The sequence below is a fragment of the Franzmannia qiaohouensis genome, from assembly GCF_031451695.1.
Lineage (GTDB): Bacteria > Pseudomonadota > Gammaproteobacteria > Pseudomonadales > Halomonadaceae > Franzmannia > Franzmannia qiaohouensis.
Genome location: NZ_JARWAM010000009.1, coordinates 114,499 through 229,087, shown reverse-complemented (window position 1 = coordinate 229,087; position 114,589 = coordinate 114,499). Strand labels below are relative to the sequence as shown.

Sequence of the window (114,589 nt, the reverse complement as noted above, 5' to 3'; positions counted from 1 at the left end):
CGAATGACATCATCGGCGCCGATGTCTATCACGCCAGCGATCCCGACGAGGAAGTCGGCAGCGTCGAGAACCTGCTGCTGGACGATGAAGGCAGGGTGGCCGCCGTTATCGTCAGCGCCGGCGGTTTCTGGGGCATCGGCGGTGACGACGTGGTGGTAGGCGTCGAGCATTTCACCATGGAAACACACCGTGATGACGGCGCCACCTTCGGCGATGGCAGCGTGTCTCACCGCATCCTGGTCGATGCCAGCGAGGACGAGCTGCAGAACTTCCCCGAATATGAGGAGCAGTGGTTCTCCAGCGAGCGCGACCGTCGCGCTCAGGAGCACGGCGACCGCGAAAGCGTCTGGCAGACCACCGGCACCGGCACAGTGGGCGACGGCGACGGCATGATGGACGAAGACCGCGACCGCAATGGTGATCGTGACCGCGATGACCGTGACCGCGATGACGACGATGCCGAGTACACCGATGAGGATATCGAGGACGATTTTGAATGATCGCCTCGGGTAGCTAGCTACCCCTCTCTTAACGTAAACGCATGACATGGATGGCGCCGGGCCGCTTGGGCTCGGCGCCTTTTCTTGTCGGCTATGCGGCCATGCTAAAGTGATGCCACTGCTTCATCAGGACCGTGCCAGCATGCCGCCATCTGCCCCCCCTACCCTTTCCGTCAGCGACCTCAACCGCCGCGCCCGCCTGCTGCTGGAGGGCGACTTCGGCGACTGCTGGGTGGAGGGCGAGCTGTCCGGGGTCTCGCGGCCCGCCTCGGGCCACGTCTACTTCACCCTCAAGGATGAGCGCGCCCAGCTGCGCTGCGCGCTGTTCCGCAACCGCTCTAGGTTCATCGCCGCGCCGCTCAACAACGGCGACCGGGTCAAGCTGCGCGGCAAGGTGTCGCTGTTCGAACCGCGCGGCGACTTTCAGATGATCGTCGATGCCGTGCAGGCGGCCGGCGCCGGCGACCTGCTCGCCGCCCTGGAGCGCCTCAAGCATCAGCTCGCCGCCGAGGGCGTGTTCGCCAACGCCCGCGCCCTGCCCTTCCCGCCGCGCCGGCTGCTGGTGATGACCTCGCCCAGCGGCGCGGCGATCCGCGACGTGCTGGCGGTCCTGCGGGCACGCTGGCCGCTGGTGGAGGTCGATATCGTGCCGGTGCCGGTGCAGGGCCGCGAGGCGGCGCCGGCGATGATCCGCGCCCTGGCGCTGCTCAACCGCCAGAGCCAGCCCGGCGGGAGCTTCGATCCGGCGTGCGATGCGCTGCTGATCACCCGCGGCGGCGGCAGCCTCGAGGACCTGTGGGCGTTCAACGACGAACACCTGGCGCGGGCGATCTTCCACTCGCGGCTGCCGGTGATGTCGGCGGTGGGCCACGAGGTCGACAGCGGCCTCAGCGACTTCGCCGCCGACGCCCGCGCCCCGACCCCTTCCGCCGCCGCCGAGATGCTGGTACCCGACCAGGCCGACCTGCGCCGGCGGCTGAGCCTCGCCGGCCAACGGCTGGCACAGGCCCAGCAGGTGCGCCTGCAGCGCGAGGCTCAGCGCCTCGACCATCTGCGTGCGCGGCTGCGCCACCCCGGCGAGCGCCTCGCCCAGCAGCGCCAGCACCTGGCCCAGTTGGACGCACGCCTGCAGCGCGCCATGCGCGCGCGCCTCGACCACGGCCGCCAGCGCCAGCAGCACCTGCAGGCGCGGCTCAACGGCATCGACCCGGCCGGCCTGCTGCGCCAGGCCGAGCTGCGCAAGCGCCAGGCCAGCGAGCGGCTGTTCGCCGCCATGCCCCGCCAGCTGGAGCGCCAGCGCAGCCGCCTCGAGGCCCTGGCCCGCGAGCTGCAGGCGGTCAGCCCGCTGGCGGTGCTGGGCCGCGGCTATGCCATCGTGGAGGACGAACAGGGGCAGGTGGTGCGGCGCGCTGCCGACGCCCAGCCCGGCCAGGCGCTCACCACCCGGCTCGGCGAGGGTCGCCTTGCGGTCGAGGTCACGCGGCGCCTGGAGGAGTAGCTAGCCGTTGCTGACCAGCTCGGCGGCGCCCGGCTTGAAGCTGCTGGGCTCTAGCTCGTGGCGATTGAGCAGCTTGTAGAAATCTGTGCGGTTGCGCCCGGCGATGCGCGCCGCCTGGGTGACGTTGCCTTCGGTGATCTTGAGCACCTTGATCAGGTAGCTGCGCTCGAAGCTGGCGCGCGCCTCGTTGAACGACGGCAGCGCGTTCTCCTCGGCGGCCAGCGCCTGGGAGACCAGCGCCTCGGGAATCATCGGCGAGCTGGTCAGCGCCACGCACTGCTCCACCACGTTGACCAACTGACGCACGTTGCCGGGCCAGGCACACGAGGCCAGCAGGTTGAGCGCCTCCGGCGAGAAGCCCTTGACGAACGGCTTGTGGCGCTCGGCGGCCTGGGCCACTAGGTGCTTGGCCAGCAGCGGCACGTCCTCGGCGCGCTCCTTGAGCGCCGGCAGCTTGAGGTTGACCACGTTGAGGCGATAGTAGAGATCCTCGCGGAAGTCGCCCTCGCGCATGGCGCGGTCTAGGTCGCGGTGGGTCGCCGAGATGATGCGCACGTCGATGGGCACCGAGGTGGTCGACCCCAGCGGGCGAATCTGACGCTCCTGGATGGCGCGCAGCAGCTTGACCTGCAGGGTCAGCGGCATGTCGCCGATCTCGTCGAGGAACAGGGTGCCGCCGTCGGCGGCCTGGAACAGGCCCTGGTGCTGGTTCACCGCGCCGGTGAAGGCGCCCTTGGCGTGGCCGAACAGCTCGCTCTCGAGCAGCTGCTCGGGCAGTGCGCCGCAGTTGATGGCGACGAACGGCTTGTCGGCCCGGGTGCTGGCGTGGTGAATGGCGTTGGCCATCAGCTCCTTGCCCGACCCCGAGGGGCCGGTGACCAGCACGCTGACGTCGGCACCGGCCACCATCCGCGCCTGCTCGAGGATGCGTTCCATCTGCGGGCTGCGGGTGATGATCGCCGCGCGCCAGGCGTTGTCGCCGTCGACCGCCGGCCCCGGGGTCTGCGACAGCGCCTCGTCGATGGCGGCAAACAGCTCCTCGCGGTCCACCGGCTTGGTCAGGAAGCTGAACACCCCCTGGCGGGTGGCGCTCACCGCATCGGGGATCGAGCCGTGGGCGGTAAGGATGATCACCGGCAGGCCGGGAGCCTGGCGCTGGATCTCATGAAACAGCGCCAGACCGTCCATTTCGTCCATGCGCAGGTCTGATAGCACCAGGTCGGGCCGCGATTCACCCAGCCGGTCGAGGGCCTGGCGGCCGCTTTCAGCGGTGGTGACACGAAAGCCGCGGCTCTCCAGGCGCAGGCCCAGCAGCTTCAGCAGGCTCGCATCGTCATCCACCAGCAGGATATGGGCGCCTTGCGGTCGGGCTGCTTGTTTCACGATTCACTCCCTCGTCTCGTCGGTATTGCAGGTCTCAGGGCGCGTATTGGCGCAGGTTGATGCTCTGCTCGATATCGGTCAGCGCCTCGAGCTTCTCGGTTAGCGATTCGTTGGCCTCAGCCAGGCTGCGCCGCTCGTTTTCGCTGCGCTGCAGCCGGTTGGACAAGGCACGCCGCCCTTCCACTTCGTTGAGCCAGTAGCGCAGCAGCGGCTGCAGGTCGCTGGGCGCGGCATGCAGGTCCTCCTCCAGCAGCGCGGCGGCCTGGTCCCACTGCCGCTCGCTGCCCCAGGCCAGCACCACCGCACGCTGCAGGTGCTGCTCTGGGGTGCTGCCCTCAAGTTGCTCGAGTTGCTCATCCCGCCACTCGCGGTCGGCGCGCTGCGAGGCCAGGCCGTAGGCGACCCAGGCCTCTACCAGGCAGGCGCTTTCGACCAGGGTCGGAATCGGCTCATCGCACTGGGTGGGCAGCTCCGGCTCAGGCTCCACCTCGCTCTGCTGCATGGCAGGAAACGCTTCACATCCCACCAGCAGCATCGCCGTGGCGAGTGACAGCAGTGTTCGATAGTTCATGGTTCAGTCGTTCCTTGCGTGTACGCTCACTGCCTCTGAGGGCAGTCTCAAGGTCGCGTTGTTGGTCTCTTGCCCGCTGGCGTCGGCATCTGCCCAGGGCAGCACCAGGCGGAAACACACCGGCAGCTGGCTATCGTCGACCAGCATCAGTTCACCGTACTGGGCGCGGGCGCAATCGGCGGCCACCGACAGGCCAATGCCGGACCCCTTAAGCGGGCCCTTGCGGCGCGCCCGGCCCTGGTAGAAGGCCTCGAACAGCCGCGGGCGGTCCTCCTCGGCGATCGGCTCACCGCTGTTGGCCACCTCGACGAACAGCCGTTCGCCGCGGGTCCAGGCGCGGATCGCCACTATCCCGCCGTCTTCGCCGTAGGCAATGGCATTGGACAACAAATTATCGAGAATACGCCCGGTGGCAATGCGATCCGCCTGCCAATCGAGGGGCTTGTCGAACCACTCGACGCGCATCTCCTTGTGCTCGAGGGCCAGCTGATGCTTGGCGAGCAGCTCCTTGACCACGGTGGCCAGGTCGAAACGCACGATCTTGGCGCCCTTGTCGTGCTGCAGCAGGTTGTAGTCGAGCAGCTGCTCGATCAGGGTCTGCAGCTCCTTGCCGCTGCTGTCTATCAGTTCGAGGATCTCCAACTGGCGTGGGGTGATCTCGCCGGCCACGCCGTCGCTGAGCAGCGCAGTGCCCTCGCGCACGCTGGCCAGCGGGGTCTTGAGTTCGTGGGACATATGGCGCAGGAACTGCTGTTTCTGGGCCTCCAGCTCGCTGAGCCGCGATGACAGCCAGTCGAGCCGGTCGCCGAGGCTGACCAGCTCGGCCGGACCCTGGATGGTCTTGGCCGGCGCCGCCGTGCCGCTGTCGCCAAGCCCCAGGATGCGCCGCTCGAGCTGACGGATGGGGCGGATGATCAGCCAGGTGAAGAGCAGCATCAGCAGCAGGCTTGCCGAGACCAGCGCCGCGGTCTGCAGCCACAGCTGGGTCTGCACGCTGCTGGCCTGCTCGCGAATGGTGTCGATGCGCGCGTCGATATGGCGGTTGGTGGCGCGGCGAACCGCCTCGGTGTTGGCGGCGAAGGGCACGAAGGCGAACAGCTCGTCGCGGAACTCTTCGATGGGCAGCTCGGGCATGCTGCGCAGCAGGCTGAGCTGATCGACCAGCGCCAGCATGTTGGGGTCGTCGGGCAGCAGCCGGCGGTGCTGGGCGAGCAGGTCGCCGAACTCATCGACGCGCTCGAGGTAGATCTCCATCAAGCCTTCCTGCTCGATCACCGCGTACTGCCGCGCACTGCGCTCCATCTCCAGCGCCAGGCTGGAGAGCTCGCGGGCACGCCGCGTCTCTTCCACCGCCTGGCGGGCGCTGACGTCGGCCAGGCGGGTGAGCTCGGAGAGTGCCTGCCCGGCCTGAAACATCAGCACGCCTAGCGGCAGCATCACCACGATGAAGGCTAGCAGCACCAGCTGCAGCAGCGAGCGGGGGCGCCAGCGGCGCGAGACCTGAGTGGTCATGACCAATGTTCTATGTAAAAGGAAAAGAGGCGGCGTCATGGCTGTTCCACACAGGATAACAGATTTGTCGTTATTGCCGGCGGGCAAAAAAAGAGGGCCGGCAGAGCCGGCCCAAGGTACGCAGGGAACTGAAGGGGTAGAGATTGAGATGTATTAGCCGCCTGGCCGGTTAATGCATCGTCGCACTCTGGGGACCCGAAGGTCCGGAAGCCTTGCGTCGACATCCTCATGCCAGGATCCGCCGCCGCATTTGAGTGGCACGCCACTCGGCTTCATTCCTTATCATGCCGCTCATCGCGTCATGATCCTGAATTCGATCCCCCGTGGGGGATGAGGCATCCATGCCTGGGCGTCCTTGCCCTTACGGTGCCACTCCTTGCCTAGTAGGCGGCACCCCGTCTCATCGCAACCTAAGTCACACATCGCGTGGAGCAGACGCTGACCGTTCCAGTCGAGCAAGTGGCACAGGGTGGTGATCCTTGCCCTGCTGGTCCGGTCCGGGAAGCGGATCGAGCCGTATTGATCCGTTTCCCTTGCTCGCCCTATACATTGCGACGAGCGTGCCAAAAACCGTGATGTTCTTTTAAAATCAAATAGTTAAAATTACACAAAATGTGCCAACCCGAAGCGAAGCGCGAAAAACCGCCAGATCGCGGCAATTTACCGCAATTTATGTCGCCATTCGGCAACATCAATATGCGAATAATTAGATATTATTTTTGAATCAATGACTTACATGGTTGCCATCTAGCGACACGGCGGCCCGACCAACCTGCCGCTTTTCGGCGACAGGTCGGCCCGGGCGGCTAACCCAGCGGCTTTAGCAGGATCTTGGACTTGCGCGCGTGGTTGTAGGCATCGCGCTTGAGATGGGGCAGCTCGCTGAGCTCGGCCAGGCGGAAGCCGTGCTCGAAGAACCAGTGGGTGGTGTGGGTGGTCAGCGCGAACAGCGACGTCAGGCCCTGGCGCCGGGCGCGGCGCTCGGTCTCGGCCAGCAGCAGTCCGCCGCGGGCCCCGCGCCGGTAGTCGTCGTGCACCGCCACGCAGGCCAGCTCGCCCATGCCCGCGTCGCGGAAGGCGTGCAACGCCGCGCAGCCGATGATCATGCCGTCGCGCTCGATCACCAGGTAGTCGTCGATCTCGTGTTCGAGGCGCTCGCGTGAGCGGGCGACCAGCATGCCGCGCCGCTCGAGGGGCTCGAGCAGCTCGAGCAGGCCGGCGATGTCGCCCAGCTGGGCGGCGCGCAGCTGCTCGTAGCGGTGCTGGGTGATCATGGTGCCGACGCCGTCGCGGGTGAACAGCTCGCCGAGCAGCGCGTCGTGGTCGTGCCACGACAGCAGGTGGGTGCGCGCCACGCCGAAGCGCGCCGCGCCGCAGGCAGCCGCCAGGTGGCGGTCGAGCTCGCTACCCGGTGCCGAACGGTGGCGCAGCGGCTCCGCTTCGCCGGGGGTCAGCTGGCGCTGCAGGGCGCCGCTCTCGTCGTGCAGGCCATCGGCCTCGCCGAGCAGGATCAGCTTGTCGGCCTTGAGCGCCACCGCGGCCTGCTGGGCAACCTCCGAAGCGTCGAGGTCGAAGACCTCGCCGGTGCTCGAGAAGCCCAGCGGCGGCAGCAGCACCAGCGAGCCCTGCTCGAGCAGCGCCTGGACCGCCGCGGCGCGGACCCGGCGCACCTCACCGCTGTGGTCGTAGTCGACGCCCTCGCGCACGCCCAGCGGCTTGGCCATCACCAGGTTGCCGGACACCGCGGTCAGCTCGACGCCGTGCAGCGGGGTGTTGGGCAGCCCCAGCGAGAGGCGCGCCTCGAGCCACAGCCGCTGCTCGGCGGCGACCCGCTCGACGCAGGCCATGATGGCGCCATCGGCGATCCAGCGGCCGTCGTGGCGGGTAGGCGTGATGCCCGCCGCCTCCAGCGCAGCATTCACCTGGGGGCGAATCCCGAACACCACCACCAGCCGCACCCCCAGGGTGTGCAGCAGCGCCAGATCCTGGATCAACTGCTCGCCGCGGCCCTGGGCCATCGCCTCGCCTTCGATCAGGATCACGAAGGTTCGCCCGCGGTGCGCATTGATATACGGCGAGGAGTTACGGAACCAGTCGACGAAGGGAAAGCGAGTGTTCAAGGGCCGCGCTCCGGCAGCAGGAGAATGGAAAGGGGCGAGGCTCGATGATAGCAGAGCAACCAAAAGCGCGGCACTACCGCCGGGGAGGCGGCGGCCCGCAGCGGGTGCGGGCCGTCGGTGGGGACCTGGCCGGGGCGCTAGCGCCTAGCCGAAGATCCCCTTGAACATGAAGAAGAACATGATCGCCAGGCCGGCCCCGGCCGGCAGGGTGATCAGCCACGACATCACGATGGTGCCGATCACCCGCAGGTTGAGGGCCGCCATGCCACGCGCCAGGCCAACGCCCAGGATCGCCCCGACCAGGGTGTGGGTGGTGGAGATCGGCAGCCCGGTGCCCGAGGCCAGTACCACGGTGGTGGCTGCGGCCAGGGTCGCGGCAAAGCCGCGGCTGGGGGTCAGCTCGGTGATCCCGGTACCCACGGTGGCGATCACCTTGTGACCGTAGGTGACCAGGCCGAAGACGATGCCGCCGCCGCCCAGGATCAATACCCACCAGGGCACCAGGGCGGCGCTGTCGATGACGCCGTCGCTCTGTACCACGCTGATCACCGCGGCCAGCGGCCCGACCGCGTTGGCGACATCATTGGAGCCGTGGGCGAAGGCCATGGCACAGGCGGTGAAGATCATCAGCACGCCGAACACCCGCTCCACCCCGGCATAGCCGAAGTGGTCGTCGGCGGGCGGACGGGTGGGATTGGCGCTGCGCTCGAGCACAATCCCCAGCAGCATGATGACCAGGCCGAACAGGATCGCCAGCAGCAGGCTCTGGCCGAAGCTGAGGTCGAGGCCGACGTGGGTCAGGCCCTTGGTCAGGGTGACCATGGCGACCACGAAACCGACCAGGAATACGAACATCGGCACATAGCGCTTGGCCGCGGCGAACGGGTCCTTGGCCTCGAAGATCAGGTACTGCACGGTCTTGAACAGCATGAAGGCGATGCTGCCGGCCAGCAGCGGCGACACCACCCAGCTCGAGGCGATGGTGCCGACCCGGCCCCAGGCCACCGCCTCCACCCCCAGCCCCACCGCGCCGAAGCCGACGATGGCACCGACGATGGAGTGGGTGGTGGAGACCGGCCAGCCCCGCGCCGAGGCGACCATCAGCCAGATCGCCGCGGCCAGCAGCGCCGAGAGCATGCCGTAGACCAGCAGCTCGGGATTGCCGTCGAGCAGGTCGGGATCGATCATCCCGCCGCGAATGGTCGAGGTGACCTCGCCGCCGGCCAGCCAGGCGCCGAGGAACTCGAAGATCACGGCGATGATGATCGCCTGCTTGATGGTGATCGCCTTGGAGCCCACCGAGGTGCCCATGGCATTGGCGACATCGTTGGCACCCACGCCCCAGGCCATGAAGAAGCCGAAGGCACACGCCAGCAGGATGAAGATTTCGCCGTGTTGCGCAATGATCGACATAGGGTCGGGTCCTATGTAGGTGTCGGGTCAGGACGAGGCGACGTGCAAGGCCTCAGCGGGCGGTGAGGATCTGCAGGCGGCTGCCGACGCGCTCGGCGCGGTCGGAGAGTTCGCCTATCCAGTCGATGATCTTGTAGAGGAAAATCACGTCTACCGGCGGCAGCTCGCTCTCCAGCTCGAACAGCAGGCGGCGAATCGCCACCTGCTGGTCATCGGTCTGGTGCTCGAGCTCGTGCAGATCGCGGATCAGGTTCTGCATCACCTCGGTGACGTTGCGCCCGAACCCCGACTCGAGCAGCTCCTTGAGCTCCTCCAGCGCCTTGCGTGCCTGGGCCACCGAGGCCACCGAGGTCACCAGGTAGTCGCGCATCGGCTGGGCCAGCGGCTGCGGCATGGTCATGCAGCGCCCCAGCATGATGCCGGTGATGTCGCGGGCCTTGTTGGCGATCTTGTCCTGGACACTGATCAGGTCGAGCAGGTCGGAGCGCGATACCGGCAGGAACATGGTGTTGGGCAGGTTGAGGCGCAGCTCGGTCTTGAGTTCGTCGGCCTGGTGCTCGAGGTCGGTGATCGCCTCACGGTGGCGAGCGGCGGCGTCCCAGTCGCCGGCGAGCGCGGCGTCGTAGAACGGCAGCAGCTGGTCGGCACACTCATTGACCTTGACGATATGCGCCAGCAGCGGCTGGAATGGCGAACGACCGAACATCGCCGAGAACGGATTGGTGGTTACCATAGAGCGGTTTGCGCAGTTGGGAATGGCGGCGACAGTATAGAGACTGCCACCCTTAGCGTCATGAAAATTTCATCTTACTGTCATCTCATCCGCGCCAAGGGGCGCCTTAGCTCATGAGCCAGGAAATCGAACTCAAGCTCGCCGTGGAGCACGGCGACCTCGCCGCCCTGCCCGACCATCCGCTGCTGGCCAGCGGGGCCGAAGGCCCGCGCCGCTTGAGCAACACCTACTTCGACACCCCCGACGGCGCCCTCGAGAAGGCCCGGGTGGCGCTGCGCATTCGCCAGGTTGGCGGGCGCTACCTGCAGACGCTCAAGACCAGCGGTGCCGGCAGCGGCGGGCTCTCCCAGCGCGGCGAGTGGGAGTGGCAAATCGACGGCCCGGCGCTGGATCTGCCCGGGCTCGCCGCCCTGGCGCCCATGCGCGATGTGGATCACGCCACCCTCGATACCCTGGCACCGCGCTTTCGCACCGACTTCCAGCGCCTCACCTGGCAGCTCGAGCACCACGGCAGCCGCATCGAGCTGGCCGTGGACCAGGGCGAGATCGTCGCCGACGGACGGCAGGTCGAGATCCGCGAGCTGGAGCTCGAGCTCAAGGCCGGCGAGATCGCCACGCTGTGGCAGCTGGCGGCCTTGCTTGCCGAGCGGGTCGCGCTACGCCCCTCCCAGGCCAGCAAGGCCGCCCGGGGGGCATCGCTGGGCGCCAGTGAGTGGACGCTGCCTGAAGACGACACCACGCCGCGGGCCTGCTTCGACCGCGCCATGGCCGCCCTCGACGCCTTCCGCGATAGCCGCCGGCCAGCGTTTCTCGAGGCCGCCCACGCGGCGCTGGCCGGGGTTGCCGCCAGCGCCGATGATCGCGACACTCAGGGCCTGGCCCGGCGCACCGCCGAGGGCCTCGATGCAAGCGGCCGCCTCGATCTCGCCGGCGGCCAGGCGGCGCTGGCCCTGGCGCAGCGGCTCGCCGACTGACGGATCGGGAGGATCCCATGCACCCCACCCTCAAGCCCGCCGGCGAAGGCCTGCGCACCCGGCTGTTTCAGGTCATCTTCGAGTCGGACACGCCACTGGCCAAGGGCTTCGATATCGCGCTGATCGTTGCCATCCTGACCAGCGTGCTGATCGTCATGCTCGACAGCGTCGAGCACCTGAACGCCGCCTACGGAGGGCTGTTCTACTGGATGGAGTGGGGCTTTACCCTGGCCTTTACCGTGGAACTGCTGCTGCGCATCTACTGCCTGGAGCGCCCCCACCACTACCTCAAGAGCTTCTACGGCGTGGTCGACCTGCTGGCGATCCTGCCCACCTGGCTGCTGCTGGTGGTACCGGGCACCCAGTCGCTGGTGATGATCCGCCTGCTGCGCGCGCTGCGCATCTTCCGCGTGCTGCGGCTGATGCAGTTCGTCGGAGAGGGGCGGCTGTTGGTCGAGTCGCTCAAGAACAGCTGGCACCAGATCATGCTGTTCCTGTTCGCGGTGCTGATGATGGTGACGCTGTTTTCCTCGCTGATGTACGTCATCGAGTCGCGTGAGGCGGGCTTTACCAGCATCCCGATGTCGATCTACTGGGGCATCGTCACCCTGACCACGGTGGGCTACGGCGATATCGTCCCGGTGACGCCGCTCGGCCAGGCGATCTCGACCATGGTCATGCTGCTCGGCTACTCAATCATCGCGGTACCCACCGGGGTCTTCTCCGCCGAGGTGATTCGCTCGATCCGCGCCGACCGCTACTCCGACGAGGCCTGCCCGGGCTGCGGCCACGACCGCCACGAGAAACGCGCCCGCTACTGCCTGCGCTGCGGCACCTGGCTCGACGAAGAGACCCCCGATCCCAACGCCGAGCAGGAACACAACGACGACGCCCCCTCCACCGATCCGGCGTGAGGGGGCGCCAGGCGCGTCATTGGCCCTGCCGGCTAGCCCGGCAGGTCAATGCGTTCACTGTGTCTCGAAGGGCGCATCCCACTCTTCGAGCTCTGCCTCTTCCCAGGTGCCGTAGGTCGCATTGGGGAATACGATCCAGTCGACACCGAAACGCTCGGCGTGTGCTTCGACCCGCTCATGCTGCTCGTCGAGGGGCACGTCGCTGACGAAGTCCTCGGAGAAGTCATGCAGGGTATCGCCCAGCTGCATCACCAGGGTGTAGTTCTCGTCGACGACGTCGCGACGCTCCTGCTTGGGGGGACCCAGCAGCAGCAGCGTGTCATCGGAGACCTGCGGCAGGCCCAGTGCTTCGAGGGTGGCCAGGGAGTCTTGCTTGTTCTCCTCGTAGCGATCCGAGACGTAGTAGATCGCCACCCCCTGCTCATCGGCAAACTCCAGGAAGTCCATGGCACCAGGAATCAACCGCGGCGTGCCCTCTCGCTCCCAGTGCAGCCAGGTATCCCAGACGGTGTAGTCGTGACATAGGTTCATGTCACGCACCAGCAGCTCGGTGTTGTCGATGACCGTCTCATCGAGATCGGTGATGATCGCCAGGTTGGCATCATCACCGTGCTCGGCAATCTGCTGCTCGAGACGCAGGGTCGCCAGTGTGAAGCCCTGGCGCTGCAGCGCGGCGATTTCGGCAGACTGTTGCTGATAGCGCAGGCCCATCTTGTAGGCTTGCTGAGCGCATAGCGTCGGCTCACTGGCAGTTGACGGCTCCTCGGCGTTCGCCGTCGAAGCCAGTGACAGGCTCGCCAGCCCAATCATCAAGACACTGGGCATGGTGCGGAATCCAATATGCATCGCCATGAAAACTCTCCTTGAGTGATCGAAGTCACCCGCCGTTATGATTACATCACGTTATGGATGGCGGGCTTTTTCATTGTGATTTATTTTCTTTGAACATTCAATATAGATTAAAAACACACCAGAGCCCCCTCGGCTACCCACTCGCAGCCCAGTCGATGACGGGAGGCACGGACCCAATAGCAGCGCCGCCCTTCACAGGGCGGCGCGGGGCATCGTTCGAGCGAGGGTCGGACTAGACTTGGAAGGGTGCCGGGTCGCCGCGCCCTTCGCGCACGATCACCGGCGGCAGGTCGCGCAGGTCGACTACCGTGGTCGGCTCCAGGTGGCAGGCGCCGCCATCGATGATCAGGTCGAGGTGGGCGCCGAAGCGCTCGCGAATCTCCTCGGGATCGGTCATCGGCAGCTCCTCGCCGACCGGGATCAGCGTCACGCTCATCAGCGGTTCACCCAGCGCCTTGAGCAGCGCGAGGGTGATGCGGTGGTCCGGCACGCGTACGCCGATCGAGCGACGCTTGGGGTGCAGCAGTAGCCGCGGCACCTCCGAGGTGGCATTGAGGATGAAGGTATAGGGTCCCGGGGTATGCGTCTTGAGCAGGCGGAACACGGCGTTGTCGACCTTGGCATAGGTGCCAATCTCGGACAGGTCCGAGCACACCAGGGTGAAGTTGTGCTTGTCGTCCAGCGAGCGCAGCCACTTGATCTTCTCGATCGCCTTCTTGTCACCCAGGTGGCAACCCAGGGCATAGCCGGAGTCGGTAGGATAGGCGACCACCCCGCCCTGGCGAATGATCGTAAGAGCCTGGTCGATCAGGCGCTTCTGGGGGTTGTCGGGATGCAGCTGGAAGAACTGGGTCATGGCATGACTCCTTGTCGCGTTTGTTTCAGCGTAATCGGCCGGCGGGAGAAAGGCGATCTAGGCGGCGGCGAAGGCGGCCAGCGCCGGATGCATCCACACAGGCCTCACCGCGCTGCGCGGCGCAGGGCTCATGCTGCCCGGCGCCAGCGCGCCACCGGGAAAGTGAAAATCGCTGCCCAGCGAGGCGTATAGCCCGCGCTCGTCGAGCTGGCGGGCCAGATCGCGGGTGGCGTCGGCATTCTGGTAGCCGCTGATCAGCTCGGCGGCCTCGCCGCCGGCAGCGGTGAAGTCGTCGAGCAGCAGGCCTCGCTTGCGCCGGGTAGTGCCGTAGCGCAGCGGATGGGCCAGCACGGCCACGCCGCCGGCATCGCGGATCCACTCCACCGCGGTGGGGATGAACGGCCAGTGGGCCTTTACATCGCCGGGCTTGCCGCTGCCCAGATGCTTCTTGAAGGCGGTCTTGATGTCCGGCGTAAGGCCGGCGGCCACCAGCGCCCGGGCAAAGTCGGGGCGTCCCAGCGGTCGCGGGCTGCCGGCCTGCTCGCGGGCGCGGGCCAGGGCATCGGCGAGCCCCAGCTTCTCGAGGCGCCGGGCGATCTCTTCGGCGCGCGCCTCGCGGGCCTCGGCCTGGGCAACGAGCCCGGCCTCGAGACTGCCGCGTACGCCCTGGGGCAGCAGCGCCACCACGTGGATGTTCATGCCGCGCCACTGGGTCGAGAGCTCGGCGGCGGGCAGCACGCGCAGGCCCAGCGCCAGAGCGGCTTGCTGCGCCTCGGCGACGCCGGCGACGGTGTCGTGGTCGGTCAGCGCCAGGCGCGTCAGGCCGCGGGCGTGGCACAGCGCCATCAGCTCGGCGGGCGGCAGCGCGCCGTCCGACGCGGTGGAGTGCATATGCAGATCGATGCCGCCGACGCCTTCCAGGGCAGCCGGCAGTGGCGCGAGTGAGGTCATTGGCATGACGCCGACTGGCGTCTTTGTCAGAATAGGAGCCCCATGGTGCGCGCCGCGCGCCAGAGGGTCAATCACTACTCAAGGAAGCCCTGAGATGCTCTATGCGATCATCAGTGAAGACGTGAAGAACAGCCTGGAACGGCGTATGGCGGCTCGTCCCGACCATCTCGCCCGTATCGAGAAGCTGCGCGACGAGGGCCGCCTGATCCTCGCCGGGCCACATCCGGCGGTGGACAGCGACAATCCTGGCGATGCCGGCTTCAGCGGCAGCCTGGTGGTGGCCGAGTTCGACGACCTGAGCGCCGCCCAGTCCTGGGCCGACGCCGACCCCTACGTGATCGCCGGGGTCTACGCCAAGGTCACGGTCAAGCCGTTCAAGAAAGTCCTGCCTTAACGACGACACGCCAAGGAAACGCTGAACAAATCGCCGAGCGAGATGAAGCACAAGGCGCCCGGAGCACAGGAACCGGAGCCTATGGGGTATAGGTGAGGATTCCGAGCACCGCGCAACGCAGTGATTCGCTCGTGTAGGCATTTGTGCAGTGTTTCCTTAAGTTTTCCACAGCCGGACTATACACACTGTCTGTGGAAAACCCTGTTAGTAGCCCGCGGACGCCTTTTGGCAGGCGCCATGAGATGCCGCCCGGCGCAGGTTGCTCAATTTTTGACCACTCTCCACCGCTCGGAGTCCGCCGGTGACCGACCGCCCCCGCGACAGCCTCGCCGCCCTCGAAAGCGCCCGCCTCGACTGGCAGCGCGACGACGGCGACCTGGATACGCCCCATTCGCTGACCTTCGGCGACGTCTACTTCTCGCGCCAGGACGGCCGCGCCGAGACCGAGCACGTGTTCATCGACGGCAACGACCTGCCACGCCGTTTCCGCGAGTGGCGCGACCCACGGCCTTTCGTGATCGGCGAAACCGGCTGCGGCACCGGGCTCAACCTGCTCTGCGCCTGGGCCTGTTTTGACCGCCACGCGCCCCCCGAGGCGCGCCTGCATCTGGTCTCTACCGAGAAGTACCCGCTGACCCGCGCCGACCTGAGCCGCGCGCTGGCCGTCTGGCCCGAGCTCGCCGAGGCCGCCGCCCGCCTGGTGGCCCAGTGGCCCGAGCCGGTAGCCGGCGTGCACCGCCTGTGGCTCGCCCCGCGGGTGACGCTGGACCTGCACTTCGGCGACAGCGCCGAGTGCCTGGCGGCCCTCGACGGCCGCGTCGATGCCTGGTTCCTCGACGGCTTCGCGCCGTCGAAGAATCCGCAGATGTGGCAGCCGGCGCTGTTCGAGGCCATGGCCAGTCACAGCCGCCCCGGCGCCACCTTCGCCACCTTCACCTGCGCCGGGGTAGTCAAGCGCGGCTTGAAGGCCGCCGGCTTCGCCTGGCGCAAGGTGCCGGGATTCGGCCGCAAGCGCGAGATGCTGGCCGGCGAGATCGCCACGCCCGCCGACGACGACGCGCGCCGCGCAACGCCCTGGTTTACCCCGCCGGCGCCGCGTCCGGCGAGCCATGTGGCGGTGATCGGCGCCGGGTTGGCCGGTGCCAGCGTGGCCCACGCCCTGGCCAGGCGCGGCGTGAGGGTCACCCTGCTCGACCGCGAGGCACCCGGTGCCGGCGCCTCGGGCAACGCCCAGGGGGCGCTGTATATCAAGCTGGCGGTGGCGCCCAACGCGCATAGCCGGGTCTACCTGGCCGGGCTGCTGCACAGTCGCCGCTGGCTCGAGGCGCTCGACCCCGAGGGCGCCCTGTGGCAGGCCAGCGGCGTGCTGCAGCTGGCCAACGACGCCCGCGAGGCCGAGCGCCAGGGGCGCTTTCTGGCCCAGTACGGGCTGCCAGAAACGGTGGTGGCTGGCGTGGGCGGCGCCGCGCTGGCCGAGCGCGGCGGGCTGCCGGCCGCGCTGTTCGCTGCCGAGCGGGCGCTGGATTACCCCGCCGCCGGCTGGGTACGGCCCCAGGCGCTGTGCCAGCGCCTCGCCGCTACCCCAGGGGTGAGCTTCCAGCATGGCGAGGTCGAGGCAGTAACACCGCAGGCCGACGGCTGGCGCCTGGCGCTGACCGACGGCGCCTCGCTCGACGCCGACCAGGTGGTGATCGCCACCGCCCAGCTGGCCAACCGCTTCGCCCAGACCGCGAGCCTGCCGCTGCAGCCGATCCGCGGCCAGGTCAGCCAGGTGGCACTGCCGCCGCAGGCCCCTGCGCCGAGCCGCGTGATCTGCGCCGGCGGCTATGTGCCGCCGCCCTGCGACGGCCGACTGACCTTCGGCGCCACCTTCGCGCCCCATGACCAGGGCGACGAACTGCGCGAGACAGACCACGCCGCCAACCTGGCCGAGCTCGAGCGCACCCTGCCCGGCTACCTCGAGGCGCTAGGCACCGCCGGCGTCGACCTCGACCCGGCGCGCATGGACGGGCGCGCCGCGGTGCGCGCAGCAAGCCCCGACAAGCTTCCCTACGCCGGGCCAGTGCCCGACGCCGAGGCTTGGCAGCACGACTACGCCGCCCTGGCAAAGGATGCCAAGCGCGTTCCCGCCACGCCGGGCGCGCATCATGGCGGGCTATGGATCAGCGCCGCCCACGGCTCGCGGGGGCTGGCCAGCGCGCCGCTGTGCGCCGAGCTGATCGCCTCGAGAATCTGCGACGAGCCGCTGCCGCTACCCGCGGCACTGGCCGACCAGCTCCACCCGGGGCGGCGGCTGATCCGCGAGTTGATCCGTCTCACTCACCGCTGAGAGTCCGCAGCGCCTGGGGGTCGCGGCAGCGGTAGCTGAACGCCGGGCGCCCCACCTGGCCGTAGTGGAAGGACTCCTCGAGCACCTCCCTTTCGGCCAGGTGCTTGAGGTATTTACGCAGCGAGACCCGCGACATGCCGGTCATCGGCGCCAGCTCCTCGGTGGCGAAGGCGGCGTCGCCGAGGCTCAGGATCGCCTGGGCGACCTGCGCCAGGGTCGGCGCGGTCAGCCCCTTGGGCAAGCCATCCGGGCGGCGCGGTGCCGGCGGCGTGGGCTGGAACAGGCGGTCGAGATCGCGCTGCTCGACCTGCGCCGGGAGCTGCTGCAGCGAACGGCGATTGGCGATGCAGGCCCCCACCGCAGCGCGGAAGCGCTCGAATTCGAAGGGTTTGATCAGAAAGTCGCGCACGCCGAGCTGGCGCGCGCTGCGTACGGTTTCGAGCTCGGAGGCGGCGGTGATCAGGATCACGTCCACATCGCGGCCCTGGCGCTGCAGCTGGCGGACGATCTCCAGCCCGCTGCGCTCGCGCAGATAGACATCCAGCAGCAGCAGGTCCACCGGCTGCTGCTCGAGCACCTCCAGGGCGGTGGGCACGTCGAGACACTGCGCCGCCAGGGTGACGTCGTCCAGCCGGTTGAGATACTCGAGGTTGAGGCGCATGACCATCGGGTCGTCCTCGACGATCAGCACCCGGATAGGCTCACTCATGCCGGTGTCTCCTGCAGCGGTAGGCTGGCTTCGGCCAGGGTGCCCTGGCCGGGGTGGCTATACAGCGACAGCGTGCCGCCGTGGGCCTCGAGGCGCGCCTTGACCAGCGCCAAGCCGAGTCCGCGCGCCTCGCCCTTGGTCGAGACACCGCGGCGGAATACCCTGGGCAGCAGCGTCGGCGCGATGCCCGGCCCGCTATCCTGCACTTCGATCGTCAGCAGCTCCTCGTCCGCCGCCAGCAGCAGCGAAACCTCACGCTGCTCGGCGTCGACCAGCGCCTCGAAGGCGTTCTCCAGCAGATTGCCGATCACCGTGACCAGGGTGTGGCTCAGCGCCGTGTCGCGAAACACCGGGATCTCGCCGTCCGCCTCGATGCGCAGGCGGATGCCACGCTCCTGGGCCTCGCTGCGCTTGCCAAGCAGGAAGCCGGCCAGCACCGGGTCGCGCAGGCGCTCATCCGGTAGCGGCGCCACCAGCGGGCCACCGGCGAGTTCACGCAGGTAGCGGCGCAGCGCCGCGAGATCGCCCAGCTGGGCCAGCCCGGTGATCACGTGCAGGGTGTTCTTGACCTCATGGGTCGAGGCGCGCAGCGCTTCGGCGTAGCGGCGCACGCCGGTCAGCTGCTCGGCCAGGCGGTCCACCTCACCCTTGTCGCGCAGGGTCGCCACGGCGCCGATCAGGCGCTGGCGATGATAGATCGGCAGCCGATTGACGATCAACGCCTGGCCATGCAGGGCCACCTCGCGATCCAGCACCGGCTGGCCAGCGGACAGCACCTCCTGCAGTGCCCCGGGAGGCAGATAGTCGGCCAGGGCGGTGCCCGGTTGTGGCGCGGCCAGCCCGGCACGCTGGAGCAGCTGCAGCGCCGCCGCATTGGCCAGGGTGATGCGCCCCTGCGGGTCCACCGCGAGGATTCCCTCATGCACCGATGACAGCAGCGCCTGACGCTCCTCCACCAGCCGCGCGATTTGATGCGGCTCTAGCCCCAGCAGCGTGCGCTTGAGGTAGCGCACCAGGCCGCCCGCCGCGAAGCCGGCCGCCACCACCAGTGCCAGCACCGACAGCAGGATCCGCCGCCGGTGCTCCTCAATGGTCGGCAAGAGCGTCGCCAGGGTAACGCCCACGGCCACGGCGCCGACCACCTCCTGATCGGCGCCGCGCACCGGCGCGAAGCCGCGAATGCTGGTCCCCAGCGTGCCCTCGGCGTGGGAGGCGTAGCGCTCGCCGGTCAGCGCCGGGCCTTCGTCGCCGCCCTGGAAGGGGGCGTCGATCCTGGCCGGCTCGGGATGGGTCAGGCGCCGCGACTGGCGGTCCATGACCACGATGAAGTCGACCCCCAGCGCACGCCGCAGGCCGTCGATCTCCTCCTGGAGTGCCCCGTCGAGACGCCCTGGCCGCTGCAGCGCGTCGCGCACCATGGCCTTGGCAGCCACTACCTCGGCCAGGTCCATGACCCGGGTGGCATGGGCCTGCTCAAGCGCGCTGCGCTGCTGGGCCATGAACAGCCACAGCGCCAGCCCCAGGGTCACCGCGACCATCGCCACCGCGAGTAGCGATATCCACAGGTAGAGGGGTAGCCGGCGCGGCGGCGTGGATGGACTCGACACGGGGGTAAACCTCTCCTGTTGCAGCATCCGCCAATCGCGGGTGGCGTTCGACCTTGGTGGAATTTTCAGTCGCGGGGGGCTGTGCCGTCGATCCCCCGCCCACTTTCAATAGTGTCAAAACACTTTGTTAACTTTGCGAAACTTGGCTGCCGGGGCAGCCGGCTTATGCTCGCTCACCACCCACCCGTTACCCCGAGCAGGAGGAGACGCATGAGCCACGCCAACGACGCGACGACCGAGTTCGTCAATCCCCGGCATAGCCTGCCGCGCATCGCCGGTATGCCATTGACGGCCTTTGGCCTGTTGACCGCCGTGCTGGTGACCGCGATCTACACCGACAACCTGCCCGCCGGGATGATTGGCGGCCTGTTGGTGATGATGGTGTTCGGCGAGCTGCTCGGCTTTATCGGCGACCGCCTGCCCGTCGTGCGCAGCTACCTCGGCGGCGGCGCCATCCTGGCGATCTTCGGCGCCGCCGCGCTAATGTATTTTCCGGTACTGCCGGCCGCCGTCGGCGAGAACATTACCGCCTTCATGCAGGGCGGCGACTTCCTCAACTTCTATATTGCCGCACTGATCACCGGCAGCATCCTGGGCATGGATTCCAGCTCGCTGGTCAAGATCGGCACGCGCTATTTCGTGCCGATCATCGGCGCCGTGCTGGGCGCTGCACTGCTGGCAGGCCTGATCGGCAGCCTGGTCGGGTTCACCATCGCCGATGCGGTGCTGGTGATTACCCTGCCGATCCTCGGCGGCGGCATGGGCGCCGGCGCGGTGCCGATGAGCCAGATCTACGAGCAGATGCTCGGCCAGCCGGCCAGCTACTACATCTCGCTGCTGGTCCCGGCGCTGGCGCTGGGCAACGTCTTCGCCATCGTCTTCGCCAGCCTGCTGGCCAAGCTCGGCGAGCGCTATCCGTCGCTGTCCGGCGATGGCCAGATCATGCCGGGGGTCAAGATAGAGGAGCGCCAGCAGACCCTCGACCTGGCCAGCATGGGCATCGGCGTGATGATCGCCCTGGGCTTCTATATCGGCGGCCAGGTCCTCGCCGACCTGATCCCACTGCACCCCTACGCGTTGATGATCATCGTCGTGGCGCTGTTCAAGATCCTCGGCCTGGTGCCCCAGTCACTGGCCGATGCCGCCACCCAGTGGTACGGCTTCGTGGCGCGCAACTGGACCTTCGCGCTGCTGTTCGGCATCGGCGTGGCCTATACCGATCTGGGCACCGTGATCGAGGCGCTGACCCCCGCCTATGTGATGATCGTCTTCGCCGTGGTCGCCGGCGCGGCCCTCGGCGCCGGCCTGCTGGGCAAGCTGGTTGGTTTCTATCCCATCGAGTCGGCGATTACCGCCGGGCTGTGCATGGCCAACATGGGCGGTACCGGTGACGTGGCGGTGCTCTCCGCGGCGCGGCGCATGCGCCTGATGCCCTTCGCCCAGATCTCGTCGCGGCTGGGTGGCGCGCTGATCCTGCTGATGTCGGGCCTGGGTTTGCCGCTGCTGTTCAACTAGGCGCTGCGAGAGCACCCCGCCTGCTTCAGGCCCTGCCGTAACGGCAGGGCCTGTTTTTTTGCTGGTCGCTCAGTCTTCTTCGTCGTCGGCCAGGTCACGCCCAAAGCTGCGCCACTGGGCCAGGGTCATCACCTCGGTGCTCTCAGTCTGCAGGTCGTGGACGATCAGCAGCTCGCCGCGGCCCAGCTGCTGCTTGAGCTGGGCCGTCCAGCCACGCATGCCGTCTCCGGAGGTGTCGGTGGTGTCGTAGCCCTGGCGGGTCACGAAGGCCTCGAGCAGGGCGTCGAGGGTTTCGCCGGGTAGCATGGCGTGGGGGACTTCCACGAAACGTCCGCTCATGGTGCTGGCTCCTCGTCGGCCTGATCCTCGTCTGGTTGATAAGCACCGCCGGCCTCCCAGCGCGCCAGCCGGGTCAGGAATTCGGCCTCGTCGATCACCGTCACCCCAAGTTCCTCGGCCTTAGCCAGCTTGCTGCCGGCGCCTGGCCCCGCCACCGCGCAGGCGGTCTTCTTGGAGACGCTGCCGGCGACCTTGGCGCCCAGCGCCTGGAGCCGCGCCTTGCCCTCGTCGCGGGTCAGGTTCTCGAGGGTGCCGGTGAGCACCCAGGTTTCGCCGACCAGCGGCTGGGGCCGCTCGCCGATCTCCTGCTCCTCCCAGGCGAGGCCGCAGCCGAGCAGGTCGTCGATGATCTCGCGGTTGTGCGGCTCGCGGAAGAAGCCATGGACGTGGGCGGCAACGATCGGGCCGACGTCGTTGACCGCTTCGAGATCCTGCTGCTCGGCGTCCATCAGCGCCTGCAGGGTGCCGAAGTGGCTGGCCAGGTTGCCGGCGGTGGCCTCGCCCACCTCGCGGATGCCCAGCGCGTAGATGAAGCGGGCAAGCGTGGTCGCCTTGGCGCGCTGCAGCGCCGCCACCAGGTTCTCGGAGGACTTCTGGCCCATCCGCGGCAGCTCGGCGAGATGCTCGGCGTCGAGCCGGAACAGGTCGGCGGGCGTCTTGACCCAGTCGCGCTCGATCAACTGGTCGATCAGCTTCTCGCCCAGGCCGTCGATATCCAGCGCACGCCGCGAGGCGAAGTGCTTGAGCGCCTCCTTGCGCTGGGCGGCGCAGTAGAGGCCGCCACTGCAGCGCGCCGCAACCTCGCCCTCGACCCGCTCGATGGCCGAGTCGCACACCGGGCAGCGCTCGGGAAACACGATGTCGCGGGCATCCGCCGGGCGCTGTTCGTCGAGCACCCGCACCACCTGGGGGATCACGTCGCCGGCGCGGCGGATGCTCACGGTATCGCCGATCATGACGCCCAGCCGGGCGATCTCGTCGGCGTTGTGCAGGGTGGCGTTGGAGACCGTGACCCCGGCCACGCTGACCGGCTCGAGACGCGCCACCGGGGTGATGGCGCCGGTGCGGCCGACCTGGAACTCGACGTCGTTGAGACGCGTGGTCTGCTCCTGGGCGGGAAACTTGTAGGCCACCGCCCAGCGCGGTGCGCGGGCAACGAAGCCCAGCTCGCGCTGCAGGCGCAGGTCGTCGACCTTGATCACCACGCCGTCGATATCGTAGCCCAGCGCGTCGCGGCGCTCGCCGAGGCGGCGGCAGTAGTCGATCAGCCCCTGGCTGCCGGTGACGGTGGTCAGTTCGCGGCTGGTGCGGAAACCGAGAGTGCCAAGGCGCGCCATCAGCGCGCTGTGGGTGGCATCGCCCAGGTCCGGCTCGATCCGCGCCACCTGGTAGGCGGTGAACTCCAGCGGCCGGGTGCGGGTAATCGCTGGGTCGAGCTGGCGCAGGCTGCCGGCGGCGGCATTGCGCGGATTGGCAAAGACCTTGCCGCCCTCTTCGCGGGCCTTGTGGTTGAGCGCCTCGAAGCGCTCATGGCTCATGATCACCTCGCCGCGCACTTCGAGCAGTTCCGGGTGGCCATCGCCGCGCAGCTTGAGCGGCACCGAGCGCATGGTGCGCAGGTTGGAGGTAATGCCCTCGCCGGTGCGACCGTCGCCGCGGGTGGCGCCGAAGGCCAGTACGCCGTGCTCGTAGACCAGCGACACCGCGGCACCGTCGAGCTTGGGTTCGCAGCAGAAGGTCAGCTCCTCGCCATCGCGTTCGAGGCGCTCGCCGACGCGCTTGACGAAGGCGCGCAGCTCGTCGTCGTCGAAGGCGTTGTCCAGCGACAGCATGGGCACCGCATGCTGGATCTCGGGAAAGCCGTCGGCCGGCGCGGCGCCGACCCGCTGGGTAGGCGAATCCGCCGTTACCTGGTCGGGGTAGTCATCCTCGAGTTCCTGGAGGCGACGCAGCTTGCGATCGTAGTCGGCATCGGTAAGGCGTGGTTCATCGAGCACATAGTAGCGATGGTTGGCGTCATCGAGTTCGGCACGCAGGCGAGCGATCTCGTCGAGGATCAGGGGATCGGGCTGGGTCATTGAATCAGAGGTCTCGGTGCAGAGCGTGGGCCTCGAAGCGCGAGGCCGAATCATTGCCGCCTAGCTTACCAAAGCAACAACCCCCGGTGGGAGTTACCGGGGGTTGTTGGCAGGCCTATCACTATTAATAACGCTGCTCGGACTGATCCGTCGACAGGCCTACGAGGAGGCGCTAGTTGGCCTGGTAGCGATGCAGGCGGTGGCGGCGCTCGAACTCCTGGACCCGCTGGCGGGCGAACTCGACGGTCTGGGCGGTCATTACACTGCGGTTCTCGTCCTTCAGCTCGCCACCGAGGTGACGCACGATGACCATGGCGGTCTCGACCATCGCCTCGAAGGCGGCGGCGGTGTCCACCGCCCCGGGCAGCGGCATCAGCAGCGTCACCCCAGGGGTGCGGAACTCGTCCATGGAATCGAGTGGGAAGGTGCCGGGCTTGACCACGTTGACCATCGAGAACTGCAGTTCGCTTTCGCTGTCCTCGGTCTCGAAGCGGTTGAATATGCCCATGTCGCTGCTGTAGCGCAGGCCGCATGCCAGCATCAGGTCGAGTAGCGCCGAGCCGCTGAAGCCCTCCTCCTGGCGCGACATGACGCTGATGACGATGACTTCCTCGGCGTGGCTCAGGGTATCGCGGGCGTGCTCGACGTTGATGTCGTGACGCAGCGCCTTCTCTACCACTGGATGCGAGGCGACCTGCGGCTCGCGTTCGGCGGCGGGACGCGACTCGTAGGCTGAGTCGTCCACCGGGCGCTGCACCCTGGCGGCGGCGGCTTCGTCGAAGCTCGGCTCGGCGTAGCGGCTGTCGACATGATGCAAGCGACTCGGTGCGAACAGCGGATCGTCCTGGTCCTGGGCGCTGATTGCCTGGGCGTCGCGCGCCTGCTGCTCGCGAAGCTCGGCCTGGCGGGCGGCTTCCTGCTCGCGCTCGGCGGCCAGCTTGGCCGCCTTCTCGGCCTCGGCCTGCTTGCGACGGCTGGCTTCGCGGGCCTGCTTCTCGGCCTTGAGCCGCGCTTTCTCGAGCTTGTCCTTCTTGCGCTGCTCCTTGCGAGCAGCAAGGGATTGCTTCATCGAGGAGCCGAAACGCTGCATGGAGGCGCCGACCTGGGTCGAGCGCTCCTTGAACGAGTCGGTCATGCCCTCGAGATCGACCAGCCGATAGCGCTCGGCGTCATGATGCTCGTCATGATCATCGGGATCTGCAGCCAGCGGCTCGGTGGCGGCCTGGGGTGTCTCGTCGGCATCCAGCGCCGAGAGCGTCGGCTCGGTACGCGTCGGCTCCTCGGCCCGCGGAGCTTCAGCCCGGGCTGCCTCGGGCATTTCACTGACGGCCGGCTCAGGTGTTTCGCTGACGGCAGGCGCCGGCGCTGCGTCAGACGCAGCTTGCGGCTGGCTCGCACGAGGCGCAGCGTCGGCTGGCGGTTCGGCATGCAGGCGCTCGTCGGCGTCGACCCTAGGTGTCGGTTCGGCGCGGGCCGCTGTCGCGCTAGGGGCTGCAGCAGCAGGCGTGGCCGCTTCCTGCGGGGAAGCGGCGGCCGTCGCGGGTACGCTGTCAGGCGTCCGAGGCGTCGAGGCGTGACCAGGCTCGGCGGCCTGGCGCGGTGGCGCCGCGCCGCCGGAAGCAGAGGCGCTGCTCGCGTCACGCGTCTTGTCTCGCCACCCTTTGTCTCGCCACTCCGACAGTACCCGCGAAGCGCCGGGATGATCCTGGCGCTTCAGCTTGGGCTTGGCCGCAACCTGCTCCGATGCGGCGGGGCGAATCACCCGGGCGCCGCCGTTGGGCAGCTCCCAATTGATCTCGGCCTGTTTGGCCTCGTCGTCGAGGTCCATGTCTACCCGATTGGTACCGCTGGATCGTGTATCGACCCGGTCCAATCTGGGCACGCGACGCTGACGCTGAAGACGACGCACACCGTCAATGACGATGATGGTCACCAGGGCCAGCCCCAGGATGATCAGCCACTCTCTTAGTTCCATGGGTCATCTTGCCTGTTTGCTAAGGCGCCATGCCTGATAAGTTGTTCGTCACCAGCATAGCGCGATTACCAAAAAAAGGGCCACTTTTTTTGAATGTCAAACTTGTCTATCACGCTTGGTGAATGATAAATCGCCAAGCAGTGGCGCCTCGTGCAAATGCCCTGCGTCTATCCTTGACCTTCATCATGTATCTTCCTTGTTAACGTGTTTGCTGTTGTGGTGCAAGCGCTTCAGGCTTCTGCCAGCTCCGCGGCTTCCTCGACACCCACGGAAACCAGCCGCGATACGCCTGGCTCCTGCATGGTCACCCCCATCAAGCGTTCGGCGGCCTCCATGGCGATCTTGTTGTGGGTGATATATATGAACTGTACTGTCTCTGACATCTCTTTTACCAGCGCTGCATAACGCCCGACATTGGCATCGTCGAGTGGCGCATCGACTTCATCAAGCATGCAGAAGGGTGCCGGATTGAGTTGGAAGATGGCAAATACCAGTGACAACGCGGTGAGGGCTTTTTCTCCCCCCGACAGCAAATGAATGGTGCTGTTCTTCTTCCCCGGCGGCCTGGCCATGATTGCCACCCCGGTCTCGAGCAAATCCTCGCCGGTGAGCGTCAACCATGCGGTGCCACCGCCGAAGACCTTGGGAAAAAGCGTCTGTAGACCGGCGTCGACCTGGTCGAAGGTCTGCTTGAAGCGGGTGCGGGTCTCCTGGTCGATCTTGCGAATCGCCCGATCCAGGGTCTCCAGCGCCTCGTTGAGCTCGGCCTGCTGGGCCTCGAGGTAGTCGCGCCGCTCGGCCTGCTGGTCGTACTCCTCGATGGCGGCGAGGTTGATCGCCCCCAGCCGGCGAACCTTCTCGCCAAGGTCCTCGAGATGCGCCTGCCAGGCCGATTCGGTGGCCTCGGGGTCGAGCCCCTCGGTCAGCGCCGCGGCGTCGTGACCCAGCTCGCCGAGCTGCTCGTCCTGGGCATCGGCCTTGAGCTTGAGGGCCTGGACCTGCAGCCTCGCCTCCTGCAGGCGCTCGCGCACGCCTTCCAGGTTGCGCTCGTGGTTCTGGCGCTCGAGCTCGTCATTGCGCAGCCGCTCGCTGAGTTCGGCGGCCTGGTCGCGGCAGGCGTTGAGCGCCTGCTCGTGGCGCTCGCGCTGCTCGAACAGCTCCTCGAGACGCTCGCGCTCGATGTCCTCGGGCTCGTGCAGGGCCTCGCGGCTGGCAGCGAGCTCGGCGCACTTCTCCTCGAGCCGGGTACGACTCTCCGCGCTGCGGTCACGCTGCTGGACCAGGCCGGCGCGCTCGGTGGTCAGGCGCTGCAGGTCGAGGGCCAGCTGCTGGCGGCGCTCGCTGAGCGGACGCTGGCGCACCCGTAGCGCCTGCAGCGCCTCGCCGGCGTCGCGGCGCTCACGCTCGAGCTGCTCGCGGGTGGCGCCACTGGCTTCGAGCCGCGTCATGGCCTGCTGCCAGGTCTCACGGGCCTCTTCGAGCTCCAGCAGGCGAGCCGCATGGCGCTCCGCCAGGTCGGCCAGCTCGGCATCGAGCTCGCGGCTGCGGCCGTCTAGATGCTCGAGCCGCGTGGCGAAATTGGCTTCTTCGAGGGCCAGCTGCTGGCGGCGACGCTGCAGCTCGGCCTCCGGCTGCCGGCAGGCTTCCAGCGCCGCCTCGGCCTCGCGACTGGCCTCGCGGCTGGCCTCCACGCCAGCGTCGAGCTCGGCGAGCTGGGCGTTGAGTTCCTCAAGGGTGGCGGCGATCTCGTCGCGCCGGCGGCGGCTGACGAGCAGGCTGTCGGCGTGCTGCTGGCCGGCGCGGCGCCGCGCCCAACCATGCCCGAGCCACAGGCCGTCGCGGCTGATCAGGCTCTGCCCCGGGGCCAGCTCGGCGCGCCGCTGCCAGGCCTCGCTGGCCGACTCGACGGTGAGGATAGTGGCCAGCAGCGGCTGGCAGGCACCGGCGCCGCTGACTTCAGCGGCCAGACTGCCGGCGGGCGGCGCGGTGGCGCCGCAATTGGCGTCGAGCAGCACCAGTTCGCCACCGTCGAGGCCGTCGAGTGCCGGCGCGGCGTCGGGCAGGTCGACCAGCCGCGCGCTGAGCCAGGGCGCCAGCACCCAGGACACCGCGTCCTCCCAGCCGGCGGCGACCTCGAGCCGCTCGCCGAGCTGCTGCGCCTCGCCCAGGCCGTGGTCGTCGAGGTGCTGGGTCAGCGCCGCATCGCTATCGACCAGTGCCGCCTCGATCAGCGCATCCAGCGAGGCCATTTCGCCCTGGCGCTGGCTGCGCTGCTGGCGCAGCGTTTCACGCCGTGCTTCGTCCTGCTCGAGACGCTGGCGGGCCGCGTCACGCCGCGCCAGCTGGGTGTCGCGCTGCTCGGCCAGCGCCTGCTGTTCGAGCTCCAGCTCGGCGAGCTGCTCGGCGAGCATGTCACGCTGTTCGCGCAGCTCGCCGGCGTCGGGCAGCTCGCCGCGCTGCTGCTGGCGGCGCTGGCGCTCCTGGGTCAGCGACTCCAGGCCGCGCTCGAGGCTGGCGATGCGCTCCTGGGCGCGCTCGGCGTCACGGCTGGCATCGCGATGGCCATCGTTGAAGGCTTCCCAGCGTTCGCTGGTCTGCTGCTGGCGCTGCTCGGCCTCGTCCAGCGCCGCTTCGAGTTCTTCGAGCTGTTCGGCAAGCGTCTCCTGTTGCGGCCCCAGCTCGGCGATCTGTTCGTCGAGCTCGGCCAGGCGCAGGCCGTCGGCCTCGCCGAGCCGGTCGAGCTCGGCCAGCTGCTGGCGGGCATCCTCCAGGTCGCGGGCCAGCTGCTGGTCGCGGCTGCGGGCGTGCTCAAGCTGCTGCTCGAGGCGGGCGATGGCGGCGGTGGTTTCGTAGAAGCGCGCCTGGCAGGCCTCCAGCTGCTCGCTGAGGCCGTCGTGCTCGAGACGCGCTTCCTCGAGGCGCGTCTCGCACTGGCGGGCACCGAGCAGCTCGCGCTCCACGGCGGTCTCCAGGTCGCGCACCCGCGTCTCCTGCTCGCCCTGCTCGGCGCGCAGCGCACGGCCGCGCAGCAGCGCCAGCTCGCCCTTGAGACGGTGCTCCTGCTGCTTGAGGGACTGGTAACGCTTGGCCGCCTCGGCCTGGCGCTTGAGGCGCTCGAGCTGCTTGTCGAGCTCGTCGCGGATGTCCTCGAGGCGCTCCAGGTTCTCCTGGGTGCGGCGCATGCGGTTCTCGGTCTCGCGGCGCCGCTCCTTGTACTTGGAGATTCCTGCGGCTTCTTCGAGGGTGGCGCGCAGGTCGTCGGGGCGCGCCTCGATCAGCCGCGAGATCATGCCCTGGCCGATGATGGCGTAGGAGCGCGGCCCCAGGCCGGTGCCCATGAACAGGTCGGCGATATCGCGGCGCCGGCACTTCTGGCCGTTGAAGAAGTAGCTCGACTGGGCGTCGCGGGTTACCACCCGCTTGACGGCGATTTCGGCGTACTGGGCGTACATGCCGCCCATGCTGCCGTCGCGGTTGTCGAAGAGCAGTTCGATGGAGGCCTGGCCCACCGGCTTGCGCCCGGTGGAGCCGTTGAAGATGACGTCGGTCATCGACTCGCCGCGCAGGGTCTTGGCCGAGGATTCGCCCATCACCCAGCGCACCGCGTCGATGACGTTGGACTTGCCGCAGCCGTTGGGCCCGACGATGGCGGTCATGTTGCCATCGAAGGGTACCGTCACCGGATCGACGAAGGACTTGAAGCCGACCAGCTTGATCGAGGTGAGGCGCATGGCGGCGGTCGGCCTCCGTTATTCGAAGACGCGGTCGATGACCACCGACACGGCATCGCCGTCGGTGGCACCAACGGGTACCGCATCATGGTCACCGAACAGGTCGCCGGGCTGCGGGGTGGCCTGGCCGCTGGGCGAGACGCGCACCATCAGCCGCGCCTGGTTGACCTGGGAGATGCGCCCCTGGTCGCTCATGGCGTTGGCGTCGCTGAGCGTCACCGTGGCCGGCAGCTCGCCGGCCAGCAGCTGGGCCACCGCCAGCGGCGGGCCCTCGCCGTCGGGGTCGTGGGCGACCACGAACACCGTGGCCTCGTCGTCGACCCGATCGCGCAGCGCCGCGTCGAGGCTGACCTCGACGCGCACCCCGGGGCCTTCGGCGACGCCCGCCTCGATCTCGTCCTGGGCTAGGCCCAGGCGCTCCTGGGCGGCGGCGATACCCTCGCGCAGCGCGGCGGCGGAGCCGGGGTCGTCGTAGCCGGCAATGGCGCGGCGCCAGTGGCCGATGGCGTCTTCGTAGCGGCCCTCGTCGAAGGCGTTGATGCCCAGCATGCCGAGCACAGTGGGCTGGCGCGGGTCGAGCTCGAGGGTCTCGTCGACCAGCGCGCGGATCTCGTCGTTCATCTGGCGCTGGGCAACGAAGTACTGCAGCTGTGCCTTCTGCGCCAGCAGCGAGGGCTCACGCCCCTCCATCTCGATCAGGCGTTCGATGGCATCCAGCGCCTGGGTGGGACGGTTGGCATCGCGATACAGCGGAAACAGCGAGTACCAGACGTTGACGTTACCCGGCTGGCGCGCGGCCTCCTCTTCCAGGCGCTCGATCATCATCTCGCGGGACCCTTGGGGGTGCTCGCGAACCTCCTGCTGGGCGGCGTACAGGGCCAGGTCGCCCTCGGCGCCCTCGCGCTGGTACCACACCACGCTGGCCACCACCACCAGCACCAGCAGCACCGGCACCACGATACGCCCGTCGGCAGCGGCCTTGAGCGGCGCGCGCTTGAGGTTCTCGGTGTCCTCGAGCAGGCTGCGCTCGAGGTCGAGGCGATCCTCTTCGAAGCGCGCCTGGTCGATATCACCGCGTTCCAGCGCCGCTTCCAGCGAGGCCAGGCGACGCCGGTAGATCGCCACGTTCTGCTCGGCGGTGCGGTCGTTGCTCTCGAACTCGTGCTGGGCATCGTGCAGCCGACGAGCCCCGCGTAGCGGCGCGATCAACAGCCAGGCAGCAGGCAACAGCAGCAGGGCAAAGACGGCCCAGAGTAACGTCATGATGTCCTCTCGCGGTTGATCAGTTCATCCAGGCGCGCGCGCTCCTCGGCGGACAGGGCCTGCGCCGAGGCGTTGCGCCGCCGCCGCACGATCACTACCACCAGCACGCCACCCAGCACCACCAGCGTGCCGGGCAGCCCCCACAGCAGCAGGGTGCGCCCCTCGAGACGCGGGTTGTAGAGCACGTAGTCGCCGAAGCGCGTGGTCATGTGATCGAGGATCTCGATGTCGGCGCGGCCGTCCTGCAGCATCACGTAGACCTGCTCGCGCATGTCGCCGGAGATCGGCGCGTCGGAGTCGTCGATGGCCTGGTTCTCGCACAGCGGGCAGCGCAGCGAGGCGGTCAAGCTCTTGTAGCGCTGCTCCATGACCGGATCGTCGAACTCGCGTATCTCGATGCCCCCCGCCCAGCTCAGGCCGGCGATCAGGGAGAGTATAAGCACCAGTGTGGCGTGTCGGATCACTGCCATTTTTCCACCTCCGGCAGGATATGGTCGCGGACGTCGCTGGGATCGATGTACCCGGTGTGGTGGTAGCGGATCACCCCGTCGCGGTCGACCAGGAAGGTCTCCGGGGCGCCGTAGACACCGAGATCGAAGCCCAACGTGCCGTCAGGATCGAAGATATTGACCTCGAAGGGGTTGCCGAACTCCTCGAGGAAGCCGAGCCCCTTGTCGCGGGTGTCACGGTAGTTGACCCCCACCAGCCGTACACCGCGGTCGGCGAGGTCGAGCAGCTGCGGCATCTCCTGCTTGCAAGCCGGGCACCACTCGCCCCACACGTTGACCAGGGTCACCTCGCCGTTGAACAGCGACGGGTCGACGCGCCGCTCGGGGTCTTCGAGGGTGACCATGTCGAAGGCCGGGAACTCGCGGGCCAGCAGCGCCGAGTCGCGGTGGAAGGGGTCCAGCGACAGGCCGCGATACAGGAACACCCCAAGCACCAGGAAGATCAGCAGCGGCAGCAGCAGGATCAGGCGGCGGTTCATGCGTGCGCCTCCTGGGCCGCCGTGCCAGCCTCGCGGGGCGCCTCGACAGTGCGCCGACGGCGATAGCGGCGGTCGGCGATGGCCAGGATGCCGCCGGCACCCATCAGCAGCGCGCCGAGCCACAGCCAGCGCACGAACGGCTTGTACTGGATACGCATCGCCCAGTCATCGCCGTCGAGCTCTTCGCCCATCGCCACGTAGAGATCGCGGAAGAAGCCGGGCCGCAGTGCGACCTGGGTCATCGGCATACCGCGGGCGATGTAGAGGCGCTTCTCGGGGCGCATCTCGAAGCTACGCTCGCTGCCCACGCGGCTGACCTCGATGGTCGCGGTGTCGGCCAGGAAATTGGGGCCGCGGCGTGCCTGCAGGTTGGTCATGGTGAACTCGTAGCCGGCCACTTGGACGGTATCGCCTGGCCCCATGCGTACGCTGCGCTCGACGTTGTAGTGCGAGACCACCGCCACGCCGACGATGGTCACCGCCACCCCAAGGTGGCCGAGCTGCATCCCCCAGTAGGCCAGCGACAGCTTCTTGAGTCCGGCGCCGAACGAGCTGGCGTGGCGGGTCTTGTCGTAGAGGTCGCGGAACATCGGCAGCACGATCCACAGCGCGGTGATCAGGCCGATCGCCACCCACAGGTTCCACTGGTCGGCGAAGATCAGCGGCAGCGTGGCGCCAAGCACCAGCGCCGCTACCCCGGCCAGGGCCACGCGGCGCCCAAGGTCGCGGGCCGACATGCTCTTCCAGCGCGCCCCCGGGCCGAGGCCCATGAACACGCACATCAGCACCGTCAGCGGCACGAACAGGGCGTTGAAGTAGGGCGGGCCGACACTGATCTTGCCGAAGCCCAGGGCATCGAGCAGCAGCGGGTAGACGGTGCCCAGCAGCACGGTGACGGTCACGATCACCAGCATGATGTTGTTGACCAGCAGCAGGGCGTCACGCGAGACCCAGTTGAAGCCCACGGTGTGGCGCACCCGCGGCGCGCGCAGCGCGAAGATCAGCAGCGACAGCCCCACCGTGACGGTGAGCAGCATCAGGATGAAGAAGCCGCGCGAGGGATCGTTGGCGAAGGCGTGCACCGAGGTCAGCACCCCGGAGCGCACCAGGAAGGTGCCGAGCAGCGACAGCGAGAAGGTGAAGATCGCCAGCAGCACCGTCCAGCTCTTGAACGAGCCGCGCTTCTCGGTCACCGCCAGCGAGTGCATCAGCGCGGTGCCGGTGAGCCACGGCAGCAGCGAGGCGTTCTCGACGGGATCCCAGAACCACCAGCCGCCCCAGCCCAGCTCGTAGTAGGCCCACCAGCTGCCCAGCGCGATGCCGACAGTAAGGAAGGCCCAGGCCAGGTTGGTCCAGGGCCGCGCCCAGCGGGTCCAGGCGGCGTCCAGGCGCCCGCCGAGCAGCGCGGCGATGGCGAAGGCGAACACCACCGAGAAGCCCACGTAGCCCATGTAGAGCATCGGCGGGTGGATGATCAGGCCGAAGTCCTGCAGCAGCGGGTTGAGGTCGGCGCCGTCGGACGGCATGTTGGGCAGCAGCCGCTCGAAGGGGTTGGAGGTGGCCAGGATGAACAGCAGGAAGCCCACGCATACCAGGCCCATCACCCCCAGCACCCGCGCCACCATGTCTTCCGGCAGGTCCCTGGAGAAGCGGCTGGCGGCGAAGCCCCAGCCGGCCAGCATCAGGCTCCAGAGCAGCACCGACCCCTCATGGTTGCCCCATACCGCGCTGAACTTGTAGTACCAGGGCAGCATCGAGTTGGAGTTATTGGCAACATTGGCGACGCTGAAGTCGTCGAGCATGTAGCTGGTGGTCAGACAGGCGTAGGCAATCGCCACGAACAGGAACTGGCCGGCGGCCATGGGGCGTGCGAAGGCCATCCACAGCGGGCGCCGGGTGGTGGCCCCGGCCAGCGGCAGAGTGCCCTGGACAATGGCCAGCAGCAGCGCGATCACTAGCGCGAAGTGGCCGATTTCGGGAATCATCTTGATCAGCATGGCGGCTCCGGATCAGTACTGGCTCGCGCCGTTGTCGTCGGCATACTCGCCCTGGGCTTCGAGTCGTTTGCCGACTTCGGCGGCCTTGGCCTGGAAATCGGCCGGTGAGTAACCCGCCTCTTCCAGCGCCTGTGCGACCTCAGGCGGCATATAGTTCTCGTCGTGGCGCGCCAATACCTCATTGGCGCGGATCCAGCCGTCGGGCTGCAGTTCGCCGACCACCACCACGCCCTGCCCCTCACGGAACAAATCGGGCAGGATGCCGTTGAAGTGGACCCGCACGTCGTCGACATAGTCGGTCACGGTGAACTCGACGTCGAGGCTGTCGGCGTTACGCGATACCGAGCCCTCGCGCACCATCCCCCCGGCGCGAATGGTGCGTTCATAGGGGGCGTCGCCGGCGGCGATCTGCACCGGGCTGAAGAACAGGTTGATGTTGCTGCGCAGGGCGAACAGCGTCAGGCCCACGGCGATCGCCGCCAGCGACATCAGTCCGAGGACGATGAAGAGTTTCTGTTTGCGTTTAGGTGTCATCGGCTAGGTTCCTCGCTGGTTCGCTTCCGACACGGCGCTCCCTGCGTTCACGTCGTTGCAGATCACGGATCAATTGGCGGCGTTCGGCCCGCGCATGCACTACCGATCCCAGCAGCAGCAGCGCGGTCACCGCCCAGGCGGACCACACATAGGGGGCGTGGCCGCCCATGGCAAAGAAGTCCTGGAGTGAGGCGAACGCCATCAGTGCTCTCCTCCGGCCAGGTCACGTACCCAGCGTTTGCGCGACTCGCGGCGCAGAATTTCGTTACGCGTGCGCATCAGCGTCAGGGCAATGAAGAAACTATAGAAGCCCAGTACCATCAACAGCAGCGGCGCCCACATATCCATCGGCATCGCCACGCGGCCGGTGACGGTGAAGGTCGCCGGCTGGTGCAGGGTATGCCACCACTCCACCGAATACTTGATGATCGGGATATTGATCACCCCGACCATGGCCAGTACCGAGGCGGCTCGCGAGCCACTATCGCGGCTGGCGAAAGCACCGCGCAGGGCGATCACGCCAAAGTACAGGAACAGCAGGATCAGCATCGAGGTCAGGCGCGCATCCCACATCCACCAGGTACCCCAGGTGGGGACGCCCCACACCGCGCCCGAGAATAGTGCGATAAAGGTCATCGCCGCGCCCAGCGGTGCCATCACCGCGGCAGCCATGTCGGCGATCTTGATCTTCCACACCATGAACACCACCGCCGCCACCGCCATGCTGACGAAGATCGACTGAGCCAGGAATGCCGCCGGCACGTGGACGTAGATGATTCGGAAGCTGTTGCCCTGCTGGTAGTCGGCCGGCGCAAAGGCCAGGCCCCACACGGTACCGACCACAATCAGCAGCGTGGCGGCCGCCCAGAACCAGGGCTGCAGCCGGGCACTGATGGCGTAGAACCACTTGGGAGAACGCAACTTGTTAATAAAGGCCCACATGCCTCTCAACCTCTCAACCGTTGATACTGATACGCAGTGACGCGGCGATGGCCCAGGGCGCCAGCATCAGCGCGCCGGCCAGCAGCGCGCCAAGGATCGCCAGATGCGCGGCCAGCGCATCGCCCAGCAGTGCCGCCTGCACCGCCCCGGTGCCGAAGATCAGCACCGGCACATAGAGCGGCAGCACCAGCAGCGACAGCAGCACGCCGCCGCGGGCCAGGCCCACCGTGAGCGCCGCGCCGATGGCGCCGATCAGGCTCAGGCTGGCGGTGCCCAGCGCCAGCGACAGCGAGAGTATGCCGTAGCTGCCGGCGGGCAGTGCCAGGGTGATGCCCAGCAGCGGCGCCATCAGCGCCAGCGGCAGGCCGGTCAGCAGCCAGTGCACCGCCACCTTGGCCATCACCAGCAGTGCCAGCGGCTGGGGCGACAGCAGCAGCTGCTCGAGGCAGCCGTCCTCGAAGTCGGCGCGAAACAGCGAGTCCAGCGAAAGCAGCGTCGCCAGCAGTGCCGCCACCCACAGCAGCCCGGGGGCCACGATGGCGAGCAGCTCGGCATCCGGCGAGATGCCCAGCGGGAACAGCGTGATCACCAGGGCGAAGAACACCAGCGGGTTCATCACCTCACTGCGCCGCCGCATCAGCAGCATCAGGTCGCGACGCAGGGTTGCCGCTAATGCGACTCCCAGCCCTCCGCGGGGTTCCGTCACCGCCAGGCGTTCAGCGTGCTGCATCGGCGCTGCCTCCTTCGCCCAGGCGTACGCGACGAATATCGCCGAGCGGTGCCAGGTCGTGGTGAGTGGTGAGGATCACGCTGCCTCCACGGGCGGCGTGGGAGAGCAAGCGCCGCTCCAGCGCTGCCACGCCATCCTTGTCGATCGCCGTGAAGGGCTCGTCGAGCACCCACAGCAGGCGCGGAATCAGGATCAACCTGGCCAGCGCCACGCGCCGCTGCTGGCCGGCCGAAAGCTGGGCACAGGGCACGTCCTCGAACCCCACCAGGCCAATCTCCGCCAGCGCCGCCATACGCCCCCGATGGTCGCCCACCTCGCCGGCCAGCGCCTGGTGCCAGCTAAGGTTCTCCAGCGCCGTGAGCGCGCCCTTGATACCCGGGGCGTGCCCCAGGTAGAGCAAGTTGGCGAGAAAGGCATCGCGCGCGGCGTGCATCGGCGCGTCGTCCCAGTAGAGCTCGCCCTGGTAATCGCCAAGCTGGCCCGACAGGATCTTCAGCAGGGTGGTCTTGCCGCTACCGTTGGGGCCTTCGATACGCACGATCTGCCCCGGCCCCACCTCGAGATCCAGGTCGCAAAACAGCAGGCGATCATCACGCTCGCAGGCCAATTGGCGGGCTTGCAGGCGGAGGCTCGAGCCCCCTGTCGCCGCACTCTGCACCGCGGTCTCCCAGCATCGTTTATTGGCTCGGCACTCTACACGGAATGGCCTAGTGCCGCTAGCGCCGGGCGTGCGTCAGCCGGTCGCATCGGGACTTGCCTTGACCTCAATCAAGGCCCCGGCAAGCACCTCAGGACTTGCTACCCGCGCCGCCCTTGCTATGATGCAGAAGTGCTGTAAAAAATAACAGGTATTGGCACCCTGCCCCTGAGGGAGAAAGACCATGCTTCAGTCTGCACCGCACTATTTGCATCGCCTGCCCAATCTGCCCATGGCAGAGGCCTGGCAGGCCCTCGACGACAGCGAACTCGGCGAGCTGGTCGAGGTCCCGCTGCTCGGCAAGGTGGCGGCGGGCATGCCCATCGAGGCCTGCACCGATACCGCCAGCGTCTACGTTCCGACCAGCATGGTGCGCCGTAACACCTACGCCCTGCGGGTGTGCGGCGACTCGATGATCGACTGCAATATCTTCGACGGTGACGTGATCATCATCGAACGCCAGGAGAGCGCCGAGAACGGCGAGACGGCGGTCGTCATGATCAATGACCAGGAGGTCACCCTGAAAAAGCTCTATATCGAGAAGGCCGGGGTGCGCCTGCAGCCCGCCAACGAAAGCATGGCGCCAATCTTCCTCAAGAACGACGACATCAAGGTGCTGGGCATGGTGATGGGCGTGATGCGCCAGCCGACTCAGCTGATGTGATGGGCTATCCGATCCCCGACCTCGAGGAGGGCCTGTGGCACGAGAGTGAGCTGGAGGTGGAGAAGAGTCGCTTCATTGCCTGGCTGTGTCATGCGCCCACCAGCGAGGCCTTCGACTCGCTGCTGGCCGCTGCGCGGACGGCCCATCCCGGCGCCAGCCACCACTGCAGCGCCTTCATTGCAGGTCCACCCGGCGAGCAGCAGGCGATAGGTTTTTCCGACGACGGTGAGCCCGGCGGTACCGCCGGACGGCCGATGTTCCAGGTGCTGGATGGTGCCGGCATCGGCCAGGTGGGCTGCGTGGTAACGCGCTACTTCGGCGGCACCAAGCTGGGCACCGGCGGCCTGGCCCGCGCCTACTCCCAGGCCGTGGCCCAGGGCCTCGAGACGCTGCCTCGCCGCGACTTCACTCCCCGCCGCAGACTCACCCTCGGCCTCGACTTCGCCGGCGAAGCCGAAGCCCGCAGCTGGCTCGCCGAGCGCCAGATTCCGGTTCATGGCGCCGACTACCACGCCAGCGGCGTGACCCTGCAGGTCGGCTGGCCCGCCGCCAAGGAGAGCACTGACTTGGATGAGCTGGCCTCACGGCTCAAGGGGCGGCTCAGCGTCACCGCCTGAGCTATTTGCAGCTGCCCAGGGCCACTTCGTAGGAGCGCTCGATATGGTCCTCGAGCAGCGCTCGCGCCGCCTTGACGTCGCGCTCCAGCGCCAGTTCGACCAGCTCGCCGTGCTGGGCATCGAGAATCTTGCGCACCTCCGGCACGCCCGGCGCCATGCGCCGATAGCGGTCGAACTGGTCGTGCAGCTGATCGATGAAACGCAGCAGCCACACCGAGCCGCAGGGGGCCACCAGGGTGCTGTGGAAGCGCGTGTGCAGCTGCTCCCACTCGTCGACCTTGGTCGGCGATAGGTCCGCTCGCTTGAGGCGGTGCGCCGCGGCCAGCAGCTCCGACTCCCACTCGGCGTCGCCGTTGAGGATCGCCCGCTCGAGGGCCATGCCTTCCAGCTCGCGGCGCATGCCGGCGACGTCATCCAGCTCGCGGCGATCCAGCCGCGGCACCCGAAAGCCGCGCTGATTCTCCTGTACCAGCAGCCCGTAAGCGGCGAGGCGGTTTAGCGCTTCGCGCAGCGGGCTCAAGCCCACCTGATACTGCTCCTTGAGGCCATTGATGGCCACCTTCTCGCCGGCGGCAAAACGGCCATTGACCAGGTCGTGACGCATGGCGTCGAACACCCGGCTGGCGGTGGTAGCACTCTCCTTACGACGTGGAACACCCATGGCATCTCCTGACGGTTACCGGCCGCTTTTACCGGTCGCTTGTCCTGACCGTTTGTCATCGTCCCGCTTGACGCATGTTTTGCCAGCAAACTATATTCTAGTACAGATAATCGATTTTTTGACAACAAGACGATATGGAATGCCATCATTCTACTATAGAAATCCAGAATCCGGCTTGGCGGGAGAGAGCATATGGATAAATCGGTAGCTCGCCCGGCCCCGGCCCGCCAGCGCGACCTGTTCATGGCCTTCCTGCGTATCGGCCTGCTCGGCTTCGGCGGCGGCCCGGCGATGATTCCCCTCGTCCAGCAGGAGGTGGTCAAGCGCCACGCCTGGCTCGATGACGAGGAGTTCAGCGATATCCTGGCCATCGCCAATACCCTGCCCGGCCCCATCGCCACCAAGATGCCCGGCTATATCGGCTACCGCGTCGGCGGCGTGGCCGGCTGCATCAACGCCGTGCTGGCCGTGATCCTGCCCACCATCATCGCCATGATCGCCCTGCTCGGGGTGTTCAGCCGCTATCGCGACGTCGCCTGGATCCAGGGCATGGGCCAGGGCGTGGTGCCGGTGGTGATGGTGATGATGGGCCAACTCGCCTGGGACTTCCTCAACAAGTCGCAGCTGGCGCTGGGCTGGCTGGTCAGCCTGGCCATGGCGGCCGTGGCCGGCGTGCTGATCTACTGGCTGGGCGTGCATCCCGGCTGGGTGATCGGCGGCATCCTGGCGGCGGCGCTGCTGCGCCCGACGTCCAAGCGGGAGGCCACCCCATGATCTACTGGGAGCTGTTCCTGGCCTTCTTCATTCCCAACATCATCGGCTACGGCGGCGGACCGGCGATCATTCCGCTTATCGAGGCCGAAGTGGTCGGCCGCTACGGCTGGATGGGCGCCCAGGAGTTCGCCGAGACCCTGGCGCTGGGCAACGCCCTGCCCAGCCCCATCGCCACCAAGATGGCCGGCTACGTGGGCTACGACGTGGCCGGCGTGGGCGGCGCCATCGTCGCGGTATTCGCCACCGTGGTGCCATCGCTGCTGCTGATGCTTGGCGCCCTGGGGCTGCTCTATCGCCACCGCGAGTCGCCGCGGGTCAAGCGCATGAGCCAGTGGGTGCGCCCGGTGATCGCGCTGATGATGGCCTGGCTGACCTGGAGTTTCTTCAGCGAAGGCATCGACAGCGCCGGGCTGCTCCACACCCTGCTGATCGGCACCGTGGCCGCCGTGGCGCTGCTTCGATTTCGCGCCCATCCGGCCTTCGTGGTCCTTGGCGCACTGGTTTATGGAGGAGTGTTTCTGGGCTGAGACGCCCGCCGCAACGACACAATAACCCGACAACGGGATCACGCGCTCACTCGCCGCCGGCAGGCCCGGCGGATCACAACCACACCACCAAAATATAAAAGGTGTTACCTATGACGCGTTCCAAGCTACGTCTCACCACCGCCATCGCCGCCATCGGCCTGGCCTCGAGCCTGGCCTTTACCGGCACCGCCCAGGCCGACTATCCCGAGCAGGACATCCGGCTGATCATTCCCTATGGGCCGGGCGGCGCCACCGACATCATCTTCCGGCTGATCTCCCAGGAAGCCGAGCAGTACCTGGGCGAGTCGATCGTGCCGGTCAACATGGCCGGCGCCGGCGCCACGCTGGGCTCGCGCAACGTCAAGGATGCCGACCCGGACGGCTATACGCTGCTCGGCAGCCACGACACCATCGCGCTGTCCAAGCTGGCCGGCACCGTCGACTACTCCTTCGACGCCTTCGAGCCGATCGCGCTGCTGACCCAGACCATCAATATCCCCACCGCACACGCCAACCATGAGGTGCAGAGCGCCGACGAGATCGCCGACTACGTGCGCGAGAACCCGGGCCAGGTGCGCTTCAGCATGATCCCCAGCTCCACCGACCACTTCTTCTGGGCGCAGTTCTTCCAGGAAGCCGGCATCGACATGGCCGACGTGCGCCTGGTGGGCTACCCGGACACCGGCGAGCAGGTCTCGGCGCTGCTGGCCGAAGAGATCGACTTCGCCATGTTCAACCTGCCGTCCGGCGGCTCGTTCTTCGAGGAGGGCACCTTCCGCCCGCTGGCCATCGCCCATCCGGAGCGCCTGGAGAGCATGCCCGACGTGCCGACCCTGCGTGAGCTTGGCATCGAGATGGACCACTCCACCAGCCGTGGGATCTTCGCGCCCAAGGGCACGCCGCAGGAGATCCAGGACACCATCGCCGAGGCCTACGGCCAGGCACTGGAGAACGAAGAAGTGCAGAGCCGCATCGAGAACGAGTTCGGCTCGGTAGTGCGCTTCCTGGCCGGCGATGACTACCTCGAGTTCCTCGACGAGAACGAGGCGGCGCTGTCGGCGGCCGCCGAGAACATCGACTTCCAGAACTGAGCGAACTCCCCGCCCCGGCGCGCCGGGGCGGGGAGTGGGAGATATCTCGATGTTGACGCTTACCAAGGACCGCGCCCTGGCGCTGGTCCTGCTACTGATCGTTGCCGTGATGTGGGTCGAGTCGGGCAACATTCGCCCGCCGACGTCCTGGCAGCCCTACGGCTCGGCGCTGTTCCCGCGCATCCTGCTGGTGGTGACAGGCCTGCTGTCGCTGCTGATCCTGGCGCGCTCGCTGATCGCAGGCCCAGGCACCAGCGACGCACCGCGGCGCAGCTTCATCCAGTGGCTGGCCCACAACCGCACGGTCTTCTCGCTGTTCGCACTGTTCGGTCTGTATGCCGCACTGCTGCCGCTAGTCGGCTACATCGTCGCCACCCTGGCCTTCCTGGTGAGTTCCCTCGGACTGCTGCTGGGGATCGATTCCCGCCGCAAGTGGATCATCAATCTCGCCGTCAGCTTCACCCTGGTGCCGCTGGTGTTCGTGATCTTCCGCTACGGCCTCAATGTCTGGCTGCCCTGACGCCTGGGAGTGACATATGGCGGATTTCTTTCTACAGGCCCTTGGCCAGGTCAGCAGCCCCGCGGTACTGGCGCTGATCATCATCGGCGTGCTGTTCGGCATCATCGGCGGCAGCATCCCCGGCTTCACCGTGACCATGGCGATCCTGGTGGTGTTTCCTTTCACCTTCGCCATGGATCCGGTCAGCGGCGTGTCGCTGATGGTCGGGGTGTTCGTGGGCGGCTACTCCGGCGGTATCGTCTCCGGGGTGATGCTGGGCATTCCCGGCACGCCGTCGTCGATCACCACCGTCTACGACGGCTACCCCATGGCCCAGAAGGGCGAGCCCGGCCGTGCCCTGGGTATCGGCGTGGCGGCGTCGTTCATCGGCACCCTGATCAGCGTCGCGGTGCTGGTGTTCTTCGGCCCGCTGATCGCCAGTTTCAGCATGAACTTCCGGCCCTGGGAGATCACCGCGCTGATCGTGTTCGCCCTGACGCTGGTCGCCGGACTCTCCAACGGCGCGCTGCTCAAGGGGCTGTTGGCCGCCGCCCTGGGGCTGCTGATCACCACCGTGGGCTACGACCGCAACAGCAACCTGCGCTTCGACTTCGGCCTGCCGGCGCTGGGCTCGGGCTTCGAGATCCTGCCGGTGATGATCGGCATCTTTGCCTTCTCCCAGCTGATGGGCAACCTCGAGAAGCTGCGCGACGACCAGGGCAAGGTCAAGGGCGTCGACACCAACGTCTCGATTCCCTACCGCCGCATCTTCAAGGACATGGCCGGCCAGAAGCTCAACACCCTGCGCTCGTCGCTGATCGGCAGCCTGGTCGGCGCGCTGCCGGGCACCGGCGGCACCGTGGCCAACTTCATCAGCTACGACCAGGCCAAGAAGTTCTCGCGCCAGCCGGAGACCTTCGGCACCGGCACCCCCAGCGGCATCGTCGCCTCCGAGGCCTCCAACAGCGCAGTGGCCGGCGGCGCCTTCGTGCCGACCCTGGCGCTGGGCATTCCCGGCGACCTGCCGATGGCGATCATGATGGGCGTGCTGATCCTGCACGGCATCACCCCCGGCCCCCTGATGTTCGAGCAGAACCCGGTACTGGTCGGCGCCATCTACGCCAGCCTGCTGATCGGCGCGGTGATCATGGTGCTCTGCCAGCTGCTGCTGGTGCGCTGGTTCGCCAAGATCTCGCTGATCCCCCAGGAAGTCCTGGTGCCGGTGGTGCTGATGCTGTGCGCCATCGGCTCCTATGCGCTGAACAACAACCTGTTCGATATCTGGGTGCTGTTCGTGTTCGGGGTGATCGGCTATCTGCTGTGGAAGGCCGAGGTGCCGCTGACGCCGCTGATCCTCGGCGTGGTGCTGGGCAACAACCTCGAGCGCCAGCTGTTCCGCGCCCTGGAGCTCGACGACAGCTGGCTGACCTTCCTGACCCGGCCTCTATCGGCGCTGTTCCTGGCGCTGGCGGTGGCCTCGGTGATCTTCTCGCTCTATCAGGACCGCAAGATTCAACGCAATCGACAACAGGCCCAGCGCAGCGACGCCGGTGCCGATTAAGGAGCCCCCAATGCAGCACGATGCGCTTTACTACCCCAGCCCCTCGCGGCGTATGGCCAGCTTCGGTACCCGCGGCATGGTCGCCACCTCACAGCCGCTGGCCGCCCAGGTCGGCATGAGCATTCTCCAGCAGGGCGGCAACGCGGTGGATGCCGCCATCGCCAGCGCCGCGGCGCTGACCGTGGTCGAGCCGACCTCCAACGGCCTGGGCAGCGACGTCTTCGCCATCGTCTGGATCAACGGCAAGCTGCACGGCCTCAACGCCAGCGGCCCGGCGCCACAGGCCGCCAGCATCGAGGCCATGAAGGCGCTGGGCCACGATCGCGTGCCCAACCACGGCCTGCTGCCGGTCACCGTGCCCGGCGCGCCGGCGGCCTGGGCGGCGCTCTCCGAGCGCTTCGGCAAGCTGCCCTTCGCCGACCTGCTGGCACCCGCCGTGGCATTGGCAGAAGAGGGCTATGCGGTATCGCCGGTCATTCACCAGATGTGGAACGAGGCTTTCCACAGCTACTCGGCCTACGACGATGCCGCCTTCACGCCGTGGTTCGAGACCTTTGCCCCCGAGGGCCGCGCGCCCCAGCCGGGCGAGCGCTGGTCGTCGCCGGGCCACGCCAGCTCGCTGCGTGCCATCGCCGAGACCAAGGGTCGCGCCTTCTACGAGGGTGAGCTGGCCGACAAGATCGACGCCTTTTTCCGCGAGCACGGCGGACTGCTGCGCAAGGAGGACCTGGCGCGCTTCGAGCCGGAGTGGGTCGATCCGATCAGCGTGCGCTACAAGGGCCACGATATCTGGGAGATTCCGCCCAACGGCAGCGGGCTGATCGTGCTGCAGGCACTGGGCATGCTGGAGCGCATGGGCCCCGAAGGCCGCGACCCGGTGGAGACCCTGCACCGCCGCATCGAGGCCACCAAGCTGGCCTATGTCGACGGTTTCGCACACGTCACCGAGCGCGATGCCATGCGGCCAAGCGTCGAGCAGATGCTCGACGACGGCTATCTCAAGGCGCGCGCCGGGCTGATCGGCGAGCAGGCCGTCGACCCGGTTCACGGCAATCCGCTTAGCGGCGGTACCGTCTACCTGGCCACCGCCGATGGCGACGGCAACATGGTGTCGTTCATCCAGAGCAACTTCAAAGGCTTCGGTTCGGGCATCGTGATCCCCGGTACCGGCATCAGCCTGCAGAATCGCGGCTGGTCGTTCTCGCTGGATCCCGAGCACCCCAACGCCCTGGCCCCGGGCAAGCGCACCTACCACACCATCATCCCCGGCTTCATCACCAAGGATGGCCAGGCGGTGGGGCCGTTCGGCGTGATGGGCGGCTATATGCAGCCCCAGGGCCATGTGCAGGTGATCACCGCCATGCTCGAGGATCATCTCAACCCCCAGGCAGCGCTGGACATGCCGCGCTGGAAGTGGACCCAGGGCAAGACCGTCGAGGTCGAGCCGCACTTCCCCGACCACCTCGCCCAGGCCCTGGCGCGGCGCGGCCACGATATCGTCAAGGTCGCCGACACCATCAGCTTCGGCCGCGGCCAGATCATCCTGCGTGACAACGCCAGCGGCGTACTCAGCGGCGGTACCGAGCCGCGCACCGACGGGGCCGTGCTGCCCTGGTAACCCTGCAGTTCCGGGCCCGGCCACTGCCGGGCCCCTCCTCGACCACAACCGGAGAAGCAAGATGCCGACACCCTATAACCCCAATGTCGCCTCGCGCCATCCCCTCGCCAAGCGCTGGACCCTGGCCGCTACCGCCCTGGCCGGCGTCAGCCTCGCCGTTGGCGGCCTGGCCGCCACCGCCCACGCCGACGACTACCCCGACAGCGCAATCGAGTTCATCGTGCCCTGGGGCCCCGGCGGCGGCAGCGATGTGCTGATGCGCCTGGTCTCCAGCCATATCGAGCCGCACCTCGGCCAGCCGCTGCCGGTCATCAACATGCCCGGCGTCAGCGGCACCACGGGGCTCGCCGACCTCGCCGACCGCGACAACGACGGCTACACCATCGGCCAGGTCCACGACGGCTTCATGGTCTCCCACCACACCGGCCTGACCGAGAACAACTGGGACGACTACGAGCCGATCGCCGCGATCACCGCCTCGCCACAGTACGTGACCGTCAGCGCCGACAGCCCCTGGGAGACCTTCGAGGAGTTCGTCGAGTATGCCCAGGACAACCCCGGTGAGATTCGCTTCGGCGTGACCCTCGGCGGCGTGCCGCACATCCACGGCGCGATGATTGAAGAGGCCGAGGGCCTGTCGTTCCGCTATGTCGGCTTCGAGGGCACCGGCGAACGCATCCGTTCACTGGTCGGCGGGCACATCGACGCGGCGATGGGCGATATCGCCTCCAGCCTGCAGTTCGTCGAGAACGACGACCTGCGCTTCCTGGCCGTCGGCCACACCGAGCGCATGGAGCAGACCCCGGATGTACCGACCTTCGCCGAACTCGGCTACGACAATCTCAACCTGTCGATCCTGCGCGGCCTGATCGCCCCGCTGGGCACCCCCGAGGATCGCATCGAGGTGCTCGCCGCTGCGGTCGAGGCGATGGCCGCGGAAGAGGAGTTCGTGACCCGCGTCAACAACGCCGGCGCCGAGGTGCAGTTCATGGGTACCGACGAGTACCGTGACCACCTCGAAACACTCGATGCCACCATCGAGCGCCTGGCGGGGAACCTGCAGCAATGAGTGGGGCTTCCTCCGACTCCCGGCCGCAAGGCCGGGAACCCGTCCCGCACGGCGAACGCGCCAAGGCGGTAGGGCATATCGTCTTCAACCTGGCACTGCTGGGCATCGCCGCGGTGATGTTCGTCCACGCCGGCGGGCTACCGTCGTCGGCCTGGGAGCCGATCGGCTCGGGCAGCTTCCCGCGTCTGATGCTGGCTATCCTGGCGCTGCTGAACGTCATCGTGATCGTCAAGGAAGTGGCCAAGCTGCGGCATACCGCGGCGCTGCCCAGCGGCAGCGTCGGCGCCTGGCTGTGGCAACACCGCCTGGCGTTCGGCGTGCTGGGGTTGTTCACCCTCTACGCCATTGCCATGCCGCTGGTCGGCTTCCGCTGGGCCACGCTGCCCTTCGTGCTCGCCTGCCAGGTGCTGCTCGGTGCGCGCCGCCCACGCCAGCTGGCGATTGCAGCGGTCATCGCGCTGCTGATGTCGCTGGGCCTCGACGCCCTGTTCCGCCACGTGTTCAGCATCTCCCTGCCGCGCGGCTCGCTGCTGTAGGCCGCGCGGTGCTCAATGCTTCCATTCGCTGACCCAGGAATCCGCACATGATGGAATCCATTCTGGCAGGGGCCGACCAGCTGTTTACCCTGCCCACCATGCTGACCATGCTGGTGGGGGTGGTGGCCGGGGTGATCACCGCGGCCATTCCCGGCTTCACCATCACCATGGCCATCGTGCTGGCACTGCCGCTGACCTTCACCATGCCCGCCCTGCAGGGGGTCGCCACCCTGCTGGCGGTGTATATCGGCGGCTATACCGGCGGCATGATCAGTGCCGCGCTGCTGGGCATTCCCGGCACGCCCTCGGCCTTGGCCACTACCTTCGACGCCTACCCCATGGCGCGCCGCGGCGAGCCCGGCCGGGCACTGGCGATCGGCATCTGGGCATCATTCTTCGGCACTCTGCTCAGCTCCATCGTACTCATCATCGCCGCCCCGCCGCTGGCCATGATTGCCGTCAAGCTCGGCGCCTGGGAGTACTTCTCGCTGGTGGTGTTCGCCCTGACCATCGTCGCCAGCCTGGTCGGTAGATCGATGCTGCGCGGCCTGTTGGCCGGCGCCATCGGCCTGATCCTGGCCACCGTGGGTGCCGACCCGCTGATGGGCGTGACGCGCTTCTCGTTCGACCTGCGCATGCTGTCGGCGGGCATTCCCTTCCTGATCGTGCTGATCGGCATCTTCGCGGTCAGCCAGCTGCTGCGCGAGGTGGAGGACGCCGAGGAGGTCAAGGCCGGCAAGCAGCTGATCGACAGCCGCATCAGCTTCAAGCCCTGGGCGGCGATGCGCGAGGTACTCTCCTATCCGTTCAATCTGTTCCGCTCGTCGATGGTCGGGGTCTTCATCGGTGCAGTGCCGGGGGCGGGCGGCAGCATCGCCAACCTGCTGGCCTACGATCAGGCCAAGCGCGGCTCCAAGCACCCCGAGGCCTTCGGCAAAGGCTCGAGCGAGGGGGTGATCGCCTCGGAGTCGGGCAACTCGGCGACCTCCGGCGGCGGTCTGATCCCGATGATCGCCCTGGGCATCCCCGGCAGCGCGGTGGACGCGGTGCTGATGGCCTCGCTGATGGTCCACGGCATCGGCGTCGGCCCACGCCTGATCATGGACCACGCCGACACCGTCTACGGCATGTTCATGGCGATGTTCCTCGCCAGTGCCATGATGCTGGTGGTATGCCTGCTCAGCATGCGCATGTTCCTCAAGGTCACCAGCGTGCCCAAGTCGGTGATCGTGCCGGTGGTGCTGACCTGCTGCATGGTCGGTGCCTTCGCGCTGAACAACCGCGTCACCGACATCTACCTGCTGCTCGGCATCGGCGTCTTCGGCTATGTGCTGGCCAAGCTCGACTACCCGCTGGCGCCGCTGGTACTCGGCGTGATCCTTGGCCCCATCGCCGAGACCAACCTGCGCCGCGCACTGATGACCAACGAGGACTGGACGCTGTTCTTCACCCGACCGATCTCGCTGGCGCTGCTGACACTGGCGGCGCTATCGATCGTGCTGGCCCTGCGCTACCGGTTCAAGCAGCGCCGCCAGAACCTGGCGCTGGACTGACCGCAAGTGCATAACGCAACAAGGGGGCCATCAGGCCCCCTTGCTGTTGGTGGGTATTGCCAGGGCCGACTAGCCCAGGTACTTGATCATTACCCCGGCGGCCACCGCCGAGCCGATGACCCCGGCCACGTTGGGCCCCATGGCGTGCATCAGCAGGAAGTTGTGGGGGTTGGACTCCAGCCCCACCTTGTTGGCCACCCGTGCCGCCATCGGCACCGCCGAGACGCCGGCGGCGCCGATCAGCGGGTTGATCGGCATCTTGCTCATGGCGTTCATCAGCTTGGCCATCAGGATGCCTGCGCCGGTGCCGATGGCGAAGGCCACGATGCCCAGCCCCATGATGCCCAGCGTTTCCAGCGCCAGGAACTGGCTGGCCACCAGCTGCGAGCCCACCGCCAGGCCGAGGAAGATGGTGACGATGTTGATCAGCGCGTTCTGAGCGGTGTCGGAGAGGCGCTCGACCACGCCACACTCGCGCATCAGGTTGCCGAAGCAGAACATCCCCAGCAGCGGCGCCGCGTCGGGCAGGAACAGCGCCACCAGCATCAGCAGCACCAGCGGGAAGACGATCTTCTCGAGCTTCGACACCGGGCGCAGCTGGGTCATGGTGATCTCGCGCTCGCGCTTGGTGGTCAGCGCACGCATGATCGGCGGCTGGATCAGCGGCACCAGCGCCATGTAGGCGTAGGCGGCCACGGCGATCGCCCCGAGCAGCTCCGGCGCCAGGATGCTCGACACATAGATCGAGGTCGGGCCGTCGGCGCCGCCGATGATGCCGATGGCGGCGGCCTGGTTGAGCGAGAAGTCCATCACCCCCAGCGCCGACAGGCTCACCGCACCGAGCACCGTGGCGAAAATACCGAACTGTGCCGCGGCGCCCAGGAACAGGGTGCGCGGGTTGGCCAGCAGCGGACCGAAGTCGGTCATTGCCCCGACCCCCATGAAGATCACCAGCGGCGCGATGCCGGAGGCGATGGCCACCTGGTAGAAGGTGTAGAGCATGCCGTTGCCGTAGCCCACGCCCCGCGCTACGTCGCCGGCAGCACGCACCTGCTCGGGATCGAGACCGTTGTGATACTCGGCATACAGGGTGGTTCGCCACGCCTCGGGGCCGGCCAGCGGGTCGAGGGTCAGCTGCATGGCCGCGGCGATCTGCTGCAGCACCGCCGGACTGGCGACCTCGATGGCCTGGTCCAGGGCCGATAGCGCCAGCCCCGCCTCGGGAATATTGGCAAGGATACCGCCAAACCCGATCGGCACCAGCAGCAGCGGCTCGAACTTCTTGTGGATGGCAAGATAGAGCAGCATCAGGCCGATCAGGATCATTACCAGCTGGCCCGGCTGCAGGTTATACAGTCCCGAGCCGTACCATAGCGTCAACAGGTTATCCATGCGCCGCCGCCCTTAGAGTACGATCAGCGTATCGCCTACCGATACGCTGTCGCCTTCCTTGACCTTGACCTCGGATACCGTGCCGGCACTGGCGGCACGCACTTCGGTCTCCATCTTCATGGCCTCGAGGATGATCACCACGTCGCCTTCGGCGACGCTGTCACCAGCCTTGACGTTGACCTTGAAGATATTGCCGGCCAGCGGCGCAGGGATCGGCTCGCCGCTGGCGGCCGGGGCAGCCGGCGCCGCCGCAGGCTGGGTCGCCGCAGCGCCCTCCTGGACCTGGCCAATCTCTCCGCCCTCGGCGACCTCGACCACGTACTGCTTGCCGTTGACGGTGATGGTGTAGGTCTCGGGGCCGGCAGCGGCCTGGGTATCCGACGCCTTGGCCACGGCACCGCCCTTCTGGGTCGTCGCCGGAAGATTGGCCGCCGCGGCGTCCGGCGCCTGGGGGACAGGCTCGAAGGCATCGGGGTTGTCGCGGTTCTTGAGGAACTTGAGGCCGATCTGCGGGAACAGCGCATAGGTCAGCACGTCGTCGATCTCGCGCTCGCCCTGTTCAAGGCGGATGCCTTCGTCCTTGGCCTTGGCCTTGAGCTCGTCGCGCAGGCGGTCCATCTCCGGCTCGAGCAGGTCCGCTGGACGGCAGGTAATTGGCTCCTTGCCCTCCAGCACGCGCTGCTGCAGCTCCTCGTTGTAGGGCGCAGGGGCAGCGCCGTACTCGCCCTTGAGCAGCGCCTGGACCTCCTTGGAGATCGACTTGTAGCGCTCGCCCATCATCACGTTCATCACCGCCTGGGTGCCGACGATCTGCGACGTCGGCGTGACCAGCGGGATGAAGCCGAGGTCTTCGCGCACCTTGGGGATCTCGGAGAGCACGTCGTCGAGCTTGTCGCCGGCGCCCTGCTCCTTGAGCTGACCTTCCATGTTGGTGAGCATGCCACCCGGCACCTGGGCCACCAGGATCCGCGAGTCGATGCCCTTGAGCGAGCCTTCGAAGGCGGCGTACTTCTTGCGCACCTCGCGGAAGTAGGCGGCGATCTCCTCGAGCAGCTCGAGGTCGAGGCCGGTGTCGCGCTCGGTGCCGGCAAGGATCGCCACCACCGATTCGGTGGGGCTGTGGCCGTAGGTCATCGACATCGACGAGATCGCGGTGTCGACGTTGTCGATGCCCGCCTCGACCGCCTTGAGGGCGGTGGCGGTGGACATGCCGGTGGTGGCGTGGCACTGCATGTGGACCGGAATCTTGAGCGTCTTCTTGAGCCGCGAGACCAGATCGAAGGCGGTGTAGGGGGTGAGCAGCCCAGCCATGTCCTTGATCGCCAGGGAGTCGGCACCCATCGCTTCGATCTGCTCGGAGAGCTCGACCCAGCCTTCGATGGTGTGCACCGGGCTGACGGTATAGGAGATGGTGCCCTGGGCGTGGCCCTCGACGTCACGCACCGCCTTGATCGCCCGCTCCAGATTGCGCGGGTCGTTCATGGCATCGAAGACGCGGAACACGTCGACGCCATTGGCGCGGGCGCGCTCGACGAACTTGTCGACCACGTCGTCGGCGTAGTGGCGATAGCCGAGCAGGTTCTGGGCGCGCAGCAGCATTTGCTGGCGGGTGTTGGGCATCGCCTCCTTGAGGGCGCGAATGCGGGCCCAGGGATCTTCGCCGAGATAGCGGATACAGGCGTCGAAGGTGGCACCGCCCCAAGACTCCACCGACCAGAAGCCGACCTCGTCGAGCTTGGCAGCGATCGGTAGCATGTCGTCGAGACGCAGGCGGGTGGCGAACAGCGACTGGTGAGCGTCGCGCAGCACCACATCGGTGATGCCCAGCGGGCGTTGGCTCTCACTCATGTGACCTTATCCTTGTAGCTGAAATCGTATCTTGGCTGGCCAGCGGCATCGCTTAGCGGCGATGGCGCTGACGGTAACGGTGCAGGGCGGCGCTCATCACCACCATGAGTTCATCGCTGTTGTCGTCGGCCGCCGCCGGCGCCGAGGGCCGCGCTGCGGCGTCGGCGACAGGTGCCGGCGCCAGGCGCCTGACCAGCATTGACATCAGGGTGGTCGAGACCACCAGCACGGTCAGGAACACGAACACGAAGCCCATGCCGAAGGCCATCAGGGCGAGGCCTTCTTCCATCAGTTGGGTGTCCAGCATGTTGTCATCCCCTTGCTCTTGCGCGGCACTTCTTGCCCGTTGCCCGGCACATTGAGGTCCGTGGCGGCGCATCTTGGCTGGTACAATAACCTGCCTGAATTCCACGATATTGCAATGACACCATGGTTGAGCCGCACGTTGTTAATTTACTACATAAGGGCCGCATCGGCCTAGCGCCCATGGAAGGCGTGATCGATGCACACACCCGTGCGCTGCTCACCGCTCGCCCCGGCTTCGACTGGACGGTCACCGAGTTCGTGCGCGTGGTCGATGCACGCCTGCCGCCGCGGGTGTTCCTCAAGCACTGCCCGGAACTGGCCCGGCATGCCCAGGGCGAGCCGGTGGCCACGCCCAGCGGCGCGGCGGTGCACCTGCAGCTGCTCGGCTCGGATCCCGACGCTCTGGCCGCCAACGCCGAGCAGGCGATACACCTCGGCGCCACCAGCCTGGATCTCAACTTCGGCTGTCCGGCCAAGCTGGTCAATCGCCACGACGGCGGCGCCTCGCTGCTACGCGACCCACAGCGGGTCGAGCGAGCGGTCGCCGCGGTGCACCGCGCTGCGGCAGGCCGGGTGCCGGTCACCGCCAAGGTGCGCCTGGGCTTTGCCGACCGCCGCCTGGCGCTCGACTGCGCCCGCGCCGCCGAGCAAGGCGGCGCAGCGCAGCTGGTGGTTCACGCCCGCACTCGCAACGAGGGCTACCGGCCGCCGGCCCACTGGGAGTGGATCGGGCGCATTCGCCGCCACCTGGCAATCCCGGTGGTGGCCAACGGCGATATCTGGTCCCTCGAAGACTACTGGCAGGCGCGCACGCTGTCCGGCTGCAGCGACGTGATGCTCGGCCGCGGCGCCCTGGCCGACCCCTGGCTGGCCGCGCGCATTCGCCACTGGCAGCGCACCGGAGAGCGCCTCGCCGAGACCGCCTGGACGAGCCGCGCAGCCATCCTGAACGACTATGCCGCACTGCAGCGTAGCACACTTCCCGCGCGTGTCGTGGTCTCGCTGCTCAAGCAGTGGCTCAACCAGATGCGCGCTCGCGACCCCGAGGCGGCACTGCGCTTCGCTACCCTCAAGCGCATCACAGACCTCGACACCCTGCTGGCGGGCCTGCTGGCCGAGCCCCTCAACGAGGTCGACAAAAAGAAGGCGCCGCTCGCAAGCTGCGAGGGCGCCTGACACGACCGCGACCCGGCGGCGGATCTCATGATCCAGGCCGCGGGTCGGCTAGCGACAATCTAGTGGATAATAGAGACACGAAACCCGCCCTTGCAGAGCAAGGACGGGTCGGAATATGGCGCGCCCGGGAGGATTCGAACCTCCGACCACCTGATTCGTAGTCAGGTACTCTATCCAGCTGAGCTACGGGCGCGTGACTGTCATATCGACAGTTGGACCGGTACCACGAGAAACACCGACATCGACGGGATGCTTGAGTATCGTGGGAGGAAGCTGGCGCGCCCGGGAGGATTCGAACCTCCGACCACCTGATTCGTAGTCAGGTACTCTATCCAGCTGAGCTACGGGCGCAACTTCCAGTGCATGCAACGCATGCGTGTATTGATGAAATTACGCAGCAAGGAACACGGCGTAAATGGCGGAGAGGGAGGGATTCGAACCCTCGATGAGGCTATAAACCCCATACTCCCTTAGCAGGGGAGCGCCTTCAGCCACTCGGCCACCTCTCCCTCATCAACACGGCGCGTATGTTACCGTTTCTGAAGGTCATTGTCCAACGCCTTCAACAACTTTCTTCCCCTCTCGGCCTGCTGCTGGATCACCGACATCGGGCGCAGCACGGTCGGGGCAGCGCCCCTGAGGCGAACGCAATATGCGCAAAAGCCGGCAAAGCACGTGACTCTGCCGGCCCGAGCGTGCGCCTGACAACCCGACCGCCAGGTCGTTCGTCAGGCCTGAGACTCACCATCGTTTCCATCCGACTTCTCGCGCTGGATACGCTGATAGATCTCTTCACGGTGCACGGCCACATCCTTGGGAGCGTTGACCCCGATGCGAACCTGGTTACCCTTGACGCCGAGCACTGTCACGGTGATGTCATCACCGATCATCAGCGTCTCGCCGACGCGGCGGGTTAGGATGAGCATGACTGATCTCCTTCTCAGACTTACGACTACGGGATGCACTACGCCTGTCGCTACGCGCTGACAGATTATGCGTCATTCGTCACGCTAGGCCAAACCCGGCACTGCCTCCATACCCCACCATCACACGCGAAATTGGCGTTGAATGAAAGCACCGCCGGAGTGCATCAGCGTCCTTTCTCCCCTAAGCGTAGAACGCATCAGCGTTTGGCGAGTTCCTCATTCGCTCTCGATGTCGCTCTTGTCGAGGCCAAACGCCTTGTGCAGCGCCTTGACCGCGAGCTCCATATGCTTCTCGTCGATCACCACCGAGATCTTGATTTCGGAGGTCGAGACCATGCGGATATTGATGTTCTCATCCGCCAGCACGCGGAACATCTTCGACGCCACACCGGCGTGGGAGCGCATGCCCACCCCGACCAGCGAGACCTTGGCGATATTGTCGTCACCGCGCAGTTCGCCACCGCCGAGGTCCGGGATCACGTTCTCTTCGATGATGCGCTTGGTCTGCTTGAAGTCGCCCTTGGCCACGGTGAAGGTGAAGTCGGTATAGTCGCCCACCGGCGCCACGTTCTGCACGATCATGTCGACTTCGATATTGGCATCGGCGATCGGACCCAGAATGCGCGAGGCCACGCCCGGCACGTCGGGGGTATTGAGCAGGGTCAGCTTGGCCTCGTTGGCGGTGAAGGCGATACCGGAGATCAGCGGTTCTTCCATGGAGTCCTCTTCTTCATCTGTGTCAGCGATGATCAGGGTGCCGGGGCCATCCTCGAAACTGGACAGCACGCGCAGCGGCACGTTGTATTTACCGGCGAACTCCACGGCACGAATCTGCAGCACCTTGGAGCCGAGGCTGGCCAGCTCGAGCATCTCTTCGACGGTGATGGTCTCGAGGCGCCTGGCCTTGGAGCAGACCCGCGGGTCAGTGGTGTAGACGCCGTCGACATCGGTGTAGATCTGGCACTCGTCGGCCTTGAGCGCCGCGGCCAGCGCCACCCCGGTGGTATCGGACCCGCCGCGCCCCAGGGTGGTGATGTTGCCTTCGTCATCGACGCCCTGGAAACCGGCGACCACCACTACCTGGCCGTCATCGAGATCCTCACGCATGTCGTCGGTCTCGATGCCCTGGATGCGCGCCTTGGTGTGAGCGCTGTCGGTGCGAATGCCGACCTGGGCGCCGGTGTAGGAGGTGGCCGGCACGCCCAGCTTGTGCAGCGCCATGGCCAGCAGCGAGATCGTCACCTGCTCACCGGTTGATACCAGCATGTCCATTTCGCGCGGCGTCGGCTCGTCATTGATTTCGCTGGCCAGGCCGATCAGGCGGTTGGTTTCGCCGCTCATCGCCGACACTACCACCACGATCTGATGGCCCTCGTCGCGGAAGCGCTTGACCTTCTCCGCCACCGCCTTGATGCGCTCCACCGAGCCCACCGAGGTGCCACCGAATTTCTGTACGTATAACGCCATATGCGATTGTCCTGGTTGTCAGTGGAAAGTCATGGTCCTTTTATACTGCCGATCATGGAGTGATCGCCATAAACGCTAGGAGGGCCGCCCCAACGGACTGGCCCTCCTGCTATCAACCCAGCTTGGCGGCAAGCCAGTCCGGCACACTGGCCAGTGCCCCTGGCAGTGCCGCCGCGTCGCTACCACCGGCCTGGGCCATGTCGGGTCGGCCACCGCCCTTGCCGCCGACCTGGCCAGCCACGTGGTTGACCAGCTCGCCGGCCTTGACCCGCGCCGTGAGGTCATCGGTGACCCCGGCGATCAGGCTGACCTTGCCGGCATCGGCCACGCCGAGCACCACGATGCCCGAGCCGAGCTTGTTCTTGAGCTGGTCGAGCACGCCGCGCAGCTCCTTGCCGGAGACGCCCTCGAGCTGCTTGACCAGCAGCTTGACGCCGCCTATCTCCACGGCTTCGGCGAGCATGTCGCTACCGGCGGCGCTGGCCAGCTTGGCCTTGAGCCGCTCGAGCTCCTTCTCCAGGCTGCGGTTGCGCTCGACCAGCGAGGCGACCCGCTCCTCGACCTGCTCCGGCTTGCTCTTGAGGGTCTCGCCGAGGCGTGCAACCCGCGCCTCCTGGGCCTGGAAATAGGCCAGGGCATGCTCGCCGGTGAGCGCCTCGATGCGCCGCACGCCGGAGGCGATGCCGGTCTCGCTGACGATATGGAAGCAGCCGATATCGCCGCTGCGCGCCACGTGGGTGCCGCCACACAGCTCGATGGAGAAGTCGTCGGCGCCGATGGTCAGTACCCGCACGTTGTCGGCGTACTTGGCCTCGAACAGCGCTGCCGCACCCTTGGCCTTGGCCTGGTCGAGGCTCATCTGCTCGATGCGGGTATCGGCGTTGGCGAGTATCTGGGCGTTGACGATGGCCTCGACCTCGGCCAGTTGCGTCGGGGTCATCGCCTCGAAGTGGCTGAAGTCGAAGCGCAGCCGCTCGGCACTGACCAGCGAGCCCTTCTGCTGCACGTGATCGCCGAGCACCATGCGCAGCGCCTTGTGCAGCAGGTGGGTAGCGGAGTGGTTGCGCACCGTGGCGCCGCGCAGGGCGGCGTCGACCTGGGGCCGCACCTCGGCGCCCACGCGCAGCTCGCCCTCGACCATCACGCCGTGGTGCAGATGGTGCCCACCCTGCTTCTGGGTGTCGGTCACCTGAAAGCGACCGCCGTCGACGTGCAGGTAGCCGGTATCGCCGACCTGGCCGCCGGACTCGCCGTAGAAGGGCGTGCGATCCAGTACCACCACCCCCTTGCTGCCCGCTTCCAGCGCGGCCAGCGGGTTGCCCTCGGCGTCGACCAGGGCGGTGACGCGGGCCTGATCCTCGAGGCGCTCGTAGCCGGTGAAGGCGGTCTCGCCGTCGAGTTCGATGGCCGCCGCGTAGTCTGCGCCGAACTGGCTGGCGGCGCGGGCGCGCTGGCGCTGGGCCTCCAGCTCGCGCTCGAAGCCGGCTTCGTCGAGGCTCACGCCGCGTTCGCGACACACATCGGCGGTCAGGTCGAAGGGGAAGCCGTAGGTGTCGTAGAGCTTGAACACCGTGGCGCCGGGCAGCTCATCGCCCTCGAGATCGGCCAGCGCCGCCTCGAGCAGGCCCATGCCGTGGTCCAGGGTGCGCGCGAACTGCTCCTCTTCCTTGAGCAGCACCCGGGCGATCTGCTCGCTGGCCTCGCGCAGCTCGGGATAGGCCTCGCCCATCTCGGCGTCCAGCGCCACCACCAGCTTGTGGAAGAACGGCTCGCTGGCGCCCAGCTTGTGGCCGTGGCGAATGGCACGGCGGATGATCCGGCGCAGCACGTAGCCGCGCCCCTCGTTGGAGGGCAGCACGCCATCGGCGATCAGGAAGGCGCAGGAGCGGATATGGTCGGCGATCACGCGCAGCGAGGGGGCGCTGGTGTCGCCATGGCCGGTGGCCTTGGCGGCGGCGTCCAGCAGGTTCTGGAACAGGTCGATTTCGTAGTTGGAGTGCACGCCCTGCAGCACCGCCGCGACCCGCTCGAGGCCCATGCCGGTGTCGATGGAGGGCTTGGGCAGCGGGTTGAGGGTGCCTTCGGCATCGCGATCGAACTGCATGAACACCAGGTTCCAGATCTCGATGTAGCGGTCGCCGTCCTCTTCTGGGCTGCCCGGCGGGCCGCCCCACACCTCGGGGCCGTGGTCGAAGAAGATCTCCGAGCTCGGTCCACAGGGGCCGGTATCGCCCATCTGCCAGAAGTTGTCCTCGTCGAGCTTGGAGAAGCGCGCTGGATCGATGCCGATCTCCTCCTTCCAGATCTTCTCGGCCTCGTCGTCGCTGACGTGCACGGTGACCCACAGTTTCTCGGCGGGCAGGCCCAGGCGCTCGGTGAGGAAGGACCAGGCGAAGCGGATGGCGTCGCGCTTGAAGTAATCGCCGAAGCTGAAGTTGCCCAGCATCTCGAAGAAGGTGTGGTGGCGTGCGGTATAGCCGACGTTGTCCAGGTCGTTGTGCTTGCCGCCTGCGCGTACGCAGCGCTGGGCCGAGGTGGCGCGCACATAGGGGCGCGGGTCGCGGCCCAGGAAGACGTCCTTGAACGGCACCATGCCGGCGTTGGTGAACAGCAGGGTCGGGTCGTTGCCGGGCACCAGCGAGCTCGTCGGCACGATGGTGTGGCCCTGCTCTTCGAAGAAGGTCAAAAAGGCCTGTCTGATATCTGCACTTTTCATAGGGTGTCCGTGACGATAAGCGTGTTGACCTGGCGGGCGAGCCGGCGCACCGCGCCGCACAGGGCACGATCTGGGTCGCTCAAAGGGGCACTAGTATAACGCAGTCGTCAAGCGACGACAGTGGGGCACCCGGACTATCGCAGATAGGAGGCGCCGCTCGGAACTGATCCGTCGACAAGCCTACGAGGAGGCGCTGTGAACCCTTCCCTGGGCGCTACTTGCGCCATCCATGGCGCAAACCTCCCCTTCGGCTTGCCCCCGGCGTCCTCGCTTCGGGGTAACTGTGATCGCTCTGGACGAGGCAGCGGGAAGTGGGCAGTTCGGGGGGGGGTAGTTGGTGCAGCTCAGGCCGACCAGGCGTACTGCATGGCGTGGCGCACCTGCTCGAAGTCGAAGCCCCGCGAGGCCAGGAAACGCTCGCGACGGGCGCGCTCGCGGGGCGACTCACCGGGGCCGGTGAAGCGCTTGGCCAGCACATCGGCGGCCAGCGCGAACCAGTCGGCCTCGCCTCGATCCTCGCTCTCGCTCATGGCCTGTTGGATGCCGTCGCGGTCGATGCCGCGCTGGCCGAGTTCGGCGCGAATCTTGAGCGGGCCCTGGCCGCGGGCGATGCGCGAACGCACGAAGGTCTCGGCGAAGCGCGCATCGCACTGCAGGTTCTGCTCGGCCAGGCCATCGAGGCACGCTTCGATGGCCGCGACCTCGTGCCCCTTCGCCGCTAGCCGGCTGTGCAGCTCGGCGCGGGAGTACTCGCGCCGCGCCAGCAGCCGAATGGCGTCATCGCGCGGCGACTGGGGTTCAGCGTCGGGCTTGCGCTGCATGGCTTAGAGCAGGCCGTCCTCGCTGGAGTCCTCGGCGCTGTCGGCCAGGGCCGCCTCAGGCTTGGGCTTGTCTTTCTCCCTGGGTTCGACGGTGGCCAGCAGCTGCCCGCGGATACCGGACTCGATCTCGTCCATGATCGCCGGGTTGTCTTCCAGGAACTGGGCGGCGTTGGCCTTGCCCTGGCCGATCTTGTTGCCCTGGTAGCTGTACCAGGCACCGGCCTTGTCGACCAGCTTGCACTGCACGCCCAGGTCGATGACCTCGCCGGCGTGGTAGATGCCCTTGCCGTAGAGAATCTGGAACTCGGCCTGGCGGAACGGTGGCGCCACCTTGTTCTTGACCACCTTGACGCGGGTCTCGTTGCCGGTGACTTCATCGCCCTGCTTGACCGAGCCGGTGCGGCGGATATCCAGGCGCACGCTGGAATAGAACTTCAGGGCGTTGCCGCCGGTGGTGGTTTCAGGGCTGCCGAACATCACCCCGATCTTCATGCGGATCTGGTTGATGAACACCACCATGCAGTTGGCGTTCTTGATGTTGCCGGTGATCTTGCGCAGCGCCTGGGACATCAGGCGCGCCTGCAGGCCGACGTGGGAGTCGCCCATTTCGCCCTCGATCTCGGCGCGCGGCGTAAGCGCGGCCACCGAGTCGATGATGATCACGTCGACGCCGCCGGAGCGCACCAGCATGTCGCAGATCTCGAGGGCCTGCTCGCCGGTATCCGGCTGCGAGACCAGCAGGTCGTCGAGGTTGACGCCGAGCTTCTCGGCGTAGCTCGGATCGAGGGCGTGCTCGGCATCGATGAAGGCACAGGTCTTGCCCTGCTTCTGGGCCTGGGCGATCACCGACAGGGTCAGCGTGGTCTTGCCCGAGGACTCGGGACCGAAGATTTCAACCACGCGTCCCAGCGGCAGACCGCCGATGCCCAGGGCGATATCCAGGCCCAGGGAGCCGGTCGACACCGACGGCATGATCACCCGGGGCGTATCGCCCAGCCGCATCACGGTGCCCTTGCCAAACTGCCGATCGATCTGGGAGAGGGCGGCATTCAATGCCTTGGAACGGTTGTCGTCCTGGGCCATGGGAGATCTCCTAAGCGATTGCGGATATAACGTCGATCACGAGCTCGGGATCGAATACTGTATGACTGCACAGTAGTATGGCGAAAAATTCCTCGCGCGCCTACTCTCAGTCGGTAAATTTCTGTGCCTCAGGCGTCGAGGCGCTGGATCAGTCCCACCAGTGCGGCGCGCACGGCCTGCTCGCGCACCGCGCGGCGGTCGCCGGGAAAATGGTAGTGCTCGGCTTGCTGGGTGTCGGCGTCGCCCCACGCCAGCCACACCGTGCCCACCGGCTTGGCGTCCGAGCCGCCACCGGGTCCCGCCACGCCGCTGATCGCCACGCCCAGCGCGGCACCGCTGTCGCCACAGGCGCCGGCGACCATCGCCTCGACCACCTCGCGGCTCACCGCACCGTGTGCCTCGAGCAGCGCTGGGTCGACGCCGAGCAGGCGCGACTTGGCGGCGTTGGAGTAGGTCACGTAGCCGGTCTCGAAGTAGTCGGAACTGCCCGCCACCGCGGTGATGGCGCTGGCCACGCCGCCGCCGGTGCACGACTCGGCGCAGGTCACCTGCCGCCCCTGCTGGCGGCACAGCCGGCCGAGCCGCTCGGCGAGGGTGGCGAGATCGAGATTGCTGAGGCGCTGGGGGGATGCTGGCATGCCGGGTCTCCTGACGTGGCGCTGGCTTGCGCGTAGAATACTGCCTTTTGGTCGCGAATGCAGAGTCGTCGACGCTAGGTCCCATCCAAGGAGTCAAGGAACCCCATGAGCCAGGCCAGCCCCTCGCACACCCCGATGATGCAGCAGTTCCTGAAGATCAAGCGCGAGCATCCCGATGTGCTGCTGTTCTATCGCATGGGCGACTTCTATGAGCTGTTCTTCGATGACGCCAAGCGCGCCGCCAAGCTGCTCGATATCACCCTCACCCAGCGCGGCCAGTCGGCGGGCAAGCCGATCCCCATGGCCGGAGTACCCTATCATAGTGCCGAAGGCTACCTGGCACGCCTGGTCCAGGCCGGCGAGTCGGTAGCGATCTGCGAGCAGATCGGCGACCCGGCGCTGGCCAAGGGGCCGGTGGAGCGCCGGGTGGTGCGCATCGTCACTCCCGGCACCCTGCACGACGAGGCGCTGCTCGACGCCCAGCGCGACAACCTGCTGCTGGCCCTGCACAGCCAGGGCGGTCGCTGGGGGCTGGCCTGGCTGGAGCTCTCCAGCGGCCGCTTCAGCGTGCTCGAGGTCGACGACGACGCCGAGATGCTCGCCGAGGTGCAGCGCCTGGCACCGGCCGAGCTACTCGTCGCCGACGGCCTGGAGCTGCCGCCGACGCTCCACGGGCGAGCCAGCCTCAAGCGCCAGAGCGACTGGCTGTTCGACCACGACAGCGCGCTGCGCCTGCTGTGCGACCAGTTCCAGGTCCAGGACCTGCGCGGCTTCGGCTGTGCCCACCTGGAGGCGGCGATCATCGCCGCCGGGGTGCTGGTCGACTACGCCCGCGACACCCAGCGCTCGCGACTGCCCCACGTCACCGCCATCGGCGTCGAGAACCGCGACGACGCGGTGGTCATCGATGCCGCCAGCCGCCGCAACCTGGAGATCGATACCAACCTCGGCGGCAACGGCGACAACACCCTCGCCAGCGTGCTCGACACCACCGCCACGGCGATGGGCGCTCGCCTGCTCAAGCGCTGGCTCAACCGCCCGCTGCGCGACCGCGCCCTGATCGGCGCACGCCAGACCGCGGTGACCCTGCTGCTCGACCAGGAGGGCTACCTGGCACTACGCGAGGAGCTCAAGGCGATCGGCGACGTCGAGCGCATCCTGGCGCGGGTGGCGCTGCGCAGCGCCCGACCCCGCGACCTGGCGCGGTTGCGCGATGCCCTCAATGCCCTGCCCGAGCTGCAGGACGCGCTGCGCGGCTACGCCGAGGGCAGCGCCCTGGACGACCTCCGGCGGCATATCCGCCCCTATCCGGAGCTCGCCTACACCCTGAGCCGGGCACTCGTCGACAACCCGCCGGTGGTGATTCGCGACGGTGGCGTGATCGCCGACGGATTCGACGACGAGCTCGACGAGTACCGCGGCCTGGCCGAGCACGCCGGCGACTACCTGATCGAGCTGGAGCGCCGGGAGCGCGAGCGCACCGGCCTCGCCAACCTCAAGGTCGGCTATAACCGCGTCCACGGCTACTACATCGAAATCCCCCGCGGCCAGGCCCGCGATGCCCCGGCGGACTACATTCGTCGCCAGACCCTGAAGAACGCCGAGCGCTTCATCATTCCCGAGCTCAAGGAGTTCGAAGACAAAGCGCTGTCCGCCAAGTCCCGCGCCCTGGCCCGCGAGAAGCTGCTCTACGAGAGCCTGCTCGATGCCCTCAACGCCGAGCTGGGGCCGCTGCAGGCCAGCGCCCAGGCCCTCGCCAGCCTCGATGTTCTGGCCACCTTCGCCGAACGTGCCGAGGCGCTGAGCCTGGTGCGCCCGCGGCTCGCCGACGCACCCGGCATCCGCATTCGCGGCGGCCGCCACCCGGTGGTCGAGCACGTCAGCGAGCACCCCTTCGTGCCCAACGATCTGGAGATGGACGACGCGCGGCGCATGCTGGTGATCACCGGCCCCAACATGGGCGGCAAGTCGACCTACATGCGCCAGGCGGCATTGATCGTGCTGCTCGCCCACACCGGCTGCTTCGTGCCCGCCGACGACGCCGAGATCGGCCCGGTGGATCGTATCTTTACCCGCATCGGCTCCTCCGACGACCTGGCCGGCGGGCGCTCGACCTTCATGGTCGAGATGACCGAAACCGCCAACATCCTGCACAACGCCAGCGACCACAGCCTGGTCTTGATGGACGAGATCGGCCGCGGCACCAGCACCTTCGACGGCCTGTCGCTGGCCTGGGCCAGCGCCGAGCACCTGACCCGCTCGCGGGCCTTCACGCTGTTCGCCACCCACTACTTCGAGATGACCGCCCTGAGCGAGCAGGCCCACGGCGTGGCCAACGTCCACCTCACCGCCGCCGAGCACCGCGAGGGCATCGTCTTCATGCACCGCGTAGAGGAGGGCCCGGCAAGCCAGAGCTACGGCCTGCAGGTCGCACAGCTGGCCGGTGTGCCCCAGGGAGTGATCGCCCGGGCACGCGAGAAACTCGCCCAGCTCGAGCAGCACGAGGTCGACCAGGGCAGCCGCCCTTCGCTTGCTGCCGGCGGCGAACCGGCACCCCAGCAAAACGATCTGTTCGCCAGCGCACCGCATCCACTGATCGACGAGCTCGGCGGCCTGGCTCTCGACGAGCTGAGCCCACGCCAGGCGTTGGAGCTTCTGTATCGCTGGCGGGAGGCGCTGTAGGGGTGCTATTACCCCGGGCTACTCCGGCGGCAGGCCTACGAGGAGGCGCTGTGAACCCATCCCTGGGCGCTACCTTGCGCCATCCATGGCGCAAACCTCCTCTTCGGCCTGCCCCCGGCGCCCTCGCCTTAGGCAGATACTCTCGCGCCGAAACGGCAAGCACATCGCTTGCGACGCTATGGGGGCACGACTAGAATGGTCAGATTCCCCGCCGCACCAGCATAAAAACATCGGCTCTTATAACTTTTTACCAACCATCATCGTGGCCGAGCGACCGGCCAGAGGAAGGGAGACTGGCATGACATTCGTCGTCACCGAGAACTGCATCAAGTGCAAGTACACCGACTGTGTCGAGGTCTGCCCGGTGGACTGCTTCTACGAGGGACCCAATTTCCTCGTCATCCATCCCGACGAGTGCATCGACTGCGCGCTGTGCGAGCCGGAGTGCCCCGCCGAGGCGATCTTTGCCGAGGATGAGCTACCGGAGGGCCAGGAGGAGTTCATCGAGCTCAACGCCGAGCTCGCCGAGGTGTGGCCGAACATCGCCGAGAAGAAAGACCCGCTGCCCGACGCCGAAGAGTGGGATGGCAAGCCGGACAAGCTGGCCCAGCTTGAGCGCTGAGCATCGCATCTCCGCAAGACGACAGACAAAAAAACGCCGCCGGTCAGTGACCGGCGGCGTTTTTCATCGTGCGTGCATGGAAAAGGCGACCCGCAGGTCGCCCGCTCCAAGCCGAATCCCTTGAGCATGTCCCTATGCCCGCTTCCTGATGGTGACGTCCGTGCCAGGAGACGGCTTCCTGTCGTACCCGGCGCACCACGACTAGCATCCCGTTGCATCCTGCCGGAAAAGCACTCCCCGCTTCTCCAAATCCCGAGGACATTGTGGCAGTTCTCGCCGGCATCACAAGCCGGCCTCCGCGACACCCTCCAAGCCCCCGCGAGCGACGAAAAATGTAAAAATACTTTAAAATCAAATGCTTAATAAATAAGAAAAAGGGCATAAAAGCACTTTCGCGGCAATTCAGAGCGAAGTTCTCAGGCAAAATGTACGATATCTCTTACATGAGATGGAGAGATTGCCGACACTCCCCCTCGCCCGGATAGACATGAAAAAGGCGGGGCCGACTGGCGACCCCGCCTGACACGATGCCAAAAGGCCTACGCTTACGGCGCTATGCCGCAAGCCCAGTCGATCAAGCCTGACCCTTGATCGCCGCCAGCCCGGGATAGGCGGCCTTGTCGCCCAACTGCTGCTCGATCACCAGCAGGCGGTTGTACTTGGCGACGCGATCGGAGCGGCACAGCGAGCCGGTCTTGATCTGGCCCGCCGAGGTCGCCACCGCCAGGTCGGCAATGGTGGTATCTTCGGTCTCGCCGGAGCGGTGCGAAATTACCGCGGTGAAGCCGGCGTCCTGGGCCATCTTGATGGCGTCCAGGGTTTCGGAGAGCGAGCCGATCTGGTTGAACTTGATCAGGATCGAGTTACCGATCTGCTCGTCGATGCCGCGCTTGAGAATCTTGGTGTTGGTCACGAACAGGTCGTCACCGACCAGCTGCACCTTGTCGCCGAGCTTGTCGGTCAGGGTCTTCCAGCCGGCCCAGTCGGACTCGTCCAGGCCATCCTCGATGGAGACGATGGGGTACTGGTCGCACAGCTCGGCCAGGTAGTCGACGAAGCCCGCGGCGTCGAACGACTTGCCCTCACCGGCCAGGGTGTACTGACCGTCCTGGTAGAACTCCGAGGCGGCGCAGTCCAGTGCCAATGTGACGTCGCGACCCAGCTGGTAGCCGGCGTCTTCGACGGCCTGCTTGATCACCGCCAGCGCCTCGGCGTTGGAGGCCAGGTTGGGGGCGAAGCCACCCTCGTCGCCCACCGCCGTGGACAGGCCCTTGGCCGACAGCACCTTCTTCAGGGCGTGGAATATCTCGGCGCCGACGCGCAGCGCCTCGCGGAAGTTCGGCGCGCCCACCGGCTGCACCATGAACTCCTGGATATCGACGTTGTTGTCGGCATGTTCGCCGCCGTTGAGGATGTTCATCATCGGCACCGGCATGCTGAACTGGCCCGGCTGGCCGTACAGCGCGGCGATGTGCTCGTAGAGTTCGACGCCCTTGGTGGCCGCCGCCGCCTTGGCCGCCGCCAGCGACACGGCGAGGATGGCGTTGGCGCCCAGGGTAGCCTTGTTGTCGGTGCCGTCCAGCGCCAGCATGGCGTCGTCCAGGGCGCGCTGGTCGGCAGCGCTCATGCCCAGCAGGCGCTCGCGGATCGGCCCATTGACCGCCTCGACGGCCTTGAGCACGCCCTTGCCCAGGTAGCGAGCCTTGTCGCCGTCGCGCAGCTCCAGCGCTTCGCGCGAACCGGTCGAAGCGCCGCTTGGGGCACACGCCACGCCCTTGGCGCCGCTTTCCAGCACCACTTCGGCCTGAACGGTGGGGTTGCCACGCGAGTCGAGCACCTCAAGGGCGCGAACGTCGGCAATCTTGCTCATGGTGTCATCCTTTAATGAGTCAGCGTTGATCTAGGGAAACACTGCACAAATGTCTGCGCGGGCGAATCACTGCGTTGCGCGGTGCTCAAAATCCTCACCTATACCACATAGGCTCCGGTTTCTGTGCGCCGTGCGCCTTGTGCTTCATCCCGCTCGCCGATTTGTTCAGCGCTTCCTAGCTTGAGAGAGGGTCACGGCTCCGCTCAAGAAATCGTCAGGGGCGCAAATCCCTTGACCAGCTCGTCGAGCGCCTTGAGCTGGGCAAGGAAGGGCTCGAGCTGGTCCAGCGGCAGCGCGCAGGGCCCGTCGCACTTGGCGTTGTCCGGGTCCGGGTGCGCCTCCAGGAACAGCCCGGCCAACCCCACGGCAACGCCGGCCCGAGCCAGTTCGGCAACCTGGGCACGGCGGCCATCGGCGCTGTCGGCACGCCCCCCTGGGCGCTGCAGCGCATGGGTCACATCGAAGAACAGCGGATAGCCGGTCTGCTTCATTTCGCCGAAGCCGAGCATATCCACCACCAGATTATTGTAGCCAAAGCTCGAACCGCGCTCGCAGAGGATCAGCTGGTCGTTGCCGGCCTCTTCGCACTTGCGGATGATATGGCGCATCTCGTGAGGTGCCAGGAACTGCGGCTTCTTGATATTGATCACCGCCCCGGTCTCGGCCATGGCCACCACCAGGTCGGTCTGGCGCGCCAGGAAGGCCGGTAGCTGGATGATATCGGCAACCTCGGCGGCCGGCTGGGCCTGCCAGGGTTCATGCACATCGGTGATCACCGGCACCCCGTAGCGCGACTTGACCTCGGCGAGGATCGCCAAGCCCCTGTCGAGGCCGGGCCCGCGGTAGGAGTGGATCGAGCTGCGGTTGGCCTTGTCGAAGCTGGCCTTGAACACGTAGGGCATGCCCAGCTTGGTGGTTGCCTCGACGTAGGCCGCGGCCACCTCGAGCGCCATGTCGCGGGACTCGAGGACGTTCATGCCGCCGAACAGCCCCAGCGGCAGGGCGTTGCCGGCCTGCAGGCCGGCGAACTCGATGATGCGTTGCGGTGACGACATGCTCGCTCCTTGAGCTCAGCCCTGGGGTTGGGCCTGGGAATGCTGACGCGCGCGGACGTTCTTGTGCTCCAGCGCGGCGTTGACGAAGCCCGAGAACAGCGGATGGCCGTCGCGCGGCGTCGAGGTGAATTCGGGGTGGAACTGGCAGGCCACGTACCAGGGGTGGTCGGGCAGCTCGATCATCTCCACCAGCGACTGGTCGACGCTCTTGCCGGAGACCACCAGGCCAGCCTTCTCGAGCTCCTCGATGAACTGGTTGTTGACCTCGAAGCGGTGGCGATGGCGCTCGACGATCTCGTCGTTGCCGTAGGCCTCGCGGGCCTTGCTGCCAGCCTTGAGGTGGCATATCTGGCCACCCAGGCGCATGGTGCCGCCGAGATCGGAGGCGGCATCGCGCAGCTCGATCTTGCCTTCGGGGCTCAGCCACTCGGTGATCAGGCCCACCACCGGGTGCTGGGTGTCATGGGTGAACTCGGTGGAGTTGGCGTCGTTCCACCCCGCCACGTGGCGCGCGAACTCGATCACCGCAACCTGCATGCCGAGGCAGATACCCAGGTAGGGAATGCCGTTCTCGCGGGCGTAGCGGGCGGTAATGATCTTGCCCTCGACGCCGCGCTCGCCGAAGCCGCCGGGCACCAGGATGGCGTCCTTGCCGGCCAGACGGTCGGTGCCGTGGCGCTCGATGTCCTCGGAGTCGACATAGTCGACGTTGACCTTGACCCGCCCCTGGATGCCGGCGTGGATCAGCGCTTCGTTGAGCGACTTGTAGGCGTCGAGCAGCTCCATGTACTTGCCGACCATGGCGATATTGACCGACTTGAGCGGATTGAGCTTGGCGTCGAGCACCCGCACCCACTCATGCAGGTCGGCATCGCTGGCTTCCAGGCGCAGCTTGTCGCAGACGATTTCGTCAAGGCCGTGCTCGTGGAGCATCAGCGGAATGCGGTAGATGGTGTCGGCGTCCTGCAGCGGCACCACGGCGCGCTCTTCGACGTTGGTGAACAGCGCGATCTTGCGCCGTTCGCTGGCCTCGAGCTCGACTTCGCTGCGGCAGATCAGGATATCCGGCTGGATACCGATGGAGCGCAGCTCCTTGACGCTGTGCTGGGTCGGCTTGGTCTTGGTCTCGCCAGCGGTCTTGATATAGGGCACCAGCGTCAGGTGCATGAATATCGCGCGGTTGGCGCCGAGCTCGCTTCTGATCTGGCGGATCGATTCGAGGAACGGCAGCGACTCGATGTCACCCACGGTGCCGCCGATCTCCACCAGCGCCACATCGAAGCCCTCGCCGCCTTCGTAGACGCGGCGCTTGATCTCGTCGGTGATATGCGGGATCACCTGCACGGTGCCGCCCAGGTAGTCGCCGCGGCGCTCCTTGCGCAGCACGTGCTCGTAGACGCGGCCGGTGGTGAAGTTGTTGCCCTGGGTCATCTTGGTGCGGATGAAGCGCTCGTAGTGACCCAGGTCGAGGTCGGTCTCGGCGCCATCTTCGGTGACGAACACCTCGCCGTGCTGGAAGGGGCTCATGGTGCCGGGATCGACGTTGATGTACGGATCCAGCTTGAGCATGGTGACCTTGAGGCCGCGCGCCTCGAGGATCGCCGCCAGCGAAGCCGACGCGATGCCCTTGCCGAGAGAGGACACAACGCCGCCGGTCACGAAGATATATCGTGTCATGGAAAACCTGTCGAAACGTGATCAGAAGGCGCCGCAGGAAACCGCGCCAGGATGGGACGACAGAGTAGCAGATTCGGCGAATCGGCTCAATTTTGGCGAGACGCAGCATTGGTGAGGCACGGAATTGCTAGGCACTGAATAGCCGAGGCGCGCTGAGACAATGCGCAGCGACTTCGCAAGGACGCTGACGGTAAGCGAGCGACTAGCGGCGATCGACATGGATGTCGATCGAGGGCCGGCACAGAGGGACCTGGTTTCGGCCCGACGCGTCAGTCGCTCGCGCAGCGTCAGGATTTCGTCCTTGTGCGTCGCAAGTCTTGTCTCACGTGCCGAACCACCTCGGCTGCTCTGGCGACCCACTGCCTGAGAAACGCGGCTTACCCGGGGACAGGCCTACGAGGGGGCGCTGTGAATCCATCCCTGGACGCTACCGATGCCATCCATGGCATCGACCCCCCTCTTCGACCTGTCCCCGGCGCCGCTCACCTTGGTGGCGTCAGGCACAAGACGCAGAATGCCACTTCCACCCCAGCGGCGCTGGGGCCAGGCCTTACACCCCCAGATAATCGAGGATACCCTCGGCGGCCTGGCGGCCCTCGTAGACGGCCGTCACCACCAGGTCGGAGCCACGCACCATGTCGCCACCGGCAAAGATCTTCTCATTGCTGGTCTGGAAGGCGAACGCCGCCTCCTCGCTGGTCTTGATGCGGCCGCGCTCGTCTACCGCAATGCTGTTCGGCGCCAGCCAGTCGATATCGGTGGGCTGGAAACCGAAGGCGATGACCACCGCATCAGCGGGCAGAATCTCCTCCGAGCCCGGCACCACCTCGGGGCGCTGGCGGCCGTTCTCGTCCGGCTCGCCGAGCCGCGTGCGCACCACCTTGACGCCCTCGACGCGCTCCTCGCCGACCACTGCCACAGGCTGACGGTTGAACAGGAAGTCGACGCCCTCCTCGCGGGCATTCTTCACCTCGCGCTTGGAGCCGGGCATGTTGTCCTCGTCGCGGCGGTAGGCGCAGGTCACGCTGGCCGCCCCCTGGCGAATCGCGGTGCGGTTGCAGTCCATGGCAGTATCGCCGCCGCCCAGCACCACCACCCGCTGACCTTCCAGCGACACATAGTCGGCCGGGTCCTTCTCGAAGCCCAGGCAATGGTTGACGTTGGCAATCAGGTAGTCGAGCGCCTTGTGCACGCCGGGCAGATCCTCACCTGGAAAGCCGCCCTGCATGTACTTGTAGGTGCCCATGCCCATGAACACCGCATCGTACTCCTCGAGCAGCGCCTCGATGGTCACGTCACTGCCGATATCGGTATTCAGGCGGAACTCGATGCCCATCTCCTCGAACACCGCGCGACGCCGCTCCATGACGTGCTTCTCGAGCTTGAACTCGGGAATCCCGAAGGTCAGCAGGCCGCCGATCTCCGGGTAGCGATCGTAGACTATCGGCTTGACACCGCTGCGCGCCAGGATATCGGCACAGCCGAGCCCGGCTGGGCCGGCGCCGATCACTGCGACCTTCTTGTCGGTCCAGGTGACGCCGGACATGTCCGGCCGCCAGCCCATGGCGAAAGCGGTGTCGGTGATGTACTTCTCCACCGAGCCGATGGTCACCGCGCCGAAGCCGTCGTTGAGGGTGCAGTCGCCCTCGCACAGGCGGTCCTGGGGACACACCCGGCCGCACACCTCGGGCAGCGAGTTGGTCTGGTGCGACAGCTCCGCCGCCTCCAGGATGTTGCCCTCGCTGACCAGCTTCAGCCAGTTGGGAATATAGTTGTGGACCGGGCACTTCCACTCGCAGTAGGGGTTGCCGCAGTGCAGGCAGCGGTGCGCCTGGCTGGCCGCCTCCTGGGGCCTGTAGGGCTCATAGATCTCGGCGAATTCCTTGGCCCGGGTACGCGCCTCTTTCTTCTCCGGGTCCTGGCGACCCACATCGATGAACTGAAAGTCGTTGCTCAGACGGTTTGCCATGGTCGTCTCTCCTCGAAGTCTGGAACGTCGGGCTTACTCGGGCCGCCGGCGGGATTCGGCGAGCAGGCCGTTGAGACTCGCTGCCTTGGGCTTGACCAGCCAGAAGTGGCGGATAAAGTCGCTGAAGTCCTCGAGGATCGCGTGGCCGCGGGCCGAATCGGTGGCCGCGACGTACTCCTCGATGACTTCCCGCAGGTGGCGCCGGTAGGCCTCCATGGCCTCGGTGTTGATCCGATGAATCTCGACCAGCTCGTGGTTGTACTTGTCGACGAAGGTACGGTCCTCGTCGAGCACGTAGGCGAAGCCGCCGGTCATGCCGGCACCGAAGTTGACGCCGGTCTCGCCGAGTACGGCGACCAGGCCGCCGGTCATGTATTCGCAGCAGTGGTCGCCGGCGCCTTCGATGACCGCATGGGCGCCGGAGTTGCGCACCGCGAAGCGCTCGCCGGCCTGGCCGGCGGCGAACAGCTTGCCGCCAGTCGCGCCATACAGGCAGGTGTTGCCGACGATCGCCGTCTTGTGGCTCTCGAAGGTGCTGGCACGCGGCGGCACGATGGTGATCGAGCCACCGTTCATGCCCTTGCCGACGTAGTCGTTGGCGTCGCCCTCGAGGTGCAGGTGCAGGCCACGGGCGTTCCACACCCCGAAGCTCTGCCCGGCCACGCCGGTGAAGCGCGCGGTGATCGGCGCCTCCTCGAGCCCTTCTTCGCCGTAGCGCTTGGCGATGGCGCCCGAGGTCAGCGCCGCCACGCTGCGGTCGCAGTTGGTGATGGTGAACGCGAACTCACCGCCGGACCTGGCCTCGATGGCGTCACTCAGTGCATCGAGCACTTCGCGGTTCTTGGCGCCCGGGTCGTGGGGCACGTTGCGCTTGACCTGGCAGAACTGCGGCGCCTCGGCCGGCACGTGGTCGTTCTCCAGCAGCGGCGTCAGGTCGAGCCGGCGCTGGGCATTGGTCTGCCCCTCGATCACCTCGAGCAGATCGGTGCGGCCGATCAGGTCGGTGAGCTTGCGCACGCCGAGCAGTGCCATCAGCTCGCGCACCTCCTCGGCGATGAAGCGGAAGTAGTGCTTGACCATGTCGACGGTGCCGCGGAAGTGCTCGTCGCGCAGGTACTGGTGCTGGGTGGCGACGCCGGTGGCGCAGTTGTTGAGGTGGCAGATGCGCAGGTACTTGCAGCCCAGCGCGACCATCGGCGCGGTGCCGAAGCCGAAGCTCTCGGCGCCGAGGATCGCCGCCTTGACCACGTCGAGGCCGGTCTTCAGGCCGCCGTCGGTCTGCAGGCGGATCTTGTCGCGCAGGCCGTTGATGCGCAGCGCCTGGTGCACCTCGGGCAGGCCCAGCTCCCAGGGGCTGCCGGCGTGCTTGATCGAGGTCAGCGGACTGGCCGCGGTACCACCATCGTAGCCCGACACGGTGATCAGGTCGGCGTAGGCCTTGGCCACGCCGGTGGCGATGGTGCCGATCCCCGGCTCGGAGACCAGCTTGACCGAGACCTGGGCGTCTGGATTGACCTGCTTGAGGTCGAAGATCAGCTGCGCCAGGTCCTCGATGGAGTAGATGTCGTGGTGCGGTGGCGGCGAGATCAGCGTCACGCCGGGTACCGAGTAGCGCAGCCGGGCGATCAGCTCATTGACCTTGCCGCCGGGCAGCTGGCCGCCCTCGCCGGGCTTGGCACCCTGGGCGACCTTGATCTGCAGTACCTCGGCGTTGACCAGGTAGGCCGGGGTGACGCCGAAGCGCCCGGAGGCGATCTGCTTGATCTTGGAGCTGCGAATGGTGCCGTAGCGAGCCGGATCCTCGCCGCCCTCGCCAGAGTTGGAGCGCCCGCCGGCCTCGTTCATGGCCTGGGCCAGCGCCTCGTGGGCCTCCGGCGACAGCGCACCAAGCGACATGCCGGCGCTGTCGAAGCGCGGCAGCATGCTCTCTACCGGCTCCACCTCGTCCAGCGACAGCGGCTCGACGGCCGGCTTGAGAGCCAGCAGGTCGCGAATGGTCGCCACCGGGCGCTCGTTGACCAGCCGCGCGAATTTCTTCCACTTCTGGTAGTCGCCCTGCTGCACTGCCTCCTGCAGCGTCATCACCACATCGGGGTTGTAGGCGTGGTACTCCTTGCCGTGGACGTACTTGACCAGGCCACCCTGGCTGATGCCCTTGCGCGGCAGCCAGGCATCCCGCGCCTGCAACTCCTGCTGCATCTGGATCTCGGCGAAGCCGGCGCCCTCGATGCGCGAGGCCATGCCGGTGAAGCACATCTCCATCACCTCGGAGTGCAGCCCCACCGCCTCGAATAGCTGCGAGCCGCGGTAGGAGGCCAGGGTCGAGATGCCCATCTTGGAGAGGATCTTGTAGAGCCCCTTCTGCATGCCCTTACGGTAGTTCTCGCGGGCATCCGCCGGGTTGCCGGTAAGCTCGCCGGTGCGATGCATGTCGGCCAGCACCTGGTAGGCCAGGTAGGGGTAGACCGCGGTGGCGCCGACGCCGAACAGCACCGCCATCTGGTGTGCGTCGCGGGCATAGCCGGTCTCGACCACGAGATTGACCCGCGGACGCAGCGCCAGACGGCCCAGGTGGTGGTGGATGGCACCGGTAGCGAGTGCCGCATGAATCGGCAGCTGGCCCTTCTCGAGGCCGGCATCGCTCAGCACCAGGATCACCTTGCCATCCTTCGTCGCCGCCTCGGCGGCCTGGCACAGCGCCTGCAGCGCCTGCTTGAGGCCCTGCTGCTCGGGGTCGTAGGCAAGCGTGAGGGTGTGGCTGGTGAAGGCGGGATCCTCGTTATTGACCAGCGCGGTGAACTTGCGCGGCGACAGCACCGGGGTGGTCAGGATGATGCGATGGGCGTGATCCGGTGTCGCTTCGAAGACGTTGAGCTCAGCGCCGATGCAGGTCTCCAGCGACATCACGATCGCTTCGCGCAGCGGGTCAATGGGCGGATTGGTGACCTGGGCGAACTTCTGGCGGAAATGGTCGGTGAGCACCCGGTTCTGGCGCGACAGCACCGCCATCGGCGTATCGTCGCCCATCGAGCCCACCGCCTCCTGACCGCTCTCGGCCAGCGGCCGCAGCAGCTGGTCACGCTCCTCGAAGCTGATCTGGAACATCTTCTGGTAGACGTTGAGCTCGTTGGTGTCCATCGGCTGGAAGCGCGCCAGCTCGGTGAGCGCCGACTCCAGATAGTGGGCGCGATCCTTGAGCCAACGCTTGTAGGGGAACGCCGACTTGAGACGATCGTCGATGTCCTGGGTGTGCAGCACCTCGCCGGTCTCGGTGTCGATACCCAGTACCTGACCGGGCCCGACGCGCCCCTTGGCGACCACGTCCTCGGGGGCGTAGTCGTAGGTGCCGATCTCCGAGGCCAGAGTGATGAAGCCATTCTTGGTGATCACCCAGCGCGCCGGGCGCAGGCCGTTGCGATCCAGCATGCACACCGCGTTGCGGCCGTCGGTCATGACCATGCCGGCGGGGCCATCCCACGGCTCCATGTGCATGGAGTTGTACTCATAGAAGGCGCGCAGGTCGCCGTCCATGGTCTCGACGTTCTGCCAGGCCGGCGGCACCATCATGCGAATGGCGTTGTAGATATCCATGCCGCCAGTCATCAGCACCTCGAGCATGTTATCCATGCTCGACGAATCGGAACCCACGGTATTGACGATCTCGTCGAGTCCGGCGATGTCGGGCAGCAGCTCGCTGACGAAGTTCTCCTTGCGCGAGTTGGCCCAGCCGCGGTTGGCCTCGATGGTATTGATCTCACCGTTGTGGGCCAGGAAGCGGAACGGCTGGGCCAGCGGCCAGCGCGGAGCGGTATTGGTGGAGAAGCGCTGGTGGAAGACGCAGATGGCGGTCTCCAGTCGCTCATCGCCGAGGTCGCGATAGAAGGTCGGCAGGTCAACGGGCATCATCAGGCCCTTGTAGGAGACCACCTTGGCCGACAGTGAGCAGATATAGAAGTCTTGTTCGTTGCGCAGGCGCTGCTCGGCGCGGCGACGCGCCATGAAAAGGTCCACCGCCAGTTGGGCATCGAGACGCTCGTCGGGAGACTCGACGAACAGCTGGCGGATGCGCGGCAAGCAGTCGAGCGCCATCGGCCCACATACGCTGGCGTCGGTAGGCACCTCGCGCCAGCCGTGCACGGTAAGATTGCGCGCGACCAGCTCGGCCTCCAGCACCTCGCGGGCGTGGGCTTCGCGAGCGTCGTCATCGGGCAGGAACAGGCTGCCCACGGCGAAGCTACGCCCCAGCTCGACGCCCAGCGACTCCCGCGCCACGGCACGCATGAAATCGCTGGGCATCTTTAGCAGCAGGCCGCAGCCGTCACCGGTCTTGCCGTCGGCGGCTATGCCGCCGCGGTGGGTCATGCAGGTCAGCGACTCGATGGCGGTCTTGAGCAGCGCATGGCTGGCCTGGCCCTCCATGTGCGCGATCAGGCCGAAGCCGCAGTTGTCCCGGAACTCACCCGGCTGATGAAGACCCTGTCTCATGGGCGTGCCTCACTGAAATCGATGTCTTGTGTCCAGAAGCGCTCAGTGCTATTATTTAATGTTTTGCTTGATTTTTAGTTACCGTTGAGCGGCCGTTGTCTGGCGTGAAAAAGGCCGTACAGCATAGCCAGCTACCCTGTGACACGCAATTCCCCACCTCCTCCTCAATCAGAAAAATCGCCAGAAATCGGCTAGTTAGCTCAGCATTCAATAAAAAACACGTGGCAGGTCAATGACTTGTACCCTCGCTCTGCCCAGCTCACCATTATTAGACTTTGGTCTTAATTTTACGCCAAAGGCCATGCGAGTTGTGCATAAGGCATGCGAATTACTGCCAGAGTTCCCGACCCCACAGCAGTAAAAAACGGCGCCTGCGGTCAGCAGGCGCCGTGATCTGGATGTGGCGCAGGGCAAAGGTAGCGGGATCAGCTGCGCGGATAGTCGCGCAGCAGCGCCTCAAGCAGCGACGGCGGGGTCTGGTCATCCAGGCAGGCATCGCCCAGTCCACGCAGTAGGATCAAGCGCAGCCTGGCATCGATGTTCTTCTTGTCGAGGCGCATGCGGCTCAGGAAGTCATCGACGCCCATGGCCCTGGGGGCCGCCTCGGGCAGGCCGGCGGCAGCGACGATGCGCCGCGCTCGGGCGACGTCCGCTTCGCTCAGCCAGCCCAGCCGCTGTGACAACTCGGCGGCCATCAGCATGCCGGTGCCCACTGCCTCGCCGTGCAGCCAGTTACCGTAGCCCTGGTGCGCCTCGATGGCATGGCCGAAGGTGTGGCCGAGATTGAGCAGCGCGCGTACGCCCTGCTCGGTCTCGTCGGCGGCGACGATCTCGGCCTTGAGGGCGCAGCTGCGACGGATCGCCTCGCGCAGCGCCACCTGGTCCAGCGCGCGCAGCGCCGCCATATTGGCCTCCAGCCAGGACAGGAAGTCGACATCGCGGATCAATCCATACTTGATCACCTCGGCAAGCCCCGCCGACAGCTCGCGGGGCGGCAGGGTGGCCAGGCTGTCGGTATCGATCAGCACCGCGCGGGGCTGCCAGAAAGCGCCGATCATGTTCTTGCCCAGCGGGTGGTTGACGCCGGTCTTGCCGCCCACCGAGGAGTCGACCTGAGCGAGCAGCGTGGTGGGCACCTGGATGAAGGCCACACCGCGCTGATAGCCGGCCGCGGCGAAGCCGACCATGTCGCCGATCACCCCGCCGCCCAGTGCCACCAGGGTGCAGCGACGGTTGAAGCCCGCTTCGAGCAGGGCATCCCAGATACGGCTGACGTGATCGAGGGTCTTGGTGGCTTCGCCGTCGGGCAGCACCAGCTCACGCACCTCCAGGTCACCGGGCAGGCCGGCCTTGAAGCGCTCGAGGTAGTGCGGCGCCACCACCTCGTTGGTGACCACCATGACCTGGCGCCCGGCCAGGTAGGGCGTTAGCCACTGGGGGTCGCCGAGCAGGCCGACGCCGATATGGATGGGGTAGCTGCGCTCGCCGAGTTCGACATTGAGCGTCACCGGTGACGGGGCGTGTGGAGTCATGTCAGGCCTTGCATTGCAGTGGATCGACGAGGCGCGTCACGCGGCGCACGATTTCGCTGACCACCGAGCGCGGACCGCGGCGGTCGGTGCGCACGATCAGGTCGGCAGTGGCGCGGTAGAGCGGATCGCGCTTGGCAAACATGCCGCGCAGGATCTCCTCGGGATTGCCGTTCTGCAGCAGTGGTCGATTGCGGTCCTTGGCGGTGCGCCGCAGCTGCTGCTCGACGGTGGTGTAGAGATAGATGACCGTGCCGCGCTCGCGCAGCGCCCGGCGGTTGCTCTCGCGCATCACCGCACCGCCGCCGGTGGCCACCACCACGCCGTGGCGCTGGGTCAGCTCATCGATCATGGCCTCCTCGCGTTCGCGAAACCCCGCCTCGCCCTCGATTTCGAAGATCCACGGGATATCGGCGCCGCAGCGGCCCTGGATCTCGTGGTCGCTATCGAAGAAGTCGCGCGACAGCTCGGCCGCCAACAGGCGGCCGATGGTGCTCTTGCCGGCCCCCATGGGGCCGATCAGAAAAAGGTTGGGTAAATCCTGCATCAGCGAATTGCCAGTCCGTCCTCGATGATTCTCGGGGTGATGAATACCAGCAACTCTACCTTTTCGCTCGAGTCTTGGGTATAGCGGAACAGATTGCCGATCAGCGGCAGGTCGCCGAAGAATGGCGTCTTGAACAGGCTGCGCACCTGCTCGGTGGTGAGGATCCCGCCCAGCACCACGGTCTCGCCGTTATCCACCAGCACCTGGGTCTCGATCTGATTGGTATCGATCGACGGCACCCCGGCGAACTCCTCGCCGACGGTGTCATTGTTGATCACCAGGTCCATGATGATGCGGTTGTCCGGGGTGATCTGCGGGGTGACCTCCAGCGACAGCACCGCCTCCTTGAATTCGACATTGGTGGCGCCGCTGGAGGTGGCCTCCTGAAAGGGAATCTCGGTGCCCTGCTTGATCACCGCGGTGCGCTGATTGGCGGTGATCACCCGCGGCTGGGAGATGGTCTGGCTCTTGCCTTCGCTCTCCAGGGCGCGCAGCTCTAGGTCAAGCAGGATATCCCCCGACAGATAGCCGAAGGCGAAGGTAGATAGCGGGTTGGTGGCATTGCCCATATCCACGGCCAGGCCGCCGCGCGCGCGATTTAGGCCCTGCGGGTTGATGTTGCGCGCCACGTTGTCGACAAGATTATTGGCTTCTCGAGGAGAAAGGTCCTCACCCAACCTTTCGCGCTCGCGGAAGCCACGGGTCGAAGAGGCCCCCCAGCGCACCCCAAGCTCGCGGGTCGCGCTGTCGCGGGCGATCACGATACGCGCCTCGATCTGCACCTGGCGCACCGCCACGTCGAGCTGGTCCAGGGTACGCAGGATGCTCTGGATCTGGTCGGCGGTATCCTGGATCAGCAGGGTGTTGGTGCGCTGGTCGACGCTGACCCGGCCGCGCTCGGTAAGCAGCCCGAAGCCACCCTCGCCGCGCAGCAGGGCGGCCAGGTCCGAGGCCCGCGCGTAGCGCACCTGGATCATCTCGGTGGTCAGCGGCGAAAGGGTCTCCATCTGCTCGCGGGACTCGAGCTCCTGGCGCTCGATATTGGCCAGCTCCGAGGCCGGCGCGACGACGATCACGTTGCCCTCCTGGCGGCTGGCCAGGCCGTGGCTCTTGAGCACCAGGTCGAGGGCCTGATCCCAGGGCACGTCCTCGAGATTGAGGGTCACGTTGCCGGTGACGCTGTCACTGGCGACCAGGTTGAGGCCGGTAAAGTCGGCGATGATCGCCAGCACCGAGCGCACCTCGATATCCTGGAAGTTGAGGGTGATGCGCTCGCCGGTGTAGGCGAAGCGCTCGCGTTCGCGGGTCTCGCGCTCGGCCTGGGACACCGGCTGAATCTCGATCACCAGCTGGCGGCCGCTGTGGGTCGAGAGCATGGCGTAGTCGCCGCTGGCTTCGAGCTCGAGGGTCACGCCGTCGCGCCCCGGCTGGGGGGTGATGCGCCGCAGCGGGGTGCCGAAATCGGTCACGTCGAGCACCTGATCGAGCTCTGCCGGCAGCTCCACCCGGCGCAGCTCGGCGATCACCCGGCTGCCGCTCTCGCGGACGCGGGAGTCGACGCCGTCGCGATCGAAGGTCACGATCAGCCGGCCGGCGCCGTCGTCGCCGCGGCGGAAGTCGATCTCCTCGATGCGCGGCTCGCGGCTTGCCAGTGCCGCGGCGGGCTGTGCGCCAGCCGGTTCGGCCTGTGGCGCCGCCGCCTGCCGGGCGCCGCCGTCGCCGCCAATCGTCAGCACCAGAGCGTCGCCCTGCTGGCGAGTGCTGTAGGGCAGCGCCCCGTCGAGAGCGAACACCAGCCGGGTACGGGCCCCGGCCTCGAGGGTGGTCAGGTCGCGCACCCCGGCAATCTGCAGCGTCTGCTGGCTGCGCTCGAGACGACTGGCGGTGTCCATCAGGTCGATGGTCAGTCGCGCCGGGTCATCGAGCCGATAGCCGCGCACCTCTGGGACGCCGCCGCTGAACGACAGCACCACTTCCAGTTCACCGCCCGCCGTCTGGCGATAGGAGAGGTCGTCGAGTGTCGACGCCGCCAGCGCCGGCAGGCTCAGCAGCACCATGCTGAGGGCTGCGGTCAGACGCCTGATAATCGTCATTGTAATATTCCCCTACGCCGCGCCGCCTGCCCTCCGGCTCAGCGGTGTATATGGTTTGCCCTAGTTGGGCAGCGTCATTTCTCGCGTTCGCTCGACCCAGGCGTTGCGTTCGCGCACGGTCTCGACCAGCACGATCGACGCCCCGGTAATGCTCACGATGCGGCCATCATCGCTCCCCAGATAGTTGCCGACCCGCAGCCGATGCACCTGGCCTTGCGGCGCACGCAGTAGCGCCGAGGGCTGGGCATTGACGGTCAGGGTGCCGACCAGTTCGAGCTCGCTAAGAGCGTAGCGCTCCAGCGGTTCGCGCGGCCGCTCGGGATCCGGCGCGCGCTCGCCCTGGGGCGTGGCGACGTCGTCTTGCGGCAGCCGCGCCAGGAACGGGCTGCGTGCATTGGCCTGCTCGTAGCCCGGTGCGCGGTAGCGCGGCACCTCGGGCAGCGGCTCGACCGAAAGCTCGCCGGGATCGCGCTTGAGCGCCTCGAGCTCGCGATCGAGACCGGCCAGGTCGGGGTCGGCACAGCCGACCAGCAGCAGGCACGCCACCAGGGCGAGTGACGACATCCTCATGGCGCCCCCTCGCCGTCACGGCGATAGCTGTAGGTTCGCGCCAGCATCGACAGGCGCAGCAGCCCGGGATCGTCCGCCGGTTCGAGGCTGAAGTCATGCTGGGTGACGATGCGTGGCAGGCCGGCCACCCCGGCCAGGAAGGCAGCGATGCGGTGATAGTCGCCCTGTACCTGGATGTCGAACGGCTGCTCGACGTAGAACTCGCGCTGCTCCGGCGCGCGCAGCCGGATGAAGTCGATCGACAGCTGGTTGTCGATGGCCGTCTCACTGATGTTGTCGATCAGCGAGGGGACCTCGGCGCCGGTGGGCAGCATCTCGAGCAGCGCCTCGAGGCGCTCTTCCAGTTCATCCGATTGAGCCCGCATCGCCGGCAGGTTGGCCGCCTGCACCGCCTTGCTCTGGTAGTCGCGCAGCAGGCTCTGCTCCTGACGCTGGGCCGCGGCCAGCTCCTCGGCCTTGGGCGCCGCCAGGTACCAGTGCATGCCGGCAAAGGTCAGCCCCAGCGCCAGCAGGCAGCAGATCAGCTGCAGCGACCAGGGCCAGCTGCCCGACTCCTTGATATCCAGTTCGCGCCACTCCAGCTCGCGCAGCCGCCGCCACTCTCCCGCCAGGCTCATGACGCACCCTCCTCGGCACCCGGCTCAGGCGCCGTGTCATCGTGCTGCTCGGCCTCCTCGGGCATCTGCTGACTGACGCTCAGGCTGAAGCGACGCTGCGCCGCGCCGTCCTGCGACTCTACCTCGGAGAGCACCGGCACATCGAGCGCACTGGCCGCCGCCAGCGCACGCAGCTGGTCGGACACCTGGCGGTTGCTGTCGGCCAGGCCGCTCAGGCGCAGCGAATCGCCCTGCCGCGACAGGCGGGTATAGTGCACGCCCTCCTCGAGGCTCTCGACCAACTGATTGAAAACGTGCACGGTCTGCGGCCGCCCTACCTGCAGGCGGCTGAAGACCTCGATCTGATCGAGCATCTGCGCCCGCGCCGCCTCGTACTCGCTGATCGAGCGGATATCGCGCTCGAGCTGCGCGGCCGCGGCCTCCACGTGGGCGTTGCGCTGCTCCTGCACCTCGAGCCGCTGCTGATAGAAGAAGGTCATGCTGGCCCCGCTGCCCAGGCCGATCGCCGCGGCCAGCACCAGCGCCGCGTGGAAGCGACGGCTACGCCGTTCGCGTACGCGGTCGCGCCACGCCAGCAGGTTGATCTCGATGGTCATCGACGCGCCCTCATGGCCAGACCACAGGCGGTGAGCATGGCCGGCGCATCACCGGCCAGGGTGTGAATATCGATGCGCGAGTTGATCTTCATGCGCAGAAAGGGGTTGGCGATGGTCACGTCCATGCCACTGTCCTGGGTCAGCCGCTCGCTGAGCCCCGGCACCACGCTGGAGCCGCCGGCGATCATCAGGCGCTTGACCTCGAACTTGCGGCCCGCAGTGTAGTAGAGCTGCAGCGAGCGACCGATCTGCTGGACCAGCGTATCGAGAAACGGCTCCAACACCTCACGGGGATAGTCGTCGGGAAGGCCACCGCGCTTCTTGGCCAGGCCGGCCTCTTCGAGGCTCAGACCGTAGCGGCTGCGGATCTCCTCGGTGAGCTGGCGGCCGCCGAATACGGTGTCGCGGCTGTAGGTCACGCGGCCCTGGCGCAGCACGTGAAACGAATTCATGGTCGCGCCGATATCGACCAGTGCCACGCAGTCATCCTCCGCCGCCAGCGGCGGCTGCAGCTGATGGCGCAGCTCGCCGAAGGCGCGCTCCATGGCGAAGGTCTCGACGTCCACCGCATCGGGCTCGAGCCCCGCCTGCAGCAGCGCCTCGGTCAACTGGCTGACGTCCTGCTGGCGGCAGGCGACCAGCAGCACGTCCTGCTGGTCGCCGTAGCGCGCATTGGGCCCCAGGCGCTGAAAATCGAAGGCCACTTCGGCGAACGGAAACGGAATATGCTTGTCTGATTCGAGCTGAATGCGCGCCTCGATCTCATCATCGTTGAGCGAGGCGGGAAACGTCAGCGTCTTGGTGATCGCCGCGCCAGCGGGGACCGCGACGCAGGCTCGGCGAGTATGCAGCTGCGCCTGCTCGACCGCGGCTTGCAGCGCGGTGACGACATCCTGCATATGGCGGATGCGCCGCTCCACCACGGCACCCTCGCGGAGGGGGCGAACCGCATAGCTATCGACCTGGTAATGGCCGGGAGTAGACTTGAGCTCGATCAACTTGACCGTCGCCGAACTGATGTCGACCCCAACCAGTGCCTTGCCGGGACGTCTAAGTCGCACCACGCACTTCTCCACGCTTGAGGGTAACGAGCCACTAACAGGATTATCGGCAATCGCAGATGGCGCCTTGAGCCGAACACCTGCTGTTTATGCCGCCTATTCGCCCCAAATCGCGTAGCAACAGTGAAAACTCGCATCAACGCTGGTGGCCTAGAGCCTGGGTTAATATAATGAATGGTCGGCTCTATTGATACCAAGCACTTTCACCGCTTGCACGCACCACAGGTACCGCCTCTTCATGAAGTTGCTCAAAACCTCCGTCATCTCGCTGCTCTGGATCACTCTTTCGCTAGGCACCGCCAGCGTACTGGCCGTGGTCGGCGCGGCGCTCTACTTTGCCCCGGGCCTGCCCGACGTGCGCCAGCTACAGGACTTCGAGCTGCATACCCCGCTGCGCATCTTCAGTCGCGACGGCAAGCTGATCGGCGAGTTCGGCGAAGAGCGGCGCATGGCCATCGATTTCGACGAGGTGCCCGAAGACCTGGTGCAGGCGCTGCTGGCCGCCGAGGACGCCAACTACTTCGACCACCCCGGGGTCGACCCGCGCGGCCTGGCGCGCGCCGCCTACGAACTGGTTTCCAGCGGCGGCACCATCCAGACCGGTGGCTCCACCATCACCATGCAGGTGGCGCGTAACTACCTGCTGACCCTCGACCGTACCTTCACCCGCAAGATTCGCGAGATCCTGCTGGCGCTGCAGATGGAGCAGGTGCTGAGCAAGGAGGAGATCTTCGAGCTCTACATCAACAAGATCTTCCTCGGCAACCGCGCCTACGGCGTCGCGGCCGCCGCCGAAACCTACTACCAGAAGCCGCTATCGGAGCTGACCCTGGCCCAGAAGGCGATGATCGCCGGCCTGCCCAAGGCACCGTCGTCGTTCAACCCGCTGGCCAACCCGGAGCGCTCGCTGATCCGCCGCAACTGGATCCTGTATCGCATGCGCGACCTGGGCTATATCGACCAGGCCGCCTATGACGAGGCCGTACAGGCGCCGATCACCGCCCAGCGCTTCACCGCCCAGGTCGAAGTCGACGCCCCCTACGTCGCCGAGATGGCCCGCCAGTTCGCCATCGAGCGCTACGGCGATGAGGCCTACACCGGCGGCTATCGCATCCACACCACCCTCGACAGTGAGCTGCAGCCCTTCGCCCGCGACGCCCTGACCCGCGGCCTGATCGACTACGACACGCGTCACGGCTGGCGCGGGGTCGAAGAGAGCGGCATTCCTTCGAGCCTGGTCGAGGCCCAGGAGCGCGCCGAGCGTCGCGGCCTGGAAGAGGAGCTCGGCGAGTCACCGGAGGTCATGGAGACCGCCCGTCAGGCCGCCGAAAGCAGCCAGAGCCGGGTCGAGGGGATCGACGGCGACGTCAGCAACTGGCAGCGCGTGCTCGAACGCACCCCGGGCTTCGGCCCGCTGCAGCCGGCCATCGTGGTCGAAAGCGAGGGCCGCGAGATGACCGTCCTCGATCGCCGCGGCGAACTGGTGACCCTCGAGTGGGACGGCCTGAGCTGGGCGCGCGAATACCGCAGCGCCTTCGCCCGCGGTCCCGAGCCGAGCTCGGCGGCCCAGATTGCCAGCCGCGGCGATCTGGTGCGCATCCTCGAGCGCGACGACGGCAGCTTCCGGCTCTCCCAGCGGCCCGACGCCGAGGGCTCGATCGTGGTGCTCGATCCCGACACCGGGGCGATCCTGGCCCTGCAGGGTGGCTTCAGCTTCAATGCCAGCAAGTTCAATCGCGCCACCCAGGCCCAGCGTCAGTCGGGCTCGATCTTCAAGCCGTTCGTGTTCCTGGCCGCTCTCCAGGACGGCGACATGAACGCCGCCACCGTGGTCAACGATGCCCCGGTGGTGATGCAGGACGGCAGCAACGACCTGTGGCGGCCGGTCAACGCCGGCGGCAACTTCCTCGGCCCCACCCGCCTGCGGGTGGCGCTGGCGCAGTCGCGCAATCTGGTCACGGTACGCGTGCTGCAGAGCCTGGGCATCGAGAACGCCATCGAATTTCTCGAGGGCTTCGGTTTCGCCGAGAGCCGCCTGCCACGGGGGCTGTCGCTGGCGCTGGGCAGCGCCTCGCTGACCCCGCTGGAGATGACCAACGCCTATGCGGTGCTTGCCAACGGCGGCTTCCAGGTCTCGCCATGGTTCGTCGAGCGCGTGACCCGCGGCGACGACGACAACGTCATCGACGAGGCCCTGCCGCGGGTCGCCTGCCGCGAGTGCGACAACGGCGCCACCGAGGTGGAAATCGACGGCCGCGTGTACCCGCTCGCCGAGCGCGTCGCCGACCCCACCTCCGTCTACATTCTGCGCGATATGCTGCGCGACGTGATCGACAACGGCACAGGCCGCGCCGCCCTCGAGCTCGGCCGCCAGGATATCGTCGGCAAGACAGGCACCACCAACGAGCAGCGCGACGCCTGGTTCGCCGGCTACAACGACGATCTCGTCACCACCGTGTGGATCGGCAAGGACAACAACGAGACCACCGGCGAGTACGGCGGTCGCGCGGCCCTGCCGGTGTGGATCGACTTCATGGGCAATGCGCTCAACGGCCGCCCCGAAGCGATGCCCGAAGCGCCGGCCAATATCGTTCGCCTGCGCGTCGACGCCGACACCGGCCGCCGCCTGCATGACGACCAGTCCGGCGGCATCAGCGAGCTGTTCCACGGCGATCATCTGCCCGACTACCAGCCGCGCAGCGTGGGCCGCGAGATCGAGGACAGCAGCGGCTCCCAGGGCACCGGCTCCTACGAGGCGATCTTCTAAGTTGCCAGCGGCTGGGGCGGCATGGACGCCGCCCGCCATCGCTTCACAACCTGGCACCCAGCGCCTACCCTCGGTAGGCATGACACCCATGCAGCGACAGGGAGTTACAGCATGCGACGTCAACGGCTTGGCCTCTGCGGCGTAGCCACCATCCTGCTGGCGCTACCGCTTGGCGCCCAGGCGAGTCCATTCTATGCGCCGCCACCGCCCGACGAAGAAGACGATGTCTTCGCCGGCGACCTGGAGTTTGGCTTCACCCAGCTCTCCGGCAACACCGACAGCCGCACCCTGCTCGGCAAGGGCAGGCTCACCTGGCTGACCGGCAACTGGACCCACAGTCTGCGCGGCGAGATCCGCAACGTCGCCCGCGACGACACCACCAGCGCCGAGCAGTATCTGGCCGCCTGGCGTGAACGTTACGATTTCGACGGCGACCACTATCTGTTCGGCTTCGCGCGCTGGGAGAAGGATCGCTTCAGCGGCTACGACCAGCAGGTCACGACGATTGCCGGCTATGGCCGCCAGATTCTCGATAGCGACACCCATCGCCTGTCGCTGGAAGCCGGCCCCGGCTACCGCTTCGACGACGTGCGCGACGAGGAGAGCGAAGGCTTCAGCGTCGGCTACGGCGCACTGGCCTACGACTGGGAGGTCACCGACAACGCCTCTTTCTCCCAGGAGCTATCGATCGAGGCGACCCGCGACAACACCACCTCACGCTCCTACTCGGCGCTGACCGCTCGCATCAATTCGCGCATGGCGCTGCGCCTGTCCCACGAGATCCGCCGCAACTCGCAGCCCCCCGAGTCCGCCACCGCGCGCAGCGACATGACCACCAGCGCCTCGCTTGTTTACAGCTGGTAAGCGGGTAACAAAAATGCCGGCCCCATGGGGCCGGCATCGTGTGCTGCGTCAGAGCGTACGGACTCAGCCGCCGTAGACCTCATCGACGCTGTTCAGCGGATAGTGCGACGGGAACGGCTTGCGCGCCACCCCGGAATCCACCGCGGCTTGAGCCACCGCCGCCGAGACACGGTCGAGCAGGCGCGCATCGAGGGGCGTGGGCAGGATGTAGCCGCGACCGAACTCGAGGGCGTCGAGCTCGTAGGCATCCAGTACATACTGGGGCACCGGCTCACGGGCCAGGTCCTTGAGGGCATGAACCGCGGCCACCTTCATCTCTTCGTTGATCGCCGTGGCACGCACGTCCAGCGCACCGCGGAAGATGAACGGGAAGCCCAGCACGTTGTTGACCTGGTTGGGATAGTCGGAGCGGCCGGTGGCCATGATCACATCATCGCGAGCCGTGTTGGCAACGTCGGGATGAATCTCCGGGTCCGGGTTGGAGCAGGCGAACACCACCGGGTTGGCGGCCATCGTCTTGAGCTGCTCGGCGGACAGCAGATTGGGGCCCGACAGGCCGAGGAACACATCGGCACCGTCGATGGCGTCGTCCAGCGTACGCTTGTCGGTCTCGGTGGCGAACATCGCCTTGTACTGGTTGAGATCGTCGCGGCCGCTGTGAATCACGCCCTTACGGTCGAGCATGAACAGGTTCTCGGCCTTGGCGCCGCAGGCCACCAGCAGCTTCATGCAGGCGATGGCGGCAGCACCGGCACCGAGACATACGATGCGCGCCTCTTCGAGGGACTTGCCGGCGATATCCAGGGCGTTGAGCATGCCCGCCGCGGTGACAATGGCGGTGCCGTGCTGGTCATCGTGGAACACCGGGATGTTGCAGCGCTCAACCAGCGCCCGCTCGATCTCGAAACACTCCGGGGCCTTGATATCCTCGAGGTTGATGCCGCCCCAGGTGATGGCAACGCGTGCCACGGTATCGATGAAGGCCTGCGGGCTCTCGGCGTCGACCTCGAGGTCCACCGAGTTGATGCCGGCAAAACGCTTGAACAGCACCCCCTTGCCTTCCATCACCGGCTTGCTCGCCAGCGGACCGAGGTTACCCAGGCCGAGGATGGCCGAGCCATCGGAGATCACCGCCACCAGGTTGCCCTTGCCGGTGTAGAGGTAGGCGTTCTCGACATCCTTGGCGATTTCGCGGCACGGTTCGGCCACGCCCGGACTATAGGCCAGCGCCAGATCCTTGGCCGAGGCAGTCGGCTTGGTGAGCTCGACGGAGAGTTTTCCGGGGATCGGGTGGGCGTGGTAGTCAAGCGCGGCTTGCTTCTTGGCGTCTGTCATATGCGTAGTTGTCCAGTCGTCTTCAACGAGAGAGTCGAATCAGAATATAGAAAAACGCTCAGCCCCACAACTTGAGCCAAGTTGCTGTCATTCAAGGCTTTTAATCGGATGTTTGAAGCCATTTCCAGATATTTAGTGCAACTTATGCTCAATCCCGCAGGCATAACGTCGAGCTTATTGCCGCAGGCCAGGCGAGCAGCCACAAAAAACCCGCCGGGCGGCGGGTTTTTCACGAACCGACAGCGAGCGATCAGCCGCGCTTGACGGCGGCACCGAAACGCTTGTTGAAGCGCTCGACGCGGCCACCGGTGGTCGCCTGCTTCTGCTTACCGGTATAGAACGGATGGCACTGTGAGCAGACGTCCAGGTTGAAGTCGTGACCCGAAGTCGAGCCGACTTCGAAGGTAGCGCCGCAGCTGCAGGTAGCGCTGACCTTCTTGTAATCGGGGTGGATACCTTGTTTCATCTTGAAGCCTCATGATGCTGTATGCCGCCACCTGATCACCTGCCAGGCACCGCATACGGTTGTCATACAGTTGTCATGCCATTCAGCGCAACGACAGACCGGGTGGTTTCGAAGCCACGAGGTCGCGCCCCGAGCCCGAAGGGCACGTATCTTAGCAGAGCCAGCCGCGGAGGCCAATTGCCCGCCACTCCTTTTACCACGCCCGCTGCATCAAGCGCCTCATCCGTCCTGGCAGTCGCCGTGCCCAGCCCCCTGCGGCGACTGTTCGACTACCGCCCCTGCGCCACGCCGCCACCCGACGGCTGGCGCCCGGGGCTGCGGGTGCAGGTACCGTTCGGGCGTCGCGAAGTGATCGGCATCGTCGTCGAGTGCCGCGACCACAGCGACTTCCCGCTTGCCGATCTCAAGCCTGTCAGCGCCTGGCTCGACAGCGACCCGCTGCCCGACGACTGGCTGTGGCTGTGCCGCTTCGCCGCACGCTACTACCAGCATTCGCTGGGCGACACCCTGCACCAGTCGCTGCCGGTGCTGCTGCGCCAGGGCCGGCCGCTGGAGGCACGCACCCGCGAACGCTGGCAGCTGACCGCCAGCGGCCGTGGCGCCAGCCGCGACGACCTGGGGCGCGCGCGCCGCCAGGCCGAGTTGCTCGAACTGCTGCAGCAGCACCCGCGGGGCCTGGCCGTCAACGCCATCACCGCCCAGGGCTTTGGCCGCGCACAGCTCGACGGCCTGCTGGAGAAAGGCCTCGCCGAGGCCAGCAGCGAGCCGCTGATCGCCGCCCCAGCGCCGGCCGCCAACCAGCTGCTGGCCGAGCCCAGCCTGCCGCTCAAGCGCGAGCAGGCCGAGGCGCTGGCGGCCATGCATGAAGGGCTCGATCGCTTCCACCCCTGCCTGCTGCACGGCGTTACCGGCAGCGGCAAGACAGAGGTCTACCTGCAGCTGATCGAGGCGGTGGTGGCGCGCGGCCGTCAGGCACTGGTGCTGGTGCCCGAGATCGGCCTCACCCCGCAGACCCTGCAGCGTTTCCGCAAGCGCTTTCGAGTGCCGGTCGTCGCCCTGCATTCGGGGCTCTCCGACGGCGAGCGCCTCGACGCCTGGCTGGCCGCCGCCAGCGGCCGCGCACCAATCGTGATCGGCACCCGCTCGGCGATCTTCACGCCGCTGGCGAGCCCCGGTGCGATCATCGTCGACGAGGAGCATGACGGTTCGCTCAAGCAGCAGGACGGGCTGCGCTACCACGCCCGCGACCTGGCCGTGGCCCGCGCCCACCGCGACGGCATTCCGCTGGTGCTGGGCAGCGCCACGCCGTCGCTGGAGACGCTGGCCCAGGCGCGCAGCGGCCGCTATCGCCACCTGCGCCTGATGAACCGCGCCAGCCGCCATGCCCCGCCGCGCATGGAGCTGATCGACCTGCGCGGCCGCCCGCGCCGCGGCGGCCTGGTGCCGCCGGTGATCGAGGCCATCCGCACCACCCTGGCCGCCGGCCATCAGGTGCTGGTGTTCATCAACCGCCGCGGCTTCGCCCCGACCCTGGCCTGCCACGCCTGCGGCTGGATGGCCGAGTGCCGCCACTGCGACGCGCGCCTGACGCTGCACCGCCAGCCCCAGCAGCTGGCCTGCCACCACTGCGACCACAAGCAGCCGCTGCCCGACGCCTGCCCCGACTGCGGCAGCGCCGACCTGCGCCCCCTCGGCGCCGGCACCGAGCGCACCGAGGAGACCCTCGCCGAGCTGTTCCCCGAGGTGCCGGTGCACCGCATCGACCGCGACAGCACGCGGCGCAAGGATGCCATGGAGCAGCTGCTCGGCGAGGTCAAGCGCGGCGAGCCGTGCCTGCTGGTGGGCACCCAGATGCTGGCCAAGGGTCACCACTTGCCGCATGTCACCATGGTGGTGGTGGTCAACGCCGACGCCGGCCTCTACGCCAGCGATTTCCGCGCCCTGGAGCAGAACGCCCAGCTGCTGGTGCAGGTCGCCGGGCGTGCCGGGCGTGCCGAGCACCCGGGCCGGGTACTGGTGCAGACCCTGCACAGCGACGATCCGCACCTGCGACTGCTGGCCGAGATCGGCTACGATGCGCTGGCCGAGCAGCTGCTCGCCGAGCGCCGCGCCGCCGCACTGCCGCCGTTTCGCTTCATGGCGCTGGCGCGCTTCGAGAGCCCCCGCGAGGCCGACGCTACGGCGCTGGCCGCCGGCGCCGGCCAAGCCCTGCGCGAGTGGCTCGCCGGCAGCCTGGAGGTGCACTGCCTGGGGCCGGTACCGGCGCCCATGGAGCGCCGCCAGAACCGCTACCACGTCCAGCTGATGCTGAGCGGCGCACAGCGCAGCAAGCTCCACGAGGCCAGCGCCTGGCTGGTGGCGTGGCTCGAAGCCAGCCGCGATGCGCGCCGGGTCCGGTGGTCGCTGGATATCGACCCGCAGACATTGAGCTGAATTCGAAGAGCCGATCTTGCCATGACCGCGGCTACACCGGGCACAGCCTTTCGCGAAAACGCTGTGAACCCATCCATGGGCGCTCCATTTTTCATCCCTGAAAAATGAGCTTCGCTCAAGGCTGCCCCCGGCGCCGCGGATAGCCGCCACGAACTCATGCATCGCTTTAGGTTCGCACCTGCTTTCCCCCACAGGGTTTAAAGCCGCCCCGCAATTGCCGATAATGGGCGACCAAGCCGTTTCGGCCGTTGCCACGCCACGCGCCACAGGACATCAGAGCACTCATGAAAGAGACCATCATCGCGCTGCTCGACGAGGCACTCGCCGCCCTCAAGCAGCAGGGCGTGCTGCCCGCCGACATCGCGCCGACCATCAAGGTCGACCCCACCAAGGACAAGGCCCACGGCGACTACGCCACCAACCTGGCGCTGATGCTGGCCAAGCCCGCCGGCAAGAAGCCCCGCGAGCTGGCCGAAGCCCTGGTTGCCGCCCTGCCCGAGTCATCTGCCGTGAGCAGCACCGAGATCGCCGGGCCCGGCTTCATCAACTTCTTCGCCGCCACCGACGCCGTAGCCCAGGTGGTACAGCAGGTGCTCGACGCCGGCGACACCTTTGGCCGCAGCCTGATCGGCAAGGGCCAGAAGGTGCAGGTCGAGTTCGTCTCCGCCAACCCCACCGGGCCGCTGCACGTCGGCCACGGCCGCGGCGCGGCGATCGGCGACTCGATCTGCCGGCTGCTCGAAGCCACCGGCTACGACGTCACCCGCGAGTTCTACTATAACGACGCCGGCGCCCAGATCAGCAACCTGGCGCTCTCGGTGCAGGCCCGCGCCAAGGGCCTCGGCCCGGACGACCCCAGCTGGCCGGAAGATGGCTACCGCGGCGGCTACATCGAAGACGTCGCCGCCAGCTACCTGGCCGGCGAGACGATCCACGCCGACGACCGCCACGTCACCGCCAAGGCCGATGCCGACGACCTCGACGCCATTCGCGAGTTCGCCGTGGCCTACCTGCGCCGCGAGCAGGATCTCGACCTCAAGGCCTTCGGTGTCGAGTTCGACGTCTACTTCCTGGAGTCGTCGCTGTACGACGACGGCAAGGTCGAGGCCACCGTGGCCAAGCTGATCGACGGCGGCCACACCTATGAAGAGGACGGCGCCCTGTGGCTGCGCACCACCGATTTCGGTGACGACAAGGATCGCGTGATGCGCAAGCGCGACGGCGGCTATACCTACTTCCTGCCCGACGTCGCCTACCACTTCGACAAGTGGCAGCGTGGCTTTGGCCAGGTGATCAACGAGCAGGGCGCCGACCACCACTCCACCGTGACCCGCGTGCGCGCCGGCCTGCAGGCGCTGGAAACCGGCATCCCCCAGGGCTGGCCCGACTACGTGCTGCACCAGATGGTGCTGGTTACCCGCTCCGGGGTGGAGGTCAAGCTCTCCAAGCGCGCCGGCAGCTACGTCACCCTGCGCGACCTGATCGACGAGGTCGGCCGCGACGCTACCCGCTACTTCCTGGCCGCGCGCCGCGCCGACTCGCAGCTGACCTTCGATATCGACCTGGCCCGCTCGCAGTCCAACGACAACCCGGTCTACTACGTGCAGTATGCCCACGCCCGGGTGTGCAGCGTGCTGCGTCGCGCCGAGGCCGACCACAAGCCCTTCGACCCCGCCCTGGCCGTGGCCAGCCTGGCCCAACTCGAGGCCGACCAGGAGAAGGCGCTGATGAATCGCCTGGCGCGCTTCCCGGAGGTCGTCGAGCACGCCGCCGGCAATCGCGAGCCGCAGCAGGTCGCCCAGTACCTCCAGGACTTGGCCGCCGATTTCCACACCTGCTACAACGCGGTCAAGGTCATGGTCGATGACGACGCCCAGCGCAACGCCCGGCTGGCGCTGGGGCTCGCCACCCGCCAGGTGATTCGCAACGGCCTCGACCTGCTGGGCGTGAGCGCCCCCGAGGAGATGTAATGGCCCGCCGCCCCGCGCCCAAGAAACGCGGCGCCGCCCCGCGCCGTCGTGCTCCCGCCCAGCGCCGCGGCGTGCCCGGCTGGCTGTGGGGTGTGGCCGGCCTGGTGGCCGGGTTCTTTCTCGCCCAGTACGTGCAGGAGAGCGCGCCCACGCCGCTGGCCACGGTGCTGCCCAAGCCGCCCTCGAGCAGCCCCGCCGAGGGCGAACCCGACGCCGCCGATGAGCCGCGCATGCCGACCTTCGAGTTCTACACCCTGCTGCCGGAATCCGAGGTGGTCGCGCCTCGCTCCGAGGTGGTGGTGCCGCCGCAGCCGCCCACTCCCAGCGAGGATACCGCCGCCGCCGAGCCGCCCAGCGACGAGGTGGTGGACCCGATCGCCGAGCAGATCGCCCGTACTACCGCCGCCGACGAGGCAGCGGCCGAGCAGCCCGTCGCCGAAGCGCCCAGCCAGGCCGCAGCCAACAGCCGCTATATGCTGCAGGCGGCGTCGTTCCGCGAGTCGGGCGATGCCGAGCAGCTCGCCGGCCGGCTGCGCAACTTCGGCCTCCAGGCGCAGATCAGCGAGGTGCAGTCCGGCGACAACCAGACCTGGCACCGCGTCCAGGTCGGCCCCTACGACGATACCCGCGAGCTCAACCGCGCCCAGGACCTGATGCTCACCCAGGGCATCGAGCCGCTGATGATCCGGCTGCAGAACTGATCAAGCGCGTCCGCCGGGCAACTCCCGGCGGTTGATTTCAGCGCATCGCGCCCGCATCTCCTGTAGCACGTCTTTTTGGGAGTAAGCACTACATGACCACGATCGTATCCGTGCGCCGCGACGGCAAGGTAGCGCTGGCCGGCGATGGCCAAGTGTCACTCGGCAACACGGTGATGAAGGGTAACGCCAGCAAGGTGCGCCGGCTGTATCGCGGTCAGGTGCTGGCCGGCTTTGCCGGCGGCACCGCCGACGCCTTCACGCTGTTCGAGCGCTTCGAGTCGCAGCTGGAAAAGTACCAGGGGCACCTGGTCAAGGCCGCCGTGGAACTGGCCAAGGACTGGCGCACCGACCGCGCCCTGCGCCGCCTGGAAGCGCTGCTGGCCGTCGCCAACAAGGACGCCTCGCTGATCATCACCGGCAACGGTGACGTGGTGGAGCCCGAGCGCGGCATCATTGCCATCGGCTCGGGCGGCAACTACGCCCTGGCCTCGGCCCGCGCACTGCTGGAGAACACCGAACTGTCGGCCCGCGAGATCACCGAGAAATCCCTCGAGATCGCCGGCGACATCTGCGTGTTCACCAACCACAACGTTACTCTCGAAGAGCTCTGAGGGCCGCCCCATGACCCAGATGACACCCCGCGAAATCGTTCACGCCCTCGACCAGTTCATCATCGGCCAGCAGGATGCCAAGCGCGCCGTGGCCATCGCCCTGCGCAACCGCTGGCGGCGCATGCAGCTCGACGATTCGCTGCGTGGTGAAGTGACGCCCAAGAATATCCTGATGATCGGTCCCACCGGGGTCGGCAAGACCGAGATCGCCCGGCGCCTGGCCAAGCTCGCCAACGCCCCCTTCATCAAGGTCGAGGCCACCAAGTTCACCGAGGTCGGCTATGTCGGCCGCGACGTCGAGTCGATCATTCGCGACCTCACCGAGGCCTCGATCAAGCTGACCCGCGAGCAGGCCAAGGAAGAGGTCCGCCACAAGGCCGAAGACGCCGCGGAGGATCGTATCCTCGACGCCCTGCTGCCGCCGCCGCGTGGCCAGGAAGAAGCGCCGCGCAGCGATAGCTCGACCCGCCAGCTGTTCCGCAAGAAGCTTCGCGAAGGCCAGCTCGACGACAAGGAGATCGACATCCAGGTCACGCCCCAGGGGCCGGGCATCGACATCATGACCCCGCCGGGCATGGAGGAGATGACCAACCAGCTGCAGAGCATGTTCGCCAACATGGGCAAGCAGAAGAGCGAGACCAAGCGCGTCGCGGTCAAGGACGCCTGGCAGCTGCTGCGCGACGAAGAAGCCGCCAAGCTGGTCAACGAGGAGGAGATCAAGCGCCGCGCCATCGAGGCGGTGGAGCAGAACGGCATCGTCTTCCTCGACGAGATCGACAAGGTCACCAAGGGCCAGCAGTCGAGCGGTGGCGAAGTCTCCCGCGAAGGCGTACAGCGCGACCTGCTGCCGCTGATCGAGGGCTCGACGGTGTCGACCAAGCACGGCATGGTCAAGTCCGACCATATCCTGTTCATCGCCTCCGGGGCCTTCCACCTCTCCAAGCCCTCGGACTTGATTCCCGAGCTGCAGGGGCGTCTGCCGATCCGCGTCGAGCTCGAGGCGCTGACGCCCAACGACTTCCAGCGCATCCTCACCGAACCCTCTGCGGCGCTGACCAAGCAGTATCAGGCGCTGCTGGCCACCGACGGCCTGGAGATCAGCTTCACCGAGGACGGCATCCAGCGCATCGCCGAGATCGCCTGGCAGGTCAACGAAGGCACCGAGAACATCGGCGCGCGGCGCCTGCACACGGTGATGGAGCGCCTGCTCGAGGAAGCCTCGTTCAAGGGCGGCGACCTGGGCAGCCCGCTGGTCATCGACGCCGACTACGTCAACTCGCAACTTGGTGAGCTGGCCATGGATGAGGATCTGTCGCGGTATATTCTCTAAACCGCAGCGGCTAGCATCTGAATAGTGGCAGGCGGCGCGGTGCCGAGGACAGGTCGAAGCGGAGGTTCTATGCCATGGATGGCATAGGTAGCGCCCAGGGAGGGGTTCACAGCGCCTCCGCGAAGACCTGTCGTCGGCTAACTCCGCGCCCGCTCGATGCTAGGCCCTATCTCTCGAGCTGAGGTAGCCGCTCGGCCCGCGGTACATAAGATACGTAAGCACCGACAGCGGCACCCCTGAGGCCTAAATCTTGGAGTCATCAATATGGATACCCCCATCCCCAGCAAGGTGCACTACCACCAGAAGGCCCGCGAACTGGAGCTCGAGTATCCCAACGGCCAGCGCTTCCTGCTCAGCGTCGAGTACCTGCGGGTCTTCTCGCCCTCCGCCGAGGTCCGCGGCCACGGCCCTGATACCGCCGTGCTGCAGGTCGGCAAGAAGGACGTCGGCCTGCAGAACATCACCCAGGCCGGCAACTACGCGCTCAAGCTGCACTTCGACGACGGCCACGACAGCGGCCTCTACAGCTGGGACTACCTCTACGCCATCGCCGTCGATCACGACACCAACTGGGCCGACTACCTGCGCCGCCTGGACGAGGCCGGCGCCTCCCGGGAACCCCAGACCATCCAGTTCAAGCAGCTTTGAGCCCTTGGCGCCTGAGCCACCTCAGTTGCTGCTAGCGAGGGACGCCGGGGGCAGGTCGAAGAGGAGGTTTGCGCCATGGATGGCGCAAGGTAGCGCCCAGGGATGGGTTTACAGCGCCTCCTCGCAGGCCTGCCGCCGGATCAGTCCCGAGCGGCGAGGCTATCTCGAATAACCCTGCCTGCGACCCCACCGCGCAGGACAACACCCTGGCCGGGGCGCTACAATATCGCCATTTGCTGACGTGCCCGCACGTCGGCGCGACGAATCCAGCCAGGGGCCATCCATGGACAAGCGCACCACCCATTTCGGCTATCAGGAAGTCCCCCTCGAGGAGAAGGCCTCCCGCGTCGCCGACGTCTTCCACTCGGTGGCGGCCCGCTACGACGTCATGAACGACCTGATGTCGCTGGGCATCCACCGCGTCTGGAAGCGCCTGACCATCGAGCGCGCCGGGGTGCGTCCCGGTCATAGCGTGCTCGACATCGCCGGCGGCACCGGCGACCTGACGCTCAAGTTCTCGCGCTTGGTAGGACCAAACGGGCGCGTGGTGCTGGCCGATATCAACGAATCGATGCTGCGCGTAGGCCGCGACAAGCTGCTCGACCAGGGCGTCGGCGGCAACGTCGAGTACGTCCAGGCCAACGCCGAGTGCCTGCCGTTCCCCGACAACAGCTTCGACTGCATCACCATCGCCTTCGGCCTGCGCAACGTCACCGACAAGGACGCCGCCCTGCGCTCCATGGCCCGCGTCCTCAAGCCCGGCGGCCGGCTACTGGTGCTGGAGTTCTCCAAGCCACCCAGCGCGCTGCTGTCCAAGGTATACGACGAATACTCCTTCCGCCTGCTGCCCAGGATGGGCGAGCTGGTCGCCAACGACGCCGACAGCTATCGCTACCTCGCCGAGTCGATCCGCATGCATCCGGACCAGGAGACGCTCAAGGCAATGATGGAAGCCGCCGGCCTCGAGCGGGTCGAGTACACCAACCTCACCGGCGGCATCGTCGCCCTGCACCGCGGCATCAAGCTGTGATGCTATTGGCCGGCCTCGAAGCGACCCTCAATGCCCTGCTGGCCCGCGACCCCGCGGCGCCGGCGCGGCTCGAGGCGCTGGCCGGCAAGCGGCTGGTGGTCAGCCTGGCCACCCCGCGACTCAGCCTGCTGCTGCAGGTGCACCCCCAGGGCCTGCACCTGCAGCGTGCCGACCACGACGATGCAGCCGATGCCGACGCGCGGCTCGAGCTCGACGCCGAGAGCCTCGGCGCCCTGCTCGGCGGCGAGTCCATCGAACGCCTGATGTTTCGGGGCCGCCTCTCCGTGCGCGGCAATCCGGCCCTGCTCGAAGCACTGCGCGACCTGCTCCTCGACCTCGGCGCCGACTGGGAGGGCGAGCTGGCGCGCCTGCTCGGCGACCAGCCGGCCCATCGGCTGGCCGAGGGCAGCCGCAGGCTAGGGCGCTTCGGCGCGCGCAGCGCCCAGCAGCTACGTGCCGATCTCAGTGAATACCTGTTCGAAGAGGCGCGCCTGTTTACCGGCCGCGGCCAGCAGGACGTGGCCCGTGACCTGCTCACAGAGCTCGAGCTTGGCAGCGACCGGCTGGCAGCGCGGATTGCGCGTCTCGAGCGACGCCTGGCCGCGCGGCGCGGAGGCACAGCATGAGGCTGCTGCGCATCCTGTGGGTGATCACCCGCTTCAGGCTGGATACGCTGATCCCGCTGGAGCGCCTGCCGTGGTGGCTGCGCCTGGCCTTCCGGCTTTCGCCGCTGCGGCTGGTGCCGATCGGCAGTCGCTCCCACGGCGAGCGGCTGCGCCTGGCGCTGGAAGCGCTGGGCCCGATCTTCGTTAAGTTTGGCCAGATGCTGTCGACCCGCCGCGACCTGCTGCCCCCCGACATCGCCGATGAACTCAAGCGCCTCCAGGACCAGGTGCCGCCGTTCCCCGGCGACGCGGCCGTGGCACTGGTCGAGGACGAGCTCGAGATGTCGCTGGCCGAGGCCTTTGCCAGCTTCGACACCACGCCGCTGGCCTCGGCCTCGATCGCCCAGGTCCACGCCGCCAGGCTGCACGGCGGTGAAGACGTGGTGGTCAAGATCATCCGCCCCGCCATCGACCGCGTGATGCGCCAGGACATGGCGCTGATGTACCGCGTGGCGCGGGTCCTGGCGCGGGTGCCCGAAGCGCGGCGGCTGCGCCCGGTGGAGGTGGTGCGCGACTACGAAGCGACGCTGTTCGACGAGCTCGACCTGCACAAGGAGGCCGCCAACACCTCGCAGCTCAAGCGCAACTTCAAGGACTCGCCGATACTCTACGTGCCGGCCATCCACTGGTCGCTGACGCGCACCCGGGTAATGGTCCAGGAGCGCATCCACGGCGTGCCGGTGGCCGATCTCGGCGCTCTAGAGGCCCAGGGCACCGACCTCAAGAAGCTCGCCGAACGCGGCGTGGAGATCTTCTTCACCCAGGTGTTTCGCGACAACTTCTTCCACGCCGACATGCACCCCGGCAATATCTTCGTGGCCCGCGACAACCCTCTGGACCCGCAGTATATCGCCATCGACTGCGGTATCGTCGGCAGCCTGACCCGCGAGGACCAGGACTACCTGGCGCGCAACCTGCTGGCCTTCTTCCACCAGGACTATTACGAGGTGGCGGCGCTGCACATCGAGTCGGGCTGGGTGGCCGAGGATACCCGCGCCAACGAGTTCGCCGCGGCGATCCGCGCGGTGTGCGAACCGATCCTCGAGAAACCGCTCAAGGACATCTCCTTCGGCCAGGTACTGCTGGGGCTGTTCCAGACCGCGCGACGCTTCAACATGGAGGTCCAGCCGCAGCTGGTGCTGCTGCAGAAGACCCTGCTCAATATCGAGGGCCTGGGCCGTCAGCTCTACCCCGACCTCGACCTGTGGAGCACCGCCAAGCCGTATCTGGAGCGCTGGATGAAGGAGCGCGCCGGCCCCAGCGGGCTGTGGGAGTCGCTCAAGCGCCAGGCGCCGGAGCTGACCCGCCAGCTGCCCGAACTGCCGGTACTCGCCCACCAGGCGCTGTCGCGGGCCGAGCTGGAGCGCCAGCAGCGTCGCCGTCAGGCCGAGTCGCTGGTCGGCATGCGCCGACAGCTCATCGCCAGCAGCCACGGCGCCCGCCGGCTGCGCCTTGGCGCGCTGCTGCTGGCCGCGGCGCTGGCCTGGCAGCCGCTGCTGAATTGGGCCGCTCAGCAGCCGTGGCCGGTGGTGGTGGCGGCGGCGCTGGGCGTGCTGCTACTCGCCTGGCATTGACCCCAACCCCCTTGCGACAGAGGATGATCTCCCTATGAGTGATATACTCGAGCGGCTCGCTGACGTGCTCGCCGAACGCCGCCACGCTGCCGCCGACAGCTCCTACGTGGCCGCCCTGCACCACAAGGGCCTGAACAAGATTCTCGAAAAGGTCGGCGAGGAAGCCACCGAGACGATTCTCGCCGCCAAGGACGCCGCTAGCGGCGTTGACAGTGACCGTCAGGCGGTAGTCGCCGAAACCGCCGACCTGTGGTTTCATAGCCTGGTGATGCTGTCGCACCTCGACATCGAGCATCAGGCGGTACTCGACGAGCTGGCACGTCGCTTCGGCACCTCCGGGCTGGATGAAAAAGCCGCCCGCACGCCGTCGCCCTGACCCGGCACGCATATTTCGATTAGTGGGAGACTCAACATGTTAGGTGGCATCAGTATCTGGCAGCTGTTAATCGTACTTGGCATCATCATCCTGGTGTTCGGCACCAAGAAGCTGCGCAATGTCGGCGGCGACCTGGGCGGCGCCGTCAAGGGCTTCAAGAAGGCCATGCACGAGGACGACAAGGACAAGGGCAAGGACGACGAGGCCGCCGACCAGCCCCAGGCCAAGGTCAGCCACGAAGAGGAAGCCGGCCACACCTACGACGTCCAGGCCGAGCACAAGACCGAAGACCAGGAAGAGCGCAAGTAATCGCCCATGTTGGATATCGGCTTTCTCGAGTTACTGCTCATCGGTATCGTTGGCCTGCTGGTGCTGGGCCCCGAACGCTTGCCCAAGGCGGCACGCACCCTGGGACTATGGATCGGCAAGATCAAGCGCACCGTGTCAGGCATGCAGCGTGAGATCAACGCCCAACTTGAGGCCGAAGAACTGCGCCAAAAACTCAACGACCAGCAGAAGAAACTCGACGAGAGCCTGGGCCGTGTCAAGCGTGACGTCGAGCGCTACGCCGAGCCCGATCACGATACGTCGCCCAAGGGTGACGCTCAGGGCAGCCCTGCTGACGCTGACCGTGAAGAGACACCGCCTGCCGCCAGCGAGCGCTTGGACAAGGCGCTGGCAAGCAAGGCAAGGCGCGAGTCGGCGACGCCCGAGCAGGCAGCCCCATCATCGCCCCCCAGTGACAAGGATTCGCCCTCCCGATGAGCGACGACGGCTCTCGCAACAATCAGCGCGATAAGCAGGATGAAGCGTCCCAGGCCCCACTGATCGAGCACCTCATCGAGCTGCGCTCACGGCTGATGCGCTCGGTGGTGGTGATCCTGGTGATCTTCCTCGGCCTCTATGCCTTCGCCAACGATATCTACATCTTCGTCGCCCAGCCGTTGATGGACATGCTGCCGGAAGGCTCGCAGATGATCGCCACCGAGGTCGCCTCGCCGTTTCTGGCACCTTTCAAGCTGACCCTGGTGGTGGCGGTGTTCATCGCCGTGCCGTTCGTGTTGCATCAGGCCTGGGCGTTCATCGCACCGGGGCTCTACGACAACGAGAAGAGCCTGGCGATTCCGATCCTCGCCTCCAGCGTGGCACTGTTCTATGCTGGCGCGGCCTTCGCCTACTACGTGGTATTTCCTCTGCTGTTCCAGTTCTTCACCCAGACCGGGCCAGAGAACGTCGCGGTGATGACCGACATCAACGCCTACCTCAACTTCGTACTCAAGCTGTTCTTCGCCTTTGGCGTGGCCTTCGAGATACCCATCGCCACCTTCCTGCTGATCTACTCCGGCGCCACCAGCGTCGAGAGCCTGTCGCAGAAGCGGCCCTATATCTTTCTGGGCTGCTTCGTCATCGGCATGCTGCTGACGCCACCAGACATCATCTCCCAGAGCCTGCTGGCGGTGCCCATGTATCTGCTCTACGAGGTGGGGATGCTGTTTGGCCGCCTGGCGCAGCGCAAGAAGCGCGAGCAAGAGGAGTAGCAGCGAGCGGCCAGGCGCTCGCTGCCCGGCGTTTATCGATCGATCAGCTCATCGATGCGATCCACCAGCTTGAAGATCCCGCTAGCCGCTTCGCTGATCCGCTCGGCGAGCATATAGGCCGGGGTGGTGACGATGCGGTGCTCGAAGTCGACCACGATATCGTCGACCTTGCAGCCACGATGCAGCCCGCCCATGGCACTGATCGCTCCGGAGACCGCCGGGTCGTGCCCAATCGTCACCGCGATGCCTTCGCCAAACAGCCGCGGCACCAGCACCGGCGCGATGCACATCAGGCCGATCGGCTTGCGCGCCTCATGAAAGGCCACCAGCGGCGCCGCAACGGCGTCCAGCACCTGCATGTCGCTGCCGGCAACGGCAAAGTCACTCAACGTCTTGGCTACCCCGAAGCCACCGGGCAGGATCACCGCATCGAAGGCCTGAGGGTCAAGCTCGGCGAGCTCACTGATTTCGCCCCGCGCCAGGCGCGCCGATTCGGTCAGCGCATTACGCGCCTCATCGGGTACCGGTTCACCATGCCGATGGTCGATGACATGGTGCTGGACGATATCCGGGGCGAAACAGCGATAGCCGATTCCCAGTTGATCGAGACGCAACAGGGTCAGGGTGGTTTCATAGATCTCGGCGCCATCCTGGACACCGCAGCCCGACAGAATGACCGCTACCTGCTTGCTCATACTGCACTCCTTGTGACCGAGATGCTGCCGCCCGGCAGCAGGAACCCCTCACTGTAGCCCATCTGCTACCCAGCGTCTGCGCCCGAGGCACTCCCCCAGTTAGGCGGCACTGATATACTCAGGACATCGCCGGATAGCGTATCCGGCCACATTCACGCGCAGCCGCCGTCATCATTTGGTCATCTAAGCGACCGATACTGAAGCAGCGGTCACGCTTAACGACCGGAGAATTTCCTTGAGCCTCAACACATCTCGACAGTTTCCCGCCTTGCGTATGCGGCGCATGCGCAAGGACGACTTCTCGCGCCGCATGATGCGCGAGTCGACGCTGACCCCCGCCGACCTGATCTGGCCGGTATTCGTGCTCGAGGGCAGCGGCCGCCGCGAGGCAGTACCGTCGATGCCTGGCGTCGAGCGGCTGTCGCTGGACCTGTTGATCGAGGAGGCCCGCGAAGCCTTCGAGTTGGGCATCCCGGCGCTGGCACTGTTTCCGGTGGTAGACGCCGAGCTCAAGAGCGAGCTGGCCGAGGAGGCCTACAGCGCCAACGGCCTGGTCCAGCGCAGCGTGCGCGAGCTCAAGGCGGCCCTGCCCGAGCTCGGCGTGATCACCGACGTGGCCCTCGACCCCTACACCAGCCACGGCCAGGACGGGATCCTCGACGAGACGGGCTACGTGCATAACGATCGCACCGTGGAAACCCTGCTCAAGCAGGCGCTGTCTCACGCCGAAGCCGGCGCCGATGTGGTGGCTCCTTCGGACATGATGGACGGGCGTATTGGCGCAATTCGCGGCGTGCTCGAGCAGGAGCACCTGCACAATACCCGCATCATGGCCTACAGCGCCAAGTATGCTTCGAGCTACTACGGGCCATTTCGCGATGCGGTGGGCTCGGCTGGCAACCTGGGCAAAGCGGACAAGTCCACTTACCAGATGGACCCCGCCAACGGCGACGAGGCGCTCCACGAGGTGGCCTTGGATATTGCCGAGGGCGCCGACATGGTGATGGTCAAGCCGGGCATGCCGTACCTCGACGTGGTGCGGCGAGTCAAGGATGAACTCAGGGTACCGACCTTCGCCTATCAGGTCAGCGGCGAGTACGCCATGCATATGGCGGCCTTCGAGCAGGGCTGGCTCGACGCCGACAAGGTGATGCTCGAGTCGCTGATGTGCTTCAAGCGCGCCGGCGCCGACGGCGTACTGACCTACTTTGCCAAGCGAGCGGCGCGGCTGCTCGCTCACTAACCGGAAGGGCCAGCGCGGGCATGGCGTGGCCTTTCCTCTGCCTCTGGAGGCAAGATGGAAGAGCCGCGCGGCCTATCAAATTCCCCCCAGTCACCGCCGCACGCGGAGACAGAGACACCGCCGCTGCGGGTCAACCGCACCCGCACAGGCGTACGCGCCAAGACGGATCCGTCGGCGCTCAATCTCGACGATCCGTCGCTCTATCTGAACCGCGAACTGTCGCACCTGCAGTTCAATATCCGGGTGCTGGAACAGGCCCTGGATGACTCGCATCCGCTACTTAACAGGCTGATGTTCCTGCTGATCTTCTCCTCCAACCTCGATGAATTCTTCGAGATTCGGGTCGCCGGCCTCAAACATCAGCTGGCGCTGGGCAACGACAGTACCGGCGCCGACGGCATGCTGCCGCGCCAAGTGCTCGGCGAGATCTCGCGCACCGCCCATGAGCAGGTCGATCGCCAGTACCGGCTGCTCAACGAGGTACTGATCCCGGCGCTAGAGGAGCAGCACCTGCGTTTTCGCCGCCGCGACCAGTGGACGCCGGCTCAACAAGCCTGGGTGCGCGACTATTTCGACGACGAGATCATGCCGGTGATCAGCCCCATCGGCCTGGATCCGTCGCACCCCTTCCCACGACTGGTCAACAAGAGCCTCAACTTCATCGTCGAACTGGAGGGCAAGGACGCCTTCGGTCGCGAAGGAGGTCTGGCGATCCTACCCGCACCGCGCTCGCTACCACGGCTGATCGCACTGCCCGCCTCGTGCTGCGCCGACGGCTATAGTGAGTATGTATTCCTGTCGTCGATGATTCACGCCCATGCTCACGAGGTGTTCCCCGGCATGCAGGTGCGCGGCTGTTACCAGTTCCGCCTGACTCGTAACGCCGACCTTTCCGTCGACCCCGAGGCAGTTTCCGACCTGGCCTCGGCGCTGCGTGGCGAACTTCTGGCACGCCGCTACGGCAGCGGCGTGCGCCTGGAGGTCGCCGACAACTGCCCCGAGGCACTGGCCAACTTCCTTCTCAAGCAGTTCGAACTCGAGCAGAGCGATCTCTACCGCGTTCAGGGGCCGGTCAACCTGACTCGCATGATGGCGGTACTGGCCGACGTCGAGCGTCCGGAGCTGCGCTACCGCCCGTTTACACCGGGGCTGCCCAAGACACTCAAGAAGCACGACTCGCTGTTCGAGGCGATCAAGGATGGAGACATCCTGCTGCACCACCCCTTCCACGCCTTCTCACCGGTGGAGGATCTGCTCGCCGAAGCGGCCCGCGACCCCGCCGTGCTGGCCATCAAGCAGACCCTCTACCGCACCGGCGCCGAGTCACAGATCGTCTCGGCGCTGGTCGAGGCGGCCCGCGGAGGCAAGGAGGTCACGGTGGTGATCGAGCTGCGCGCACGCTTCGATGAGGCCGACAACCTGGCGCTGGCATCGCGCCTCCAGGAAGCCGGTGCCATCGTGATCTACGGTGTGATGGCTTACAAGACCCATGCCAAGCTGATGCATATCGTGCGCCGCGAACGCGGCGAGCTGCGCTATTACGCTCACCTCGGTACTGGCAACTACCACTCCGGTACCGCCAAGCTCTACACCGACTACAGCCTGATGACCGCCCACGAGGTACTCTGCGAGGACGTGCACAAGGTCTTCCAGCAGCTGTCGGGCATGGGCAAGGCGCGCCATATCGAGCATCTACTGCACGCTCCCTTCACCCTGCATGAGCAGATGGTGGCAATGATCGACCGTGAAGCCGCCCACGCCGCGGCCGGCCGTCGGGCGCACCTGATCATCAAGTGCAACTCACTCACCGAGCCCAAGCTCATTCGTGCGCTGTATCGCGCTTCCCACGCCGGGGTGGAGTGCGATCTGATCATTCGCGGGATGTGCTGCCTGCGCCCCGGCGTGCCGGGGATCTCGGACAATATCCGGGTGCGCTCGATCATCGGCCGCTTCCTCGAGCACACCCGGGTATTCTACTTCCACAACGACGCCAGTCCTGAGGTGTGGGCCTCCAGCGCCGACTTTATGGAGCGCAACATGTTCCATCGCGTCGAGACCTGCTTCCCGATCCTCGACCGCAAGCTGGCCGCCCGGGTACGCAAGGACCTCGAGACCTACCTGGTCGACAATTGCCAGAGCTGGCTGCTCGACAGCGACGGCGGCTATACCAAGCGAGAACTGGGCGACACCGCGCCGATCAGCGCCCAGGAGACGTTGCTCTACGCCTACGCCAGCAAGACCTGATACGCTGAGGGCTATCCGATCGAGGGACGCTGGCGGTAGGTCGTAGAGGAGGTTCTACGCCATGGGTGAGGAGCACTGCTCCGAACGGGCTGGCCATGGATGGCCAGCACCGGCCCTGCAAGCGGAGCAGGATGCGAGAGCGCAGCAGGGCGTAGGTAGCGCCCAAGGATAGGTTTACAGCGCCTCCTCGAAGGCCTACCGGCAGATCAGTCCCGACGTCGAGACAACTTAGCCGCGTTTGAAGGCGGCCAGATCCTCAGTGTCGTAGCCGTCGACTTCGAGTGGCAGTCCTAGACGCTCACGCTGCTCGAGTAGCTGCTGGCGCTCGGCGATCAGTTCGCTGTCATCGTCCAGGGTACGCCCGTTGAGCTCGGCGAGCTGCGCCATGCCCTGGTGATAGAAGCTCAGAATCCCCAACGCCACATGGTTGTGCTCCGCGACGCCGCGGCGTAGCGCCGGCAGGTAGCCGCTGACCCGTGACAGGTGATGCTTGAGCTGCCACACGTAGCGCATCTCCTGCATCCACGGCCGCTCGCGCAGCGCCGCGAACACCAGGCTGGTGGCGACCAGCCCGAGCAGCACTCCCAGGGCGTTGAGCCACAGGCTGGAGCCGAAGGTACGGGTCAGCAGCTGCGCGAACAGCATGCCCAGTACGATCAACTGAGCCGCCATGGCCACGCTAATCAGGCGTGCCTTGCGGCGATACACCTCGGGTTCATGGGATTCGAAACGAAACTTCATCGACAGGCGTTCCTTGAATAGCGTTAACGCAAGCGCTCGGCGGCCAGACTCACCAGATGCTCGGTGGTCTCCCAGCCGATGCAGGCATCGGTGACCGAGACGCCGTAGCGCATAGCGCCTGGCTTGAGCGGCTGACGGCCTTCGAAAAGCTGGCTCTCCAGCATCACGCCACAAAGCGCCGTCTCGCCGGCCAAGCGCTGATCCAGCACGTCGAGCAGCACCTCGCTCTGGCGGCGATGGTCCTTGCGCGAATTGGCGTGGCTGCAGTCTACCATCAGCCGCGGCGTCAGGCCCGCCGCCTCCAGGGCGCGGCGGGTCGCCGCCACGTGCTCGGCCTGGTAGTTGGGCTCGCCATGGCCACCGCGCAGCACCACATGCGTGTGCCGATTGCCCGGGGTATGCTGCAGGCATGGCGCCCCCGAGGCGGAAAGCGCGGGGTAGCGATGGCCATGGGCGGCCGCCTGGATGGCATCGATAGCCACCTGGGTACCACCATCGGTGGCGTTCTTGAAGCCCACCGCCGCCGCCAGCCCGCTGGCCAGCTCGCGGTGCACCTGGGATTCGGTGGTACGCGCACCGATCGCCGTCCACGCCAGCAGATCATCGAGATAACTGGCGACCATCGGTTGCAGCAGCTCGGTGGCAACCGGCAGCCCCAGGCCAATCACGTCGCGCATCAGCGCCCGCGACTGGGCGAGGCCATGGGCCATATCGTCGCTGCCGTCGAGGTGCGGATCGTAGGCCAGCCCCTTCCAGCCTACCGTGGTACGCGGCTTCTCGACATACACGCGCATCACCAGCAGCAATTGGTCCTCGACCTGGCGTGCCAGCACGCTGAGGTTCTCGGCGTATTCTCGGGCCGCCTTGGGGTCATGTACCGAACAGGGCCCTACGACCACCAGCAGGCGGTCGTCGCGTCCATCGAGAATCGCCTTGACCTCCTCGCGCTGGGTGGCGACTCGTTGGCGCAGTTCGCCATCGAGGGGTAGCTGCTGGCGCAGCGCCTGGGGAGTGGGCAGCGGCGTGGCGGCCTCGATAGCGGGTTCGGCGAGCCCTGTGGCGGGGGCGGCATCGCTGGGGGTAGGCTTGAGCAGGGTGATGGTCATGGCGGTTACCTCGTGCAGGGTGTCGAACATCGGGTCGAATGGCCACCGATGATCTCCCGGCCGGAGGTGGCGAGCTGAGCCGACCGGACGCCGCTAAATCGCCAGCTGCCATAGCCACGGTAGTAAGCGGTGCATGACAGCAGAGGGAAGGCGATACGGTCGAACATGGTCGGGCTCCTCGTTAAACATGATGTCAAAAACAAAACCCCCGGTCGGGTTGCCGACCGGGGGTTCTGAGAGATGGTGGAGGCAACCCGTGTGGGGTGTGCCTGGCGATGGGTCAGCGCGACCGCATCGCCGGCACACCGGCGCTAAACCAATACCAATAGCCGCCCACCCAGGACCGCGCAGCAACGACGATGGCGGGCATCGCGTTGGCGCTGGTGAATTGGCGGTGGCTAACGGTCATGGTTCGCTCCGAGTGTGCAGTGGTCTCTATCCTACCGCGCTGAGTGCGCTTGGCAAGTATTCAGTCGCCTCAACCGAGCAATTGGATTATGCCGATGGTGGCCGGCAGGGCACTCATGGCCACCAGCACCACCAGGCCGATGGTGATCGCCAGCAGGCCGCTATCGTCTTTGAAGTTGGGGTCCTGTTCCGCCATAGCTCTCTCCTGACCATGTTGGGCGAATGCTGAATAGGCGCCATTCTAGCGCAGGTGACGCCCGCCATCGACCGGCAGCGTAATGCCGGTGACATAGCGGTTGTCGAGCAGGTAGCGCAGGCTCTGGTAGATCACCCCGGGGCCGGGGATCATCTGCATCGCCGACTTGGCCTTGACCTTCTCGATATAGGCCTCGTCATCACCCTCGTTGAGCATGATCAGCGCCGGGGCAATGGCATTGACCTGGATCTCCGGGGCATACATGGCCGCAAACGACAGCGTCAGGTTATCGAGGCCGGCCTTGGTGGCAGCGTAGGCGGCATGCTTCTTCGAGCCCTTGTGCACCACGTAGTCGGTGATATGCACGATATCGCGCTGCGGCTCAGTGCAGGCGGTGAGCAGCTCGCGGCAGTGCAGGTTGATCAGGTAAGGGGCCTGCATATGCACCCGGAATAGCCGCTCGAAGGTCGCCCCGGCGTCGCTGTCGAGGCTATCCGGCGCCCAGTCGCTGGCATTGTGAACGATCGCCCGCAGCGAAGAGGTCGTCGCCTTGAGTCGCTCGATAAAGTCGAGAATGCCCGCCTCGCTGGAGAAGTCCGCGGCCAGCGTGGTCACCCCACGCTCGCGCAGCGTCTCGAGTTCGGAGCGTTCACGACGATAGCTGATGATCAGCTCGTGACCATCGTCGAGCAACCGCTCGGCACAGTGGCGGCCGAGGCGCTGGGCGCCACCGGTGATCAGGATCGGCGAGGCGCTCACTTCAAGGCCTCCCGCTGCTTAACCAAGCTGCCCACGGTGGGCACCAGGGGGTCTCGCGGCGCATAGGCAAAAACGTCGGAGAACACCCGCGAGGCATCGAGCCCCAGCGAAGCGAGTACGTCGACGCAGGCGTAGACCATCCCCGGCGAGCCGGACAGATAGACGTCGTGACCCGATACATCCTTGAGCGTGCTGCCGAGTACCGCGTCGACGCGTCCCAGATGACCGCTGACGCCTTCACCATCGAACGGCTCCTCGGGGACGATCTCGCTGACCGCATGGAAACGGACCCCAGGATACTGGGCGGCCCACTCGCGAGGCAGCCGCTCGAGGTAGAGGTCGCGGCGCTCGCGGGCCGCCCACCATAGATCGATCTCGCGCGTCGGGTCGGCGACCAGCGCCGCCTCGACGATCGCCTTCATCTGGGCGAAGCCGGTACCGGCGGCAACCAGCAGCAGTGGGCGTTCGCTATCCGGGTCGAGTACGCAGTCACCGCCAGGCAGGCGCAGGGTCAGGCGACTGGCCTCCTGCATCAGCTCACGCAGGCGCGCAGAGTTCTCGCGCTCCGGCCAGTGCTGAATATGCAGCTCGATCAGGCCGTCACCGCGATGGGCATTGGCTATCGAGAACGGCACCCAGGTGTCATCGTCGAGCTGTAGCTCGAGATACTGCCCCGGCGCGTGGGCAACCGCCTCGGCGCGGCCCGCCAGGCTCACGCGAAAGACATCGGGAGTGAGGTTCTCGACCTCGTCGACCAGGCAGGTCAGGGTGCGTGCCGTCATGGCGTCCTCTTGTCTGTGGTGGCATCGCCCGGGAGCGGAATGCCAAGCGAGTCCCAGCGCGCGGTCACCGACTGCTTGATGCCTTCGTCCATGACGATCGGCGTACCCCACTCACGATCGGTCTCGCCGGGCCATTTGCTGGTGGCATCGAGTCCCATCTTGGAGCCGAGGCCAGCGACCGGCGAAGCAAAGTCGAGATAGTCGATGGGGGTATTTTCGACCAGTACGGTGTCCCGCGCCGGGTCCATGCGTGTAGTGATCGCCCAGATCACATCCTTCCAGTCTCGGGCGCTGACGTCATCATCGAGCACCACCACGAACTTGGTGTACATGAACTGGCGCAAGAAGCTCCACACCCCCATCATCACGCGCTTGGCGTGGCCGGGGTACTGCTTCTTCATGGTCACCACCGCCATGCGGTAGGAGCAGCCCTCCGGGGGCAGATAGAAGTCGACGATCTCGGGGAACTGCTTGCGCAGGATCGGCACGAAGACTTCATTCAGCGCCAGCCCAAGGATCGCCGGTTCGTCCGGCGGTCGGCCGGTGTAGGTCGAGTGATAGATGGCATCACGGCGCATGGTCATGCGCTCGACGCTGAAGACCGGGAAGTGCTCGACCTCGTTGTAGTAGCCGGTGTGATCGCCGTAGGGCCCCTCGGGGGCCATGTCGTCGGGGTAGATATAGCCCTCGAGGATCACTTCTGCCGAGGCCGGCACCTCGAGGTCGGCGTGGCCGCACTTGATCAACTCGGTGCGCGAGCCCCGCAGGAGGCCGGCGAAGGCGTACTCGGAGAGCGAATCCGGCACCGGCGTGACCGCACCGAGGATGGTCGCCGGATCGGCGCCCAGCGCCACCGCCACCGGGAACGGCTGGCCGGGGTTGGCCTTCTGGAACTCCTGGAAATCCAGCGCCCCGCCGCGGTGGGAGAGCCAGCGCATGATCAGCCGGTTCTTGCCCAGCTTCTGCTGGCGGTAGATGCCCAGGTTCTGGCGCTTCTTGTGCGGCCCGCGGGTCACCACCAGCGCCCAGGTCACCAGCGGTGCGGCGTCCCCCGGCCAGCAGTGCTGGATCGGCAGGCGGTCGAGATCCACCGCATCGCCTTCGAGGATCACCTCCTGCACCGGCGAGGAGCGCACCACCTTGGGCCCCATGCTCATCACCTGCTTGAAGATCGGCAGCTTGCTCCAGGCATCGCGCATGCCCTTGGGCGGGTCCGGCTCCTTGAGGAAGGCCAGCAGCTTGCCGACCTCGCTGAGCGCCTCCACCGAGTCCTCACCCATGCCCAGCGCGACCCGATGCGGGGTGCCGAACAGGTTGCCGAGCAGCGGCATGTCATAGCCCTTGACGTTCTCGAACAGCAGCGCCGGCCCGCCGGCGCGCAGGGTGCGATCGCAGATCTCGGTGATCTCGAGGTAGGGGTCGACCTCGGCGGTGACCCTCACCAGCTCGCCACGCGCCTCGAGCGCCGCGATGAAGTCGCGCAGGTCCTTGTACTTCATAGGCTTCCTGTTTCAAAAACGACGAAAGGGGCAGCATAGCATGCCACCCCTTCTCTTCGCCGCCGGCCAAGTCGTCCTTTACCACGGCCAACTCGGCCTATGCCCGCGGCTAATCCGTTGACAGGCCTGCGAGGAGGCGCTGTAAACCATCCCTGGGCGCTACCTACCTTGCGCCCTGCTACGCTCCCGCATCCTGCTCCGCTTACAGGACCGGTGCTGGCCATCCATGGCCAGCCCGTTCGGAGCAGTGCTCCTCACCCATGGCGTAGAACCTCCTCGTAAACCTGTCGCCGGCGCCGCTCGCCTCGGTGGCCGAGGGATGCTGTTGCATGAACTCCTCGTAGCGGCGCCGGGGGGAGGTGCAAGCGAAGCTCATTTTTCAGGGATGAAAAATGGAGCGCCCAGGGAAGGGTTCACAGCGTCTTCGCGAGCCGCCTCCCGCCGGATTAGCCGCGGTGAAGATGGCAACGAGCTATTCGAAGACGCGGCGTTTCCCAGCGACTTTAGCGGGCCAACATTAACGCCGCTTCATGGCCTCGAAGAACTCGATGTTAGTCTTGGTATCCTTGAGCCGGTCGATCAGGAACTCGGTGGCGCCCATATCATCCATCGGATTGAGCAGCTTGCGCAGGATCCACATACGCTGCATCTCGTCCTCGGAGGCCAGCAGGTCCTCGCGGCGGGTACCGCTGCGGCGAATGTTGATCGCCGGATAGACGCGCTTCTCGGCCAGCTTGCGGTCGAGGTGCGCCTCCATGTTGCCGGTGCCCTTGAACTCCTCGAAGATCACCTCGTCCATCTTCGAGCCGGTATCGACCAGTGCGGTGGCAATGATGGTCAGGCTGCCACCCTCCTCGATGTTACGCGCGGCACCGAAGAAACGCTTGGGCTTCTCCAGGGCATGGGCGTCGACACCACCGGTGAGCACCTTGCCGGAGCTGGGTACCACGGTGTTGTAGGCCCGCGCCAGACGGGTGATGGAGTCAAGCAGGATCACCACGTCCTTCTTGTGCTCGACCAGCCGCTTGGCCTTCTCGATCACCATCTCGGCGACCTGCACATGACGCGCCGGCGGCTCGTCGAAGGTCGAGGCGACCACCTCGCCGCGCACCGTGCGCGACATCTCAGTGACCTCTTCGGGGCGCTCGTCGATCAGCAGCACGATCAGGTGACACTCGGGATTGTTGCGCGTAATCGAGGTGGCGATGTTCTGCAGCATCAGCGTCTTACCGGCCTTGGGCGGCGAGACGATCAGGCCGCGCTGGCCCTTGCCGATGGGCGCGGTGAGGTCGATGATGCGCGCCGTCAGATCCTCGGTGGAGCCGTTGCCGATCTCCATCACCATACGCTCGTCCGGGAACAGCGGGGTGAGGTTCTCGAACAGGATCTTGTGCTTGGCGTTTTCCGGCTTGTCGAAGTTGATCTGATTGACCTTCAACAGCGCAAAGTAGCGCTCACCCTCCTTGGGCGGACGAATCTTGCCGGAGATGGAGTCGCCCTTGCGCAGGTTGAAGCGTCGAATCTGCGACGGCGAGACATAGATGTCATCGGGCCCGGCCAGATAAGAGCTGTCGGCGCTACGCAGGAAGCCGAAACCGTCCTGGAGTATCTCCAGTACGCCATCGCCATAAATGTCTTCGCCGCTCTTGGCATGCTTCTTGAGGATGGCAAAGATGATGTCTTGCTTGCGTGACCGTGCGAGGTTGTCGGCACCCATTTCCTGGGCGATTTCCAACAGTTCGGGCACGGTCTTTTGCTTGAGTTCGGTAAGATTCATCGGTTTGTTCAGAAATTGCTCGTGTCAGCGGGGCGATATAAGACGCCGGAATAAGACAGGAAGCGGTGACGAAACGCCGCGTGGTGCGTTCAGGGCCCGGCGGGCATTCACTCGAAGACATTCGCCAATCGATGTTTCCGTCAAGAAACGACAGAAACGATATGGCAAGCGCGAGGGAAGCGATGTTCTTGTCGCCTGATTAACGGCTCGGTAAGTGAAACACTTTCCGGCACGGAATCAGCGGGCTGTCTGACGACTTGGAGTTGACCGCGACGCGGTCGGGAAGTATTCGGAACAGGCGAACGATTCGATGTTAGACAAGCCGGACGGTAAACGCAAGCCCCTGTGTCGTCTTGCATCTTCGCCGGCGGATTGACAACCACCAGAGGGCACCGCAACCTTGGACGATGCAGATGCAAGGATCTCTACATGCCCTCTGATTCGGCCACGCGCAGGATGCCCAGCGCCGGTGACGCCCCCCGCCGGCTCGCCGCCATCGACCTCGGTTCCAACAGTTTCCATCTGCTGGTCGCCAACTACCAGGGCGGCCAGCTTCAGGTGGTCGCCAAACTCGGCGAGAAGGTCCAGCTCGCCGCTGGCCTCGATGATGACGACCGACTAAGTGAGGCGGCCATGCAGCGTGCCCTCGACTGCCTGGCACGTTTTGCGCCGTTCATCGGCGACACCCCGGCAGAGCAGTTGAGGATCGTTGGCACCAACGCCTTGCGTGCCGCCAGTAACAGCCGCGAGTTCATCGACCGCGCCGAGGCCCAGCTCGGCCACGGCATCGAGATCATCGCCGGGCGCGAGGAGGCTCGTCTGATCTACCTGGGCGCCGCCCATGCCTTGGCAGAGGTACATGGTCGACGCCTGATCATCGATATCGGTGGAGGCTCCACCGAGTACATCATCGGCGAAAACTTCGCCCCACTGGCGCTGGAAAGCCTACACATGGGCTGCGTCACCTACACCCGGCGCTTCTTCGGCGACGGAGAGCTCAGCGAAAAGCGCTTTCGTCGTGCCGAGCTGGCAGCGCTCTCGGAGCTGGCCAACATTCGCCGCGCCTACCGCGAGCTGGGCTGGGCCGATCCGGTTGGCTCCAGCGGCACCGTAAAGGCCGCCGCCGCCGTGCTGTCGGCGGCCGGCGAGTGCCCGGAAGGCGTCATCGAGCGCGAGGCGCTGTTCGCTCTGCGCAAGCGATTAATCAAGTGCAAACGTCTCGACCAGGTGGCCATGGAGGGGCTCAAGGAGGATCGCGCCACGGTGTTTCCTGCCGGGGTCGCAATCCTCTGCGCAACTTTCGAGGCCTTCGACCTGACACAGATGCGCTTCGCCGACGGCGCACTGCGCGAAGGCGTGCTCTACGATCTCGCCGGCCGCAACACCGCCGAAGACTCGCGGCGCCAGTCGCTGGCGACCCTGCGGCAGCGTTATGGAGTCGACCACGATCAGGCGCAGCGCGTGGCGATCAGCGCCCAAGCGCTGTTCGAGCAGGTCAGCGAGAACTGGACGCTAGCCGACGAACAAGGGCAATTTCTCTACTGGGCGGCTCAGCTCCACGAGATCGGCCTGGCCATTTCGCACAGCCAGTTCCACCGCCATGGCGCCTACCTGCTCGACCACTCCGACCTACCCGGCTTTTCGCGCCCCGAGCAACAGGCGTTGGCGTTCCTGGTGCGCGCCCACCGCCGCAAGTTTCCGCTTAAGGAGCTCGACGGCCTGCCACCGGCGCTGCAGCGCCCCTATTCGCGTCTTGCCCGCCTGCTAAGGCTGGCAGTGCTGCTCAACCACTCGCGCCCCGAAGCCCCGGCCAGCGGCGTCGAGCTGGTCGCCAAGGGTGACGACCTGATCCTAACCCTGCACCAACCACTGGACGATGCCGCCCTGCTGGTCACCGACCTCGAGCAGGAGGTCGAGTACCAGGCCGCGGCGGGCTTTAGCCTGAGCCTGGTGCTACCGGCGACGTCTTAAATACCCAGCCCGGCGCGCATGGCACCGCGGCGCGCCCCGTTTCATCGAGTACCGCCACCACCTGCTCGCCACACCACACCACCAGTAGCCGCTGGCGCCGCCACGGCGGCACTCCGGCTTCCTGCAGCAGCCGTTTCAGGTCACGACTACCGCGCTGAGGCTGCTGTAGCCGTTCGCCCCCCTGGCGGGCACTCACTCTCAGCGTTACTGGCTCGCCACCCTCAGGTTCAAGCACGCTGGCGAGCTGTCCCAGCGGCGTATCCAGTGGTTGACGACCATCCCATTCTACCCTCCAGCCGTCGGGCAGTACCGGCGCCGGCCCCAGCAGATAAAGCCTCCCACGCCAGCAGCGCGCCTCAGCGCCCGACCACGCCACACACACCTCGGCGTCGTCACGGCTGGCGAGCTGTTCAAGCAGCGTTGCCAAGCGCGCCGCTGGCGGCGTCGGCAGCCCTAGCCGCTGACAGCAGTGGCGAATCAGCAGCCGCTGTCGGGGCGCCGATAGCGCCACCAGCGGCGTGATCGGCAGTTGCTCCGCCACGCCCCCGAGTGCCGCCAGATCGAGCGACGCCAACTCCTCGAGCAGCGAGTCGGCTTCACCGGCCAGCTGGGCGGAACGCGCCAGCGACGCCATCGCCTGCGGCCAGCGCGCTTCGAGCAGCGGCATCAGCGTCTGGCGCAGGCGATTACGGTCGAGGCCGATATCAACGTTGCTGGGGTCCTCGACCCAGTCGAGCGCCAACTGACCAGCGGCCTCCTCGAAGTCGGCCCGGCTCACGCCTAATAGTGGCCGCTGCAGGTCGCGCCCCTGCCAGTCGCGGCTGGCTGGCATGCCGGCCAGCCCACGCACGCCGCTGCCGCGCAGTCCGGCGAGCAGGAAGGTCTCGGCCTGGTCGTCGCGGTGCTGGGCCAGCCACAGCGTCTCGCCCTCGCCCACGCAGCGGGCAAAAGCCGCATAGCGGGCCTCGCGGGCGGCACCCTCCAGCCCCCGACCGGCATCCAGCGCGACGCTGACCCGCTCGACGCACAGCGGCACCCCCAGCTGCGCGCAGAGCTGGCGGCAGTGGCATTCGAAATCGTCGGCGGCGGGCTGCAGGCCGTGGTGGACATGCAGGGCGTACAGCGGGCGGGGATAGCGGCGACAGGCATCGGCGGCCAGGGTCAGCAGCAGCGAGGAGTCGAGCCCGCCGGACAGCGCAACCCAGACAGCACGCCCCGGCGGAGTCTCCGCCAGGGCGCGATCAATCGTAGCTTGCAGGGACATCAAGCACCCTCCAGCCTAGTGAGGCCGCTTCGAGCGCAGTCCCAGTCGAGCAGTTTCCTGATCGGAATAGAGGCGTTACGAGCGAAGCCAAGGCTAGGCCCGTTCCCTACGGGCCAACGCACTTCCCACATCCCTGTGGGTCGCAAGGCGGAAAAGACCGAAGCAGCGGAGTTTACGGGGTTGTAAATGAGCATGCTGAGATCTTTTCCAACGCCGTATTGGCGAGCGCAGTAGCCTCTAACCGATCAGGCTGGGGCGCCGTAGCTCATTAGGCGCTGATACCGCCGCTCCAGCAGCGCATCGATATCCATGCTCTGCAGGCGCTCCAGGCTGCCCTGCAGGGCTTCCTTGACCCGATTGGCGGTGGTCCGGGGATGGCGATGGGCGCCACCCAGCGGCTCGGGAATCAGGGTGTCGACGAAGCCCAGCTCCTTGAGGCGCTCGGCGGTGATACCCATGGCATGAGCAGCGTCAGAGGCTTTCTCGGCGCTCTTCCACAGGATCGAGGCGCAGCCCTCGGGGGAGATCACCGAATAGGTAGAGTACTGCAGCATCGCCAGCTCGTCGCACACGCC

97 protein-coding genes and 3 tRNA genes (2 of these 100 running past the window's edge) are annotated in these 114,589 nt (G+C 66.7%); 39 read left to right on the top strand and 61 right to left on the bottom strand.

Annotation, left to right across the window (positions count from 1 at the left end; all coding sequences use genetic code 11):
• Together QC821_RS14260 and xseA are read left to right on the top strand one after the other, a co-directional pair.
• Positions 1–500, top strand: partial view of a PRC-barrel domain-containing protein gene (locus QC821_RS14260; protein ID WP_309722755.1) — the 3' portion only. 112 nt of this gene lie to the left of the window's left edge; only the last 500 of its 612 coding nucleotides appear in the window; its start codon lies off the left edge, out of view; its stop codon occupies positions 498–500.
• Between the two features lie 142 nt (positions 501–642).
• On the top strand, positions 643–1,998 hold the full coding sequence (xseA, locus tag QC821_RS14255) for an exodeoxyribonuclease VII large subunit (RefSeq protein WP_309722752.1): 1,356 nt from the start codon (positions 643–645) through the stop codon (positions 1,996–1,998).
• Here the strand turns inward: xseA and glrR are convergent, their stop codons facing one another.
• From glrR to QC821_RS14225, 6 genes are all read right to left on the bottom strand, one after another.
• On the bottom strand, positions 1,999–3,381 hold the full coding sequence (glrR, locus tag QC821_RS14250) for a two-component system response regulator GlrR (protein ID WP_479691077.1): 1,383 nt from the start codon (positions 3,379–3,381) through the stop codon (positions 1,999–2,001).
• A 34-nt stretch (positions 3,382–3,415) separates the two neighbouring features.
• On the bottom strand, positions 3,416–3,952 hold the full coding sequence (locus tag QC821_RS14245; protein WP_309722749.1) for a hypothetical protein: 537 nt from the start codon (positions 3,950–3,952) through the stop codon (positions 3,416–3,418).
• A gap of 3 nt (positions 3,953–3,955) precedes the next feature.
• Positions 3,956–5,464 carry a sensor histidine kinase gene (locus QC821_RS14240; RefSeq protein WP_309722746.1) on the bottom strand — a complete coding sequence of 503 codons (1,509 nt, stop codon included), beginning with the start codon at positions 5,462–5,464 and terminating at the stop codon, positions 3,956–3,958.
• Positions 5,465–6,270: 806 nt separating this feature from the next.
• Positions 6,271–7,584, bottom strand: coding sequence for an amino-acid N-acetyltransferase (gene argA / locus QC821_RS14235; RefSeq protein WP_309722743.1), 1,314 nt, complete (start codon positions 7,582–7,584; stop codon positions 6,271–6,273).
• A gap of 144 nt (positions 7,585–7,728) precedes the next feature.
• The gene (locus QC821_RS14230) at positions 7,729–8,997 is read right to left on the bottom strand and encodes an inorganic phosphate transporter (protein WP_309722740.1); all 1,269 of its coding nucleotides are present in this window, start codon (positions 8,995–8,997) and stop codon (positions 7,729–7,731) included.
• Positions 8,998–9,049: 52 nt separating this feature from the next.
• Entirely contained in the window at positions 9,050–9,730 is a 681-nt protein-coding gene (locus QC821_RS14225) for a TIGR00153 family protein (RefSeq protein ID WP_309722738.1), read from the bottom strand.
• A gap of 113 nt (positions 9,731–9,843) precedes the next feature.
• Here QC821_RS14225 and QC821_RS14220 point away from each other — a divergent pair, with 113 nt between their 5' ends.
• Positions 9,844–10,704, top strand: coding sequence for a CYTH domain-containing protein (locus QC821_RS14220; protein WP_309722736.1), 861 nt, complete (start codon positions 9,844–9,846; stop codon positions 10,702–10,704).
• A gap of 17 nt (positions 10,705–10,721) precedes the next feature.
• The gene (locus tag QC821_RS14215) at positions 10,722–11,618 is read left to right on the top strand and encodes an ion transporter (protein ID WP_309722733.1); all 897 of its coding nucleotides are present in this window, start codon (positions 10,722–10,724) and stop codon (positions 11,616–11,618) included.
• 54 nt (positions 11,619–11,672) lie between these two features.
• Here QC821_RS14215 and QC821_RS14210 read toward each other — a convergent pair whose 3' ends face one another.
• The 3 genes from QC821_RS14210 to QC821_RS14200 all read right to left on the bottom strand — a co-directional run bounded on the left by QC821_RS14210 (position 11,673) and on the right by QC821_RS14200 (position 14,277).
• Positions 11,673–12,470 carry a 5'-nucleotidase, lipoprotein e(P4) family gene (locus QC821_RS14210; protein ID WP_309722730.1) on the bottom strand — a complete coding sequence of 266 codons (798 nt, stop codon included), beginning with the start codon at positions 12,468–12,470 and terminating at the stop codon, positions 11,673–11,675.
• Between the two features lie 232 nt (positions 12,471–12,702).
• Positions 12,703–13,326 carry an L-threonylcarbamoyladenylate synthase gene (locus QC821_RS14205; RefSeq protein ID WP_076746387.1) on the bottom strand — a complete coding sequence of 208 codons (624 nt, stop codon included), beginning with the start codon at positions 13,324–13,326 and terminating at the stop codon, positions 12,703–12,705.
• Between the two features lie 57 nt (positions 13,327–13,383).
• The gene (locus tag QC821_RS14200) at positions 13,384–14,277 is read right to left on the bottom strand and encodes a PHP domain-containing protein (protein WP_309722726.1); all 894 of its coding nucleotides are present in this window, start codon (positions 14,275–14,277) and stop codon (positions 13,384–13,386) included.
• A 94-nt stretch (positions 14,278–14,371) separates the two neighbouring features.
• Between QC821_RS14200 and QC821_RS14195 the strand changes: the two genes are divergently transcribed.
• Positions 14,372–14,671, top strand: a complete 300-nt coding sequence (locus tag QC821_RS14195; RefSeq protein ID WP_309722724.1) for a YciI family protein — start codon at positions 14,372–14,374, stop codon at positions 14,669–14,671.
• Positions 14,672–14,972: 301 nt separating this feature from the next.
• A complete protein-coding gene (gene mnmC, locus QC821_RS14190) occupies positions 14,973–17,000 on the top strand; it encodes a bifunctional tRNA (5-methylaminomethyl-2-thiouridine)(34)-methyltransferase MnmC2/FAD-dependent 5-carboxymethylaminomethyl-2-thiouridine(34) oxidoreductase MnmC1 (protein ID WP_309722722.1) in 2,028 nt (675 codons plus the stop codon).
• Here mnmC and QC821_RS14185 read toward each other — a convergent pair.
• The gene (locus QC821_RS14185) at positions 16,987–17,709 is read right to left on the bottom strand and encodes a response regulator (protein WP_309722719.1); all 723 of its coding nucleotides are present in this window, start codon (positions 17,707–17,709) and stop codon (positions 16,987–16,989) included. The genes mnmC and QC821_RS14185 overlap by 14 nt on opposite strands.
• Positions 17,706–19,316, bottom strand: a complete 1,611-nt coding sequence (locus QC821_RS14180) for an ATP-binding protein (RefSeq protein WP_309722717.1) — start codon at positions 19,314–19,316, stop codon at positions 17,706–17,708. Before QC821_RS14180 ends, QC821_RS14185 begins: the two co-directional genes overlap by 4 nt.
• A gap of 210 nt (positions 19,317–19,526) precedes the next feature.
• Here QC821_RS14180 and QC821_RS14175 point away from each other — a divergent pair, with 210 nt between their 5' ends.
• Positions 19,527–20,831 (top strand): 2-hydroxycarboxylate transporter family protein, encoded by a 1,305-nt coding sequence (locus tag QC821_RS14175; protein WP_309722714.1) that lies wholly within the window; start codon positions 19,527–19,529, stop codon positions 20,829–20,831.
• 69 nt (positions 20,832–20,900) lie between these two features.
• On the opposite strand, the gene QC821_RS14170 is transcribed toward QC821_RS14175, so the two are convergent.
• From QC821_RS14170 to ccmA, 13 genes are all read right to left on the bottom strand, one after another.
• Positions 20,901–21,170, bottom strand: a complete 270-nt coding sequence (locus tag QC821_RS14170) for a YheU family protein (RefSeq protein ID WP_309722711.1) — start codon at positions 21,168–21,170, stop codon at positions 20,901–20,903.
• Positions 21,167–23,248: an NAD-dependent DNA ligase LigA gene (gene ligA, locus QC821_RS14165; RefSeq protein WP_309722709.1), complete on the bottom strand. Its 2,082-nt coding sequence runs from the start codon at positions 23,246–23,248 to the stop codon at positions 21,167–21,169. The genes QC821_RS14170 and ligA overlap by 4 nt, the downstream gene beginning before the upstream one ends.
• 172 nt (positions 23,249–23,420) lie before the next feature.
• On the bottom strand, positions 23,421–25,223 hold the full coding sequence (gene zipA, locus QC821_RS14160; RefSeq protein ID WP_309722706.1) for a cell division protein ZipA: 1,803 nt from the start codon (positions 25,221–25,223) through the stop codon (positions 23,421–23,423).
• A gap of 230 nt (positions 25,224–25,453) precedes the next feature.
• On the bottom strand, positions 25,454–28,954 hold the full coding sequence (smc, locus tag QC821_RS14155; protein WP_309722703.1) for a chromosome segregation protein SMC: 3,501 nt from the start codon (positions 28,952–28,954) through the stop codon (positions 25,454–25,456).
• An 18-nt stretch (positions 28,955–28,972) separates the two neighbouring features.
• A complete protein-coding gene (gene ccmI, locus QC821_RS14150) occupies positions 28,973–30,217 on the bottom strand; it encodes a c-type cytochrome biogenesis protein CcmI (protein WP_309722700.1) in 1,245 nt (414 codons plus the stop codon).
• Complete coding sequence (locus tag QC821_RS14145) at positions 30,214–30,687, bottom strand: cytochrome c-type biogenesis protein (protein WP_309722697.1); 474 nt, start codon at positions 30,685–30,687, stop codon at positions 30,214–30,216. Before QC821_RS14145 ends, ccmI begins: the two co-directional genes overlap by 4 nt.
• The gene (locus QC821_RS14140) at positions 30,678–31,205 is read right to left on the bottom strand and encodes a DsbE family thiol:disulfide interchange protein (protein WP_309722694.1); all 528 of its coding nucleotides are present in this window, start codon (positions 31,203–31,205) and stop codon (positions 30,678–30,680) included. Before QC821_RS14140 ends, QC821_RS14145 begins: the two co-directional genes overlap by 10 nt.
• Positions 31,202–33,202 (bottom strand): heme lyase CcmF/NrfE family subunit, encoded by a 2,001-nt coding sequence (locus QC821_RS14135; protein ID WP_309722692.1) that lies wholly within the window; start codon positions 33,200–33,202, stop codon positions 31,202–31,204. Before QC821_RS14135 ends, QC821_RS14140 begins: the two co-directional genes overlap by 4 nt.
• 12 nt (positions 33,203–33,214) lie before the next feature.
• Entirely contained in the window at positions 33,215–33,736 is a 522-nt protein-coding gene (ccmE, locus tag QC821_RS14130) for a cytochrome c maturation protein CcmE (RefSeq protein WP_309722689.1), read from the bottom strand.
• Positions 33,726–33,938 carry a heme exporter protein CcmD gene (ccmD, locus tag QC821_RS14125; RefSeq protein WP_095621491.1) on the bottom strand — a complete coding sequence of 71 codons (213 nt, stop codon included), beginning with the start codon at positions 33,936–33,938 and terminating at the stop codon, positions 33,726–33,728. The genes ccmE and ccmD overlap by 11 nt, the downstream gene beginning before the upstream one ends.
• Complete coding sequence (locus QC821_RS14120; RefSeq protein ID WP_309722685.1) at positions 33,938–34,678, bottom strand: heme ABC transporter permease; 741 nt, start codon at positions 34,676–34,678, stop codon at positions 33,938–33,940. The genes ccmD and QC821_RS14120 overlap by 1 nt, the downstream gene beginning before the upstream one ends.
• 13 nt (positions 34,679–34,691) lie before the next feature.
• Positions 34,692–35,408 (bottom strand): heme exporter protein CcmB, encoded by a 717-nt coding sequence (gene ccmB / locus QC821_RS14115; RefSeq protein WP_309722682.1) that lies wholly within the window; start codon positions 35,406–35,408, stop codon positions 34,692–34,694.
• Positions 35,395–36,066 (bottom strand): cytochrome c biogenesis heme-transporting ATPase CcmA, encoded by a 672-nt coding sequence (gene ccmA, locus QC821_RS14110; RefSeq protein WP_309722679.1) that lies wholly within the window; start codon positions 36,064–36,066, stop codon positions 35,395–35,397. Before ccmA ends, ccmB begins: the two co-directional genes overlap by 14 nt.
• 223 nt (positions 36,067–36,289) lie before the next feature.
• On the opposite strand from ccmA, the gene lexA reads away from it, so the two are divergent.
• Together lexA and QC821_RS14100 are read left to right on the top strand one after the other, a co-directional pair.
• Positions 36,290–36,769, top strand: coding sequence for a transcriptional repressor LexA (lexA, locus tag QC821_RS14105; protein WP_309722676.1), 480 nt, complete (start codon positions 36,290–36,292; stop codon positions 36,767–36,769).
• On the top strand, positions 36,769–37,386 hold the full coding sequence (locus QC821_RS14100) for an IMPACT family protein (RefSeq protein ID WP_309722673.1): 618 nt from the start codon (positions 36,769–36,771) through the stop codon (positions 37,384–37,386). The genes lexA and QC821_RS14100 overlap by 1 nt, the downstream gene beginning before the upstream one ends.
• A 1-nt stretch (position 37,387) precedes the next feature.
• On the opposite strand, the gene QC821_RS14095 is transcribed toward QC821_RS14100, so the two are convergent.
• Positions 37,388–38,047: a GntR family transcriptional regulator gene (locus QC821_RS14095; protein WP_309722670.1), complete on the bottom strand. Its 660-nt coding sequence runs from the start codon at positions 38,045–38,047 to the stop codon at positions 37,388–37,390.
• Positions 38,048–38,239: 192 nt separating this feature from the next.
• Between QC821_RS14095 and QC821_RS14090 the strand changes: the two genes are divergently transcribed.
• The 9 genes from QC821_RS14090 to QC821_RS14050 all read left to right on the top strand — a co-directional run bounded on the left by QC821_RS14090 (position 38,240) and on the right by QC821_RS14050 (position 47,275).
• On the top strand, positions 38,240–38,821 hold the full coding sequence (locus QC821_RS14090) for a chromate transporter (protein WP_309722667.1): 582 nt from the start codon (positions 38,240–38,242) through the stop codon (positions 38,819–38,821).
• On the top strand, positions 38,818–39,348 hold the full coding sequence (locus tag QC821_RS14085; RefSeq protein ID WP_309722664.1) for a chromate transporter: 531 nt from the start codon (positions 38,818–38,820) through the stop codon (positions 39,346–39,348). Before QC821_RS14090 ends, QC821_RS14085 begins: the two co-directional genes overlap by 4 nt.
• 110 nt (positions 39,349–39,458) lie before the next feature.
• Entirely contained in the window at positions 39,459–40,439 is a 981-nt protein-coding gene (locus tag QC821_RS14080) for a Bug family tripartite tricarboxylate transporter substrate binding protein (RefSeq protein WP_309722661.1), read from the top strand.
• A gap of 49 nt (positions 40,440–40,488) precedes the next feature.
• On the top strand, positions 40,489–40,959 hold the full coding sequence (locus QC821_RS14075) for a tripartite tricarboxylate transporter TctB family protein (protein WP_309722657.1): 471 nt from the start codon (positions 40,489–40,491) through the stop codon (positions 40,957–40,959).
• Between the two features lie 16 nt (positions 40,960–40,975).
• Positions 40,976–42,499 carry a tripartite tricarboxylate transporter permease gene (locus tag QC821_RS14070; RefSeq protein ID WP_309722654.1) on the top strand — a complete coding sequence of 508 codons (1,524 nt, stop codon included), beginning with the start codon at positions 40,976–40,978 and terminating at the stop codon, positions 42,497–42,499.
• A gap of 10 nt (positions 42,500–42,509) precedes the next feature.
• On the top strand, positions 42,510–44,117 hold the full coding sequence (locus QC821_RS14065) for a gamma-glutamyltransferase family protein (protein WP_309722651.1): 1,608 nt from the start codon (positions 42,510–42,512) through the stop codon (positions 44,115–44,117).
• 61 nt (positions 44,118–44,178) lie between these two features.
• Positions 44,179–45,186: a Bug family tripartite tricarboxylate transporter substrate binding protein gene (locus QC821_RS14060; protein ID WP_309722649.1), complete on the top strand. Its 1,008-nt coding sequence runs from the start codon at positions 44,179–44,181 to the stop codon at positions 45,184–45,186.
• Entirely contained in the window at positions 45,183–45,722 is a 540-nt protein-coding gene (locus QC821_RS14055) for a tripartite tricarboxylate transporter TctB family protein (RefSeq protein WP_309722646.1), read from the top strand. Before QC821_RS14060 ends, QC821_RS14055 begins: the two co-directional genes overlap by 4 nt.
• A 47-nt stretch (positions 45,723–45,769) precedes the next feature.
• Entirely contained in the window at positions 45,770–47,275 is a 1,506-nt protein-coding gene (locus QC821_RS14050; protein ID WP_309722642.1) for a tripartite tricarboxylate transporter permease, read from the top strand.
• Between the two features lie 69 nt (positions 47,276–47,344).
• On the opposite strand, the gene QC821_RS14045 is transcribed toward QC821_RS14050, so the two are convergent.
• From QC821_RS14045 to QC821_RS14035, 3 genes are read right to left on the bottom strand one after another with little or no spacing between them, the layout of a single operon-like run.
• Positions 47,345–48,667: a sodium ion-translocating decarboxylase subunit beta gene (locus tag QC821_RS14045; protein WP_309722639.1), complete on the bottom strand. Its 1,323-nt coding sequence runs from the start codon at positions 48,665–48,667 to the stop codon at positions 47,345–47,347.
• Positions 48,668–48,679: 12 nt separating this feature from the next.
• On the bottom strand, positions 48,680–50,515 hold the full coding sequence (gene oadA, locus QC821_RS14040; protein ID WP_309722637.1) for a sodium-extruding oxaloacetate decarboxylase subunit alpha: 1,836 nt from the start codon (positions 50,513–50,515) through the stop codon (positions 48,680–48,682).
• A gap of 52 nt (positions 50,516–50,567) precedes the next feature.
• Positions 50,568–50,822: an OadG family transporter subunit gene (locus QC821_RS14035; RefSeq protein WP_309722633.1), complete on the bottom strand. Its 255-nt coding sequence runs from the start codon at positions 50,820–50,822 to the stop codon at positions 50,568–50,570.
• A 179-nt stretch (positions 50,823–51,001) separates the two neighbouring features.
• Between QC821_RS14035 and QC821_RS14030 the strand changes: the two genes are divergently transcribed.
• On the top strand, positions 51,002–51,997 hold the full coding sequence (locus QC821_RS14030; RefSeq protein WP_309722630.1) for a tRNA dihydrouridine synthase: 996 nt from the start codon (positions 51,002–51,004) through the stop codon (positions 51,995–51,997).
• 116 nt (positions 51,998–52,113) lie between these two features.
• Here the strand turns inward: QC821_RS14030 and QC821_RS14025 are convergent.
• The 9 genes from QC821_RS14025 to QC821_RS13985 form a co-directional block, all read right to left on the bottom strand.
• Positions 52,114–52,190: transfer RNA gene (locus QC821_RS14025), tRNA-Arg, on the bottom strand.
• 81 nt (positions 52,191–52,271) lie between these two features.
• Positions 52,272–52,348: transfer RNA gene (locus QC821_RS14020), tRNA-Arg, on the bottom strand.
• Between the two features lie 65 nt (positions 52,349–52,413).
• Positions 52,414–52,506, bottom strand: a tRNA-Ser gene (locus tag QC821_RS14015).
• A 219-nt stretch (positions 52,507–52,725) separates the two neighbouring features.
• A complete protein-coding gene (gene csrA, locus QC821_RS14010) occupies positions 52,726–52,923 on the bottom strand; it encodes a carbon storage regulator CsrA (RefSeq protein ID WP_095621472.1) in 198 nt (65 codons plus the stop codon).
• Positions 52,924–53,139: 216 nt separating this feature from the next.
• Complete coding sequence (locus QC821_RS14005; RefSeq protein ID WP_309722627.1) at positions 53,140–54,390, bottom strand: aspartate kinase; 1,251 nt, start codon at positions 54,388–54,390, stop codon at positions 53,140–53,142.
• Positions 54,391–54,502: 112 nt separating this feature from the next.
• Complete coding sequence (gene alaS, locus QC821_RS14000; protein WP_309722624.1) at positions 54,503–57,106, bottom strand: alanine--tRNA ligase; 2,604 nt, start codon at positions 57,104–57,106, stop codon at positions 54,503–54,505.
• A gap of 344 nt (positions 57,107–57,450) precedes the next feature.
• Positions 57,451–57,927, bottom strand: coding sequence for a regulatory protein RecX (locus QC821_RS13995; RefSeq protein ID WP_309722622.1), 477 nt, complete (start codon positions 57,925–57,927; stop codon positions 57,451–57,453).
• Between the two features lie 3 nt (positions 57,928–57,930).
• On the bottom strand, positions 57,931–59,010 hold the full coding sequence (gene recA, locus QC821_RS13990) for a recombinase RecA (protein ID WP_309722618.1): 1,080 nt from the start codon (positions 59,008–59,010) through the stop codon (positions 57,931–57,933).
• A gap of 128 nt (positions 59,011–59,138) precedes the next feature.
• The gene (locus QC821_RS13985; protein WP_309722614.1) at positions 59,139–59,648 is read right to left on the bottom strand and encodes a CinA family protein; all 510 of its coding nucleotides are present in this window, start codon (positions 59,646–59,648) and stop codon (positions 59,139–59,141) included.
• Positions 59,649–59,753: 105 nt separating this feature from the next.
• On the opposite strand from QC821_RS13985, the gene mutS reads away from it, so the two are divergent.
• Both mutS and fdxA read left to right on the top strand, forming a co-directional pair.
• Positions 59,754–62,330, top strand: a complete 2,577-nt coding sequence (gene mutS / locus QC821_RS13980; protein ID WP_309722611.1) for a DNA mismatch repair protein MutS — start codon at positions 59,754–59,756, stop codon at positions 62,328–62,330.
• Between the two features lie 298 nt (positions 62,331–62,628).
• Complete coding sequence (gene fdxA, locus QC821_RS13975; RefSeq protein WP_095621465.1) at positions 62,629–62,952, top strand: ferredoxin FdxA; 324 nt, start codon at positions 62,629–62,631, stop codon at positions 62,950–62,952.
• Between the two features lie 574 nt (positions 62,953–63,526).
• Here the strand turns inward: fdxA and eno are convergent.
• The 12 genes from eno to pilM form a co-directional block, all read right to left on the bottom strand.
• Entirely contained in the window at positions 63,527–64,822 is a 1,296-nt protein-coding gene (gene eno, locus QC821_RS13970) for a phosphopyruvate hydratase (RefSeq protein ID WP_309722607.1), read from the bottom strand.
• 203 nt (positions 64,823–65,025) lie between these two features.
• Positions 65,026–65,877, bottom strand: a complete 852-nt coding sequence (gene kdsA / locus QC821_RS13965) for a 3-deoxy-8-phosphooctulonate synthase (RefSeq protein WP_309722605.1) — start codon at positions 65,875–65,877, stop codon at positions 65,026–65,028.
• 15 nt (positions 65,878–65,892) lie between these two features.
• On the bottom strand, positions 65,893–67,554 hold the full coding sequence (locus QC821_RS13960) for a CTP synthase (protein ID WP_309722603.1): 1,662 nt from the start codon (positions 67,552–67,554) through the stop codon (positions 65,893–65,895).
• Between the two features lie 550 nt (positions 67,555–68,104).
• Positions 68,105–69,523, bottom strand: coding sequence for an FAD-dependent oxidoreductase (locus QC821_RS13955; protein ID WP_309722600.1), 1,419 nt, complete (start codon positions 69,521–69,523; stop codon positions 68,105–68,107).
• A gap of 33 nt (positions 69,524–69,556) precedes the next feature.
• Entirely contained in the window at positions 69,557–74,008 is a 4,452-nt protein-coding gene (gene gltB / locus QC821_RS13950) for a glutamate synthase large subunit (protein WP_309722597.1), read from the bottom strand.
• Positions 74,009–74,433: 425 nt separating this feature from the next.
• Positions 74,434–75,540 carry a 3-dehydroquinate synthase gene (aroB, locus tag QC821_RS13945; protein WP_309722594.1) on the bottom strand — a complete coding sequence of 369 codons (1,107 nt, stop codon included), beginning with the start codon at positions 75,538–75,540 and terminating at the stop codon, positions 74,434–74,436.
• Position 75,541: 1 nt separating this feature from the next.
• A complete protein-coding gene (gene aroK / locus QC821_RS13940; protein WP_095621458.1) occupies positions 75,542–76,084 on the bottom strand; it encodes a shikimate kinase AroK in 543 nt (180 codons plus the stop codon).
• The gene (locus tag QC821_RS13935; protein WP_309722588.1) at positions 76,084–78,177 is read right to left on the bottom strand and encodes a type IV pilus secretin PilQ; all 2,094 of its coding nucleotides are present in this window, start codon (positions 78,175–78,177) and stop codon (positions 76,084–76,086) included. Before QC821_RS13935 ends, aroK begins: the two co-directional genes overlap by 1 nt.
• Positions 78,178–78,237: 60 nt before the next feature.
• Positions 78,238–78,741, bottom strand: a complete 504-nt coding sequence (locus tag QC821_RS13930; protein ID WP_309722586.1) for a pilus assembly protein PilP — start codon at positions 78,739–78,741, stop codon at positions 78,238–78,240.
• 2 nt (positions 78,742–78,743) lie between these two features.
• Positions 78,744–79,364, bottom strand: coding sequence for a type IV pilus inner membrane component PilO (locus QC821_RS13925; protein ID WP_309722584.1), 621 nt, complete (start codon positions 79,362–79,364; stop codon positions 78,744–78,746).
• Positions 79,361–79,960 carry a PilN domain-containing protein gene (locus QC821_RS13920; RefSeq protein WP_309722582.1) on the bottom strand — a complete coding sequence of 200 codons (600 nt, stop codon included), beginning with the start codon at positions 79,958–79,960 and terminating at the stop codon, positions 79,361–79,363. Before QC821_RS13920 ends, QC821_RS13925 begins: the two co-directional genes overlap by 4 nt.
• Positions 79,957–81,021 carry a type IV pilus assembly protein PilM gene (gene pilM, locus QC821_RS13915; RefSeq protein WP_309722788.1) on the bottom strand — a complete coding sequence of 355 codons (1,065 nt, stop codon included), beginning with the start codon at positions 81,019–81,021 and terminating at the stop codon, positions 79,957–79,959. Before pilM ends, QC821_RS13920 begins: the two co-directional genes overlap by 4 nt.
• 238 nt (positions 81,022–81,259) lie before the next feature.
• Here pilM and QC821_RS13910 point away from each other — a divergent pair, with 238 nt between their 5' ends.
• Both QC821_RS13910 and QC821_RS13905 read left to right on the top strand, forming a co-directional pair.
• Complete coding sequence (locus tag QC821_RS13910; RefSeq protein WP_309722576.1) at positions 81,260–83,788, top strand: penicillin-binding protein 1A; 2,529 nt, start codon at positions 81,260–81,262, stop codon at positions 83,786–83,788.
• Between the two features lie 111 nt (positions 83,789–83,899).
• A complete protein-coding gene (locus tag QC821_RS13905; RefSeq protein WP_309722574.1) occupies positions 83,900–84,652 on the top strand; it encodes a DUF481 domain-containing protein in 753 nt (250 codons plus the stop codon).
• 63 nt (positions 84,653–84,715) lie between these two features.
• On the opposite strand, the gene QC821_RS13900 is transcribed toward QC821_RS13905, so the two are convergent.
• Both QC821_RS13900 and rpmE read right to left on the bottom strand, forming a co-directional pair.
• A complete protein-coding gene (locus tag QC821_RS13900; protein ID WP_309722571.1) occupies positions 84,716–85,987 on the bottom strand; it encodes a malic enzyme-like NAD(P)-binding protein in 1,272 nt (423 codons plus the stop codon).
• 250 nt (positions 85,988–86,237) lie between these two features.
• On the bottom strand, positions 86,238–86,453 hold the full coding sequence (gene rpmE / locus QC821_RS13895) for a 50S ribosomal protein L31 (protein ID WP_095621450.1): 216 nt from the start codon (positions 86,451–86,453) through the stop codon (positions 86,238–86,240).
• A 21-nt stretch (positions 86,454–86,474) separates the two neighbouring features.
• On the opposite strand from rpmE, the gene QC821_RS13890 reads away from it, so the two are divergent.
• The 13 genes from QC821_RS13890 to tatC all read left to right on the top strand — a co-directional run bounded on the left by QC821_RS13890 (position 86,475) and on the right by tatC (position 99,329).
• The gene (locus QC821_RS13890) at positions 86,475–88,886 is read left to right on the top strand and encodes a primosomal protein N' (protein WP_309722567.1); all 2,412 of its coding nucleotides are present in this window, start codon (positions 86,475–86,477) and stop codon (positions 88,884–88,886) included.
• Between the two features lie 284 nt (positions 88,887–89,170).
• Complete coding sequence (gene argS / locus QC821_RS13885; RefSeq protein WP_309722565.1) at positions 89,171–90,856, top strand: arginine--tRNA ligase; 1,686 nt, start codon at positions 89,171–89,173, stop codon at positions 90,854–90,856.
• Positions 90,856–91,557 carry an SPOR domain-containing protein gene (locus QC821_RS13880; protein ID WP_309722562.1) on the top strand — a complete coding sequence of 234 codons (702 nt, stop codon included), beginning with the start codon at positions 90,856–90,858 and terminating at the stop codon, positions 91,555–91,557. The genes argS and QC821_RS13880 overlap by 1 nt, the downstream gene beginning before the upstream one ends.
• Positions 91,558–91,649: 92 nt before the next feature.
• Positions 91,650–92,168, top strand: a complete 519-nt coding sequence (hslV, locus tag QC821_RS13875; protein WP_076746326.1) for an ATP-dependent protease subunit HslV — start codon at positions 91,650–91,652, stop codon at positions 92,166–92,168.
• Positions 92,169–92,178: 10 nt separating this feature from the next.
• Positions 92,179–93,498 (top strand): ATP-dependent protease ATPase subunit HslU, encoded by a 1,320-nt coding sequence (gene hslU / locus QC821_RS13870; RefSeq protein WP_089658877.1) that lies wholly within the window; start codon positions 92,179–92,181, stop codon positions 93,496–93,498.
• Between the two features lie 264 nt (positions 93,499–93,762).
• Positions 93,763–94,146, top strand: a complete 384-nt coding sequence (locus QC821_RS13865; RefSeq protein ID WP_076746324.1) for a gamma-butyrobetaine hydroxylase family protein — start codon at positions 93,763–93,765, stop codon at positions 94,144–94,146.
• A gap of 283 nt (positions 94,147–94,429) precedes the next feature.
• The gene (ubiE, locus tag QC821_RS13860) at positions 94,430–95,176 is read left to right on the top strand and encodes a bifunctional demethylmenaquinone methyltransferase/2-methoxy-6-polyprenyl-1,4-benzoquinol methylase UbiE (RefSeq protein ID WP_309722555.1); all 747 of its coding nucleotides are present in this window, start codon (positions 94,430–94,432) and stop codon (positions 95,174–95,176) included.
• On the top strand, positions 95,176–95,802 hold the full coding sequence (locus tag QC821_RS13855) for a ubiquinone biosynthesis accessory factor UbiJ (protein ID WP_309722785.1): 627 nt from the start codon (positions 95,176–95,178) through the stop codon (positions 95,800–95,802). Before ubiE ends, QC821_RS13855 begins: the two co-directional genes overlap by 1 nt.
• Positions 95,799–97,415, top strand: coding sequence for a ubiquinone biosynthesis regulatory protein kinase UbiB (ubiB, locus tag QC821_RS13850; protein ID WP_309722553.1), 1,617 nt, complete (start codon positions 95,799–95,801; stop codon positions 97,413–97,415). The genes QC821_RS13855 and ubiB overlap by 4 nt, the downstream gene beginning before the upstream one ends.
• Positions 97,416–97,449: 34 nt before the next feature.
• Positions 97,450–97,791 carry a phosphoribosyl-ATP diphosphatase gene (locus QC821_RS13845; RefSeq protein WP_309722551.1) on the top strand — a complete coding sequence of 114 codons (342 nt, stop codon included), beginning with the start codon at positions 97,450–97,452 and terminating at the stop codon, positions 97,789–97,791.
• Between the two features lie 36 nt (positions 97,792–97,827).
• Positions 97,828–98,100, top strand: a complete 273-nt coding sequence (tatA, locus tag QC821_RS13840) for a Sec-independent protein translocase subunit TatA (protein ID WP_309722549.1) — start codon at positions 97,828–97,830, stop codon at positions 98,098–98,100.
• Positions 98,101–98,106: 6 nt separating this feature from the next.
• Entirely contained in the window at positions 98,107–98,556 is a 450-nt protein-coding gene (gene tatB, locus QC821_RS13835) for a Sec-independent protein translocase protein TatB (protein ID WP_309722548.1), read from the top strand.
• The gene (gene tatC, locus QC821_RS13830) at positions 98,553–99,329 is read left to right on the top strand and encodes a twin-arginine translocase subunit TatC (protein ID WP_309722546.1); all 777 of its coding nucleotides are present in this window, start codon (positions 98,553–98,555) and stop codon (positions 99,327–99,329) included. Before tatB ends, tatC begins: the two co-directional genes overlap by 4 nt.
• Positions 99,330–99,361: 32 nt before the next feature.
• Here tatC and elbB read toward each other — a convergent pair whose 3' ends face one another.
• Positions 99,362–100,024, bottom strand: coding sequence for an isoprenoid biosynthesis glyoxalase ElbB (gene elbB / locus QC821_RS13825; RefSeq protein WP_309722543.1), 663 nt, complete (start codon positions 100,022–100,024; stop codon positions 99,362–99,364).
• 235 nt (positions 100,025–100,259) lie between these two features.
• Here elbB and hemB point away from each other — a divergent pair, with 235 nt between their 5' ends.
• Together hemB and ppk1 are read left to right on the top strand one after the other, a co-directional pair.
• Positions 100,260–101,267, top strand: coding sequence for a porphobilinogen synthase (gene hemB, locus QC821_RS13820; protein ID WP_309722540.1), 1,008 nt, complete (start codon positions 100,260–100,262; stop codon positions 101,265–101,267).
• Between the two features lie 54 nt (positions 101,268–101,321).
• A complete protein-coding gene (gene ppk1, locus QC821_RS13815) occupies positions 101,322–103,511 on the top strand; it encodes a polyphosphate kinase 1 (RefSeq protein ID WP_309722537.1) in 2,190 nt (729 codons plus the stop codon).
• 228 nt (positions 103,512–103,739) lie between these two features.
• Here the strand turns inward: ppk1 and QC821_RS13810 are convergent, their stop codons facing one another.
• The 7 genes from QC821_RS13810 to rho all read right to left on the bottom strand — a co-directional run bounded on the left by QC821_RS13810 (position 103,740) and on the right by rho (position 110,779).
• On the bottom strand, positions 103,740–104,252 hold the full coding sequence (locus QC821_RS13810; RefSeq protein WP_309722534.1) for a DUF3087 family protein: 513 nt from the start codon (positions 104,250–104,252) through the stop codon (positions 103,740–103,742).
• Positions 104,253–104,275: 23 nt separating this feature from the next.
• Complete coding sequence (locus QC821_RS13805) at positions 104,276–105,388, bottom strand: 3-deoxy-7-phosphoheptulonate synthase (RefSeq protein WP_309722532.1); 1,113 nt, start codon at positions 105,386–105,388, stop codon at positions 104,276–104,278.
• A 448-nt stretch (positions 105,389–105,836) separates the two neighbouring features.
• Positions 105,837–105,962: a hypothetical protein gene (locus tag QC821_RS13800; RefSeq protein WP_309722529.1), complete on the bottom strand. Its 126-nt coding sequence runs from the start codon at positions 105,960–105,962 to the stop codon at positions 105,837–105,839.
• Between the two features lie 45 nt (positions 105,963–106,007).
• Positions 106,008–106,721, bottom strand: a complete 714-nt coding sequence (gene folM, locus QC821_RS13795) for a dihydromonapterin reductase (protein WP_309722527.1) — start codon at positions 106,719–106,721, stop codon at positions 106,008–106,010.
• Positions 106,718–107,503 (bottom strand): NAD(P)H-flavin reductase, encoded by a 786-nt coding sequence (locus QC821_RS13790; protein ID WP_309722524.1) that lies wholly within the window; start codon positions 107,501–107,503, stop codon positions 106,718–106,720. Before QC821_RS13790 ends, folM begins: the two co-directional genes overlap by 4 nt.
• Entirely contained in the window at positions 107,500–109,002 is a 1,503-nt protein-coding gene (gene ubiD / locus QC821_RS13785) for a 4-hydroxy-3-polyprenylbenzoate decarboxylase (RefSeq protein ID WP_309722521.1), read from the bottom strand. The genes QC821_RS13790 and ubiD overlap by 4 nt, the downstream gene beginning before the upstream one ends.
• A gap of 517 nt (positions 109,003–109,519) precedes the next feature.
• On the bottom strand, positions 109,520–110,779 hold the full coding sequence (gene rho / locus QC821_RS13780; protein ID WP_076746309.1) for a transcription termination factor Rho: 1,260 nt from the start codon (positions 110,777–110,779) through the stop codon (positions 109,520–109,522).
• 429 nt (positions 110,780–111,208) lie between these two features.
• On the opposite strand from rho, the gene ppx reads away from it, so the two are divergent.
• On the top strand, positions 111,209–112,750 hold the full coding sequence (gene ppx / locus QC821_RS13775) for an exopolyphosphatase (protein WP_309722518.1): 1,542 nt from the start codon (positions 111,209–111,211) through the stop codon (positions 112,748–112,750).
• Here ppx and tilS read toward each other — a convergent pair.
• Both tilS and accA read right to left on the bottom strand, forming a co-directional pair.
• On the bottom strand, positions 112,716–114,014 hold the full coding sequence (tilS, locus tag QC821_RS13770) for a tRNA lysidine(34) synthetase TilS (protein WP_309722515.1): 1,299 nt from the start codon (positions 114,012–114,014) through the stop codon (positions 112,716–112,718). The two genes, ppx and tilS, sit on opposite strands and share 35 nt — an antisense overlap.
• 245 nt (positions 114,015–114,259) lie before the next feature.
• Positions 114,260–114,589 carry the 3' end of an acetyl-CoA carboxylase carboxyl transferase subunit alpha gene (accA, locus tag QC821_RS13765; RefSeq protein ID WP_309722512.1) on the bottom strand. 624 nt of this gene lie beyond the right edge of the window, so 330 of the gene's 954 nt are visible here — the last part of the coding sequence; the start codon falls outside the window, past its right edge — the gene reads right to left on this strand; it ends in the stop codon at positions 114,260–114,262.

What these genes read in the sequence shown, in the direction of transcription:
- tatA (WP_309722549.1), top strand. Translation starts at nt 97,828, where the DNA reads ATGTTAGGTGGCATCAGTATCTGGCAGCTGTTAATCGTACTTGGCATC.
- QC821_RS13865 (WP_076746324.1), top strand. Translation starts at nt 93,763, where the DNA reads ATGGATACCCCCATCCCCAGCAAGGTGCACTACCACCAGAAGGCCCGC.
- QC821_RS14005 (WP_309722627.1), bottom strand. Translation starts at nt 54,390, where the DNA reads ATGGCGTTATACGTACAGAAATTCGGTGGCACCTCGGTGGGCTCGGTG.
- csrA (WP_095621472.1), bottom strand. Translation starts at nt 52,923, where the DNA reads ATGCTCATCCTAACCCGCCGCGTCGGCGAGACGCTGATGATCGGTGAT.
- QC821_RS13960 (WP_309722603.1), bottom strand. Translation starts at nt 67,554, where the DNA reads ATGACACGATATATCTTCGTGACCGGCGGCGTTGTGTCCTCTCTCGGC.
- QC821_RS14080 (WP_309722661.1), top strand. Translation starts at nt 39,459, where the DNA reads ATGACGCGTTCCAAGCTACGTCTCACCACCGCCATCGCCGCCATCGGC.
- ppk1 (WP_309722537.1), top strand. Translation starts at nt 101,322, where the DNA reads ATGGAAGAGCCGCGCGGCCTATCAAATTCCCCCCAGTCACCGCCGCAC.
- QC821_RS13905 (WP_309722574.1), top strand. Translation starts at nt 83,900, where the DNA reads ATGCGACGTCAACGGCTTGGCCTCTGCGGCGTAGCCACCATCCTGCTG.
- QC821_RS14185 (WP_309722719.1), bottom strand. Translation starts at nt 17,709, where the DNA reads ATGAGTGAGCCTATCCGGGTGCTGATCGTCGAGGACGACCCGATGGTC.
- tatC (WP_309722546.1), top strand. Translation starts at nt 98,553, where the DNA reads ATGAGCGACGACGGCTCTCGCAACAATCAGCGCGATAAGCAGGATGAA.
- QC821_RS14135 (WP_309722692.1), bottom strand. Translation starts at nt 33,202, where the DNA reads ATGCTGATCAAGATGATTCCCGAAATCGGCCACTTCGCGCTAGTGATC.
- ccmD (WP_095621491.1), bottom strand. Translation starts at nt 33,938, where the DNA reads ATGGCGTTCGCCTCACTCCAGGACTTCTTTGCCATGGGCGGCCACGCC.
- QC821_RS13810 (WP_309722534.1), bottom strand. Translation starts at nt 104,252, where the DNA reads ATGAAGTTTCGTTTCGAATCCCATGAACCCGAGGTGTATCGCCGCAAG.
- QC821_RS14035 (WP_309722633.1), bottom strand. Translation starts at nt 50,822, where the DNA reads ATGCTGGACACCCAACTGATGGAAGAAGGCCTCGCCCTGATGGCCTTC.
- lexA (WP_309722676.1), top strand. Translation starts at nt 36,290, where the DNA reads ATGCTTCAGTCTGCACCGCACTATTTGCATCGCCTGCCCAATCTGCCC.
- QC821_RS14120 (WP_309722685.1), bottom strand. Translation starts at nt 34,678, where the DNA reads ATGTGGGCCTTTATTAACAAGTTGCGTTCTCCCAAGTGGTTCTACGCC.
- QC821_RS14240 (WP_309722746.1), bottom strand. Translation starts at nt 5,464, where the DNA reads ATGACCACTCAGGTCTCGCGCCGCTGGCGCCCCCGCTCGCTGCTGCAG.
- tatB (WP_309722548.1), top strand. Translation starts at nt 98,107, where the DNA reads ATGTTGGATATCGGCTTTCTCGAGTTACTGCTCATCGGTATCGTTGGC.
- QC821_RS13800 (WP_309722529.1), bottom strand. Translation starts at nt 105,962, where the DNA reads ATGGCGGAACAGGACCCCAACTTCAAAGACGATAGCGGCCTGCTGGCG.
- elbB (WP_309722543.1), bottom strand. Translation starts at nt 100,024, where the DNA reads ATGAGCAAGCAGGTAGCGGTCATTCTGTCGGGCTGCGGTGTCCAGGAT.
- eno (WP_309722607.1), bottom strand. Translation starts at nt 64,822, where the DNA reads ATGAGCAAGATTGCCGACGTTCGCGCCCTTGAGGTGCTCGACTCGCGT.
- rpmE (WP_095621450.1), bottom strand. Translation starts at nt 86,453, where the DNA reads ATGAAACAAGGTATCCACCCCGATTACAAGAAGGTCAGCGCTACCTGC.
- QC821_RS13955 (WP_309722600.1), bottom strand. Translation starts at nt 69,523, where the DNA reads ATGGCAAACCGTCTGAGCAACGACTTTCAGTTCATCGATGTGGGTCGC.
- QC821_RS14100 (WP_309722673.1), top strand. Translation starts at nt 36,769, where the DNA reads ATGGGCTATCCGATCCCCGACCTCGAGGAGGGCCTGTGGCACGAGAGT.
- argS (WP_309722565.1), top strand. Translation starts at nt 89,171, where the DNA reads ATGAAAGAGACCATCATCGCGCTGCTCGACGAGGCACTCGCCGCCCTC.
- QC821_RS13880 (WP_309722562.1), top strand. Translation starts at nt 90,856, where the DNA reads ATGGCCCGCCGCCCCGCGCCCAAGAAACGCGGCGCCGCCCCGCGCCGT.
- QC821_RS13910 (WP_309722576.1), top strand. Translation starts at nt 81,260, where the DNA reads ATGAAGTTGCTCAAAACCTCCGTCATCTCGCTGCTCTGGATCACTCTT.
- ccmB (WP_309722682.1), bottom strand. Translation starts at nt 35,408, where the DNA reads ATGCAGCACGCTGAACGCCTGGCGGTGACGGAACCCCGCGGAGGGCTG.
- QC821_RS14085 (WP_309722664.1), top strand. Translation starts at nt 38,818, where the DNA reads ATGATCTACTGGGAGCTGTTCCTGGCCTTCTTCATTCCCAACATCATC.
- QC821_RS14200 (WP_309722726.1), bottom strand. Translation starts at nt 14,277, where the DNA reads ATGACCTCACTCGCGCCACTGCCGGCTGCCCTGGAAGGCGTCGGCGGC.
- QC821_RS13845 (WP_309722551.1), top strand. Translation starts at nt 97,450, where the DNA reads ATGAGTGATATACTCGAGCGGCTCGCTGACGTGCTCGCCGAACGCCGC.
- QC821_RS13805 (WP_309722532.1), bottom strand. Translation starts at nt 105,388, where the DNA reads ATGTTCGACACCCTGCACGAGGTAACCGCCATGACCATCACCCTGCTC.
- QC821_RS14050 (WP_309722642.1), top strand. Translation starts at nt 45,770, where the DNA reads ATGATGGAATCCATTCTGGCAGGGGCCGACCAGCTGTTTACCCTGCCC.
- QC821_RS14070 (WP_309722654.1), top strand. Translation starts at nt 40,976, where the DNA reads ATGGCGGATTTCTTTCTACAGGCCCTTGGCCAGGTCAGCAGCCCCGCG.
- QC821_RS14140 (WP_309722694.1), bottom strand. Translation starts at nt 31,205, where the DNA reads ATGAACCGCCGCCTGATCCTGCTGCTGCCGCTGCTGATCTTCCTGGTG.
- smc (WP_309722703.1), bottom strand. Translation starts at nt 28,954, where the DNA reads ATGCGCCTCACCTCGATCAAGCTGGTCGGCTTCAAGTCCTTCGTCGAT.
- QC821_RS13920 (WP_309722582.1), bottom strand. Translation starts at nt 79,960, where the DNA reads ATGACCATCGAGATCAACCTGCTGGCGTGGCGCGACCGCGTACGCGAA.
- aroB (WP_309722594.1), bottom strand. Translation starts at nt 75,540, where the DNA reads ATGACTCCACACGCCCCGTCACCGGTGACGCTCAATGTCGAACTCGGC.
- ccmI (WP_309722700.1), bottom strand. Translation starts at nt 30,217, where the DNA reads ATGACGTTACTCTGGGCCGTCTTTGCCCTGCTGCTGTTGCCTGCTGCC.
- QC821_RS14075 (WP_309722657.1), top strand. Translation starts at nt 40,489, where the DNA reads ATGTTGACGCTTACCAAGGACCGCGCCCTGGCGCTGGTCCTGCTACTG.
- QC821_RS13855 (WP_309722785.1), top strand. Translation starts at nt 95,176, where the DNA reads ATGCTATTGGCCGGCCTCGAAGCGACCCTCAATGCCCTGCTGGCCCGC.
- ubiE (WP_309722555.1), top strand. Translation starts at nt 94,430, where the DNA reads ATGGACAAGCGCACCACCCATTTCGGCTATCAGGAAGTCCCCCTCGAG.
- QC821_RS14245 (WP_309722749.1), bottom strand. Translation starts at nt 3,952, where the DNA reads ATGAACTATCGAACACTGCTGTCACTCGCCACGGCGATGCTGCTGGTG.
- QC821_RS14095 (WP_309722670.1), bottom strand. Translation starts at nt 38,047, where the DNA reads ATGGGTGTTCCACGTCGTAAGGAGAGTGCTACCACCGCCAGCCGGGTG.
- QC821_RS14205 (WP_076746387.1), bottom strand. Translation starts at nt 13,326, where the DNA reads ATGACCCAGTTCTTCCAGCTGCATCCCGACAACCCCCAGAAGCGCCTG.
- QC821_RS13900 (WP_309722571.1), bottom strand. Translation starts at nt 85,987, where the DNA reads ATGACAGACGCCAAGAAGCAAGCCGCGCTTGACTACCACGCCCACCCG.
- recA (WP_309722618.1), bottom strand. Translation starts at nt 59,010, where the DNA reads ATGGCCCAGGACGACAACCGTTCCAAGGCATTGAATGCCGCCCTCTCC.
- QC821_RS13925 (WP_309722584.1), bottom strand. Translation starts at nt 79,364, where the DNA reads ATGAGCCTGGCGGGAGAGTGGCGGCGGCTGCGCGAGCTGGAGTGGCGC.
- QC821_RS14090 (WP_309722667.1), top strand. Translation starts at nt 38,240, where the DNA reads ATGGATAAATCGGTAGCTCGCCCGGCCCCGGCCCGCCAGCGCGACCTG.
- QC821_RS13930 (WP_309722586.1), bottom strand. Translation starts at nt 78,741, where the DNA reads ATGTCGTCACTCGCCCTGGTGGCGTGCCTGCTGCTGGTCGGCTGTGCC.
- QC821_RS14210 (WP_309722730.1), bottom strand. Translation starts at nt 12,470, where the DNA reads ATGGCGATGCATATTGGATTCCGCACCATGCCCAGTGTCTTGATGATT.
- QC821_RS13890 (WP_309722567.1), top strand. Translation starts at nt 86,475, where the DNA reads ATGCCGCCACCTGATCACCTGCCAGGCACCGCATACGGTTGTCATACA.
- QC821_RS14220 (WP_309722736.1), top strand. Translation starts at nt 9,844, where the DNA reads ATGAGCCAGGAAATCGAACTCAAGCTCGCCGTGGAGCACGGCGACCTC.
- QC821_RS13935 (WP_309722588.1), bottom strand. Translation starts at nt 78,177, where the DNA reads ATGACGATTATCAGGCGTCTGACCGCAGCCCTCAGCATGGTGCTGCTG.
- ubiB (WP_309722553.1), top strand. Translation starts at nt 95,799, where the DNA reads ATGAGGCTGCTGCGCATCCTGTGGGTGATCACCCGCTTCAGGCTGGAT.
- ppx (WP_309722518.1), top strand. Translation starts at nt 111,209, where the DNA reads ATGCCCTCTGATTCGGCCACGCGCAGGATGCCCAGCGCCGGTGACGCC.
- alaS (WP_309722624.1), bottom strand. Translation starts at nt 57,106, where the DNA reads ATGAAAAGTGCAGATATCAGACAGGCCTTTTTGACCTTCTTCGAAGAG.
- QC821_RS14225 (WP_309722738.1), bottom strand. Translation starts at nt 9,730, where the DNA reads ATGGTAACCACCAATCCGTTCTCGGCGATGTTCGGTCGTTCGCCATTC.
- gltB (WP_309722597.1), bottom strand. Translation starts at nt 74,008, where the DNA reads ATGAGACAGGGTCTTCATCAGCCGGGTGAGTTCCGGGACAACTGCGGC.
- QC821_RS13995 (WP_309722622.1), bottom strand. Translation starts at nt 57,927, where the DNA reads ATGCAGCGCAAGCCCGACGCTGAACCCCAGTCGCCGCGCGATGACGCC.
- QC821_RS14030 (WP_309722630.1), top strand. Translation starts at nt 51,002, where the DNA reads ATGGAAGGCGTGATCGATGCACACACCCGTGCGCTGCTCACCGCTCGC.
- oadA (WP_309722637.1), bottom strand. Translation starts at nt 50,515, where the DNA reads ATGAGTGAGAGCCAACGCCCGCTGGGCATCACCGATGTGGTGCTGCGC.
- aroK (WP_095621458.1), bottom strand. Translation starts at nt 76,084, where the DNA reads ATGCAGGATTTACCCAACCTTTTTCTGATCGGCCCCATGGGGGCCGGC.
- ligA (WP_309722709.1), bottom strand. Translation starts at nt 23,248, where the DNA reads ATGACCCAGCCCGATCCCCTGATCCTCGACGAGATCGCTCGCCTGCGT.
- ubiD (WP_309722521.1), bottom strand. Translation starts at nt 109,002, where the DNA reads ATGAAGTACAAGGACCTGCGCGACTTCATCGCGGCGCTCGAGGCGCGT.
- kdsA (WP_309722605.1), bottom strand. Translation starts at nt 65,877, where the DNA reads ATGTCGTCACCGCAACGCATCATCGAGTTCGCCGGCCTGCAGGCCGGC.
- QC821_RS14175 (WP_309722714.1), top strand. Translation starts at nt 19,527, where the DNA reads ATGAGCCACGCCAACGACGCGACGACCGAGTTCGTCAATCCCCGGCAT.
- QC821_RS14060 (WP_309722649.1), top strand. Translation starts at nt 44,179, where the DNA reads ATGCCGACACCCTATAACCCCAATGTCGCCTCGCGCCATCCCCTCGCC.
- ccmE (WP_309722689.1), bottom strand. Translation starts at nt 33,736, where the DNA reads ATGACACCTAAACGCAAACAGAAACTCTTCATCGTCCTCGGACTGATG.
- QC821_RS14145 (WP_309722697.1), bottom strand. Translation starts at nt 30,687, where the DNA reads ATGGCAGTGATCCGACACGCCACACTGGTGCTTATACTCTCCCTGATC.
- mutS (WP_309722611.1), top strand. Translation starts at nt 59,754, where the DNA reads ATGAGCCAGGCCAGCCCCTCGCACACCCCGATGATGCAGCAGTTCCTG.
- QC821_RS14055 (WP_309722646.1), top strand. Translation starts at nt 45,183, where the DNA reads ATGAGTGGGGCTTCCTCCGACTCCCGGCCGCAAGGCCGGGAACCCGTC.
- QC821_RS13985 (WP_309722614.1), bottom strand. Translation starts at nt 59,648, where the DNA reads ATGCCAGCATCCCCCCAGCGCCTCAGCAATCTCGATCTCGCCACCCTC.
- zipA (WP_309722706.1), bottom strand. Translation starts at nt 25,223, where the DNA reads ATGGAACTAAGAGAGTGGCTGATCATCCTGGGGCTGGCCCTGGTGACC.
- QC821_RS14045 (WP_309722639.1), bottom strand. Translation starts at nt 48,667, where the DNA reads ATGGATAACCTGTTGACGCTATGGTACGGCTCGGGACTGTATAACCTG.
- QC821_RS14065 (WP_309722651.1), top strand. Translation starts at nt 42,510, where the DNA reads ATGCAGCACGATGCGCTTTACTACCCCAGCCCCTCGCGGCGTATGGCC.
- QC821_RS14195 (WP_309722724.1), top strand. Translation starts at nt 14,372, where the DNA reads ATGCTCTATGCGATCATCAGTGAAGACGTGAAGAACAGCCTGGAACGG.
- QC821_RS14170 (WP_309722711.1), bottom strand. Translation starts at nt 21,170, where the DNA reads ATGAGCGGACGTTTCGTGGAAGTCCCCCACGCCATGCTACCCGGCGAA.
- tilS (WP_309722515.1), bottom strand. Translation starts at nt 114,014, where the DNA reads ATGTCCCTGCAAGCTACGATTGATCGCGCCCTGGCGGAGACTCCGCCG.
- QC821_RS14215 (WP_309722733.1), top strand. Translation starts at nt 10,722, where the DNA reads ATGCACCCCACCCTCAAGCCCGCCGGCGAAGGCCTGCGCACCCGGCTG.
- QC821_RS14230 (WP_309722740.1), bottom strand. Translation starts at nt 8,997, where the DNA reads ATGTCGATCATTGCGCAACACGGCGAAATCTTCATCCTGCTGGCGTGT.
- hslV (WP_076746326.1), top strand. Translation starts at nt 91,650, where the DNA reads ATGACCACGATCGTATCCGTGCGCCGCGACGGCAAGGTAGCGCTGGCC.
- xseA (WP_309722752.1), top strand. Translation starts at nt 643, where the DNA reads ATGCCGCCATCTGCCCCCCCTACCCTTTCCGTCAGCGACCTCAACCGC.
- QC821_RS13790 (WP_309722524.1), bottom strand. Translation starts at nt 107,503, where the DNA reads ATGACGGCACGCACCCTGACCTGCCTGGTCGACGAGGTCGAGAACCTC.
- hslU (WP_089658877.1), top strand. Translation starts at nt 92,179, where the DNA reads ATGACCCAGATGACACCCCGCGAAATCGTTCACGCCCTCGACCAGTTC.
- rho (WP_076746309.1), bottom strand. Translation starts at nt 110,779, where the DNA reads ATGAATCTTACCGAACTCAAGCAAAAGACCGTGCCCGAACTGTTGGAA.
- fdxA (WP_095621465.1), top strand. Translation starts at nt 62,629, where the DNA reads ATGACATTCGTCGTCACCGAGAACTGCATCAAGTGCAAGTACACCGAC.